Source organism: Sphingopyxis sp. MC1 (assembly GCF_000371385.1).
Taxonomy (GTDB): domain Bacteria; phylum Pseudomonadota; class Alphaproteobacteria; order Sphingomonadales; family Sphingomonadaceae; genus Sphingopyxis; species Sphingopyxis terrae.
In genome coordinates this window covers 1-110,083 of record NZ_AOUN01000001.1, presented here as the reverse complement: position 1 = coordinate 110,083, position 110,083 = coordinate 1, and the positions used below count along the sequence as shown (strand labels likewise).

Genomic DNA, 110,083 nt, shown 5'->3' with positions numbered 1-110,083 from the left:
ACCGTTCGTCTTCGGCCTCGCCGGGCGCCCGGTCGCGGGGTCCCGCAACTGGCCGGCAGCGGAGGGGAAGGCCGAGGAGCGGCTCGCGGAGCAGATGATCGATTACTGGACCAGCTTTGCCGCGACCGGAAAGCCGGTCGCGCCGTCGGCAGCCCGCTGGCGTCCCTACGGCGGCCAGGAATATGCCATGCGCTTCGCCGATCGTCCGCTACCCGAACGCAATCCCTTTCCCGGCAGCTTCGAATTTCACGAAGACCGCATGCAGCGCCAGCGTGCCGACGGGCTGCAATGGTTCATACCCTAGCGCCATAGCCGAAGGGGCGCTGCGGCTTGGCCCCTCGATCGACGCGCCGATACCGGCACGCCCGTCAAGGGCTGGTTTGTCGCCTGACGATCAGCCGCGCCAGTAGAGCCACGCGGCCCACAGCCAGCCGGCGATCAGCAGGGTCCCGCCGACGGGGGTGACGGCGCCCAGCCAGCGCGGCCCGCCGAGCGCCATCGCATAGAGGGTGACGGCAAAAAGTCCGCCGCCGATCAGCAGCATGATCGCCGGGCCGCGTGCGGTCCCCATGATCGCGAGCGCGGCAACCGCGTGGACAAGTTGATACAGGCCGCCGGTGCGCAGCCAGTCGGCCTCCTGCGGTCCCGCCGCGCCATGCGCCCCGAAGGCACCCGCCGCGACCGCCAGTGCGGCCGAAATCGCCGCGAACAGTCCGATCATCTCCGTCTCTCCTTTGTAACCATAATCTTAGCGCGCCGAGCGCGCCGATGGAATAAGCCGCGCCGCGGGGGCGTAAACCGGGCATGAAGCATGTTCTGGAATCGGGGCGGGTCGCGGGGCGTTCGCCCGCCGGCCGGCCGCTGCGCATCGCGCTCTTCTCGGGCAATTACGACTGCGTGCGCGACGGCGCCAATCGGGCGCTCAACCGCCTCGTCGCCTATCTGCTTGATCGCGCGGGGATGGCGGTCCGCATCTATTCGCCGACCGCGCCGACGAAGGCGTTCGAATCGGTCGGCGATATTGTCTCGGTGCGCTCGGCGAGCATCCCGGGGCGCCCCGAATATCGCCTCGCGCTTGGCTTCACGGGCGCCGCCCGCGCCGATCTCGAGGCGTTTGCCCCCGATATCGTCCATCTCTCGGCGCCCGACATCTTGGGCCGCCAGGCGCAAAAATATGCGCGGGCCGCGGGCATTCCGGTGGTCGCGAGCCTCCACACGCGCTTCGAAACCTACCCCGAATATTATCATCTCGGCTTTCTGCGCCGGCCGATGGAGGCCTATCTGCGGCGCTTCTACGGCGATGCCGATCATATCCTTCTGCCGACGCCGCCGATCCTCGACGAATTCGCGGCGCTCTACGGCCGCGACAATGTGTCGATCTGGTCGCGCGGGGTCGACCGTACCGCCTTTCATCCCGCGCTGCGTAGCAACGCCTTTCGCGCCCGGCTCGGCTATGCACCCGGCGATGTGGTGCCGCTATTTTTCGGGCGGCTGGTGCTCGAAAAGGGGCTCGGCGTCTTTGCCGACGCGATCGAGGCGCTCCGCGCACGCGGCTATAATGTGCGCCCGATGATCGTCGGCGAAGGACCGGCGCGCGACTGGCTGGCGCGGCGGCTGCCCAATGTCGCCTTCCTGGGCCATCTGGCCGGCGCCGACCTTGGCTGCGCGGTGGCGAGCGCCGACATATTGGTCAATCCCAGCGTGACCGAGGCTTTCGGCAACGTCAATCTGGAGGCGATGGCATCGGGGATCGGGGTGGTGTCGGCCGACGTCCCCAGCGCCTCGTCGCTGATCGTGCATGGCGGCACCGGCCTGCTGGTCCCGCCGCACGACGCCGCGGCCTATGCCGATGCGATCGCGCGGCTTATCGACGAACCCGCGCAGCTCGCGGTGCTGCGCCGCGCTGCTGCGGCGGCCGCGGACCGTTATTGCTGGGACGATATTCTCGCCGGGGTCGCGGCGCTCTATGGCCGGCTCGCCGGAACCGCTACTGTCGCGGCACTGGCGAGAGTCGCCTGAGGAGTTTCGATGCGCAAGGGCCGCGACACCGATCCCGATATCGATGGCGATCTCGCCGCGATGCGACGCTATGCACGCTCGCTCGCGCGCGACGATCAGGATGCCGACGATGTAGTCCAGGATGCGCTGCTGCGCGCGATCGAACGGCGCGATACCTTTCGGGCCGAAGGCAATCGCCGCGGCTGGCTGCTCGCGATCGTCCACAATGTCTTCGTATCGGGCACCCGCCGCCGCGCGGCCGAAGCGCGGCGCAACGATCGTTTCGCCGATACGCTCGCGACGCAGACCGACGCGGCGCAGGAACATCATGCGCGGCTGCGCGAAATCGCGCGCAGTTTCGCCGCGCTTCCCGACCATCATCGCGCGGTGCTGCACCTGACCGCGGTCGAAGGCCTCAGCTATCAGCAATGCGCCGACCTTCTGGCCGTCCCGATCGGAACGGTGATGTCGCGCGTTGCGCGCGCGCGCGCGGCGCTCCGCGATCTCGAAAATGGACGCGAGGACACGGACGGACGGCGCCGCGCCGCGCCGCTGCGACTGGTTGGAGGACAGGATGACTGACGGGCCGAACGAAAGCGAACTCGCCGCCTATGTCGACGGGCAACTCGATGTCGAAGGGCGTTTCGCCGTCGAAGATCACCTGCGCCGTCACCCCGACCTTGCCGCACGCGTGATGGGCGATCTCGGCGCACGCAGCGCCTTGCAACTTCTGGCGCAGGACAAGCGCGCGATGCCCGCCGCGGTCGCGGCGCTCGGCCGTGATCTGGCAGAGCCGGCCCGGCGCTGGCGCCGCTGGATGTCGGTCGGCGGCACCTCGGTCGCCGCGGCGGTGGTCGCGCTGCTGTTCGTCGCAACCCAGGGACCGCCCGCCTATGTCGATTACGCCATCTCGTCGCACCGCATCGCGATGATGCGCGCCGGGCTCGATTCGCAGGCCGAAACGACGCATTACGACGCGCGCGAGATTGCGAGCACCACCAATATCGCGATTCCCAGCGTGCCGAAGAGCTGGAAGATCACCGACGTTCAGCTTTTCCCGACCGAGCGCGGCCCGGCCCTGCTCGTCGCTGTCCGCACCCAGGCGGGCGATCCACTGTCGCTCTTTGCGCTGCACCAGCGTTCAGGCGCGCCCGAACGCCCCGACGCGGTGCGCGAAGGCGCGCAATCGGTGGCCTATTGGCGCCGCGGCGACATGTCCTACGCGCTGGTCGGCAACACCGGGCCGGGCGCGATCGACGCGACGGCGGAGAAGCTGGCGCGCAGCTGGTCCTGACGATGATGCAAGCCGCGCGACATGTATTCGAAAGATTGACAATTCAAGGCGTTTTTGATCGATAAAATCGATCATGGCGGCGCGGATTTCCAATTTCCGCAGTGCAACATAAATCGCTAGGGGAGGGCTCCACAAACAAAAGGAGGCTCTCCATGTCCGTGCTCAACACCACCATCAAGCCCTTCAACGCGACCGCGTACAAGGACGGCAAGTTCGTCGACATCAGCGACGAAACCGTCAAGGGCAAGTGGGCCGTCTTCTTCTTCTATCCGGCCGACTTCACCTTCGTCTGCCCGACCGAGCTCGAAGACCTCGCCGACATCTATCCGACGCTGCAGAATATGGGTGTCGAAGTGTTCGCGGTGTCGACCGACACGCATTTCTGCCACAAGGCATGGCACGACACCTCGCCGGCGATCGGCAAGATCAATTACTATATGGTCGGCGACCAGAACCACAATCTGTCGAACAATTTCGAAGTTCTGCGCCAGGGCGTCGGCCTTGCCGACCGCGGCACCTTCGTGCTCGACCCGCAGGGTGAAATCCAGCTTCTGGAAATCACCCCCGAAGGCGTGGGCCGCAACGCCGCCGAACTGCTCCGCAAGATCAAGGCGCTGCAATATTGGGTCAGCCACCCCGGCGAAGTCTGCCCCGCGAAGTGGGAAGAAGGCGCCGAAACGCTCGCGCCCTCGCTCGACCTCGTCGGCAAGATCTAAGATATAATCGTCCGTGTGTCCCCGCGAAGGCGGGGACCCAGAGCGTTAGGTCGCTACACTTGCGCTCTACAGCCCTGGGCTCCCGCCTTCGCGGGAGCACACGGATTTTCTTTGAAACCAGGCAGGAACTCTCCCCATGCTCGACGCCAATATGAAGCAGCAGCTTCAGGGCCTCCTCACGAACCTTCGTGAGCCGATCGAACTGCTCTCGTCGCTCGGCGAGGATGCGAAGTCGGCCGAGCTAGCGGCGCTCCTCGACGATATCGCCGCGCTGTCGGACAAGGTCAGCGTGACGCGCGCCGACGACGATGCGCGCCGGCCCAGCTTCCTGATCCGCCGCGCGAGCGACGCCCGTGTCGCGGTGCGCTTCGCGGGCATCCCGCTCGGCCATGAATTCACCTCGCTCGTTCTCGCGCTGCTCCAGGTCGGCGGCCACCCGCCGAAGGTGAGCGCCGAGGTGCTCGAGCAAGTGGCGGCGCTCGATGGCGACTTCCACTTCGAAACCTATTTCTCGCTGTCGTGCCAGAATTGCCCCGACATCGTGCAGGCATTGAACCTGATGAGCGTGGTCAACCCGCGCATCACCCACACCGCGATCGACGGCGGGCTGTTCCAGGCCGAGGTCGAAGAGCGCAAGATCATGGCGGTGCCGACGATCTTCCTGAATGGTCAGAATTTCGGTCAGGGCCGCATGGAGCTCGAACAGATCCTCGCGAAGCTCGACAGCGGTGCCGAAGCCAAGGCGGCCGAAAAGATCGCTGCCAAGGACGCGTTCGACGTGCTCGTTGTCGGCGGCGGCCCCGCGGGCGCCGCGGCCGCGATCTACGCGGCACGCAAGGGCATCCGCACCGGCATCGCCGCCGAACGCTTCGGCGGGCAGGTGCTCGACACGATGGCGATCGAGAATTTCATTTCAGTCCAGCACACCGAAGGGCCGAAGCTCGTCGCGCAATTGGAGAGCCACGTCAAAGACTATGACGTCGACATCATGAACCTGCAGCGCGCCGAAAAGCTGATCCCGGCAAAGACCGAGGGCGGGTTGCACGAAGTCGTGCTTGCCAACGGTGCGTCGCTCAAGGCGCGCACCGTGATCCTCTCGACCGGTGCGCGCTGGCGCCAGCTCGGCGTGCCGGGCGAGGATGCCTATCGCAACAAGGGCGTCGCCTATTGCCCGCACTGCGACGGCCCGCTCTACAAGGGCAAGCGCGTCGCGGTGATCGGCGGCGGCAATTCGGGCGTCGAGGCGGCGATCGACCTTGCCGGCATCGTCGCGCACGTCACCCTGATCGAATATGACAGCCAGCTCCGCGCCGACGCCGTTCTTCAGCGCAAGCTCGCGAGCCTGCCCAACGTCAAGATCATCACCTCGGCGCTGACCACCGAAGTGCTCGGCGACGGCGAAAAGGTGACGGGGCTTGCCTATAAGGACCGCAATTCGGACGAACTGCATCAGGTCGAACTCGAAGGCATCTTCGTTCAGATCGGCCTCGTGCCGAACACCGAATGGCTCAAGGACAGCGTTACCTTGTCGCGCCACGGCGAGATCGAGGTCGACCATCGCGGCGAGACGAGCCAGCGCGGCATCTTCGCCGCGGGCGATTGCACGACCGTACCCTACAAGCAGATCGTCATCGCGATGGGCGAAGGATCGAAAGCGGCGCTGTCGGCCTTCGATTACATGATCCGCTTGCCTGCGGATGTGGACGTCGAAGCGGCGTGAACGCCATAATTTCGTCATGCCGGACCTGATCCGGCATCCATTCGCGGCGCAAGCTCGCATGGACCCCGGATCAGGTCGGTGATATCCCCTTGCGACAAGCAAGGTGCGTTCCCCCGCGCAGGCGGGGGCCCAGTGCAACAGAAAGACGCGCGGCAGCGCGGCCTTCGACGCTTCGCGTCGAAGCTGGACCCCCGCCTTCGCGGGGGAACACTTACTTGTTCCAACGTGACATATCCCGATGAGGTCCGGGGCGACGAGAGAAGGATGACCGACAAGAAGAAACCGCCCGCACCAATTCCGCTCTGCCGCTTCGAAGAACTGGCCGAGCGCGAGAACCGGCTGCGCGACGAAGCGGCGCGCGAGGCCGCGAAGTCGACGCGCAAACCGCGCTAGCCGGCCGTCATCGCAAAGCGCCGCGGCGGCACGCCCACCGCGCGCGCAAAGGCGGTGCTGAATGCGCTCGCCGACCCATAGCCGACCCGCTCGGCGATTTCGTCGATCCTGCCCGTGCGGCGACGTAGCATGTCCTTGGCCAGGCTCATGCGCCAGCTTTGTACATATTCCATCGGCGGCACGCCGACGGTGCGCGCGAAACGGTCGAAGAAGGCCGATCGCGACAGCGCCGCCGCCTTCGCCAGCGCCGCGACCGTCCAGGGGTGCGCGGGGGCATCGTGGATGCAGCGGATCGCGCTCGCCAGACGCGGGTCGCCGAGGCCGCGTAGCATCCCCGGCGGCGCCTCGTCACCGCCCGCAGCGCGCAGCGCCTCGACCAGCAGTATCTCGACCAGCCGCGCGAGGACCAGATCGCGCCCCGGCCTGTCGCCGCCCGCTTCGCTGCGTACCATCTGTACCAGCGCCGCCAGCCGCTCTGCTCCGCGCAAATGGATCAGGGCGGGAAGCTGCGATACCAGCAGGCCGGCGTCGGGCGAGGTAAAGGCGAAATAGCCGCCGAGCATCCGGACATCGGGCTCACCGTCGGGCTCGCCATGCCGCATCTCGCCCGAAAATCCGGTGGTGTCATGGGGATCGATCATGACCGGATCGCAGGTAGCCCCTGCGTCGATGGCCGACATGGTGAAGCCCGGCGTCGCAGGCAACAGCACGAAATCGCCGGCAATCAGCGTGACCGGATCGGCGCCATCGACCGTCAGTCGGCAGCGACCTTGCAGCACCGTGCAAAAGCTCGGGTCGCCGAAGGATGAATAGCGCACGGCCCACTGCCCGCGTCCGCCGATCCCTTTCGCGAAGACCGTGCTGGGGCGCAGCAGCGCGATGAGATCGGAGAGCGGGTCGGCCATATCCGGACTATCTGTAATGAAGAATGGATCATATATTATAGATAGTATCTCTTCCGCTGCCTAGATCATTTCCATCACCCTGATGAAAGGAAGAATGATGAAACGGGTTCTGATCACCGGCTGCTCGTCGGGCTATGGCCTCGAAACCGCACGCCATTTTCATGCGGGCGGCTGGACCGTGATCGCGACGATGCGCAATCCGGCCGCCGCGCCGCTCGAACCTTCGGCGCGGCTTCGCCTGCTGCCGCTCGACGTGACCGATGACGATAGCATCGCCGCCGCCGTCGCCGCCGCCGGGCCGATCGACGTTCTCGTCAACAATGCGGGGATCGGCCTGTTCGGCGCGCTCGAACATTCACCGCTGCGGCGCATCCGCGATGTCTATGCCACCAACAGCCTCGGCACTATCGCCATGACGCAGGCGGTGATCCCGCAGATGCGCGAACGCCGGTCGGGAACGATCGTCAACGTCACCTCGTCGGCGACGCTCGCCTCTTTCCCTTATGCCGCCGCCTATACGGGCAGCAAGACCGCGATCCAGGGCTTCACCGGCAGCCTCGCGCACGAACTCGAACCGCTGGGTATCGGGGTGAAACTCGTCGAACCGGGCTATGGCCCCACCACCGCCTTTACCGCGAACACCGATGTTGCGCTCGCCGACGTGCTGCCCGAACCCTATGGCAGCCATGCTGCGCCGATCCTTGCGGGCATGGCGCAGCCCGCGCTCTTCACGACCGAGGCCGACGTCGCCGCGGCGGTGTGGGACGCGGTGCACGACCGGACGGGCCGCAGCCATTTTCCGGTGGGCGCCGATGCGTTGGCGATCGCCGCGGGGGCCTAGATATGGCGGGCGCTTACTCGGGAAGCGCGGGCTTGACGGCGATGCCGTCCAGAAAAGCATCGAGCCGCTTGATGTCCTCGGCGGTGAAATGCAGCCCCAGCTTGCTGCGCCGCCACAATATGTCGTCGCTCGTCTGTGCCCATTCGCGGCCAATCATCCAGCGGATTTCGGCGGCCGACAGCCCGTGCGCGATCTCGCCGCCCAGATCGTCCCAGCTTTGGGCCGTGCCGAGCCATGCCCGCGCGTCGGTGCCATAGGCCTTGACGATGCGGTCGACCGTAGCGGCGGAGAGGAAGGGGTGGGCAAGCCGATAGTCGGCCATCAGCGCCGCCGCACCGTCGGTCCGAAAATCGCCGCCGGGGAGCGGCGCGCTGGCGGTCCAGCGCGCGCCGGTCAGCGCGGCGACATGCGCCGCCAGATCGTCGACCGCATGTTCGGCGACATGGCGATAGCTGGTGATCTTGCCGCCATAGATGGTGAGCAGCGGCGCGCCTTCCTCCATGTCGAGGTCGATGCGGTATCCGCGCGTTGCCGCCTCGGGCTTGCCCGATCCGTCCTCGACCAGCGGCCGCACCCCCGAATAGGTCCACACGACATCGTCGGGGCCGATCTGCGCGGCGAAATACTGGTTCGCCCCCTCGCACAGATAGGCGATTTCCTCGGCACTTGCATGCACGTCGGCCAGCGATCCCTCATGATCCTGGTCGGTCGTCCCGATCAGCGTGAAATCGCGCTCATAGGGGATGGCGAAAAAGATGCGGCCGTCGGGAAGCTGGAAGAAATAGGCGAAATCATGGTCGAACAGCTTGCGCACCACGATGTGCGATCCGCGCACCAGCCGCATCTGATAATCGGGCGGCGCGGCGGCACGGCGCAGCAGGTCGAGTACGGCGGGGCCGGCGGCATTGACAAGGCTGCGGCCGGTAAAGCGATAGGCCGGGCCGTTCGCGCCCGTCGCCTCGACCACCCATAGCCCGTCCTCGACGCGCATCAGGTCGGCGCGGGTGCGCGTCTTGATCCGCGCCCCGCGGTCGGCGGCGTCGCGCGCGTTCAGCGTCACCAACCGCGCATCGTCGACCCAGCCGTCCGAATATTCGAAACCCTTGGCATATTGCGGCTGCAGCGGCGCGCCCGCCGGATGCCGCGCCAGGTCGATCGACCGCGTCGGCGGCAATTTCCGGCGTCCGCCGATATGGTCATAGAGGAACAGGCCGAGCCGCAGCAGCCAACGCGGGCGCAGACCGTCGCGATAGGGGAGGACAAAGCGCATCGGCCAGATGATGTGCGGTGCGATGCCCCACAATATCTCGCGCTCGGCCAATGCCTCGCGCACCAGGCCGAATTCATAATGCTCCAGATAGCGCAGCCCGCCGTGGATCAGCTTGGTCGAGGCCGAGGAGGTGCCCTGCGCCAGATCGCCCTGTTCGATCAGCAGCACCCGCGCCCCGCGCCCCGCGGCATCGCGCGCGACGCCGGCCCCATTGACGCCGCCGCCAATCACGATGACATCATAGGGGATGGGCGCGTCGGTCATGGCGCGTTCCTATGCCAGAAGCGGGCGGCTTGCCAATGGCGATGCAAAGCTATGCGGCTTACGTATGCGCGTTGCAATCGCCAGGGGCTTTCGCCACCGTCCCTGTCCGTTATCCAAGGGGATATTTGTGAGCGTCAAAGTCGAAACATTGGTGCTGTTCGGGGCGACGGGCGATCTTGCCCATCGCATGCTCTTCCCCTCGCTCTACAATCTGCACATGGACGGGCTGCTCGACGATGCGATGACGATCGTCGCCTCGGGCCGCTCGCAGATGGACCGGGCAGGGGCGCACGCGATGGTGCGCGCCGCGCTCGACGACCATCTCGCGGGCGATCGCATCGACGAAAGGGTGATCGCCGCCTTCTTGGACCGGATCGACTATTGCGCGGTCGATGCCGGCGCGGGGACGGGGTACGACCGGCTGGCCGAAATGCTCGGTGACCGGATGAACCGTCCGATCGGCGCCTATCTGTCGACCCCGCCGTCGATGTTCGGCCCGATCGCGCAGGGTCTTGCCGCCGCCGGGATCGCCTGCGCCGAATGCCGGATCGCGATGGAAAAGCCCATCGGCCACGATCTCGCCTCGTCGCGTGCGGTCAACGAACAGGTCGGCAGCGCCTTTGCCGAGGATCGCGTTTTCCGCATCGACCATTATCTGGGCAAGGAAACGGTCCAGAACCTGCTCGCGCTGCGTTTCGCGAATATGCTGTTCGAACCCCTGTGGAACGCGCAGGCGATTGACCATGTCCAGATCACCGTGGCGGAAACCGTCGGCCTCGAAGGCCGCGTCTCCTATTATGATGGCGTCGGTGCATTGAAGGATATGGTGCAGAACCATATGCTCCAGCTTCTCGCGATCATCGCGATGGAGCCGCCGGCGAGCGTCTCGGCGACCGCGGTGCGCGACGAAAAGGTCAAGCTGCTGCGGTCCTTGCGCAAGATGCGCGCCGACGATGTCAAGGCGCACAGCGTCAAGGGTCAGTACACGAGCGGCGCGGTGAACGGCGCGGCGGTCGCGGGCTATGCCGACGAGCTGGGCCATCCGTCGAACACCGAAACCTTCGTTGCGCTCAAGGCCTATATCGACAATTGGCGCTGGAAGGGCGTGCCCTTTTACCTGCGCACCGGCAAACGGATGCCGCAGCGCAAGTCGGAGGTGCTGATCCAGTTCAAGCCGGTGCCGCATAATATCTTCGCGCGCGTCGGCGCGGGCCGGCTCGACGCCAATAGCATGATCATCAACCTGCAGCCCGAAGAGAATATCCGGGTCAAGGTGATGGCGAAGCAGCCGGGGCTCGACCGCGACGGGGTGAAGCTCAAAGAGGTCACGCTCGACGTGTCGCTCTCGCACAGTTTCGAGGGCGAGCGGCGGCGCATCGCCTATGAACGGCTGCTGCTCGACTTCATCGAGGGCGATCAGACGCTGTTCGTGCGCCGCGACGAGGTCGAGGCGCAGTGGGAATGGATCGATTCGATCCGCGATGCCTGGGCGTCGGTCGATCTGGCGCCGCAGACCTACACCGCGGGAAGCTGGGGCCCGTCGAGCGCGATCGCGCTCATCGAACGCGACGGAGCGAGCTGGCATGACTAGTTTTTTTGATCGTCATCCCGGCGAAGGCCGGGATCTCGACCTCGCATTTTGCTGCAACGGTGAGACCCCGGCCTTCGCCGGGGTGACGAGGTAAATATGACCACCCTCCACCCCACCATCGCCGCCGTCACCGACCGCATCACCCGCCGCAGCGCGCCGCGCCGCGCCGCCTACCTCGATCTGATGCAGCGCCAGCGCGAGGCCGGAACCAATCGCGGCAATCTGTCGTGCGGCAACCTAGCGCATGGCTTCGCGGCGTCGGGCGAGGACAAGCCCGCGATCCGCGCGGGCGCCGAGATGAATATCGGCATCGTCACCGCCTATAATGACATGCTGTCGGCGCATCAGCCCTATGGCCGCTACCCCGAACAGATCAAGATTTTCGCGCGTGAAGCCGGTGCGACGGCGCAGGTCGCGGGCGGCGTTCCCGCAATGTGCGACGGGGTGACGCAGGGGCAGGCGGGCATGGACCTGTCGCTGTTCAGCCGCGACAATATCGCGCAGGGCACCGCGATTGCGCTCAGCCACGCGATGTTCGAAGGCGCGCTGCTGCTCGGCATCTGCGACAAGATCGTTCCCGGCCTGCTCATCGGCGCGCTGCGTTTCGGCCATCTGCCCACGATCCTCATCCCGGCCGGGCCGATGCCGTCGGGCCTCGCGAACAAGGAAAAGGTCCGCGTCCGTCAGCTGTATGCCGAGGGCAAGGTCGGCCGCGACGCGCTGCTCGAGGCGGAGGCGGCCAGCTATCATGGCGCGGGCACCTGTACCTTCTATGGCACCGCCAATTCCAACCAGATGATGATGGAATTGATGGGGCTGCACATTCCCGGCAGCGCCTTCGTCAATCCGGGCACCAAGCTGCGGCAGGAACTGACGCGTGCCGCGACGCACCGCCTGACCGAAATCGGCTGGACCGGCGACGATTATCGCCCGCTCGCGCGCTGCGTCGATGAAAAGGCGATCGTCAATGCCGCGATCGGCCTGCTCGCGACCGGCGGTTCGACCAACCATGCCATCCACCTGCCGGCGATCGCGCGCGCGGCGGGCATCATCATCGACTGGCAGGATTTCGATGAACTGAGCCACGCCGTGCCGCTGCTCGCGCGCGTCTATCCGAATGGCGCGGGCGACGTGAACAATTTCCACGCCGCGGGCGGGATCGGCTATGTCGTGCGCGAACTGCTCGGCGCCGGACTGCTCCACGGCGATGTGCTCACGGTGGGCGGGTCAATGGCCGACTATTCGGGACAGCCGGTGCTGGTCGACGATGCGCTTCATTGGGAGGCCGCACCCGAAACGTCGCGCGACGATACGATGCTGCGTCCCGTTTCCGCGCCTTTTTCGCCCGACGGGGGCATGCGGCTGCTGTCGGGCAATCTTGGCCGCGCGATCATCAAGACGAGCGCGGTTGCCCCGGATCGCTGGACGATCGAAGCCCCGGCGCGCCTCTTCGACGATCAGGATCAGGTGCTCGCTGCATTCAAGGCGGGCGAACTCGACCGCGACTGCGTCGTCGTCGTGCGCTTCCAGGGGCCGCGCGCCAACGGCATGCCCGAACTCCACAAGCTCACCCCGGCGCTCGGCGTGCTGCAGGACCGCGGCTACCGCGTCGCGCTGCTCACCGACGGCCGCATGTCGGGGGCGAGCGGCAAGGTGCCTGCGGTGATCCACCTCTCGCCCGAGGCGCTGCCCGGCCCCGACGGGATCAGCGGCCCGCTCGCCTGTTTGCAGGACGGCGACATGGTGCACGTCTGCGCGGTAAAGGGCGAGGTGACGGCGCTCGTTGATCCTGCTGAATGGGCCGCGCGGACGCCCGCCATCGCCCCGCCGCCCGCACTCGGCGTCGGGCGCGAGCTGTTCGCGCTGTTCCGTCACCACGCCGACGAGGCGGAGAAGGGCGGGTCGGCGGTGCTGGCAGCGATGGAGACCGTCACCTAAGCCGTCGCCCCCGCAGGCGGGGGCCGCTATCGGCCTAGCGCCACCCTTGCCAACGGCCCCCGCCTTCGCGGGGGCGACGAAGGAAACAGAATGACCGACAAGTCCATCGACCAGATCATGGCGCTAGCCCCCGTCATCCCGGTGATCGTCATCGACTGCGTCGAGGACGCCGTCCCGATGGCCGAGGCGCTCGTCGCGGGCGGTCTGCCAGTGCTCGAGGTCACGCTGCGCACCCCCGCCGCGCTTGCCGCGATCGCGGCGATGAAGGCGGTGCCGGGCGCGGTCGTCGGCGCCGGTACCGTCCTCGATCCCGCGATGCTGGCGGGCGCGATCCATGCGGGCGCCGAATTCATCGTTTCGCCGGGGCTGACCGACAATCTCGGCGAGGCGGCGGTCGCGAGCGGCATTCCCTTCCTCCCCGGCACCGCCAATGCCGGCGACATCATGCGCGGCATGGATCTTGGCCTCTCGCATTTCAAATTCTTCCCGGCCGCGACGAGCGGCGGCATCCCTGCGCTCAAGGCGCTCGCAGGACCGTTCGGACAGGCGCGCTTCTGCCCTACCGGCGGCATCACGGCCGCGACAGCACCCGAATGGCTGGCGCTGGACCCGGTGCTGTGCGTCGGCGGCAGCTGGGTCGTTCCCGCGGGGCCGCTCGATCCGGCCCGGATCGAGACACTCGCGCGCGAGGCATCGGCGTTCAAACCCTGATTGTCACCCCGGCGAAGGCCGGGGTCTCAACCCGGCATCCTTCCGCACCGGTGAGACCCCGGCCTTCGCCGGGATGACGAAATTGGGACGGGCGCTCACTCTTTCGCGCCATTGATTAACCCCATTTTACCTGTCATCGTGCAGGGATAAGGCGGTACAGCCGCCAGTGGGGGAGATGCGCGTGCCAAGGCCGCAGCCGCATTTGGAAGAAGTTCTCGCGTCCGAACCCGGATCGCATATCGCCGCGCTCTTCGATTTCGACGGAACGATCATCGCCGGCTATTCGGCGACCGCGATGCTGCGCGAAAAGCTGCAGCGCCGCGAAATGTCGGTCGAGGAGATCGCCGAGACCGCGAATGTCATCGCGCAGCACAGCCTGGGCGCGATCGGCTTTTCGGGGCTGATGAGCGGCGCCGCCAAATTCATGAAGGGCGTCGAGGAGGAAAGTTTCGTCCAGTTCGGCGAAGAACTCTACAAAAAGCATATCGCGCGCAAAATCTATCCCGAGACGCGCGCGATCATCGAGGCGCATCAGGCCAAGGGACACCGCGTCGCGATCATCTCGTCGGCGACGATCTACCAGATCGAACCGACCGCGCGCGACCTCGGCATATCCGACATCAAATGCTCGGCCTATGAGATTGAGGATGGCGTGTTCACCGGCGACATCATCCGCCCGCTCTGCTTCGGCGAGGGCAAGGTGATCGCCGCTGAGGAGCTTGCCGCCGAATATGGCCTCGACCTCGATCAGAGCTATTTCTATTCGGACAGCGACGACGACATCGAACTGCTCGAACGCGTCGGCAAACCGCGGCCGCTCAATCCCAATATGAAATTGAAGGCAATCGCCGACGAGCGCAATTGGCCGGTGCAGCGCTTCGCGAGCCGCGGCACGCCGTCGTGGGTCGACTATACGCGCACCATCTACGCCACCGGCTCGCTGATCGGCGCCTTCGCCGCCGGTCTGCCGATCTGGGCGCTGACGCGTTCACAGCGCGAGGCGGTCAATTTCTCGATGGGGCTGTTCGGCGATTTCGCCACCGCGATCACCGGCGTCGAACTCGAGGTCGAAGACGAACGCCACCTGTGGTCGTCGCGCCCGTGCATCTTCATCTTCAACCATCAGAGCAAGGCGGACGTGATGATCCTCGCCAAGCTCATCCGCCGCGACATGGGCGGGGTGGGGAAGAAGGAGATCAAGGACATCCCGATATTGGGGAAGCTGATGGAATGGGGCGGTACCGTCTTCGTCGACCGCGCCGACGGCAAGAGCGCGATCAAGGCGATGGAACCGCTGGTCGAGGCCATTCAAAAGGAAGGCAAGTCGATCTGCATCGCCCCCGAAGGGACGCGCAGCCTGACCCCGAAGCTCGAACCCTTCAAGAAGGGCGCCTTCCACCTCGCGATGCAGGCGGGGGTGCCGATCGTCCCGATCGTCATCCACAATGCGACCGACGTCGCGCCGAAGAACGAATTCGTGATGCGCCCCGCGACGGTGCGCGTCACCGTCCTGCCGCCCGTCGATACGTCCGAATGGCAGGTGAAGACGCTGAACACCCATGTCCGCGACGTGCGCAACATGTTCCTGCGCACCCTCGGCCAGCCCGAGGAGACGGTCGCGGAATCGGTTGCGAAGGAGGCGGCGCCAGCGGCAAAACCCGAAAAAGCGCCGAAGAAGGCGGCTACCAAGAAGCCTGCCGCCAAGAAAAAGCCGACGCCCCGAAAGGTAAAGAAGGCCTAGCCCATGTTTCACCTCGTCATTGCGAGCGAAGCGAAGCAATCCAGGGCGGGTTACGCCACGCTGGATTGCTGCGTCGCTTCGCTCCTCGCAATGACGGTGGTTTAAGGCCATGGCCGACGGCACGCCCCGCAGCGAATTCGTCGCGGAGCAGCTGGCCGACCGGCTTTACATCATCGACGCGCGCAACCGGATCGAGCGGCAGATTTTGCTCGACTGGATCCATGCGACCTCGGTCGATCCGGGCGGGGAGGGCGCGCCGATGTGGGTCAGCCTCGCGATCGCCGACGACGATCATGCCCTCGACCTCGATGCGCTCAAGGCGCGGCTGGCGGGTGATCCTGCGCGCAGGGTGGTGCCGCTGCGCGTCGCGTGGCGCATCCCCGGTTTCGAGCGCGATCGCGCGCTGAAATTCCGGCATCTGATCTTCGGCGACCCGCGCCGGCCGGGGCCGCTGCGCGCGCGGTTCATCCTGTGGCGCGATCGGCGCCGGGCGCAGATCCTCGTCGGCGAAGCGGCAACGCAGACCGAGCTGAAGGCGCGCTATCTCGCGCAGACCGGCGGCGGTGACGGCTGCGAGGAGGGGAGCAGCGAATTTGCGGGCTTCGTCGCGCGGCAGGCGGGGCTCGCGCTCGACGTCGCCGAACGCGGCATCCGCGGCAGCCGCTACAAGGTGCCACGCTTCGTTGCCGACTCGCTGCGTACCAACCCCAAATTCCGCGCCGCGCTTGCCGATCTTGCCGGCCAGCTCGGCCGTCCCGTCGCCGATCTCTACCGCGAGGCGCGCCCGCTGATGAAGGAGGTCATCGCGACCCCCAGTGCGCTGTTCCTCGACCTGCGCGCGCGGCTCGACCGGATGATGTTCGGCGGCTATGCGCCCGAGATGGAGGTCGACGCGGCCGAGCTTGCAAAGCTGCGCTCGGTGCTGCGCGAACATCCGACCGCGATCCTGTTCACGCACAAAACCTATATCGACGGCGCGACCCCCAGCCGCCTCGCCTATGAAAATGACCTGCCGATGCTGCACAGTTTCGGCGGCGCCAATCTCGACTTCGCGATCATGGGCCAGTTCTTTCGCCGCTCGGGAATGATTTTCATTCGCCGCAGCTTTCAGGATCAGCCGGTCTACAAGCTGGTGCTGCGCCACTATATCGCCTGGCTGCTCGCCAAGCGCTTCCCGCTGTCCTGGGCCTTTGAAGGGACGCGCTCGCGCCTCGGCAAGCTGATGCCGCCCAAATATGGCCTGATGAAATATGTCCTCGACGCCGCGCACGCGACCGGGACGCAGGGGGTGCATTTCGTTCCCTTCGTCACCAGTTTCGACCTGATCCGCGATGTCGAGGAATATGCCGCCGAACAGACCGGGCGGACCAAGAAACCGGAAAGCCTCGCCTGGTTCATCGGCTATATGAAGAGCCTCAAGGAACCGTCGGGGCGCATCCGTCTCGACATCGGCGATCCCGTCGTCATTCCGGAGGCCCCGGCCCCCGACGACCGGCGCGCGCTGGAGCGTATCGCCTTCGCTGTCGCGGTCGAGGCGAACCGCGTCACCCCGCTTACCGTCACTTCGGTCATGTGCCTCATCCTGCTCGGCACCGCGCCGCGCGGCGTGACCGAGGCAGAGATGATCGCGACGATCGCGCGCATCACCGCCTGGGCACGCGAGCGCGGCATCCGCCTCAGCCGCGAGCTCGAAGGCGGCGACGCCGCGGCGCTCGCGGCGACACTCGACACGCTCGTCGAGGGCGGCCTGCTCACGCGGTTCGAGGCCGGTAGCGAGACCGTCTATTCGATCGACCCCGCCAAGCATCCGATGGCGAGCTATTATCGCAACATCATCGCGCATCATTTCCTCGACCGCGCGATGATCGAGCTGGCGCTGTTCGAGCTGCGCGATGCCGACAGCAAGGATTCGACCGCCGCCTTCTGGGCGCGGATCGACCGGCTGCGCGATCTGTTCAAATTCGAATTCTTCTACCCGCCGCGCGGCGAACATCTGGCCGCGCTGGAGGCCGAACTTGCGCGCATCGATCCCGCCTGGGCCAAACGGCTGGCGAGCGGCGACCGCGGCGTGGCGCAGCTCATTCGCCGCTGTCAGCCGATGGTCGGCCATGCGATCCTGCTACCCTTTGCCGAGGCCTATTCGGTCGTCGCCGACATTCTGGCGCGCGCGCGCCCCGGCGATCCGGTCGATGAAAAGGCGCTGCTCGATGCCGCGCTGATCGAGGGGCGGCAGGCCTGGCTCTTGCGCCGGATCAGCAGCGAAGCGTCGATCGGAAAATTGCTCTTCGCGAACGCCCTGTCGCAGATGCGCCACATGGGGCTGGCGGAAACCGCGACCCCCGACGGATTGCGCGCGCGCCGCGCGCTGCTCGTGGAACTCCGCGGGCTCGCCAACGTCATGGAATCGATGCGGCTGGCCACGCTCGCGCTCGCCGACCGATTGCCGGGGACGGGAGAATGACATGACACCGCGTTCGTCATGGCGAGGAGCCACAGGCGATGCGGCAATCGCCCGCCTTTGTCCCGGCGCCCGGCCGGTGACGGGAGATTGCTTCGCTCCGCTCGCAAGGACGGGATCATCGATGTTGGATGGAGGTTCGCATGCTTAAGCAACTCAGCGCCCAGGACGCCCAGTTCCTCTATACCCAGACCGCGAACAATCTGACGCATATCATGGGTATCTATATCTACGATCCGTCGACGGCGCCGGGCGGCTTCGTGCGGTTCAAGGACATCATCGCGCACGTCCAGTCGCGCGTCGACACATCGCCGCTGTTCAAACGTCGGCTCCACCGGCTGCCGCTCGATCTCGATCACCCCTATTGGGTCGAGGACGAACATTTCGACATCGAAGCGCATATGAGCCACGCGCGCCTGCCCGAACCCGGCGACTGGCGGCAATTCTGCATCGCGGTCGCGCGCTATTTCTCGAAGCCGATGGATATGAACCGGCCGCTTTGGGACATTTACATCATCGAGGGGCTCGACCGTATCCCCGGCATCCCGAAGGGCAGCTTCGCGATGCTCCACCGCGTCCATCACGCCGCGGTCGACGGCGCATCGGGCGCGCACGCCTTCATCGCGATGAGCGACATCGACGCCAAGGGGACGCCGGCAATCCCTGGCGCGCCGGTCGAGGATCTCGGGCGCGCGCCGTCGAGCGCGGAGGTCGCCACGCGCGCCTGGACCGCGTCGATGCAATCGCCGGTCAAATTCATGAACGCGCTGCTCAAGGTGTCGCCCTCGCTGATGACCGCGGCGCGCAAGTCGATGCTCAGCGATCAGGGGATGACCGCGGGCGTCCCCGAAACGCGCTTCAACGCACCCGTCGGCCCGCACAAGATGTTCGACGCGACCCGGGTGGCGCTTGCCGATATCGCGAAGGTGCGGGCAAAGGTGCCCGGCGCGACGGTCAACGACGTCATCCTTGCGACCTGCGCGGGCGCGCTGCGCAAATATCTTCAGGCGCATGGCGAACTGCCCAAGGAAAGCGTCGTCGCGGTCGCCCCGATCAACCGGCGCGGCAAGGGCGGCAAGGCGGACAGTCCCGGCAATCAGGTGACCGCGATGAGCGTGCCGCTGCGCACCGACATCGCCGATTCGCTGAAGCGCCTCGCGGCGATCCGCGACTATACGGTGGAGGCAAAGGAGGCAAAGGCGGGCGTCAGCGCCCGGATCATGACCGACCTGTCGCAGCATATTCCGGGCGCGACGATGGCGGCGGTCGCGCGCATCCTGACGAGCGAGCGGTTCGCGGTGCGCGGCACCAATCTTTTTATCTCGAACGTGCCGGGCGCGCAGGTTCCGCTCTATCTCGCGGGCGCGCAGCTCGTGCAGCAATATGGCGCGGGCCCGCTCGCCAACAATATGGGGCTGTTCATCGCGACGCCCAGCTATAACGGTCAGGTCGGCTTCTCGATCATCTCCGAACGCGCGATCATGCCCGACATCGCCTTCTTTCGTACGTGCATCGACGAAAGTTTCGCCGACTTGCTCGCCGCGCAGCCCAAGCCCGAAAAGGCGGCTGCCGGGCCCAAAGCCGCTACGGCAAAGCCGAAAGCGGCGGCAAAGCCCGCGGCCAAGGCAAAGCCGACGGCGAAGCCTGCCACAAAGGGCAGGGCGAAACCGGTTGCCAAAGCCGCCGCTAGCGGCAAGAATCGCAAAAAATAGGCGATGTTGCAGGACCACCGAATGATCTTTTCCCCGACGCTCAGCGTGGACGCCGATCTGGCGAAGGCGCCCGACTATGCCGCCTGGACCAGAGCGGCGATTGCTGCCGACGGCAAATCGGGGATGCAGGCGTGGCGCGACGCCGACGAAAGCAAGCATTTCGACTATCGCGCGATCCGCGCCCGCCTCGAACGGCTGCGCAAGCTGTCGGCGGCGGGCGATGTGAAGGGGCTGCTCTTCGTCCTCAACGAAGGCATCCACGGCAATATCGACGGCATGGGCCACGAACGTCTGTATCAAAAGGCGCGCTTCGGCACCAAAAGGCTGATCGAGGATTATGTGGCAGAGGTCGTCTCCGCGCTCGGCAAGATCGCCGCGGCGCGCAGCATCCCGCGCGACGAAAAGCGCGATTTCTTCCGCCGCGCCCAACATTGCTACGGCCGCTCGGCGCTGCTGCTGTCGGGGTCGGGCAGCTTTCTCTATTTCCATGTCGGCGTCGTGAAAGCGCTTTGGGACGAAGGCGTGCTGCCGACGATCCTCGCGGGATCGAGCGGCGGGTCGATCGTCGCCGCGGTCGTCTGCACGCGCAAGGATGCCGAAGTCGGCGCCTTTCTGGCCAGCGACAAGCTCGCCAGCGCCGACCGCGATCCCGAAGTGCGCCGCCTTGCCCCTGATGAGGTCGCCGCGCGCCTCGCCGAACTCATTCCCGATCTGACCTTTCAGGAAGCCTATGAAGTCAGCGGCCGGCATCTGAACGTGTCGGTCGCGCCGGCCGAAAAATATCAGAACGGCCGCCTGCTCAACGCGATCACCGCGCCCAATGTGCTGATCCGCGAAGCGGTGCTCGCCTCCTGTGCGGTGCCTGGCGTCTTTCCGCCGGTCATGCTGATGGCGCGCGACGAGGCGGGCAAGCGCGTGCCCTATCAGCCCGACCGGCGCTGGGTCGACGGGTCGGTGACGCACGACATTCCGACCAAGCGGCTCGAACGCCTCTACGGCGTCAACCATCATATCGTCAGCCAGGCGAACCCGCTCGCGCTGCCTTTCGCGACCGACACGCGCAAGCAGATGGCGCCGATCGAGGCCATTCAGCATGCGTCGATGGCGACCTTCAAGGCGTGGCTCAACGCCAATATGGTGATCTTCCAGAAGCCCCTCGAACTGGTGCCGCCGCTCAACAGCCTCGCCAATATGGCGCGCTCGCTGATCAATCAGGAATATACCGGCGACATCAACATCATCCGGCCGCCCAAATTCTGGTCGCCGACGAAGATTTTGTCCGATCTGTCGCAGGACGATATCGACGAACTGATCGACACCGGCATGCGCACCGCCTGGCCGAAGATCGAGATGGTGCGCACCCAGACCGCGATCAGCCGCGCGCTCGACGCCATCCTCGCGCGCATCGACAAGGGCGGCGACGACGGCCCCGGCCACCGCAGCGCGGCGCTCAAAAAGCCGGTCCGGTGAGCGGCGCGGGGGTGATGCTGCCGCCGGGATCGGCGGGCGCCGGCGCGATGCTGCACGTCACCCATTGGCTTCCCGCCGCGGCGCCCAAGGCCGTGATCCTCCTCGCGCACGGCTATGCCGAGCACGCCGGGCGTTACGCCCATGTGGCAAAACGGCTCACCGACGCCGGCTATGCCGTCTATGCGGTCGACCATTGGGGCCATGGCAAGTCGGATGGCGAGGGGGGCTATGTCCCGCGCTTTTCGGCCTTCACCGACGGCATGGCCGAACTGCTGACGCTCGTCGAGGTCAACCATCCGGGCGCGCCGCGCCTGCTGCTCGGACACAGCATGGGCGGCCTGATCGCGACGCTGTTCCTGATCGATCGGCAGGACGCCTTTGTCGCCGCCGCGCTGTCGGGTCCGGCGATTGTCCCCGGTGCGCCGCCCTCGCGCTTCACCGTCTGGATCAGCCGCTTTCTGTCGCGCTTTTTTCCGCGCCTCGGCGTATTGGCGCTCGATCCGAACGGGGTCAGCCGCGATCCGGCGGTGGTCGCCGCCTATCTTGCCGATCCGCTCGTCTATACGGGCAAGATCGGCGCGCGGCTCGGCAAGGAATTCATGGACGCGATGGCGGCCGCGCAGGCAGGCGCACCGAAAATCAGGCTGCCGATCCTGCTCCAGCACGGCGACCATGACAGCCTCGCCTCGGTGGCGGGGTCGCACTATCTGTTCGACCATGTCGCCTCGACCGACAAGCGCCTCGAAATCTATCCCGGCCTGTTCCACGAAATCTATAACGAGCCCGAACGCGATGCGGTGCTGGACGATCTGATCGGCTGGTTTGACGCGCATGTTCCGCGGCCATAGCCAAAGTCCGTTCGTGCTGAGCTTGTCGAAGCACCGTCCTTCTGGTGAACGCCGAAAGAAAGAACGGCCCTTCGACAAGCTCAGGGCGAACGGAAGAGGGAATTAGACAATGAAAATCCTTCTCATCCTCCTCTTCGCACCCCTGATCGCGCTCGCGATCTTCTATTTCGTCTTCCCCGGCCGCCTCGTCGCGATCGGTCGCGCGCTGCTCCGGCGGCGCGGCGGCACGGTGCAGAAAAGCGTCACCGTCGACGGCCGCGCCTGGCCCTATCTGGAGGGCGGCGATCGCACGAAGCCGACGCTGCTGCTCGTCCACGGCTTTTCGGGCGACAAGGATAATTGGTCGTTTCTCGCCCCCTTTCTGACGCGCGACTATCACGTCGTCGCACCCGACCTTCCCGGCTTTGGCGAGAATGAACGCAACCCCGATCTTGCGTATGACATCGAAGCGCAGACCGCGCGGCTGAAGGCATTCGTCGATGCGCTCGGACTGCGGCAGCCGCATATCGCGGGCAACAGCATGGGCGGCTGGATCGCGCTGCGCTACGCGCTCGACTTTCCCGATGCGCTCGCCAGCCTGATCCTGATCGACAATGCCGGGGTCGCGGGCGCGAACGAGAGCGACCTTCAGAAACAGGCCGCGAACGAGGATTATAACCCGCTCGTCCTGGCGGGTATCGAGGATGCCGACCGCCTCGTCGCGATGGTCGTCCACAAACCGCCCTTCGTGCCGTCGCGGATCAAGCCGGTGCTCTATGCCGACGCGCTCAAATATCGCGATCAGCTCGATACCGCCTTCTGGGTTATTGCGACCGAGATGCGCGACCGGCCGCTCAACGACCGGCTGGGCGAGGTGACGGTGCCGACGCTGATTATCTGGGGCCGCCACGACCGGCTGATCGACGTCAGCTGCGTCGCCGTGCTCGAAGCGGGCATCGCGAACAGCCGCGCGCATGTGCTCGATCATGTCGGCCATGTCCCGATGGTCGAGGACCCGAAGGCCACCGCCGCGCTGATGAAGGATTTTCTCGGGCCGCTCGATTAGCCGCCGATTACGTCGGACTTGATCCGCCGGTCAAACCATGCGTCATTGCGAACCCGGCAAAGCCGGGTGAAGCAATCCAGACTGGTTCGGGCCAGCACTGGATTGCGTCGCTTCGCTCGCAATGACGAGCAGGGAGAAGGAGGGGCTATGCGCCTGAAAGTGGGCCTCCTCGGCGGGGGGAGCTGGGGGACGACGGTCGCCGCGACGGTATCGCGCAACGCGCCGATCACCTTGTGGGCGCGCGACGCCGAAACGGTCGACGGCATCAACCGCGATCAGGAAAACCGCAAATATCTGCCCGGCATCCGCCTGCCCACGGCGCTGCGCGCGACGGCCGATCTCGGCGAAGCGGTGGCGGGCGCCGACGTCCTCGTCATGGGCGTGCCGTCGCACAGCTTTCGCGCGGTGCTGGAGGAAGCACGCGATCATCTGCGCCCCTGGGTGCCGGTGATCAGCCTGACCAAGGGACTCGAACTCGCGACCGGCAAGCGGATGACCGAGGTAATCGAAGAGGTGCTGCCCGGCCATCCCGTCGGCGTGCTCACCGGCCCCAATCTCGCGCGCGAGATCATGAGCGGCCAGGCGGCGGCGAGCGTACTGTCGATGGAGGATGAAATCGTCGTGCGCGCGCTGCACCCGCTTTTCCATTCGGGGCTGTTCCGCGTCTATACCAACACCGACCTGCTCGGTTGCGAACTCGGCGGGGTGCTCAAGAATATCATCGCGATTGCGGTCGGCATGGGCGACGGGCTCGGCGCGGGCGACAATACGCGCGCCGGGCTGATGACGCGCGGGCTGGCCGAAATCACCCGGCTCGGCGTTGCGATGGGCGGGCGCCCCGAAACCTTCGCGGGTCTGACCGGCATGGGCGACCTGATCGCGACCTGCACCAGCCCGCTGTCGCGCAACCGCCACGTCGGGGTCGAACTCGGCAAGGGGCGCCATATCGACGCGATCATCGCCGACATGCACATGGTCGCCGAAGGCGTGAAAAGCGCGCCCACGGTGATGGCGCTCGCCGATCGCCACGGTATCGCGATGCCGATCGCGCGCGACGTCTTCGACGTGACGCAGGGCAAACGGACCGCGCAGGACGTGTTCCGCGGGCTGCTCAAATCGAGCGTCGGTGACGAAGCGCATCCGGGGTAGGGGCGTCGGACGGAGGCGCCGCCTCGCTTGCGGGGACGGCCGTGGACGATTCCGCCGCGAGGCGTGTCGAATCCTCGTCGGTCCGTGAAGAAAAGCCGGTTCTCTTTCGTTCTTTCTCCTGACCAGCAGGGTCCACCAAGGAGACGAACGATGAAAAAATGGACGACTTTGGCGGCGCTTATGGCTCTTCCGGCCGGTGCCGCAATGGCGACGGTTCCCTATGGATCGATGCCGCCGGGTTTCGATCGCCCCCCGGTTCGCAGCGTGCCGATTGCCGGTGTCTACAATAAATATTGGTACAATTATCGCACCGATATTCTTGAGGCTGAAAAGGAGCTCAAGAGCGACTTGGGCCGCGCAACCGACCGCGAGGATCGCTGGGATGCATGGGACGAATGGGCGACCGAAGTCGTCGACGCCGACAAGGATTATACCAAGGTGATGCGCAAGAAGGGCTATCCTGTGGGGCGCGTCTCGATCGAAGGCTGATTGTCGAAACGATTATGTCTCAAAAGACGGCGGGCGCTACGCGTCCGCCGTCTTCATTCTATACCCCGCCTTCGGCCAGGAGCGCCTTCGCTTCCTCGCCCTGCCAGTCGATGGCGCCGACCACGCGCCACAGTTCGCGCCCGTTCGCATCGTAGAGGATGCTCGTCGGCAGCGCGGTATTCGCTGCGTCCAACAAGGTGTTCTGCGGATCGAGATAGGGTTGCAGCGCCTTCAGCCCCGCCTTCTGGAACCAGGGATCGACGACCGCGGCACCCTGCAGATCCTGCGCCACCGCTACGACCGTCAGCTTGCCTGCCTTTTGCGCGGCAAGCGCATCGAGCGTCGGCATTTCGGCGACGCAGGGCGCACACCAGGTCGCCCACAGATTGACCAGCAGCGGCTTGCCGCGAAACGACGCGACCGTCACCGGCGCGTCGTCTGGACCGCGAAAGACGGCGACCGGTCCGGCCTTGCCGGCGTTGCCGCGCTCGACGACATGCTGAAAGGTGGCGGGGTCGCGGCCATGCGCCGCTTCGCCCGGCGAAATATTTGCTTGTCCCGCGCCTGCTTGCTCCGAGGCCTCCTTTTGCCTATCGCACCCCGCGACGGAACCGGCGATCAGCAGGGCCAGCACGGCAAGACGGAGATTTGGAACGCGGCGGATGGCGAATACTCCCGATAGCAACAGCATGTGGGGCGGCCGCTTCGGTGGCGGACCTGCGGCGATCATGCAAGAGATAAACGCCTCGATCCCCGTCGACAAACGTCTTTGGGAAGAGGATATCGCCGCCAGCCGCGCGCATGCCGCGATGCTCGGCGCGCAGGGGATCATCGCCGCCGCCGACGCGGCGACCATCGATCGCGGGCTGGCGCAGATCGCCGACGAGTTCGCCGCGAACGGTGTGCCGGTCGATCTTGCGCTCGAAGATATTCACATGACGGTCGAATCGCGCCTCAAGGAACTGGTCGGCGAAGCGGCCGGGCGGCTTCACACCGCGCGCTCGCGCAACGATCAGGTCGCGACCGATTTTCGCCTCTGGGTGCGCACCGCGTGCGACCGGATCGATGCCGGGCTCAAGGCGCTTCAGGCCGCTCTGCTCGCGCGCGCCGACGAACATGCGGGCAGCATCATGCCGGGCTTCACGCATCTGCAGGTCGCGCAGCCGGTGACGCTCGGCCACCATCTGCTCGCCTATGTCGAGATGTTCGCCCGCGATCGCGGCCGCTTCGCCGACGCGCGCGCGCGGCTCAACGAATCGCCGCTCGGCGCCGCGGCGCTTGCGGGCACCAGCTTCCCGCTCGACCGTGCGGCGACCGCGGCGGCGCTCGGTTTCGACCGGCCGATGGCGAACAGCATCGATGCCGTATCGGACCGCGATTTCGCGCTCGAATTTTGTGCCGCCGCCTCGATTGCCGCGATTCACCTTTCGCGCCTCGCCGAAGAGATCGTGATCTGGGCCAGCCAGCCCTTCGGTTTCGTCAGCCTGCCCGACGCCTGGTCGACGGGCAGCTCGATCATGCCGCAAAAGCGCAATCCCGATGCCGCCGAACTGGTGCGTGGCCGCGCCGGCCTGCTGCTCGGTGCGTTCCAGCGGCTTTCGGTGATCGTGAAGGGGCTGCCGCTCACCTATTCGAAGGATTTGCAGGACGACAAGGAAACGGTCTTCGGCGCCTTCGACGCGCTCGCGCTGTCGCTTGCCGCGATGACCGGCATGGTCGACACGCTGGCCTTTCGCACCGACCGGATGCGCGCGCTCGCCGCATCGGGCTTTTCGACCGCGACCGATCTGGCCGACTGGCTGGTGCGCGAGGCGGGGGTGCCGTTCCGCGAGGCGCACCATATCGTTGGTGCCTGCGTGAAACGATCGGAAGAGCTCGGCGTTGAATTGTCGGCGCTTCCGGCGGACGAAGCGGCGGCGATCCATGCCGCGGTCACGCCCGCCGCGCTCGCGGCGCTGACGGTCGAGGCGTCGGTCGCCAGCCGCATGAGCTATGGCGGCACCGCGCCCGAACGGGTAAGGCAGGCCGTTGCCGCGGCGCGCGCGGCGCTGGAGATTTAGGTGATGGCAAAGATCCGCACGACGATTTTGCTGGCCGCCTCGGGCGCTGCGCTCGTGACGCTTGGCGCGTGCGGCAAGAAGGAAGATCTGAAGCCGGTGGCGGGTTCGGCCCCGCCCGCGCTGCCCATCGGGGCACAGCGCCAGCCGACCACGGAGGAGCTTACGACGCCTGACGCGCAGGCCCGGCCCGCGCGCAGCGACGACCTTCTTAAACGATCCGAAAAGCGCGAACCCGACGATTTCGACTTGCCGCCTCCGGGCTGAGTTCAGGACCTTTTCCATGGATCATTTTGCTTATCGTGACGGCGTTCTCTACGCCGAAGACATCCCCCTGCCGCGCATTGCCGAGGAAATCGGCACCCCCGTCTATGTCTATTCGCGCGCGACGCTCGAACGCCATGCGCAGGTGTTTCGCGACGCGCTCGCCGATATTCCGCGCAAGCACATTGCCTTCGCGATCAAGTGCAACCCCAACCTCGGCGTGCTGCGTGTCCTCGCGCGGCAGGGCTATGGCGCCGACGTCGTGTCGGGCGGCGAGCTCGAACGCGCGATCGCGTCGGGGATGGCGCCCGAAGACATCGTCTTTTCGGGCGTCGGAAAGACGCGCGCCGAGCTGGCGCTCGGTCTCGACCGCGGCATCGGCCAGTTCAACATCGAACATGAACCCGAAGGCGTCGCGCTCGCAGAGATCGCGGCGCGGAAGGAAATGACCGCACAGGCGGTGCTGCGCGTCAATCCCGACGTCGACGCGGGCACCCACGCCAAGATTTCGACCGGCAAGGCCGAAAACAAGTTCGGCGTCGGCATCGACGTTGCGCCCGAAATTTTCGACCGGCTCGCGCGGCTGCCCGGCCTCAAGCTGCGCGGCATTGCGCTCCATATCGGCAGCCAGCTCACCAGCCTCGACCCGCTGGAGGCGGCGTTCGTCCGCGTCGGGCGGCTGATCGCCGATCTGCGCGCTGCGGGGCACGACATCACCCATGTCGACCTCGGCGGCGGGCTCGGGGTTCCCTACAAGGAGGGCGACAACCCGCCGAGCCCCGCCGATTATGGCGCGATGGTCGCGCGCGTCACCCGCGACTGGGACGTCACCTTGATGTTCGAACCCGGGCGCGTCATCGCGGGCAACGCCGGCGTGCTGCTCACCGAAGTGCTGTGGGTCAAGCCGGGGGCGCAGAGCGATTTCGTCATCGTCGATGCGGCGATGAACGATCTGGCACGTCCGGCGCTCTACGACGCGTGGCACGATTTCCAGGCGGTGCGCCCGAGCGGCGAGACGATGACCGCCTCGATCGTCGGCCCGGTGTGCGAAACCGGCGACACCTTCGCGCGCGACCGCGTGATCGACAAGGTTGCGGCGGGCGACCTCGCCGTTTTCCGCACCGCGGGCGCCTATGGCGCGACGATGGCGTCGACCTACAACAGCCGCAGCCTGGTTCCCGAAGTGCTCGTCGACGGCGACCGCTACATCGTCGTTGCCGACCGTATCGCCGCCGGCACGATCATGGCCGCCGAACGCGTCCCCGACTGGATCGACTGAACAAGATTGCGTTCGGCAAGAATTCCATCGAAATTATGTGTGTCCCCGCGAAAGCGGGGATCCATCTCCTGCCGCTTGGAATTGGCACTTGCCGGAGATGGGCTCCCGCCTTCGCGGGAGCACAGGGTTTGCAATGGTTGAAGGATATTGCCGATGCACCAGCTTCCTCTCTTCCTGAACCTTGCCGGCCGCACGGTCGTGCTGGTCGGGGAGGGGGAGGCTGCCGATGCGAAGGCGCGGCTGATTGCGCGCGCCGGCGGGCGGATCGTGCCGCAGTGGGAAGAAGGCGCGGCGATTGCCTTTGTTGCGCTGGACGAGGGCGCCGAAGAGGCGGCGGCGGAGTTGCGCGCGCGCGGCCTCCTCGTCAATGTCGTCGATCGGCCCGATCTTTGCGATTTCACCACCCCCGCGATCGTCGACCGCGCGCCGGTAACGATCGCGGTCGGCACCGGCGGTGCGTCGGCCGGGCTCGCCAAGGCGGTGCGCCAGCGGATCGAGGCGTTGCTGCCCGCCACCCTCGGCAATCTTGCGACCGCGCTGTTCGCCGCGCGCGGCGCGATGAAGGCGCGCTGGCCGGACGCCGCCGACCGCCGCCGCGCGATCGATACCGCGCTGGCACCCGGGGGCGCGCTCGACCCGGTTGCCGGGCCGGACGAACAGACCGTCGCTGCCTGGCTCGCCGCCGATCATGTGGCGGCGCCCGCGCGGCTGGAGGTGATCGCGCTCGCCAGCGACGATCCCGACGACCTGACGCTGCGCGCCGCGCGCCTGCTGGGTGAGGCCGACCATATCTTCCACCCCGCTGCGACGCCGCCCGCGATCCTGGCTCGCGCGCGCGCCGATGCGGTGCGTCACGTTACCGAAACGCCGCCTGCCGATCCGCCACCCGGCCTGTCGCTCTGGCTCGCACCGGCGATTACGCGAAGTTAATTGGGCTTCGCTCCGGCGCCTTCCTAGCCCTGTCGCCGGCGGCATCGACGCCGCCGTTTCAGACAGGAGGGATTATGGAATTTCCGCCCATTGCCATCGACGCGCTGCCGCTGCTCGACACCGCGGTCGGCCTGTACGGATCGACGATCGGTCCCGACACGACGACCGACGGGTCGGTGTTCGACATCGCCGTGACCATTGCAACCATCGTGCGCGGTTGACCGTGCGCCGACGCGGAGCACTGCCTCTGCGTCGGCCTGGATCGCACGCCATGTCGCGCCACGATCATTTCCCCCGCCACGACCCCGCACGCTGCGAGGCAGCCCGCGAGGCCACCGATGCTCTGGCGGAGGACTGGCGCGCCGAAGACGCCTGCCCCGGCGGTCTGATCGCCGCGATGGACGCGCTCGCGGAAGCGCCGCCCGCAGCGGCCATCGACGCGCTGCTGCCTTGGCTTACCGATATCGACTGGCTTCGCGCACGGCTCGCCGCGGCGCTGAGGCTGATCGCCGCCGATCCCTTCGCACGCCCCCCGCTGCGCCTCGTCGGCGGCGGCGACGGGCCTTGCGGGTTGGTACTCGCCGAGCGCGGCGCGATCCGCCTGTCGCTGCTGCTTCAGCCTTTCACTGCGGGCGCGGCCGATCCCGTGACCGCCAGCTTCCGTGCCGGGGCTGCCGCGATCCGCATTCTGGCGGGCGGCGGCGCCCGGCTGCGTCGGCACCGCATCGTCGGCGCGGCCGTTCGGCCGACCTTTACCGCGGCGGGGGCGGGATGCTGCGAAAGCGATCCGCCGCAACCGCTGTCGAAAGACACGATCCTGCGCCTCGACACCGCGCGCGAGGCGATAACGCTCGTCGGTGCGAGCGGCGACCTGTTGCTGCTCGACCTCGCGGTCCACCCGCCGTCATCGCTCCCCGTGCAAACCTATGACATTGCGAGCGGCCGGCTGGTCCATGTCGCCAGCGCCCGCCGCGACGCCAGTTTTCGGCAGATGGCGCTCGCGCTGCTCGGCGCCTTCGGCCGCCGCGACGCCGGGCCGCTCTTTGTCGAGGCGACGCGTGATGACGATTTCGCCGCGCGCTGGTCGGCGATGCGCCAGCTTGTCGCGCTCGATCCGGCCGCCGCCCGCGCGCCGCTCGCCGCGATGGCCGCCGCCGACCCGCACCCCGAAGTCCGCGCCGCCGCCAGCGCTTCGCTCGCGCTCTACCCGTCCCTCTGCGCCGCCAAGGATGCCCATGCCCCAGACGATCGCCCCGCCGCCGACGCCTGAATATGATCTCGAAGAGGTCGCCGCGCGGCTCGACGAAAGCGGCGTTGATCTGGGCGATCCCGCCAGCGTCGATCGCTGCGCCGCGCTGCTCGGCGGCCTTGCACGCAACCGCGATTTCCTCGCCGACCGCCTCGTCGCCGACCTCAAGGCGGCGCACGCGGGCCAACTCGCGGCGAACCGCTATTCGGCGCAGGTAGTCCTGCTCCACCGCAGCCGCCGCGGCCACTTCCTGCGCGCCAACATCTGGCCCTCGGCAAGCGACGAGGCCTATCGCACCAGCGGCGCGCGCGCCTTCTCCTATGGCGTGCCGCACGACCATAATTTCCACTTTCTCACCGCCGGCTATTGGGGTCCGGGCTATGTCAGCGATTATTATGATTATGACGCCGAGGCGGTCGATGGCCGCCGCGGCGAGCCGCTGAACCTGCGCTTCGTCGAACGCAGCAGTTTGGGCGAGGGCCGCATGCTCCTCTACCGCGCCCACCGCGACGTCCACAGCCAGCTTCCGCCCGAACGGCTTTCGGTCAGCCTCAACATCATGGACGAGGGCGAGCATGTCCCGTGGCGCGACCAATATCTGGTCGATCTAGGCACCGACGCCGCGCGGTGGGGCACGATCGCCAGCCGTCCGACGCTGACCCCCACCGAAGCGCTGCTCCGCTGTGCGGTCCACCTGACCGACAACGCCCGCGACATCGCCGACCATATGGCGGTCAGCCATCCGGTGCCGCGGGTGCGCGCCAGCGCCATCGCCGCGCTCGCCGCCGTCGCAGACGGGACGGGACGAACGGCGGCGCTCGAACGCGGCCTGCGCGACGCCGATGCGCGGGTCAGGGACGATTGCGAACGATGGCTGACGCTCTGACCCTGGGCGATCAGACCCCCGGCAGGCTCTCGATTTCGGGCGCCCCGGCGAGGCAGGGGCCGAGTTTCGCGCCGAGGGTGCGGAAATGGTCCGACGCGCGGTGCGCGGCGACCGCAGCCTCATCGTCATAGCATTCCAGCACCTTGTAAACGCCGGCTTCCGCGGTGCGGAACAGCTTGTAGAAGCTGTTGCCCGGCTCGTTCGCGCGCACCGCGGGGGCCAGCTCCGCAAACACGGCTTCGAATTCCGCTTCCTTGCCCGGCTGCACGCGCAGCGTGGCGATAACGCCGATTCCACTCATATCGTCTCTCCCCAAAAATAGTCAGGCTCAAATGGTCAGGCTCAAATGATCAGGCGCGCAGGTCGGGATCGACGTCCCAGCCCGCTTCGACCTGGATGCCGAAGCTGTTGAGCATCATCGAAACCTGCGTGTACTGGCCGACGGTCATCACCAGATCCATGCGCCCCTTGTCGCCGAGCGGCGCCAGCGCCGCCCAGGTCGCGTCGGTAACGAAATGGTCCGCGGTCAGCTCGTCGGTCGCACGCAGCATCGCGCGGTCGATGTCGCTCCAGCCCGCCGCGTCGGGTCCTGCTTTGATCCGCTCGATCTCGTCTTCGGTCAGGCCGCAGTCGAGCCCGATGCGCTTGTGCTGCGTCCATTCATAGCCCGACCGGCAATTATAGCCGGTGCGCAGGATAACGAGTTCGCGATCCCGCGGGGTAAGCGCATTGCGCTTCGACAGGATATAATTGCCCCAGCCGAGGAAAGCGGTCAGCGCCTTGGGCGCGTGCGCCAGCGTGCGGAAGATGTTGAGAATCCTGCCGCCGCCCACCTTGCCGCCATCGGAGGCAAGAAAGGGTTCAAGCGCTGCGCGCTGGTCGGCATCGAGCCGGCCCAAATCGACCGGCTCGATGCGCGGAGCATTCAGACGCAAATCAGAAGACCTCGAACAGGCCTGCTGCGCCCTGGCCACCACCGATGCACATGGTGACGACAGCATATTTGACGCCGCGGCGCTTGCCTTCGAGCAGCGCGTGGCCGACGCAGCGCGCGCCGGTCATGCCGAAGGGGTGACCGATCGAGATCGAGCCGCCGTTGACGTTGAGCAGGTCGTTCGGAATGCCGAGCTTGTCGCGGCAATAGAGCACCTGCACGGCAAAGGCTTCGTTGAGTTCCCAAAGGCCGATGTCGTCCATCTTGAGCTCGAAGCGTTCGAGCAGCTTCGGGATGGCGAAAACGGGGCCGATGCCCATTTCGTCGGGCTCGGTGCCGGCAACGGCCATGCCGACATAGCGGCCCAGCGGCTGAAGCCCGCGCTTTTCAGCGACCTTGGCCTCCATGACGACACAGGCCGACGATCCATCCGAAAGCTGGCTGGCGTTGCCCGCCGTGATCGTGTGGCCTTCGCCCATCACCGGCTTCAGGCTCTGCAGACCTTCGAGCGTGGTGTCGGGACGGTTGCACTCGTCCTTGTCGGCGACGACGTCCTTGAAGGTGACTTCCTTCGTTTCCTTGTTCACCACCGCCATCGTCGCCTTGCAGGGGACGATTTCGTCGTCGAACTTGCCGGCGGCCTGGGCCGCGGCGGTGCGCTGCTGCGACTGGAGCGAATATTCGTCCTGCGCTTCACGGCTGATGTTGTAACGCTTTGCAACGACTTCTGCCGTGCCGATCATCGGCATGTAGATGTCCTTGTGCATCGCCAGCAGTTCCTGGTCGGCCTCGAAGAAGGTCTTGCCGCTGCCGCTGACCTTCGAGATGCTTTCGACGCCGCCGGCGACGCAGATGTCCTGGCGGTCGACGATGATCTGCTTCGCGGCGGTCGCGATCGTCATCAGGCCCGACGAGCACTGGCGGTCGATCGACATGCCAGGAACGGTGACGGGCAGGCCGGCGCGCAGGCCAATCAGGCGCGCGACGTTCATCGTCTGCGATCCCTGCTGCATCGCGGCGCCGAACAGGACGTCGTCGATCTCGCCCCCTTCAACCCCGGCGCGCTCGACCGCGGCGGCGACCGAATAGGCGCCCAGCGTCGGCGAGGTCGTGTTGTTGAACGATCCGCGCGCCGCCTTGGTCAGCGGGGTGCGGGCGGTGGAAACGATGACGGCGTCACGCATGATAAACTTCCTTCTGCTTGGTTCCGGTTGTCTTTTCGGGGGAGGTTCGGCCGGAATGCCGGTTTATATGTCAGACGAAGAACTGGCTGATCCATTCGGCCATCAGCGCGGGCTTTTCCTCGCCCTCGATCTCGACCGTGAATTCCAGCGTCTGCTGCCACTGGCCCGGACGCTTTTCGTCGAGCTCGAGCAGCTTGAAATGGCCGCGCACGCGCTTGCCCGAGCGCACGGGGGCAAGGAAGCGCACTTTGTTGCCGCCATAGTTGACGCCCATCTTGACGCCCGCGGGGCGCGGGCAGTCGGATTTGGTCATCAGCATGGGGAAAAGCGAGAGGGTCAGAAAGCCGTGCGCAATGGTACCGCCGAAGGGCGTCAGCTTCGCCTTTTCTTCGTCGATATGGATGAACTGATGATCGCCGGTCGCGTCGGCGAACTTGTTGATCATCTCCTGATCGACCAGCACCCATTCCGACGTGCCGAGCGGCTTGCCGACCAGTTCCTTCATTTCCTGCGGCGTCATCGCGCTCATCCTTTATCCCCTCTATGTCTGTCGAGGGGCGCGTTCTAGGCCCGCGGGGCGGGGTAGCACAAGAGCCTAGGGCTTTGCGCTACGGCGCCGTAGCGTCAGGACTGGGCGGGCTTCGGCGTCTTCATCGTGACGCTTTCGGCATAGGGGAGAATCATCGTCCCGTCGGGCGCCGCGGTGAAGGTCGTCTGCGTCGGATAGGCGAAGTCGTAGCCGGCGTTGGTCATCTCTTCGAAGACGCGGATGCCGATCGCGGTGCGGGCCGCAATGACCTCATTATAGTCGGCGCTCGGAATGTCGGCGACCAGCTCGAAGTCGAGGCTCGAGGCGCCGAAGCCGATGAAACTCGACCGGACGAACTCATGCCCCTCGGCCTCGACCTGCGCCTTCAGCAGGTCGGGCAGCGCGCGCAGCATCGCGGGCGTGGTCTGATAGATGACACCGATCGCGAACTGGACGCGGCGGCGTTCGAGATGGGCATAGTTGGTGATTTCCTTCGACAGCAAATTGGTGTTGGAAATCACCAGCAGCTCGCCGTTGACCGACCGTAGATGCGTGCTTTTGAGCCCGATGCGCTCGACGGTGGCGACGCTATTGTCATATTTGATCGCTTCGCCGACGCGGAACGGGCGGTCGAAGATGATCGACAGCGACGCGAACAGGTCGGAAAAAATGCCCTGCGCGGCAAGGCCGATCGCGATGCCGCCAATGCCCAGGCCGGCGATCAGGCCGGTGACATTGACCCCCATATTGTCGAGGATGACGATCGCCGCGACCGCGAACAGCGCGATGCTGATGAGCAGGCGGATGATACCCATCGCGTTGACCAGCGTCTCGTTATGCCCCTCCGCGGCGCGGCGCTGGATCAGCCCGAGGACGATTTCGCGCGCCCAGATCGCCACCTGCAGCACCACCGCGACGGTGAAGACGAACTGGATGATCTGCAGGACGACAAGGGGCGGGTTGGCCGACGCCGCGACCAGCCGGATCGCGACGATCGCCAGCACCAGCGACTTGGTTTTGTGGATCACCCGGCCGACAATGTCGGTCAGCGTAAATTGCCCCGTTGCCGACTGTGCCTTCTTGAGCGCGAAGCCGCGGATCAGCGAGAGCGCAAAATAGATGACGAGCCCGGCGCCGATCGCGATGCCGATCTGCAACCAGTGCGTATCGACCCATGCGACGCTGCTGGTCCACCAGGCGCGGATCTGCGCGGCGGGGTTGGCGGTCGCGGTGGCAAGGAAAGGCAAAGTCACGTCGGTCCTCTTGGTCTGGTCGGTCGGTCAGGCGGAACGGAGCAGCGCGCCGGCATCGGGCGCGCGCTCCAGATAGGTCAAAAATCCGCGTTCGTAACGCGAAAGATATTTGGTCGCGCGCGGCAGGCGCCCCGCGGCCGTGGCGAAATCGCCGCGATCTTGCGCGGCGGCGATCATGGCGGGGTGGACATAGGCGCGCCGTGCGACCGCGGGCGTGTTGCCGAGCCGGTCGGCGACGCGCGTCAGCAACGCCTTGAGCGAGGGCGGTTCGGTGGCGTCGTACAGACAGGCGAACGCCTCGACGCTCGCCCACCAGGTGCGGAAATGCTTGGCGCTGAAATCGGCGCCCATCGCCTCGCGGATATAGGCGTTGACCTCGTCGGACCCGACCGCGCACGGGCCGTCCGCATCCTCATATTGGAAAAGATGCTGGCCGGGCAGGTCCTGCAACCGGCGCACCAGGGTCGCCAGGCTGCGGTCGCTGATCGTCACCTCGCGCCGCGCGCCGCCCTTGGCGCGGTAGCGGAGCCGGAGGCGCTGCCCCTCCAGTCGCGCGTGACGCCGGCGCAGCGTCGTCGCGCCGAAGCTCTTGTTCGCGGCGACATATTGTTCGTTGCCGACGCGCAGCGCGGCGAGGTCGAGCAGGCGGACGACCGCCGCGACGACGCGGTCCGCGCACAGCGATCGGCGGCGCAAATCGCTTTCCAGCCGCGCACGGAGCAGCGGCAGCGCGTGGCCGAAGGCGGCGCAGCGATCATATTTGTCGGCTTCGCGCGCGGCGCGGAAATCGGGGTGATAGCGATATTGCTTGCGCCCGCGCGCGTCGTAGCCGGTCGCAAGGATATGGCCGTTCGCGGCCGGGCAGAACCAGGCATCCTCATAGGCGGGGGGCAGGGCGATCGCGTTGAGGCGCTCGATCTCGGCGCGGTCGCGGATCACCTTGCCCGCGGCGTCGCGATAGCGCCAGCCCGATGCGGTCCGTTCGCGGCGGATGCCGGGCAGGCTGTCGTCGACATGGATCAGGCGGGGGGCGGCACGCGGCGACGGCATGCCTTGTTAAGCGTCCCGGCCGGGCGATGGTTCCCTCCGCCGGCGCAGCGGGCGGGCGTCAGCCCTGGCGGCTTTGCGCCCGCCGCCCGGCCGCCAGCCGCGACAAGAGAGCGTCGCCGCCGCGCTGGACGATCCGCCGCGCCGGGACTTCCAGCCAGCGGTGGAGCAGGTGCGAGACGGCGAGTGTCAGCGCCACGAAAGCGGCGACCTTGGCCGGCGCGACCATCGCCGGATCGTCGACAAGGACCAGCTTGAACAGGATCCACAGGAAGAAGTGCGACAGATAGACCGCATAGCTGATGTCGCCCAGCCACTGCGCGAGCCGCCCCGACAGCAGCGGGCGCGGCGCGAGCGACGCCTGGAGCGCGGCGATGACGACCGCCGCCATCGCCAGCGGGATCGCGGCAGGCTGGGGCAGGCCGGCGAACAGGATCAGCGCCGCGAGCAGCGCGAAGATCGCCGCCGTCGCATTTATCGCCCGGCTCCCGTCGGCGCGCGCGCGCTGCGCCGCCCACCACTGGCAGAGCGCGACCCCGATGAAGAATTCGGCGAGGCAGCGGACGAGGCCGGTCGCCGCGATATCGTCGCCGATCCCCGCGCGCCCCGTCGCGGCGAACCAGCCGCCGAGCGCCGCCGCGAGCAGCAGCGCGAACAGCGGAAAGCTCCACCGCCCAGCGGGCAAGCGCGCCGCCCAGCCGCCCGTCGCGGCGAGCAGCAGATAGGCCGCCCATTCGGTCGAGATCGACCAGGCCGGGTCGTTCCAGCGCAGATTGGCGGTGAAGCCCCAATTCTGGACCAGCAGCGCGTGCGCGGGCAGCGCGGCAAAGCCGTAATGCGGCCCCGGATCGCGCCCGCTGGCGAGCAGCGCGAGCGCGAACAGCGCCATCGCCGCCAAGATCGCGAGATGCAGCGGAAAGATGCGCGCGATGCGGCGGACCAGAAAGCGCGGCGCGGCGCGCGTCCCCTCGGCAACGAACGCCGGGCCGTAATTCCACCACAGCACGAAGCCCGACAGGACGAAGAAGAGATCGACCGCAAGATAGCCGTGCGCGAAACCGTCGATGACCGCGCCGGGCAGATAGCCCGCCATGCCGCCCCGGATATGGTAGAACAGCACCGCGAGTGCCGCAAAGCCGCGCACCCCGATCAGCGTCGGCAGCATGCGGGGCTTTTGCGCTGCGATCATGCGGCAAATCCCTGCGCGCGCGGCCGCATCCAGTTGCGTCCCGATTCCTGCTCGCGGCGGCGGCAATAGGTCGAAAGCCCGATTTCGAGCGCCAGCATCATGTAGATGAAGGGCTGGAACGCGATACCGACGAACAGCGAGCCGACCATATAGACGATATGGCCGTGCTGGAGCGCGGTCGCGAGCGGTGCGATCCATTGCTCCTCGGCGCGGCGTGTCTTGAGGTAGCGGCGGCGCACCCGCTCCATCTGGACGATGCCGGTGATGTGGAGCAGCAGCCACAGCAGCGTGCCGGGATAGCCCTGTTCGCCCAGCATTTCGAAATAGGCCGAATGATAGGCGCGCGACTGTTCGTCATGGATCACCGGATCGCCCGCACCCGGACGACCCGCATCGGCGTTCGATCCGGTGGTTTCGACGCGCAGGCGGTTCTGCATATAGGCCTCGAACCCGCCGCCGAACGGATGGTCCTTCGCATAGTCCCACGTCCACGCCCACACCGCGACGCGCGTCGATGCCGACTGGTCGGTGCGATAATCCTGCAGCGTTTCCATGCGCTGCGTATAGCTTTGCGGCAGGAAGGGGATCGCCGCGGCGACGAGCAGCACCGCCCCCATGATATACAGCAGCCGGTGCTTGACTGCGCGCAGCGACAGCAGCGCCAGCACGCCCAGGCAGATCAGCCCGGTGCGCGCCTGCGTCCCCACCGGCAGCAACATGCAGGCGAAGCAGAGCGCGAAGCAGAAGAGCGAAACGCGCCAGTCGGGCGGAAAGACGGTGCCGTGGCGGCGGAACCACAGGATCGCGGGGATGATCGACACCGCGACCGTCGACATGGTGCTGCCTTCGTACAGGCCGTAATTTTCGGACAGCAGCAGTTGCAATTCGCCATAGCCGCCGCCGCCCGCGGCGGTCTTGATCCCGCCGGCGATCGCGATCGTCGCGGCCGACAGCAGCATGAAGAGCAGCAGCGATTCGATGCGCAGCTTCGTGCGCAGCGTCAGCGGCAGGAAGATCGCCCAGACGAGCGCCTTCCACACCCATCCCCATTTATCGAGCGCCTCGACCGGAAAGTCGGCGTTCATCGTCGTCATCCAGCAATAAAAGAGCAGGATTAGCATCAACGTCTGCCGCCCCGACCAGCGCGTGTCGCGCTTGTCGTCAAAGGCGAGCCAGCCGATGATCGCGAGGATGAAGACGATCAGCGAGATCGGAATCGAATTGATCAGGAAATAGCTGAGCCGCTGCGGCGCGACGATGTCGATGTAGCAAAAGCACAGCACGAACAGGAACGGCTTGCGAAAGCCGACCCCGATGAAGGCGAACAGAAAGGCGACGAAGGCAAGGTCACGCATCGGATCGGCGATCCTCCGCGGCCTCGGCCGCCATCGCCGCCATGCGTTCGGCATCGCGCTGTTGCTGCCACAGCATGCGCGGGCCGACTTCGCGGTCGAGGTCGTCGCGGTGCAGCAGGCGCCAGAGGGCGATCGCCATCAGCACATGCGTCAGGGCAATCGCAAAATTGTCGATCATCGGCGGCGCACCTGGCTTCCCCTGCGGCCCGTGGGCCCGTTTCGGCGGCTTTACCCGATCGGGGTTGACGCGGCGTTAAGGCTTGTATGGCAAAGGCTTGGCCGATGACCCGGATCCTGCACGTCCTTGACCATAGCCTGCCGGCGCACAGCGGCTACACCTTTCGCACCCGGGCGCTGATGAAGGCGCAGGCGGCGAAAGGGTGGGCGGTCGCCGGGGTGACGGGGGTCCGCCATCCCGACCCCGGACCGCCCGTCGAAACCGTCGACGGGCTGACCTTCTATCGCACGCCGCCGATCGCGCCCGCGCGCTCGCCGTGGCGCGAATGGCGCGAAATCGGCGCGCTGGCGGACCGTGTCGCGGCGCTGGTCGACGAATGGCGCCCCGATCTGCTCCACGCCCACTCGCCCGTTCTCGACGGGCTCGCAGCGCTGCGCGTCGGCAAACGGCTCGGAATTCCGGTGATCTACGAAATTCGCGCCTTCTGGGAGGATGCCGCGGTCGGCAACGGCACGGGCCGCGAGGGCAGCGGGCGCTATTTTCTGACCCGTCAGCTCGAAAGTCATGCCGTCCGCGCCGCCGATGCCGTCGCGGTGATCTGCGAAGGGCTGCGCGGCGACCTGATCGCGCGCGGGGTGGATCCCGCCAAGATCGTCGTGTCGCCCAACGGCGTCGACCTTGACCTGTTCGGCGACCCGCCGCCGCGCGACGATGCGCTCGCCGCCGACCTCGGCCTCATGCCGGGCGGCGCGGTGATCGGCTTCATCGGCAGCTTTTATGATTATGAGGGGATCGACGATCTGATCGCCGCGATGCCCGCGCTCGTCGCTGCCGAACCCGGCGCGCGGCTGCTGCTCGTTGGCGGCGGGCCGATGGAGGCGGCGCTCAAGGCGCAGGCGGCGGCCTCGCCCGTCGCCGATCGCATCCTGTTCGTCGGCCGGGTTCCGCATCAGGCGGTCGGGCGCTATTATTCGCTGATCGACATCCTCGCCTATCCGCGCAAGAAAATGCGGCTTACCGATCTCGTCACGCCGCTGAAGCCGCTCGAAGCGATGGCGCAGGGCAAGCTTGTCGCGGCATCCGATGTCGGCGGCCACCGTGAACTGATCGCCGACGGCGTCACGGGCACGCTGTTCGCGCCCGACGATCCACCGGCAATCGCCGCGGCCCTTGCCGGGCTGCTGCGCGATCGCGACATCTGGGACGAACGCCGCCGGACCGCGCGGGCGTTCGTCGAGGCCGATCGTAACTGGTCGTCAAACATTTTGCGTTACGAGCCCGTTTACCAGAGATTGTTGCGCCGCGGCGCTGCATCGCTCGCGGCTTGATGATATAGGACAGGCTCCTCTTCGGGAGCGACGGATTTGGACGATATGGACGATAGCGCCGACGGCTCCGACAAGGTTTCGCATCGCAAGGCCCGCGCCGCCGCCTGGATGCGCGCGCTCCGCCCGGCGATGCCGGCGGTCATCGGCGCCGCGGCGCTGACCTTCCTCTTCGCCGCGGTCATGCCGATGGCGTGGGTGTTCGGCATTGGCTGGAACCTCTATCTCGACCGTCTGTCGGACCTGTTCGTGCCGCCGGTCGGCAATGGCGCCCGTCTCGCGCTGGCGCTCGGCATGGCGCTTGTCGCCGCGCTGGTTGCGGCCTTTGTCGCGCTGCTGATCGCCGAGCCCGAGGCGTCGGGCCTTGCCGCGCTCGGGCGCCGCCTGCGCCGTCGGCAGGAGGCTGTCGACGATGATATTCCGGTGCGCCGCCGCGCCGACCTCCATCCCGACGATCTGCCGCGCGCGCCGCTGCGCGCCGGACGCGACCTTCCCGAACAGGGGCTGGGGCCGGTCGATGCGGCGCCCGAGGTCGCGGCGGACTATCTTCCCGAATATGAACCCGACGCGCTCGCCGGTGCCGATGTCGTCGAGGATGCGGACGCTGTCGAGATCGTCGAAGCGGCCGTGGCACCCTATACGCCGCCCGCAGCCGACGCTGCGCCGGACGAAGAGGATGAACTGATCCTCGCCGATCTTGCGCCCGTCGAGGTTGAAACGCCCGGTGACGAACCCTGGCTTCAGCCCGCGAAAGTTGCCGGACCGGCGATGCCCGATCCCGCCGACAAATCGCTCGGCGCGATGGTTGCGCGCTTCGAGGCAGGGCTTGCGCGTCGTCGCGAAACCAGGACGGCAACCGCCGCAGTCCCGGTGCCCGATGTCGCCGCCAACGAAGATGCCGACGAAGAAATCGACTTCGCGCTCGAGGCTGCGCTCAGCACTTTGCATCGTCTGAACCGCGGCACGACGGGCTGAACCGCCGCTCCCGGCGGCCCGAAATCGCTTTCCTACATTGTTCCGGCATGCCAGCCTCGCCGCATGCCTTCCGTGCCATCCTTTCCTGCGCGACCCTCGCGGCGGCGGTCACTTCGTGTTCGGCGCGCTCGCGCGGCGCCCCCGCTCCGCAATAGCCGGCACAATGCAATCGCGTGTGAAGTTGCGCAGTTTTCCGCCATTTTTCGAACCGCACCGCGCCGCGGGCATCGCCCGGTCCTGCGGCGCCTTCGGGACGCCGCGAATGCTGCAATCGCGTGTGAAGTTACACGCTTTTCTGCGCCTTTCGCGCCGGTCGCCGTGCGCGGCTGCGCGGCGGTGCTGACAGCGCGCATTTCCCCTGCTAACGGCGCGCGATGACGACTCCTCTCTCGCATATCCGTAATTTCTCGATCATCGCGCATATCGACCATGGCAAGTCGACGCTCGCCGACCGGCTGATCCAGTTCACCGGCGGGCTGACCGAGCGCGAAATGTCCGCGCAGGTTCTCGACAATATGGACATCGAGAAAGAGCGCGGGATCACGATCAAGGCGCAGACGGTACGCCTGTCGTACAAGGCGCACGACGGTGAAACCTATCAGCTCAATCTGATGGACACGCCCGGCCACGTCGACTTCGCCTATGAAGTGTCGCGCAGCCTGGCGGCGTGCGAGGGCGCGCTGCTCGTCGTCGATGCGGCGCAGGGGGTCGAGGCGCAGACGCTCGCCAACGTCTATCAGTCGATCGAGCATGACCATGAAATCGTGCCGGTCATCAACAAGATCGACCTGCCCGCCGCCGACACCGACAAGGTGAAGGCGGAGATCGAGGATATCATCGGCCTGCCCGCCGACGATGCGGTGCTGGCCAGCGCCAAGTCGGGGATCGGCATCGAAGAAACCCTCGAAGCCATCGTCGCCAGGATTCCGCCGCCGAAGGGCGATGCCGCGGCGCCGCTTGTCGCGATGCTCGTCGACAGCTGGTACGACCCTTATCTCGGCGTCGTGATCTTGGTCCGCGTCGTCGACGGGGTGCTGAAAAAGGGTCAGCAGATCAAGTTCATGCAGGCGGGGACGACCCATCTGATCGACCGCGTCGGCTGTTTCACCCCGAAGCGGACCGACCTTGTCGAGATCGGTCCGGGCGAGATCGGTTTCATCACCGCACAGATCAAGGACGTTGCGCAGGCGCGTGTCGGCGATACGGTCACCGACGCCAAAAGGCCCGCCGCGGCGCCGCTGCCGGGGTTCAAGGAAGTGCAGCCGGTCGTTTTCTGCGGCCTCTTCCCGACCGATGCCAATGATTTCGAGAAACTGCGCGAAAGCATCCAGAAGCTGCGCCTCAACGATGCGTCGTTCAGCTTCGAAATGGAAACGAGCGCCGCATTGGGTTTCGGCTTCCGCTGCGGTTTTCTGGGTCTTCTTCACCTCGAGATCATTCAGGAGCGGCTGACCCGCGAATATGACCTCGACCTCATCACCACCGCGCCGTCGGTGGTCTACAAGCTCAAGCTCACCCGGTCGAAGGAAGGCGGCCCGACCGAGATGGAGCTGCACAATCCTGCCGACATGCCCGATCCGAACCGGATCGAGGAGATTGAGGAGCCGTGGATCGAGGCGGTTATCTATGTCCCCGACGAATATCTGGGCTCGATCCTCAAACTCTGTCAGGACCGCCGCGGCATCCAGAAGAATCTGACCTATGTCGGCGGCCGCGCGCAGATCACCTATGAACTGCCGCTCAACGAAGTGGTGTTCGATTTCTACGACCGGCTGAAGAGCATTTCGCGCGGCTATGCCTCGTTCGACTATCACCAGATCGGTCACCGCCCCGGCGATCTCGTCAAGATGAGCATCCTCGTCAACAACGAGCCGGTCGATGCGCTGTCGATGATCGTCCACCGCGGCAGCGCCGAGGCGCGCGGACGCGGGATGTGCGAGCGGCTCAAGGATCTGATCCCGCGCCACATGTTCAAGATCCCGATCCAGGCGGCGATCGGCGGCAAGGTGATCGCGCGCGAAACCATCGCGGCGCTGCGCAAGGACGTCACCGCCAAATGCTATGGCGGCGACGCGACCCGCAAGAAGAAGCTCCTCGAAAAGCAGAAGGAGGGCAAGAAGCGGATGCGCGAATATGGCAACGTCAACATCCCGCAGGAGGCGTTCATCGCGGCGCTGCGAATGGGCGACGACGCCTGAGGGCGCGCGCTACATCTCGATGATGATCTTGACCTTCGCCGGTGTCGTGCCGGCGGCCTCGGCGATCTCGCGGCGCGCCTGCGCGACCAGCTCGCCGAGATGTGCCGACTGAGGCGGACCGCCGAGGCCGTTCAGGTCTGCAAGCGGGGTGCCGAGCACATCGGCGAGCCGGCGCAGCCGCGCCGGCTTGGGGCGCGACCGGTCCTGCTCCCAATAGCAGACCGACGTCACCGCAACGCCAAGCTGGCGGGCAATATCCCGCTGCGTCAGCTGCCGCGCCTTGCGCAACCGCACCAGCCGCCCGCCGAGCGTTTCGGGAAAGGCGGCGCCCCCGGCGGAATCGAGGGTATTGAAATCCATTATCTGCACGACCCGGCCATTTCGTTTTTTGGCCGTTCCGAATATCAAAGCGCGCGGCGGGCTACTTTCAACTTTTCACGCAAAAATAAGGGGCTGCGCACTTCGGGCCGCAGCGATTGTCTTTCGGCCCGGGCGGCGATAGCTTGCGGGCAACGACGACAGCCGGGAAAGGACGAAGCGTGCACGCTCCGGCAAGGCCGATCGACGACATCGTCGTGCACAGCGTGCTCAACGACGGAACCGCGGTATGCCTGCGGACGATCCGGCCCGACGACGCCGGCCTGCTCCGCGCCGGAATCCAGAAACTCTCAGCCGAATCGCGCTATCTGCGCTTCTTTTCGCCCGCGCCGGCCATGCCCGATGCGGTGATCGAGCGGCTGGTCGACGTCGACGGCCACGACCATATCGCCTGGGGCGCGATTTGCACCGAATGCGAGGGCGAACCGGCGATCGGTGCGGTTCATGCCGTCCGGCACAAGGCAGGCGCCGGCGGGGACGAGATGCGCGTCGGCGAATATTCGATCGCGATCCTCGACGCCTTTCACGGCCAGGGCCTCGCCCGGATGATGACCGCGGCGCTGCTCGTCGATTGTCTCGCCGAAGGGCTGACGACGCTTGACGTGAACATCCTGTCCGAAAATCACGCCGCACTGGGACTGATCAAGGCGATGGGCGGCACACGCAAGGAGGAATCGCGCGGCGTTGCGGAATATGTGATCGACGTCGCGGCGGCGCTGGAGGCGCTGCGCAGCGACGCGGGCGCACGCGGGGTTCAGGATGTGCTGAAGCAGCTCGGTGCCGGATAGGCCGGTGGTCCTCCCCGCCGCCGGGGGTCGCGACCGGCGGCGGGAAGGTGAAGAACGCGGGTGTCGGAGCCCCCGTGTCCCACGCACATCGCTCTAACGGCGCTGCCATGACGTCACCGTGACCGACGTCACAGGGGCGAATTTTTTAGATCACGAACAAGCGAAAGGGCGCCAGCGGCATGCGCTGGCGCCCTTTCCAGGCTGTCCGTGACCCGCGGGGGGCGCAGGTCGGGGACAGTCTTACTTCTTCTGCGTGTCGCCGACGCCGGTTTCCGACGGGGCAACCTCGCCATTGTCGTCCATGGCGTTGGCCTTTTCCTCGCCCATTTCTTCGACGCGGTCGGCCTTGTTCTCCATGGCTTCCTTGGCGGCGCCATCGGGCATGGTGTCGGCCTGAGCATCGATGGCGTCGGCCCGCGATTCGGCCTGATCCTCGACACTGTCGGCGGCGGGGCTCTGGCAAGCGCCGAGCGCGAGGGCCGAAGCGGCGGTGAGGGTAAGAGCAATCTTGCGCATTATAACAGTTCTCCCTTGTTACAGGGGGGGCAACGCCGCGCCGCTGGCATCGGTTGCAACAAAATTTGCAAGCCTATGCTTTCGCAATGCTATTTTTTGTTTTCACGCCGCTCCTGTCCCGCTCCGACGCAAAAAAAGGGGCGCCCGCAGGCGCCCCCTTCATCGTGTATCGCGCGCGATGCGATCAGAAGCGCTGCTGGCGCTCGTACAGATCGCGGTAGTGCTGGATACGCGTAACGCGCAGGCCCGGCATGCCGCTGCGGTCGATCGATCGCTGCCAGCCGGCAAACTCCTCGAGCGTCAGCGAATAGCGCTCACACGCTTCGTCCACGGTCAACAGGCCGCCATTGACGGCTGCGACCACTTCCGCCTTGCGGCGAACGACCCAGCGCGTGGTGTTCGCAGGCGGCAGACTGTCCAGCGTCAGCGGTTCCCCGAGGGGGCCGATGACCTGGGCGGGCCGGATTTTCTGATTCTCGATCATGCTCATTCCATAAAATCTTCGTCGTGGGGGATCGGCAAAGCCGACGTCCGTGCTTTTATAGAAGAGGGGTTCAACATCGGCTGAAACCCTCTGGTAAACGCGCCGTTCACAGTTTCGGGCAGCCCGTTCGCTTCGTCCGACAAGTCGAAGAAGCGCGCGGGGCGAACCACCTCGTCATCCAGTGCCTGCACCCCGCCGCCCAGCATTTCGCGCACCGCGCCGACCGCTGCGGCATGCGATTCGCCGATCTCGCGCTCACGCAGCAAGCGAACCGTCGGAAGCGCCGCCTGCCGCGCCCGCGACACGGCGAGCAATATGTCGAAGCCGGGCTTCGACAGGCTCGTCGCATCGGCCGGATGCGGAAGGTCGGAGGGAAGCAAGTTCATGCTGCCTGTCTAGCGCGTGCGGCCTAAGGTCCAGTAAATGCCCATTTCATCGCTTGTTAGCGAAGCTTAACCCCCGTCAATATCTTGACACTCGCCGCGGAAAAGCTGGCTTTTTGCCTGATCGCTCCCTAGATGGCGGGCATCATGGCAACCGTAATTTCACCCGCGGGCCTCGCCCAGGCCGACTTCCAGCTTGCCGGTCCGTTAAAGGATCGGCGAATCGTGGTCGCGATGTCGGGCGGAGTCGATTCGAGCGTCGTCGCCGCGCTTGCCGCACGGTCGGGCGCCGAGGTGATCGGCGTGACGCTGCAACTTTACGACCATGGCGCGAAGGCCAAGCGCGTCGGCGCTTGCTGCGCGGGGCAGGATATACGCGATGCGCGCGCGGTCGCCGACCGGCTTGGCTTCGCCCATTATGTCCACGACCATGAAAGCCGCTTTCGCGATACGGTGATCGACCAGTTCGCCGACGAATATCTCGCGGGCCGGACGCCGATCCCGTGCGTCCGCTGCAACATGGGTGTGAAATTCACCGATCTTTTCCAGCTCGCGCGCGATCTGGGCGCCGATTGCCTCGCGACCGGCCATTATGTGCGCCGCATGATGGGGCCGGCCGGTGCCGAGCTGCACCGGGCGGTCGATCCGGCCCGCGATCAGAGCTATTTCCTCTTTGCGACCACGCAGGAGCAACTCGACTTTCTTCGTTTCCCGCTCGGCGGGCTCGAAAAGAGCGTGGTGCGCGAAATCGCCCGCGATCTCGGCCTTGGCGTTGCGGGCAAACCCGACAGCCAGGACATTTGTTTCGTCCCCGACGGCGACTATGCGACGCTGGTGCGCAAGCTGCGTCCGGAGGCGGAAGATCGCGGTGAGATCGTGCATGTCGACGGCACGGTGCTGGGCGCACACAAGGGACTTATCCATTATACGGTCGGTCAGCGCCGCGGCATCGACATCGGCGGGCAGGCCGAGCCGCTCTATGTCATACGCCTCGATGCAGCGGCGAAGCGCGTCATCGTGGGGCCGCGCCGCGCGCTGGCCGTCGCGGGTGCGCGGATCGGCGAAGCGAACTGGCTTGCCGAGGTCGATCGTCGCCCGGTTCTGGCTAAGGTGCGTAGCATGGCGAAGCCCGTGCCGGCGCAGATGGACGGCGACCGACTGCTCTTCGCCGCGCCCGAATATGGCGTTGCGCCCGGCCAGGCGGCGGTGCTCTATGATGCAGCCGAACCCACGCGCGTACTCGGCGGCGGCTGGATAGAGGAAAGCTTCGCGGCCGAGCCGACGGAATAGATTGCACTTTCATTCCCGATGCCGCAGCTTCGGCGCAAAGCAAGGGAGAGACGATCATGGTCAATTGGGTGTTGCGCGGCGCGGTCCTGCTCTGGGCGCTGCTCTTCTTCATCGTCGGCATTCGCGGCGTGCTGAACCCTGCCAGCTTTACTGAAACCTTCGGAATCATCGCCGACGGCGTTGCCGCGAACACGGTGCGTGCCGACATGTCGGCCTTTTTCCTTGTGGCCGCCGGTGGCGCGGCGATCGGCGGACTGCTGCGCGGTTGGTCGCGGGCGCTGCTGGTTCCTGCCGCGCTCTACGGCACCGCGCTGGTCGGCCGCCTGATCGGGGTCGCGAGCGGTGACCTGGTCAACAGCGGCATCGTGCAGGCGATGATTATCGAAGCCCTGTCGGTCGGCCTTATGATCACGGCCTATTATATGCTGTCGCGCGCTTCGGCTTCAGGAGTCGAGATTTCGTCATAATGAGCTGATCGATAACGAGAAATTCGGTCCTGTTGTGTTGCGGGCCGGTTTATGCGTAAATTAACATCGGGTCGCGCTTCTGTTTCCTGTGTGAAAGGGGCCGCACATGACATCCGATGACGACAAGCGGGACAGTTCGGACCGGCGCCAGAGCGATCGGCGCGTCGCGGACGATCCCGACTACAAGGGCCCCGAGCGCCGTCAGGGCGACCGGCGGTCGGGCAAGGAACGCCGTACCGGGGGCTGACCGATCGGGCAGGCTGGCGGCACGGTTCAGGAGAATGACCGTGACCCAAACAGAATTGCCGCGCCTCAGCGTCGATATCGTGTCCGACGTGATGTGCCCCTGGTGCATTATCGGCTGGCTGAAGTTTCAGAAGGTCATGGCGCATTTTGAGGGACGGTTGGCCTTCCGTGTCCAATGGCACCCCTTCGAACTCAACCCGCACATGCCCCCTGAGGGCGAAGACGCGGTCGAACACGTCATCCGGAAATACGGGATTACCCAAGAACAGAGCCGGGCCAATAGCGGGCGGCTGGCGGCGATTGCGGCCGACCTCGGCTTTGCATTCAATCGGGGGCCGGGTTTTCGCATGCGCAACAGCTTCGATGCGCATCGTTTGCTCACCTGGGCCGGAGCGTTGGAAGAGCCCGATCAGGCGACAGCGACCGGCGTTCAGACCGCGCTGAAACTCGCGCTGTTCCGTGCCCATTTCACCGACAATCGCGACGTCGGCGATCCCGCCGTCCTGATCGACGTTGCGGTCTCGGTCGGACTGGACGCGGCCCGCGCCGCCGCGATTCTGGACGGCGACGATTATGCCGAGATGGTGCGCATGGAAGAGGCCTATTGGGCCGACAATAATGTCACCGGCGTTCCGGCTTTCATTCTGGGCGGTCGCATGCTGATCCCCGGCGCGCAGGATCCCGAAGCCTTCATCCGGGTCATCGAAAACAAGGTACTGGCGACCGCCGCCTGAGGAACTGTACCCGCCGCACGGGCGTTTTCCATCCATTCCCGCCGCGCAGGCTCTTGGGGCCGATAGGCGCAATCAAGGAGATGGTTCGATGCCCGCTTCCCCCGACGAAGACGCCCCCGAAATGGTCAACCGCGAACAGGATGACGAACCCGCACAGGCGCAAACCATAGCTGCGGCGGCGCGTCAGGCGCGTCCGCTCGAAGACAGTCGGAAAGCGCCGGCACGCGACGAGGGCGACGACGCGCAGGATCTGGTCGATCATATGCGGCAGATGGAACGATCGGGCCGCATCGACATGGACGCCTATCGCGGCGAACGCAGCGACGATGACGAGGATGATGAGTTGGGACCGGGCGGGGTAGAAGACGACGAACCGCGCGGCGCTCCTTGAATATCGGCGATGCTAAAAGGGATTGAGCGTATAGCCCTGTTGCTGAAGCAGCGCGTGGGCGGTCATCGCCGATAGCGCCAGTTCGACGCCCGGGAGCAGATCGGTTTTTTTGACCCCCTGTCCCGCCGCGCTCTGGCCGCACACGATAATGCGGACACCGGCCTTTATCAGGGCATCGACAAGCGCGGCGTTGGGATTTTCCGCGCCGGGATACTTACGCCCATAGGCTTCCGTGCCCGCCACATCGAAGGTTGCGGGGCCATGCACGACAACTGCGAGATGGATGCGTTCCGCCGGTACCCCGGCTTCGACCTGCATGTTGAGAAAGCGGGCGGCCGATTCCAGCGTGCGATTGAGTGTCGCCTCTTTCGCCGTCGCAACGTCGAACGCGATGTGAAATTCGGTTCCCGCGGGAATGCGCATATCGGCGTCGGTAACACTTGCGACCTTGCCGAACGCCGGAATGACCGTACCGCCGTGAAAAGATGCCATCGGGTCGGGCGATGCCTTACCCATGTCGGCGGCTTGCACCGGCGACAGAAGGGCAAGGCCGGCAACAGCGAAGGCAAGCGCGAGCGGGCGGGACGGTGACATCGTGAGGTTCCTCTCGGATCGGGATTGATGGCGCAGCCTACCGTTCCGCTTCAGGCTGCACCAGCCCGCGAGCCTGTCAATCGCGCCGTTTGCGTACCAGATCCGCCGTCGCGAGGCCGCCGACGACGACGATGAAGCTCACCATCATCAGCGCGAAAAGAAGAACGGGGGTTTGGGTCAAGGGATCGGTCATGTCTGGGGCTCCTTGGTGGTTCGGAAGCCCTGACATGGATGAGCGGCGGCGCGGCGGCATTGATCCTGGTCAATATGGCGCCGCAGTGGCGGCGTCTGCCGGTCGTCGCTGGCGGTTCGGACCGGACTCGTCAGGACTTTGGTAAGCCTGCGCTGGCAAATTCGCCGGCATGCCGCACCCGACAGATATCCGTTCCGCTTCGCGTCGTCGCCGTATCCGCGCCCGCCGATCTGGGGGGATATGGGTGCTGGTGGCGGCAGCCGGAGCCTTTGCAGGAACCTTGGCGGCTTTGCACATGCAGGCGCCCGCGCCGGCCCACGCCGAGCTGTCATGGTCCGGCGCGACGAGAGCCGCTGCCCCCGAACCGCATTCGGCGCATTTCGGATTTTGTGATACCGGCGGCGGGCGCAATTGCGTCGTCGACGGCGATACCTTCTGGTTCGAGGGCCAGAAATACCGCCTCGCCGACATCGACACACCCGAGACGCATCCGCCGCGCTGTGCGCAGGAGGCGCGTTTGGGGACGCAGGCGACCGAGCGGCTGCGCGACTGGCTCAATTCGGGGGCCTTCCGGCTCGAAGAAAACGGACGCGACAGCGATCGCTACGGGCGCAAGCTGCGCATCGCCACCCGCGACGGGGTGAGCGTCGGCAGCGTGCTCATCAATGCGGGGCTGGCGCGGCCGTGGGAAGGGTATCGGCGCCCGTGGTGCTAGTCGCCGTCGGGCGCAGGGGGTAAGGCCTCGCGCAGCGGCTTGTTCGGGCCTGCGAGCTGCGCGTCGAGATCGTCGGCCAGCAATTGCGCGACGGGGTCGTCGCGGCGCGCGCGCAGCGTATCGCGGCGATCGGTCAGCGCCGCCGCGCGCTCGGCTTCGGGCAGCGCCATCACCTCGAGGTAAAAGCGCACCGCGGTCAGCCACGGCGCGTCGTCGCCCGGCACATCTTCGGCCCAGCGCGAGAAGGGGCCGCCCGCCGGCCCCCATTCTCCATCGTGGCGGTCAAGGAAGAAAAGCAGGCGCGAGCCGAGCGGTACCATGTAGCGGACGCAGCCGCCGATATAGGCGAGCGGATGGGCGTGCTGGAGCTCGTAGGGATTGCTGAGCGTGGCGAAGCGGCCGGTGGCGAGCGCGATCGGAAGCTTTTTCGGCGCGTCGGCAAGATTACCCTTGAGCGCCGCGATCGGTCGGATGTCGACGCGCATCGTGTCGGGGGCGCCGGCCTCGTCCATCGGGGTGCCGCCGGTGACGGTGGCGAGGAGGATCAGCTCGGCTTCGGCGGTCAGTTCCATGTTGGTCGGCACGGCATAACCCGGCGCGGGCGAGCAGGCCGCGGCCGGGAGCGGCGCGGCGAGGCAGGCGAAAACAGCGAGGAGAAGGGGGAAGCGCATGGCGGCCAAGCTAGCCCGCGTGTCGCCGCTTGGAAAGCCGGCGCGGTTTCGGAGCGCTTCGTCCAAGCCGATGGACCCGACTCGGCGCCCCATGCGTCTCATCCCCGTCGCGGCCGCCGGATCAGCTGGCGACGGCGCGGCAAGGAGAAGAACCATGGCCGAACACGATCATAGCGCGATCAAGGAACATATGGCCGTCATCGGCGCCGACGGCGTCCATGTCGGCACCGTCGATCATGTCGACGGCGAACGCATCAAGTTGACCAAGAGCGACAGCCCCCAGGCCGAGGATGGCAAGGGCGCGCGGCACCATTATCTGCCCGCCGGCCTCGTTGCCGCGGTCGAGGGCGATACGGTGCGCCTGTCGGCGACCGCCGCCAATGCGGTCGATCTGTTCGAAGAGGCGGATTGACCGACACCCCGATAACAGATGGCCGGGACGCAATCGGGCGCCCGGCACTGAAACTGGCCCGCCCAACTGCCTCCGGGCGGGCCATTTCATTTGCGCGTCAGGCCGAAAGCTTGCGCGCGCATTCGATGCAGAGCGCCGCCTCGGGCTTCGCGGCGAGCCGTTCGGCGGCGATATCCTTGCCGCAGCTGGTGCAGATGCCGTAGCTTCCTTCGTCGATGCGGGCGATCGCCGCCGTCACCGCGGCGACTTCGCGCGCCAGCAGCGCATCTTCGCCCGCCAGCGCATCGTCATCCTCGCGCTCGATCGCCGCATCTTCGGCGTCGGCGCTGATCGGCGCGGTAAGGTCGGCGGCGACCCGCGCCCCGCGCGCCCTGAGGTCGGCGAGGCGCAGGATCAATCCGGTGCGCACCGCGGCGAAGCCGTCGCCGCCGCCGCTCATGCCGTCCGCTCCGCCGCGATGATCGCAGCGATCTCGTCGAGCAGCGCCAGCCGTTGCCGCTTCAGTTCCTCGGCATGTTCGTCGGACACCGGCTCGACCTCGCTTTCGGCGCGGTGGATGGCCCGGTTGACGACATGGTAGCGCTCCGCCAGCGCCGCGAAATGCGCATCGCCTTCCTTGAGCCGGTGGATCGCCGCGGCGTCGCCGGGAAATGCGTCGGCCAGTTCGTGGGGGGTATGCGACATGGGGCCTTCCTCCTGCTTCGATAATCTGCCGATCCTACCCCAACCGCGCCGCCGTGCATTGCGCTGAGTCAAAAACGGAGCCGGGGCACATCGCCCGGCTCCGTTCCGGTCGCCGTCCCGCGACCCACGGGACGGCGATCGTCGATTGCGGCCCCGAAAGGCCGAAAGCATATCAGCGTGCTTCGGCGGCACCCGCGGCGCGGACCGACAGATCGGCCTTGGGCAGCTTCGTCACCAGCGGCCCGGTCACGCTGTCGGCCTGGCTGTAGAGCGCCGAAAGCGGGACGTTGTAGAGCTTGCCGCCATCGACGACGATCGCATTGTCGCCGTCGATGCCCTGCACCGTGCCGATGCTCGCGCCCTTGGCGTCAGTCACCTGCGCACCGGCGCGCACCTGTTCGCGCGTTGCGAGCGTCAGCTTCGCCGAATCGACGGCATCGTTCGCGGCGCCATCGACGCTGTCGACCGTCTGGCCGACGCGGTCGGTGACACTGCCGACGGTGGCGGCGGGATCGAGTGCGGCGCCCGCGTTGAGGTTGGCCGCGCCGCCAAGGCCGACCTGCGCGACGGCGGGAACGGCGACGATCGCGGCACCGGCGGCGAGCGTCATCAGGGTCTTGCGCATCGGGTTTCTCCTTATTGTCCGATCAAGGCCGCCCGGAGGGGGGAAGGGGGGACGGGCGGCCTTGCCGACGAGAAACCGGCGCACCGGGCGTTCGTTGCCGCATGGGCGGCGGAGCGACCGGAGCGCGCGACGGAGCGATCAGGCGGGCGTGGGCCGCCGCGCGATCAGCTTGTTGAGCGTCGCGATCCGCCGCCGCGCCGCGCTCCAGTCGCGTTCGGGATGCGCGGCGATCTGGCGGAGGAGGGCGCCGAGTTCCTTGCGGCGGTCGCCTTCGGTCACGGGTTGCATGGGCTTTCTCCTTTCAGGAGCGCAGCATAGCATGGCCGCGGCCCGCCTGCGCACCGCTCACCCCGCGGGCGGGGCGGACCGGCTGGCGGTGCGCGGTCCCGGATCCGGAAGAACGACGGATCAGTCGGCGGAGGGCGGGGGATAGGGGGCGGCGGCACCGTGGTCGTAACTCAGGCTTTCCGACAGGCGGAAGCGGCCTTCGGCGGGTATCCATTGCCAGACGTGCATGTAGCGCGCGCCGCCGACCATGTCCCAGCGCGCGTCCTTGGCATTCCATTCGAAAAAGACATGCGCCGCCTCTTCGAGCGCGCCCCAGTCGCCGAGCGCGCGGATGACGCGCGATCCGGGGACGAGCAGGCGGCGGTTGCGATAGCCCGCCTGCGCGCCGCCGGGCGCGCGCGCGGCGCAATTTTTCTCCATCGACGCGACGAAATCGGCGCGGTCGGCGATCGCCAGCCCGCCCTTGTCGTGGAGCATCCGGTAATCGGGGGTGAGCAGATCGGGCAGCGCAGCCGGGTCGCAGCCTTCGAACACCGCCCAGAACAGCCGCGCATCGTTTGCCGCGATCGCCGCGTCGAGCGCGGCGCCGGTCGGCATCGGCGCGGGCTGCGCAGCGGCGGCGGGCGCCGGCGCGGGTTGGGCCTGCGGCGCGGGGGCCAGCGCGGCGGCGAGGAAGAGGGCGAGGGACATGGGTCGAGGCTCCTTGCTGTGTTATGTGCGTAATACGGTTACGCGCGGCGGGGTGCAAGTGGCGTTTCCGCGACCCGCCCTGTGGCGCAGCGATGGGGCGCGCGCGGACGGCGTGCCGCGCCAGCGGGATCGCGCCCGCTGGGCGTGGTGGAGGGGCGGCGTCTTCGGCCCCTCCGTCAGCCCTTGCGGGCTGCCACCTCCCCATGGCTTCGCCACAGGGAGGATCGGGCTTCGCCACAGGGAGGATCGCGGGACTGGCCGCCTGTGTGCCCCGGCGAAAGCCGGGGTCCATGGTGGGGGATCACAAGCGGTGGTGCAGGCCGCGCTGGGCCCCGGCTTTCGCCGGGGAGCACGGGGACCGCGCCGGCGGGGCTGGCGTCCGGGCGCGGCTGTCCCTATTTGTGCGGGTGATGAGCAATGGGGACCGAAGGATCGTCGTGATCGCGCGGCTGAAGCCCAAACCGCTGCTGGCGGGGGCGATCGTCTGTGCGCTGATATTGGCGGCGCTGGCGTTGGGGCAGGCGGAGCCGGTGCGCGGCGACGGCATGGGCGCGATGCTGCGCAGCCTGATCTTCGGCGATGCGGTGGCGACGACGGCGATGATCGCCGCGGCGATCGGCCTGTCGACCTGTTTCCGGCTGTGGCGCCAGCGCGACGCCTGGATCTTTCACGACGGCTTGCGCCTCTATCGCGGCAACAGCCTGTCGTGGCCGCTGGCGACGATCCGCGACGTGGTGATCGAACGCAGCGACATGGGCATCGCCTCGCTGCGGCTGGTCGTCGACGACGACAGCGAAACGACGCGCGAACTGGTGAAACTGCCGCTGCTCGAAGGCTCCCCCGAAGCGGTGCGCGGCGGCGTGCTGTTCGCGGCGGCAGGGGTGAAAGCGGTGCCGAGCGGGGTTACGGTGAATTGAGAGCGGCCGTGGGGCGGGCCTTTCGGATTTTCACACGAAGACACGAAGAGGTGTGGCTTCCTCCCAATCGTCACCCCGGACTTGATCCGGGGTCCATCACAGCGGCCGAGGCATGGCCCCCGGATCAAGTCCGGGATGACGATGGGGTCGATGTGTTTTCGATGCGGCTAGCGTTCTAGAATAATTGTCTCATTCCAGAGAGAACTTGGGTCACTTGTCGGATCTGTTCATTAAGCGTGCTCAACACGCTTCGACCCTTGACGCTAACGCCCTCGCCAAAAACCAAGTCAATGTGAAACGAGTGTTCTATATAGGTTTGCGCAGCACGAGGTCCCATAGTGCAAAGCACCGTTTCTCTTTCTTTGTCGCTGAGCAGATGATCGACGTGGGCTGGCCTCATGACGAGGTAATCGACAAATCCAACGGTGTTCATACCGTAGTCAAGTTTAGGTATCAGCGCGACTAGGTCTTTGCGGTGCTTGTCCACGTTGGCTATCTCGTTGATAGCCCACAGGGTATCATTTCCCCCGGGATACGGGCGTTGAGCGCAGATGAAATCCCATTGCTCCGGAGTGAGTTTCTTACTCAGTCCATGTTTCCCCATCATTCTCTCGTCTGGGAATGGAAGCGGCTTGCCGGTGTTCCCATCTATTCCTCCGAACGGGAAGCCTACGCCAGAGGATCCTCTCCCGTTATGTTCGACTAAGTAAGAAACTGCTTTGTCGAGCGAAACACGGATGCGTTGAACAATTTCTACGGTATCAAAAGCAATGTCTATATCAGGTTCTTTATCACGACTTGCGATTAAATGTATCATTCCATCGTTATATTGAGTTCTAATCGAGTATGCGCCGGAATTAGAATACCGGTCGATTGAGGATTTGAGTTGTTCAAATTTGCGGCGAGCACGGGCTACGTTCTCTCGCGAGGCTGCTAAAGTGCTGGTAATGTCTGACACTAATCGAAAGCCTAGTCAGGTTTCGTCGGATGCTGGTGACGCCATGGGCGCTGCAAGAGAATTAAAGGGGAGGCAAGTTGAAAGCGGTTAGCTATTCCGAGCACCTTTCAATATTCTCCGATGCACTTAAAGGCGCTTGGATCAAACCGAAAACCCGCCCTTGTTCCGGCGGTTCGATCCCGCCGCGAGCACCTTCTTGCCCGTCGGGGTCAGCGTCCATTTCGCGCCCTGTTGCGCCACCAGGCCCAGCTCCACGAGCTCGTCGCGGACGGGGTCGGTGGGGAGTTGGGGGCGGCGGTTCGACAGGCCCTCCAGGCAGGCGCGTTGCGGCTGGCTGAGGATCAGGAGTTTCAGTTTTTTCTTATCGGTCATTTGCGACGTCTCTTTTCGATCATCGGTTCGGGCCGTTTGGCCCACCCCGCTTCGCCAAGCCAGCAAGCCGGCAGGCTTTGCTGCCCCTTCCCCCGGCCTGCGCCGGGGCAGGCTCTGAAGGGGAGGGGGTTGTTGGTTATTCGGCGGCGATGCCGGCCTGTTTGAACATGTCGTCGCCGCCATCGTCGCTGCTCGCGGCGGCGGGGTCGTCGTTCGCCTTGGCCTTCTTGCGGCTGTCGAAGCTGGTCCACACGGTGTTCCAGTCGCCGCGCGTCGCGGCCTTCGAATATTCGGTGGCGCGCGTTTCGAAGAAATTGGCGTGCTCGACGCCGTTCAGCAGCGGGGCGAGCCAGGGCAGCGGGTGTTCGTCGATCATGTAGATCGGCTGGAAACCGAGCTGTCCCAGGCGCCAGTCGGCGATGTAGCGGATGTAGCGCTTGATCTCCTTGGGCGTCATGCCGGGGACCGGGCCCTGTTCGAAGGCGAGGTCGATGAACGCATCCTCGAGCCGCACGGTCTTCTGGCAGCAGTCGATGATGTCTTCGCGGACGCTTTTGGTCAGGCAGTCGCGTTCCTTGACGAAGGCGTGGAACAGGCGCGTGATGCCTTCGCAGTGCAGGCTTTCGTCGCGCACCGACCAGCTGACGATCTGGCCCATGCCCTTCATCTTGTTGAAGCGCGGGAAGTTCATCAGCATCGCGAAGCTGGCGAAAAGCTGCAGCCCCTCGGTAAAGCCGCCGAACATCGCGAGCGTGCGCGCGATATCCTCGTCGCTGTCGACGCCGAAGGTGCCGAGATAGTCGTGCTTGGCGCGCATCTCGTCATATTCGAGGAACATGCCATATTCGCTTTCGGGCATGCCGATCGTGTCGAGCAGGTGCGAATAAGCGGCGATGTGGACCGTTTCCATGTTGCTGAACGCGGTCAGCATCATCTTGACCTCGGTCGGCTTGAACACGCGGCCATATTTGTCGTGGTAGCAATCCTGCACCTCGACATCGGCCTGGGTGAAGAAGCGGAATATCTGGGTGAGCAGATTGCGCTCATGGTCGCTGATCTTCTGCGCCCAGTCGCGGCAATCCTCGCCCAGCGGCACTTCCTCGGGCATCCAGTGGATCTGCTGCTGGCGCTTCCAGAAATCATAGGCCCAGGGATATTCGAAGGGCTTGTAGGTCTTGCGGGCTTCGAGCAATGGCATCGGCGTTTCCTCGGATCAGAATTGCGTGTGATTATTGGTCAAGACGACGTGACTCGGTGACGGGCAAACCCGCCTCGGTCGGAACATAGATCAGGCTGGCCTTGGTCCCTTCGAGCGCCTGAATTTGAAGATAGCGCAAATACCCCTCGGGGCCACCAAGGCTGTCCTGCAAGATAGCGTTAGCCTGAGCAGCGCCCTTGGCACGAATAACCTCAGCATCGGCAAGCGAGATGGCGCTTTCTTTTTTTGCGCGAGCTTCAAGTATTGCGACTTGGCGCGAGGATTGCGCCTCGGCCAGCGCCGCCTCGCCCGCCAGGCGTTGCGAATAGACGCGATACTGCGGATAGCCGATCAGGACGACGAGCAGTAGAATGATCGCTGCTCCGACCGCCGCGAGGGTACAACCCGCATTCTTGTTCATGGGGTCAGATCCTTATTGGCAGGCCAGACACTCGTCATAATCGGTGCTCTCGGCTGAAAGCTCGAACTTCGCCGCCTCGGGCGTGTTGTCGGCCTCGACCCCGCCCGCGAAGCCGGCGCGCTGCACCGATTTCGAGCGGAGATAGTAGAGCGATTTGATGCCGAGTTCCCACGCGCGGTAGTGGAGCATGAGCAGATCCCATTTCTCGACGTCCGCCGGGATGAACAGGTTCAGCGACGCCGCCTGATCGATATAGGGCGTGCGGTCGGCGGCGAGTTCGAGCAGCCAGCGCTGGTCGATCTCGAAGCTGGTCTTGAAACAGTCCTTCTCGTCCTGCGTCAGGAAGTCGAGGTGCTGGACGCTGCCGCCGCGTTCGAGGATCGAGTTCCAGATATTGTCGCTGTTCTTCGCCTTGTCGACGAGCAGCGCTTCCAAGTGCGGGTTGCGGATCGAGAAGCTGCCCGAGAGCGTCTTGTGCGTATAGATGTTCGCCGGGATCGGCTCGATGCACGCGCTGGTGCCGCCGCAGATGATGCTGATCGACGCGGTCGGTGCGATCGCCATCTTGCACGAAAAACGCTCCATCACCCCCTGATCGGCGGCGTCGGGGCAGGGGCCGCGCTCGTTGGCGAGCAGCATCGACGCCTGATCGACCTGCGCGCGGATATGCTTGAAGATGCGCAGGTTCGACGACTTCGCCATCGCGCCCTCGAACGGCAGGCCGCGCGCCTGGAGGAAGCTGTGGAAGCCCATGACGCCGAGCCCGACCGAGCGTTCGCGGCTGGCGCTATATTTGGCGCGCGCCATTTCGGGCGGGGCGCGGTCGATATAGTCTTGGAGGACATTGTCGAGCATGCGCATCACATCTTCGATGAAACGCTTGTCGCCGTTCCACTCGTCCCAGGTTTCGAGGTTCAAGGACGAGAGGCAGCAGACCGCGGTGCGATCGTTGCCGAGATGGTCGCGGCCGGTGGGCAGCGTGATTTCCGAGCAGAGGTTCGAGGTCGACACCTTGAGGCCAAGGTCGCGATGATGCTTGGGCATCATGCGGTTCACCTGGTCGATGAAGATGATGTAGGGCTCGCCCGTCGCGAGGCGCGTCTCGACGAGCTTCTGGAACAGCGAGCGCGCGTCGACGGTGCCGCGGACGCTCTGGTCCTTGGGCGAGCGGAGGTTGAATTCCTTGCCGTCGCGCACCGCTTCCATGAATTCGTCGGTAATGAGGACGCCGTGGTGGAGGTTCAGCGCCTTGCGGTTGAAGTCGCCCGACGGCTTGCGGACCTCGAGGAACTCCTCGATCTCGGGGTGCGAGATGTCGAGATAGCAGGCGGCCGAGCCGCGGCGGAGGCTGCCCTGCGAGATGGCGAGGGTGAGCGAGTCCATCACGCGAACGAAGGGGATGATACCGCTGGTCTTGCCGTTGAGGCCCACGGGTTCGCCGATGCCGCGCACCGCGCCCCAATAGGTGCCGATGCCGCCGCCGCGCGAAGCGAGCCAGACATTCTCGTTCCAGGTGCCGACGATCCCTTCGAGGCTGTCGTCGACCGAATTGAGGTAGCAGCTGATCGGCAGGCCGCGGCCGGTGCCGCCGTTCGAGAGAACGGGGGTGGCGGGCATGAACCACAGCTTCGAGATATAGTCGTAGAGGCGCTGCGCATGGTCTGCATCGTCGGCATAGGCCGAGGCGACGCGGGCGAAGAGATCCTGATAGGATTCGCCGGGGAGCAGATAGCGGTCCTGCAAGGTTTCCTTGCCGAAGTCGGTCAGCAGCGAATCGCGCGACGAATCGGTGACGACCTCGAACCGGCGCGCATGCACCTTGGGCTCCGACGATTCGTTGAGCTTTGCGGCGGGTGCCGCAGCCTTTGATTCGGCACCCGATTCGGGCTCTGCCGGAGCGTCATTCTTCGTCAGTTCCACCGTCGCCACGTCGCCTGTCTCCACCCGTTCGGTCTCGCGAAAATCCATGTTTCAATGCCCCGTTTTCCGACCGCGCAGCGGCGCAGTCTGTTCCCGTCTTGTTCGACTCAGGGCGAAGCCCCAGCCTAGCACCATTCGACCGCCGGGTGGCACTTATTTTCGGACGCAAAAAGCTGTTTCCCGCCCCCATATGGGATGGAGCGCGGAAATCCGCCATTTTCGGCCGCATACTAATTCTTGGGGTGCCCCCGTGGTCTACCCACCATCTATAGTGCCACGTCGGCGCGACGATGCAAGAGAGTAAATGACAGATTAGGGACTCGGTTCGTCGCTGATTTGATTCAACTCGTCGATGGAAAAGCACGCCTCAAAGGACGATCGCCAGCGTTTCCGCGGGGTTTGGCCATATGTGGCGAAAGAGCATCGCTGCCGCAAAAAATCGGAGCGGCGGCATAAGATATCAGGGTGCGTTGGACGGAGGGCTTGGCCCCAAAAGAAAAGGCCCCGGCAATGCCGAGGCCCAATCTTTAAATTCCTAGTGCGGGTCAGGCCTGCGCACCACCGTTACCGGTGCCGCCGCCGCCCAGGAAACGCCAAAACCAACCCATGTCAGATCTCCTGTCGGTACTGCCCACGAAGAACAGTTAACGGGGCGTATACCTTAATCGACATGGTAAATCGAGTCTTAACTATAAATTCCCTGCCAATCTGGCAGCTTAGGCGCGGCGGCTGTCGGAGGGGGGGGAGAGGCTGGCGAGCAGGTCGCCAATTAGCTGTGGTTTGCCAAGCAGATAGCCCTGGCCGATATCGCAGCCAAGCTGGTCGAGGAGCGCCATCGTCTGCGCATCTTCGATGCCTTCGGCGACTGCGGTGGCGCCCAGACGGTGGGCGAGATCGATGGTCGATTTAACCACTTCGAGGTTGCGCTGCGAATCGCGCATGGTCATCACGAATCGCTTGTCGATCTTGATTTCGTCAGCCTCGATTTCGGTCAGATATTCGAGGTTTGACTGCCCCGTACCATAGTCGTCGATCGACAGGCGCATGCCGGCGCGGCGGATCTGCGCGAGCGTCTGACGGGCCTGGAGGCTGTTTTCGATCTGTGCGGTTTCGGTGATTTCGATGGTCAGCCGTTCGGGCGGCAGATGATGCGCGCTGAGCATGACGCGGATCGTCGAGACGAGATCCTTGTGATCGAGCAGGGTCGCCGAGAGATTAACCGACATGTGAATTTCAGTGCCGAGTTTCTGCAACTGCGCCGCCGAACGGATCGCCTGGTCCATGACGAACAGGGTCAGGCGATAGATGTCCTGGCTCTTTTCGGCCTGAACGATGAATTCGTCGGGCGAGATCGGCCCGCGCGTCGGATGCGTCCAGCGCACGAGCGCCTCGACGCCGACGAGCTGCCGCGTCGCGATCCGGTATTGCGGCTGGAAGGCGACCCAGATGTCGCCTGCATTCAGCGCATCCTCGAGCTGCGAGTGGAAGCTGAGCTGCCAGCCGGCATCGTCCTTTTGCTGCGGCGTATATTTGGTCCACAGCACGCGGCTGCGGATCGATTTTTCGGCGGCGACCAGCGCGGCGGCGAGCCGCTGCGCGTTCGAGCCTTCGAACTCGTCATTGACCCCGAAAGCCATCGACACGTCGACCTTCAACTCGTCGATCGTCAGCGGCGCGTTGAACAGCGCCGCGAGCCCCATGAGCTGCGTTTCGATCTGGCTGTGCTGATAATAGGGAACCAGCCATGCGAAGGTGCCGTCGAGATCGTGATAGAGGGTCGTGCCCTGCGACGCGAGCTGAAGCCGGCGGGTGACCTGCTCGACGAGCTTGCTCAGCCCTTCGCCCGGGATGAAGGCCGCAAGGTCTTCGAAATTGACGACTTTGGCCGCAATGATGGTCGCACTGCCATAGGATGCCTGTGTCCGCAGCGCCTCGAAATTGGGCAAGCCCGAAACGGGATTTTCATGCTGCGCCGATTTGCGGCGGCTGGTGCGGGCGACGTTGGTGCTGATCGTGGCAATCAGGAACAGGCTGGCGCCGATCGACACGGTAACGAGCATCGGCATGAGCGCGACTTTGACAACGATCAGGCCGAGTCCGGTGGCAACGGCGATCCAGTTGAAGTGACGGGTGCGCCGGAACGCAAGCGCACCGATCAACGCGGCGGCGGTCAGCGCGAGCGCGGGTATCCAGCCGATATCAATCGGCTGGCCGCGCTTCAGCGTCTCGCCGCCGATCAGATGGATAAAGGCGCCGGGTATCTTGTCGTGGCCGGGGAGATAGTGGGTATCCTGATACGCGGTTGCGGTTGCGGCGAAGATGACGTCCTTGCCCGCGAGCTCGCGGGCGCCGACTTGTCCGGAAATGACGTCGATTGCGCTATATGTCCTGATTGTGTCGGTGTTGTACGACAGATCAAGGGCATAGGTGCCGACCTTGGGATTGCGAACATTCGCGAGCAGCGAGGAAAAGGTCGGAATGTCACGACCGTTGACGTTCAGCGCCGTCGGCAAGCGCCAGACTTGCCAGAATTCATATTCCCAGCCGATGCAGGCGAGTTGCGCCGCCGTCCCGAACGCGGGGCTTGGAAAGCGGGTGAGCTGTGAGTCGCCGAGATCGGCCGACTTGGCTTCGACCGCGAGTACCGCTCGCGATCCCATTCGGCGGATCGCCGCGGTCATTTTCGGAAAATCGCGATCCGCGCCGCGGCGATCGAAAAGGAAATCGACGAAGAGCCGCTTCGCACCGGCGCGATTGACCCCATCGACGACGCGCGCATGTTGGGCCATCGAAAAATCGTTCTTTCCCATGCGCTCAAGCGTCTTGTCGTCGAGCGCGACGATGACGATGTCCCCCGATACCGGGCGCCAGGCGACGCGGCCTACCGCACTTTCGATAATGCGATCGATCGGTTCGGCGATCGACGACAGGCCCGCGGCCACGCTGAGCAGCAGCGCCAGCGCGATCGTTCGCCAACTGATGAAAAGGCTCTTGACCTTAACTGGCACGCACGGGTCTCCAAAATGACCCGCTGGCGTTAACTGAACCTGGTTAGCATCGCGTTAATCATGCCGCGAAACCGCGCGGCCCGATCGCGGTGCGCGGCGCGGCTTTTCCGGCGTCAGCCCAGGCGCGGCAGCGGCTCCAGCGCGGCGTCGCCGGCGAGCGCCGAGGGCGCGAGGCCGGTTGCCGCGGGGACGATCTGTTGGAGATAGAAGCGCGTCGCGGCGATTTTCGCTTCGAGGAAGGCGGTATCGCCCTCGCCGGCGTCGAGCGCGGCGCGCGCGCCCTGCTGCTCGACCGCCATCAACCAGCCGCAGGTCGCGGTCGCGAGCATGGTCAGATAGGGATAGCTGCCCGCGAGCCGGTCGGGCGCGTTCGCCTGTTCGAGCCAGTCGGTGACCGCGGTGCAGGCCGCGGCGAGATTGGCGAGTTCGGGATGGCCGGCGGCGCCGTGCGTGATGTCGGCGAGCAGGCTGCGCACGCCTTCGCCGCCCGCCATCCCGAGCTTGCGCCCGACGAGGTCGGCGGCCTGGATGCCGTTGGTGCCTTCATAGATCGGCGCGATGCGCGCGTCGCGATAATGCTGCGCGGCGCCGGTTTCCTCGATGAAGCCCATGCCGCCGTGCACCTGCACGCCGAGGCTGGCGACCTCGCAGCCGATGTCGGTCGCGTGCGCCTTTGCCAGGGGAATGAGGACTTCGGCGCGCAGCGCGGCGGCTTCGTCGCCGAGCTTGCCGAAATCGGTCTGTGCCGACGCATAATAGATCAGCGCGCGCGCCGCCTCGGTCTGGGCGCGCATCCGCCACAGCATGCGCTTGACGTCGGGGTGGTGCTCGATCGTGACGGGGGTGCGGTCGGCGCTGCCCGCGAGCGACGACTGGACTCGCTCGGCGGCGTAGCGCTGCGCTTGTTGCGTCGCGCGCTCGGCGATCTGGACGCCCTGGCAACCGACCATCAGGCGCGCGTTGTTCATCATCACGAACATCGCCTTCATACCGCCCATCTCGTCGCCGACGATCTCGCCCAGGCAATCCTCACCCTCGCCATAGACCATCACCGCGGTGGGTGACCCATGGATGCCGAGCTTGTGCTCGATCGAGGCGCAATGGACGCCATTCGAGATGGCGGGATTGCCGTCCGCGTCGAGGCGGTATTTGGGGACGAGGAAGAGCGAGATGCCACGCGTTCCCTCGGGTGCGCCGGGGGTGCGGGCGAGGACGAGGTGGACGATATTATCGGTGAGATCATGCTCGCCGAAGGTGATGAAGATTTTCTGGCCCTTGATCTTGTAGAGACCCGCGTTCGGGCCTTCGGTGACCTTTTCGGCGGTCGAGCGCAGCGCGCCGACATCGCTGCCCGCGGCGGGCTCGGTCAGGTTCATCGTCCCGTTCCATTCGCCGGTGACGAGCTTGGGCAGCCAGGTCTGGCGCTGTTCCTCGGTGCCATAGGCCATCAGCGCGTGGATCGCGCCGGGGGTCAGGATGTTGCAGAGGGTGAAGCCCATGTCGGCGCTGCCCAGCGCTTCGATGATCACCGTCGCGAGGGTGAAGGGCAGATCCTGTCCGCCATAGGCGGCGGGGCCGTCGATGCTGCCCCAGCCGGCCTCGACGAACTGCTGATAGGCTTCCTTGAAGCCCGGGGGCATGGTGACCTTGCCGTCCTGCCATATGGGGTTCTGGACGTCGCCGACGCGGTTGAGCGGCGCATAAACCTCGGCCGCGAAATCGCCGATTCCGGTGACGATCGCCTCGACCATATCGGGGGTCGCCGCCGCAAAGCGGTCGTGCTGCGCCATCGCATCGATGCGCGCGATATGCTGGAGGACAAAGAGCTGTTCGGTGGTCGGCGCCGTATAGGTCATGGGGTTTCCCGCTTTTGGGGGTGATTCCGTTGCGCCCGGCGCTATAGCGCGGCATGGCCGAGCGTCAAAACGAGAGTGTGGCAACAAAGGTCGCGCCCTATGGGGCCGATGCCATCGCGCGCGCAGCAGAGCTGATCGCGGCGGGGCAGCCGGTCGCGGTGCCGACCGAGACGGTTTATGGGCTTGCCGCCGACGCGCGTAACCCGCAGGCCGTCGCGCGCATCTATGCCGCGAAGGGGCGCCCCGATTTCAACCCGCTGATCGTCCATGTCCCCGACCTGGCGGCGGCCGAGCGGCTGGGTGTGTTCGGCGCGGCGGAACGGGCGCTCGCGGCGGCGTTCTGGCCGGGGCCGCTGACGCTGGTGGTGCCGCGCACGGCGGATTGTCCGGTGGCGCGTATCGCGACGGCGGGGCTCGATACCATTGCTTTGCGCGTGCCGGGACACCGCGCGATGCAGGCATTGCTCGCCGCGACTGGCGCGCCGCTCGCCGCGCCGAGCGCCAATGCGAGCGGCCGCGTGAGCCCGACCAAGGCGCAGCATGTGCTCGCGAGCCTCGACGGCCGGGTCGCGCTGGTGATCGACGATGGCGCGACGATGGCGGGGGTCGAATCGACGATCGCGCGGGTGACGGACGGCGCGGTCGAGGTGCTGCGGCCGGGGCCGGTGACCGCCGCGATGCTGGGCGCGGCGAGCGGCCTGCCGGTGACGGGCGTTGCGGGATCGGAGATCGTTGCGCCGGGGATGCTCGCCAGCCATTATGCGCCGGGCAAGCCGGTGCGGCTGGGCGCGTACGACTTCGCGGCGGGCGAATATGGCATCGGCTTCGGCGCGCTGGCCGGCGACTATAATCTGAGCGCGGCGGGCGACCTGACCGAGGCTGCGGCGCATCTGTTCGACGCGCTGCACGCGGGTGCGGCGAGCGCGAAGCCGCGCATTGGGGTGGCGGCGATCCCCGCCGAAGGGCTGGGCGCGGCGATCAACGACCGGCTGGCGCGCGCGGCGGTCTAGGCAGCCGCCGGCTCGATCGGATCGAGCTGTGGGGTCTTGCGCGCGACGATCAGGCAGGCGGCGACGATCAGCAGCGCGCCGGCGATGGTCGGCAGCGTCACCGGTTCGGCATAGAAATACCAGCCGAACACCATCGCCCAGAGGAAGCCGGTATATTCGGTCGTCGCGAGGATCTGCGCCTCGGCGCGGGCATAGGCCCAGCTCAGGAGCAGCAGCGAGATCGTGGCGAGGATCGCGGCGCCGACGATGTGCGGCGCGTGGGCGCTGCCGGGGGGCACTGCGAACCACGGCGCGCCGAGGCCGAGGAACAGGGTGACGAACAGATTCTGGTAGAAGGCGATTTCCATCGGTTCGGCCATCTTGGCCTGCCGCCGCGCGAGGATGAGGTTGTAGGCGTAGAAGATCGCCGACAGGAACACCGCACCGACCGCGAGCAACGCCTCCGCCTCATATTGCCCCTGTCCGAGCTTGCCCGCGACGATGACCACGACGCCGACCAGCCCGAGCATAGAGGCGGCGATCGACCGCGGACCGATCTTCTCCCCCAGAAAGATCGCCGCCATGTAGAGCGTCATCAGCGGCGCCACGAAGGCGAGCGCGATCGCTTCGGCCATCGGCAACCGCGCGAGCGCCCAGAAGAAGGTGATGGCCATCCCCGCGACGAACAGCGCGCGCACCGCGTGGATCTTCATCGTCGCGGCATCGGGCCAGGCGGCGGGTCGCGAGGCGAGGTAGAGGAGGCCGCTGAACAGGGTGCCGGCGCTGGTGCGCCAGAGCACGGCATTATAGGCGCCGATGTCGATCGACAGCCCCTTCATCAGCACATCCATCGCCGAAAAGGTCGCGATCCCTGCGCAGGCGACGAGGAAGGGGATGACGGGCGAGGGCGAATCGGGGCGCATGGGGAGGGCTTTATATTGATCGCCGGGATTCGTCATTGCGAGCGAAGCGAAGCAATCCAGAGCGGCGTATTCCAACTCTGGATTGCTTCGCTTCGCTCGCAATGACGACGCGGAATGAGGCCGAAGATCAATCGATCCCGTCCGTTCGCCGGATGAAGTCGGCTACGTCGCTGTGCATCTCGCCAAGCAGCGCGGGGTTCACATAAACCATGTGGCCCGAGGGGTAATATTTGTAAGCGATGTTCGCCTGCAATTGCTTGGGCACGGGCAAGTGCGCGAGTTCGTAGCGGCCGGCGAAATAGGGCGTAGAAATGTCGAAATAGCCGCCCGTCACCAGCAGCTTCAGCTTCGGATTCTGCTTCATCGCGACCGCGAGGTCGGGGAGGACGTTGGGGAGCGCGATCAGCGGCTGGCCGATGCCGGGCGGCTGATGCTTGTAATCCCAGCTGCCATAGACATCGAGCCCGCCTTCATAATGCTTGCCTGCGCCATAGCCCAGGGCGCCGCGGACATAATCGTTGAACGCGGCGGTGTAGGCGGCGCCGATCGCGCTGCCCTGCGGATCGTAGGATGCGGTCTTGCTGAGCGGATCGAGCGTCGCCCCGGTGAAACGGGTGTCGAGCGTGCCGGTGGTTTCGTCCTTGTCGGCGAGCAGTTCCTTTTGCAGCGCGCCATATTCGATGCGCAAATTGGTCTTGAGCAGATAGTCGACCGACAGGCCGGTATATCCGTGGAGTCTGGTCGCCATTGCCTGCCGGTCGGCGTCGGGCAGGTCGCTGCCCTTCAGCAGTGCGAGCGCATAGTCTCCGGTCGCAAAAGCCTCGACCTCTTTCAGGAAGGGCGCGAGCTCGCGGCCCGCGCCCGCGCGTTTGTGATACCAGGCGGTCGCGGCATAGGTCGGCAGCGAGACGATATAGGGAAGGTCGACCCCCGGATTGACCTGCGGATCGTCGGGGATGAGATCCCAGTTCAAAATGTCCGAGAGCAGGATCACGCCGTTGAGGTCGATGTCCTGCCGTTGCAGCGCCAACGTCATTCCCGCGGCGCGCATCGTCCCATAGCTTTCGCCGTAAAGATATTTGGGCGATTTCCAGCGACCATATTTCGACAGGAAATCGCGGACGAAGACGGTGAAGGCGTGAATGTCCTGATCGACGCCGAACCATGCCTTGTCCTTGTCCTTGCCGGCGACGCGGCTGAAACCGGTGCCGGGCGCGTCGATAAAGACGAGGTCGGAGACGTCGAGCAGGCTGTGCTCGTTGGGAACGGTGCGATAGGGTGCGCTGCCGTGGGCAAGATCGGGGGTTTCGACGCGTTGGGGCCCATAGGCGCCCATGTGGAGCCACAAGGTCGGCGATCCGGGCCCGCCGTTGAACAGAAAGGTGATCGGCCGCGCTTCGGCGGGCGCGCCCTCCTTGAAATAGGCGGTGTAGAACATCGAGGCTTCGGACGCCGGAACCTCGGCGGCTGCATCCTTGTCGCGCTTGCGTTCGATGGCTACGGTGTCGTCCCAGCCCCTGGGGTGGACGACCAGCGTGCCCGCGACGGCGCGGTAGGGGATGGCGACGCCGCCGACCGTCACCGAACCGCGGCTTTCGACCTCGGTGGGGGTGAACATCGGTTCGTCGGGGGCGGGCTTTTCGGTCGCGGGCCGCACCTCCTTCGACTGTGCGGTGGCGCAGCCGGCGAGGGCGAAGGCGAGAGTGGCGATAAGCAGCGGCTTGGTCATCATTTTCCCCTTCTTTCGCGTCATTGCGAGCGGAGCGAAGCAATCTCCAGCGAGCGTCCGGACCAGTCGATGGCTGGAGATTGCTTCGTCGCTGCGTTCCTCGCAATGACGGGGAGCTTTATCGGAAAGTCGCCTGCCCCGCGCCGTCGATGTTGAGTTTCTGACCCGAGCAATAGGGGTTGGCGTCGCTGACGAACCAGAGCACCGCCGCGGCGACGTCGGAGGGATCGGACACCCGGCCGAAGGGGAATTTGGCGTCGAGATGGTGAATGTCGGGATTACCCGTGATCGCCTGCGCCAGTCGTTCGCCCATGTCGCTGATCGTCAGGCCCGGAGCGACGATGTTGACGCGCACGCCGTTCCGAAGTTCTTCCTTGGCAAGCGCGAGGGCGAGCGCTTCGCCCGCAACCTTGGCCATGGTGTAGGGGGCGCTGTTGGCGCTGTGCTGCAGCGTGGCGACGCTGGAAATGACGATCACATCGCTGCGTGCATGCTGGCGAAGCTGCGGCAGCGCGAGGCGGCTCAGCCGGTGCGCGCCGACCGCGTGGACGGCAAGGAGCTTTTCGACCTCGGCGGCGTCGGTGTCGGCGACGGTCCGGCCGCGGCTGGCGATGCCGGCATTGTTGATGAGGATCGACATCGGCCCGAAATCATCCTCGATCGCGGCGACCATCGCGGCGCTCGCCGCCTCGTCGGTGACCGACGCCTGATAGGCCTTGGCCCGGCGGCCGAGCGCCTGGATCGCCGCGACGGTTTCGGCGGCGGCGTCCGCGTCGCGGGTGTAGTTGACCGCAACGTCGGCGCCTGCTCCGGCGAGCGCCAGCGCGATGCCGCGTCCGATCCCGCGCGATGCCCCGGTGACGAGCGCGGTGCGACCGCCAAGGTTCATATCCGCCATCAGTTTTCCTCTCCCATAAGTTCGTTATAGATGTCGTCGTCGCTGCGGCTCGCGGCGTTGCGCCATCTGGGCGCCGCCTTGCGGTTGAGCACGCGGCCATCGCCGTCGAGGATCGCGACGGTCGGGGTGCCCTTGATCTTGAAGCGGAAGCGCGCCGGCACCTCGGGATGCCGGACGAGGCCGGCGTGCGGCATGCCGACATCGGCGAACACGACGATATAGCGGCTCCGCACCGGGGCGAACCGATCTGTCGCGATCAGATTGGCGAGCCACGCGCTGTCGTGGCAGGTGCCCGTCCCCATGACGAGCAGCACGTGCTTGCCCGCTGCTCTGGCGGCAGCGAGCGCGGCGTCGATGGCGGCCATCGGATCGTCGTCGGGATCGAAAGCGTCGGTCTTGTAGGGTTCGGCAACACCGGGCATCGCGCGCGGCGCCGCTGCGGCGGAAAGAGGGGATGTCAGAGCGAGCGCGGCGGCAAGCGCGAGGGCGAAGCGGCGGGTCATCGCGCGACGGTAGCAGCGCGCGCGAAGAATCGGAATGACGTTTCCGTCAACGTAAGCTAGCCTGATCGGCATGAGCTGGAAAAAGGAAGTCGACGAGCTTTCCGCGCGGCGCGCGATGGCCGAAAAGATGGGCGGCGAAGAGAAGGTCGCGCGCCAGCACAGCCGCGGCAAGATGGACGCGCGCGCGCGGCTCGCGGCGATCGTCGATCCGGGCAGCTTTCGCGAGATCGGCAAGATCGCGGGGCGGGGGGCTTATGGCCCCGACGGCACCCTCGAAGACCTCGCCGCGTCCAATTTCATCTTCGGGCGGGCCAATATCGATGGCCGGCCGGTGGTCGCCAGCGCCGACGATTTCACCGTGCGCGGCGGCGCGGCCGATGCGGCGCTGCACCGCAAGTTCATCCAGTGCGAAGCGATGGCGCACGAATATCGCCTGCCGCTGATCCGCATGATCGACGGCACCGGCGGCGGCGGGTCGGTGAAGACGCTGGAGGATATGGGCTATACCTATATCCCGCACGTACCCGGCTGGGACCAGATCATCGCCAATCTCGATACCGTGCCCGTCGTCGCGCTGGCGCTCGGGCCGACCGCGGGGCTGGGCGCGGCGCGCGTCGTCGCGAGCCACTACAGCATCATGGTGCGCGGCCTGTCGCAACTGTTCGCGGCCGGCCCGGCGGTCGCCGCGGCGATCGGCGACACGCTCGACCGGGAGGAGCTGGGCGGGGTCGACGTGCATACGCGCAACGGCGTCGTCGACGACGAGGTGGCGTCGGAGGCCGAGGCCTTTGCGCGGGCGCGCTGGTTCCTGTCCTACCTGCCGTCGTCGATCCACGAGCGCGCGATGCGGACGCCGTGCAGCGATCCGGTCGACCGCCGCGACGAGGCGCTGCTGTCGGTCGTTCCGCGCGAGGCAAAGCAGGTCTATTCGATGCGGCGCATCGCGGGGGCGGTGTTCGACCAGGGCAGCTTCTTCGAAATGGGCGCGCGTTGGGGGCGGGCGGTGATTACTGCCTTTGCGCGATTGGACGGTTATCCGGTCGCGGTGCTCGCGAGCGATCCCACCTATCTGGGCGGATCGTGGGACGCCAAGACGAGCGAGAAGGCCGAGCGCTTCGTGAAGCTCGCCGACCAGTTCCGGCTGCCGATCGTCCATCTGGTCGACAATCCGGGCTTCATGATCGGCGGCGAGGCCGAGCGGACGGGGACGATCCGCTATGGCGTGCAGGCGATGAATGCAATCTACCGCGCGAGCGTGCCGCTGGCGTCGGTCGTCGTGCGGCGCGCCTATGGCATCGCGGGCAGCGCGATGTCGAACGCCGAGCGCTTCCAGTACCGCTTTGCGTGGCCCTCGGGCGACTGGGGCAGCCTGCCGATCGAGGGCGGGGTCGAGGTCGCGTACAAGAGCGAGCTCGAGGCGGCGGAGGATCCAGCGGCGCATCTGGAAGCGATCCGCGAACGGCTCAACCGCGTCCGCTCGCCGTTCCGCACCGCCGAGAAATTCGGGGTCGAGGACATCATCGATCCCAGGGATACGCGGCCGCTGCTTTGCGAGTTCGCCGAGCTGGCGTGGCGGGTGCTGAAATAGGCATATCTATCATCGTCATCCCGGACTTGATCCGGGATCCATTTGCGCGACGTCGCCTGGATCCCGGATCAAGTCCGGGATGACGAAGGACACAGGGAGTTTGCGTTAGCCCTCCAGATTCTCCCGGAATCGCCGGCTGCCGCGGAGCATCTCGCCGCTTTCCATCTCGACCTCGAAATCGCCGCTCTTGTGTGTGACGACGCGCCGGACCGCCTGTTTTCGGACGATGCGTCCGCGGTGGATGCGGACGAAGCCCGCGTGGGCCAGTTCGGCTTCGATCGCGCTCAATGTCGCGCGGTGGAGCAGGCGCTGGCCGCGCCATGCGATCTCGACATAATTGCCGGCTGCGGTGACATGCTCGATCTCGGCGACCGGCAAGTGGTGCGTGACCGATCCGTCGCCGACCGCGAGCGTCGTCGGCGCGACGATTGCGACCGGCGGCATTGCGTAACGGTCGATCAGCCACTGCATCAGGAACATGAGCAGGATCAGCTCGGCATAAGTCGCCAGATCCTTGCGCAATTCATAAAAGACCGGCGTCCCGTCGGGCGATTCGAAATGATAGGTGCCACCCGATAGTCGCCACGCGAGCATGCGAAAGCCGACCATCAGCGCGATATGCGCGAGCGACACAGGAAAGGCGAGCGCGGCATGGATCGCGACCGCCGTGCGCCAGCCGAAGCGCGGTGGGCGGACGGTGCGGACGCTGAACCAGCAGACGATCATCATCAGCGCCCAGGCGAGCAGGCTGGTGCTTTCGTAAGTCCATGCGGTCGCCGCGGTCACATCGACGCCCGCCGCGCGGCGGTCGGCAAGATAGGAATAGACGTTCGAGGTGATACGGATGAGTCCGTAGGCGAGCAGCGCCCCGAAGGCGAGCAAGGTCAGCGCGCGCGGGCCGAAACCGTTCGTCCCGGTCGCGCCGCCGCTCGTCCCTCGCCCGTCCTTCTCCGTCACATCGGCTCCGCAATTCGTCCCGCCGCCGTCGCCCGGCTGCCGCCATCCCGATTAGCGGCTGCGGCGGGCCCCGGCAAAGGAGATTTGGGTATGGTGACGACACGGCATTATGGGATGGACTGGTTGCGCATCGGCGCGTTCGCGCTGCTCATCCTCTATCATATCGGGATGTATTTCGTGCCTTGGGGGTGGCATGTCAAAACGCCGCATCCGATGGACTGGGTGCAAATCCCGATGATGGCGACGAACAGTTGGCGATTGCCGCTGCTGTTCCTCGTGTCGGGTTATGCCAGCGCCGCGCTGTTCGCCAAGCTCGGCGGGGCGGGGGCATTTCTGCGGTCGCGTAGCGCACGGCTGCTGATCCCGCTCGCCTTCGGGATCATCGTCGTCATTCCGGTGCAGCCGTGGATCGAGTTGGCGACCCAGCATGGTTATGCGCAAGGTTTCGGCTACTTCTGGGTCCACGACTATTTCCGCTTCGGAACGCTCGACGGGATCGTGCTGCCGACGTGGCAGCATCTGTGGTTCGTCGTCTATCTGTTCGCTTACACGCTGCTCGCGGTCGCGGCTCTTGTGCTGGTGCCCGATCGGGCGCGGACCAAGATCGCCGATGGTGCGGCGCGGTTGTTTGGCGGCTGGGGGTTGCTGATTGCGCCGCTCGCCGTGTGGCTCGCCATCCTGTTCGCCTTTCCTGGCTATCGCGAGACGCACGCGCTGGTCGACGACGGGCCGAACCATCTCCATTCCCTCGTGCCCTTCTTTATCGGCTGGCTACTTCGCGAGCGCCCGGTGCTTTTCGAAAGCGTCGCGCGCTGCTGGCCGGCGGCGGCGGCGCTCGCGGTCGCCGCCTATGGCTATATCGCCTGGGCGATGTGGAGCGCGCCGGACGAAGGCCCGGCCCCGGCGGGAATCGTGACGATCTTCATGGTCGTGCGGCTGGTGCAGGGCTGGGCGACCATCGTCGCGCTGATCGGCATTGCCGACCGCTTTGCGAACCGCGACCATCCACGGCGCGCCATGCTCGCCGAGGCGGTGTTCCCCTTTTACATCGTCCATCAGACGATCATTGTCGTCGTCGGCTGGTGGCTGTTGCAGGGGCGTGTCGCGGCGTTGCCGGCCTTCCTGATCCTCGTCGCGGCGACAGTCGCAGGATGCTGGGCCTTTTATCTCGGCGGACGGCGGATCGACTGGCTGCGGCCGCTCATCGGGCTTCAGCGCCGCGCGTGACAGCGGCGCGGCTTTGTGTCAGCTTCCCTGCAAGAAAAAGGGGAGGCTGACATGCAGATCGTGAGAGGATTGGCGGCGATCGTCGGGGTCGCGATGGTGCTGATGGGTTTGCTGTGGGTATTGCAGGGGCTCGACATCGTGCGCTGGCCCGCGAGCAGCTTCATGCTGGGCGACATCGTGTGGACGCGCAACGGCGCAGTCCTGGCGGTGCTGGGCGTCGTGCTGATCTGGCTGGGGCGTAAACGCGCCTGATCATCAATCGACTACAATTGTAGTTGATCTGTATTGCAGATGTGATACAGCTTCGTCGGACGGCGCGGCGCCGGACGGGGACCGGTCGCGCCGAATATCCTTTCGATGGAGACCGATATGATGCCTGGCCGTTTTCCCCTGTCGCTGCTGCTGCTCGCGGCGAGCCCCGCGGCACTTATGCTGCCGGCATCCGCCGCGATGGCGGCCGATGCCGGTGCGGCGGTGCCGTCCGACGTCGTCGCCGAACATTATGCCGCGCAGCTCGAAGCCAATTATGTCTATCCCGATATCGGCAAGCGTTACGCCGCCGCCCTGCGCGCCGGGATTGCGGCGGGGCGCTATGCCCCCCTGGCCGGCGCAGCGCTCGCCGAGGCGCTGGGCGCGACGGTGCAGGGCGTGTCGCCCGACGGGCATCTGCGCGTGAAGCCGCCCGAGAGCGCGGATGCGGCGGCTGGAACGCCCGCCGCGCCGCGCCCGCAAAAGCCCGCGATCGAACAGCCCGGCTGGATCGCGCCGGGTATCGCCTTCATCCGCTTCAACGTCTTTCCGGACGACGCGGCGGTCACGCAGGCGGCGGCGCAGTTCATGGCCGATCACGCCGACGCCAAGGCGATCATCTTCGACATAAGGTCGCACAATGGCGGCGGGATCGAGCAGATGGACGTCATCTTTCCCTGGCTGTTCGCCAAGCCGACGCGGCTCGTCGCGATGGCGACGCGGGCATCGGTCGACGCCGAAGGCGGCTCGCCGATTGACGGCATCCCTTCGATGCGGCTGGTCGCAGGCGATCCGGCCATGGTGACGCGTGAACATTGGGCGACGCCGAACGGCGACCCGCGGCTGGCGCAGGCGAAAGTCTATGTGCTTACGTCCGGCGCGAGCGCGTCGGCGGCCGAACATTTCGCGCTGGCGATGAAGGCGAGCGGGCGCGGGGTGCTGATCGGCGCGCCGACCGGCGGCGCCAATCATTTCGGGCGCGGCGAGGAACTGGGCGGTGGTTTTACCGCCTTCATCCCGGTCGGGCGGACCTATGATCCGGCGACGGGGAAGGATTGGGAAGGCGCCGGGGTGCAGCCCGATATCGCGGTTCCGGCTGCGGCGGCGCTGGAGCGCGCGCTGACCGAATTGGGGATTGCGCCGGGCGAGGCGAAGCGCCTGTCCGACGCGCACATGCCGAGCTGGCCGATGGAGCGGCGCCGCCGTCCCGGTGCGTCAGGCGGCTGACGGCGCAGCGCGGGCGAGGGCGGGGAGCGCGTCGCCGTCGACGCGCATCACCGTCCATTCGTCCATCATCCGCGCGCCAAGGCTTTGGTAGAAGCCGATGGCGGGGGCGTTCCAGTCGAGCACCGACCATTCGAGCCGCGCGCAGTCGCGCTCCACGCAAAGCCGCGCCAGATGCGCGAGCAGCGCCTTGCCGAGTCCGGCGCCGCGCGCTTCGGGACGGACGAACAAATCTTCAAGATAGATGCCCGGCTTCCCCTCGAACGTCGAAAAATTGTGAAAGAAGAGCGCGAAGCCCTGTGGCACGCCATCGACTTCGCCGATCACCACTTCGGCATAGGGGCGTTCGCCGAACAGCTTGGTGCCGAGCGTGGCGTCATCGAAACGCACTTCGTGGGCAAGCTTTTCATAGTCGGCGAGCGCGCGAATGAGGCCCGCGATCAAAGGCAGGTCGGCGCGGGTGGCGGGGCGTATGGCAAGGGTCATGCCGGCGCTTTGTCGGGCGCCGATGCGGTTGTCAATTTTCGGGGGAGGTCGACATCGGGAAGCGACAGATAGCGGACTTACCTCGCTTATTTCCTATTATTCGCTGCGCGAGCCATAAACGATAATATCAGGCCCTTGATATCTCGACCTGTAGGCGAAATCGATGAGGTGCTTGTGGTCCCATTCGGGATTCTCGCAATACTCATCATAGCAAGCGGTAAAAAATTCAGAGATCATCTTCAAATCTTCGACGGACACAACGAGGGTTGCTTCTCTAAGTTCCGATACGCCAGTTTCTTCCACTGGATTGCTTGCGTTCACATCCGTCCCATAAACTTTCATTGCTCTCTGATCCTATGTGCGGAGGGCCTATCTCGATGTCATAAGCGTTATAGCCACACATGCGTTAACGCCCGCTTCCGACCCCAAAGTCGCCGTTCGCGGCCGATCTGGATCGAATGTCGGCTAACGACCGATTGCGGACATTGATCTTGCATGCGATGCTACCAGTCATGAGCTACTCGGCGACGATATTTTCGATAGCTGTTCTGTGGTCATCGATGGTTTCTGACGGACTGGAGCGTGCTGCGTTAACCAGCCCGCAAGCCGCCGCTGAGCAAATCACCCAATGTGGCACAGGCGCAGTCGATATCCGATATGACGATCTACTGCAGTCCTATGTTCTCTCCGTTCGTGATGCGACGGAAGCGCAGCTCCGTTGCATCGAAACCGCTGCCGGATATCACGATGTCGAGTTGCAGCCGGAGCTTCAGAAAGCTTTCGATGAGATAAGAGCGGCCAAATATTCAGCAGTTTATCAAGATCACGCCGTCGATTGGCTGTCCTCGCGGGACCTTCTTGATAAGGTGCCAAAGTTTCGAGCCGGCGTAACGGATGAAGTAGCATTCTCGAGAGAGATGGAGATGTTTTGTGGGCCCGCCGCAAAGGGCGCTCTGCAATCAGAATACGGCCCCCGCACTATCAGTCCCGAATGGCTTCGAAAGATTCCCCTGCCACCAAGAGCCGAAGACGACGAGGCAATATCGTGCCTGATGGCAACCGCCTCGGTTGCGGGTTTTGAGCTAGGTTTTATCGGGAACGAAGCGTTCGCTGAGTAGGTCCGCTCCCCACCCCATTCCGGTCTGTCGTCGATGGCGAAAAGGGAAAGGGCCACCTGTCCCTTCCCACCCCGAAATCGCCGCGCGGCTGTCGTGGCGGATTACGCCGCCTTGCCGTGCGTCACGTCCATGCTCACCGCGCTGCCGGCGTCGATCGCGGCCGCCTTGGCTTCGACCAGTTTGACGATGTGCGCGATCATGTCGGCGTCCTCGACATGGTGGTCGGTGACGCCCGAGAGATAGACCATATGCTTGCCGTTGCCGCCGCCGGTGATGCCGATGTCGGTTTCGCGCGCTTCGCCGGGGCCGTTGACGACGCAGCCCAATACCGAGAGCGACATCGGCGTCTTGATGTGCTGGAGCGCGTCTTCGAGCGCCTGCACCGTGCGGATGACGTCGAAGCCCTGACGCGCGCAACTGGGGCAGGAGACGACGCGGACGCCGCGCGTGCGCAGGCCCAGTGATTTCAGGATTTCATAGCCGACGCGCACTTCCTCTTCGGGTTCGGCCGACAGGCTGACGCGGATCGTGTCGCCGATCCCGGCCCAGAGAAGGTTGCCGATGCCGAGCGCCGATTTGACGGTGCCGCCGATCAGCCCGCCGGCTTCGGTGATGCCGAGGTGGAGCGGACAATCGACCGCTTCGGCGAGCTGCATATAGGAGGCGACGGCGAGGAAGACGTCGCTCGCCTTCACCGCGACCTTATATTCGTGGAAGTCGTGGTCCTGCAGCAGCTTGATATGGTCGAGCGCGCTTTCGACCAGCGCCTCGGGGCAGGGCTCGCCATATTTTTCGAGCAGATCCTTTTCGAGGCTGCCCGCATTGACGCCGATGCGGATCGCGCAGCCGTTCGCCTTGGCGGCGCGGACGACCTCGCCGACGCGCTCCGACGAGCCGATGTTGCCGGGATTGATGCGCAGGCAGGCGGCGCCGGCGTCGGCGGCTTCGAGCGCGCGCTTATAGTGGAAATGGATGTCGGCGATGATCGGAATGCGCGCGGCGCGGACGATCTTGCCGAGCGCCGCGGTGCTGTCGGTATCGGGGCAGGAGACGCGGATCAGGTCGGCGCCCGCATCCTCGCAGCGGCGGATCTGGTCGATGGTCGCGACGGGATCACTCGTCGGCGTGTTGGTCATCGTCTGCACGGTGATCGGCGCGCCGCCGCCGACGGGGACGTTGCCGACCATGATCTGACGGCAGTCGCGCCGCGCAATGTCGCGCCAGGGGCGCAGGCCGGGATTGTGATCGCTCATGAAACGGGTCCGGTGAGGAGAGGCTGGGATGCGCCTCCTTTAGCCGCGCGCGCGCGGCTTGGCAAAGCCTGTGGGCCGCGGTCGCGCTTGTGGCGGGAAAGACACAGTGTGGCGGCGAATGTAACATTTGTGCAGTTTTCAATTGTGCGCTGCCGCATGTTGCGCAATTTTCCGCGCGTTCCTGACCACGCGCCGGCCACAAGAGCATCGGGAGAGGATCGGGCGGGAACCGCAGGATGGACGGTTTCGGTTCAATATCGATGAGAGGGGGGCTCACCCAATGAAATTTCTTACCAAGGCGTGCTTCGGCATGCTGCTCGCGACATCGGCGATGGCGACGCCGGCCATGGCGCAGGACGCGACCGACGCGCCTAGCGGTCCGATCACCGTATCGGGCGGGGTCGACCTGGTGTCCGACTATCGTTTCCGCGGCATTTCGCTGTCGAACGAAAAGGTCGAGGTGCAGCCGACGATCACGTTGAGCCACGAGAGCGGGCTTTATGCCGGCGTCTGGGGATCGGGCCTGCCGAAGACCGACGAATTTGGCAAGGTCGAGGTCGATCTCTACGCTGGCTGGTCGGGCGAAGTCGCCCCCGGCACCTCGGTCGACATCGGCGCGACCTATTATTGGTATCCCGACGGCAAGGATGCCTTCGGCCCGGTCGACTATGTCGAGATCATCGGCAAGCTGTCGCACGACATCGGTCCCGTGTCGGCAACCGCGACCGTCGCCTATGCGCCGAGCCAGAAGTCGCTCGGCAGCGATGACAATATCTATCTGAACATGGGCCTGTCGTCGGGGATTCCGAATACGCCGGTGACGGTCGATGCGTCGCTCGGGTACACGAGCGGTTCGCTGAGCGCGGGAGCGCCCGGCGGCGATTATCTCGACTGGACGGTCGGCGCCACGCTGACCGCGGGCATCTTCAATCTGGGCGTCCACTATGTCGATACCGACATCAAGAAGACCGGGATCAAGGCAGTCGACACGCTGTATGACCCGACCGTCGTCTTCAAGGTCGGCGTCGCCTTCTGACAGCGCGGCCCGATCGGGCCGACGGTAAAGCACGGGCGCCGACCGCGGGTTGGCGCCCGTTTGCGTAATATTGTTTCCGTTGAAACCGGATATGCGCAACGACCTGTTGCATAAAAGTCGCAATCCGCGCCTTATCGTGCCGGATGCGGCTTTTTTGTTTGTGCGCCGCAGCAAATTGTCGGAGAGAGGCGCCATGCACGGCCGACCGGAGCAAAGACTTCGGCTGTCTTGCGGCAGGCAGGGACGATCCATTTTACCTTGTTAAGGGGATCAACCCATGAAGACTCTCTCCCGCGCGTGCCTGGGCCTTGCCCTTGCGGCTTCCGCGCTTCCCGCCACCGCTTTCGCCCAGGACGAAGCGCCCTCCGATCCGATCACCATTTCGGGCAGCGTGACGCTGGTATCCGACTATCGCTTCCGCGGCTTCACCCAGAGCAGCGAAGACCCGGCGATCCAGGGCGGCATCACCGTGACTCACGAAAGCGGCTTTTACGCCGGCACCTGGGCGTCGAGCGTCAGCTTCGCCGGTAACACCGAGGTCGACCTGTTCGCGGGTTACAGCAAGGATGTCGGCGGCGTGACGGTCGACGGCGGCCTGCTTTACTATCTCTATCCGCAGCATGGCGGGTCGGGCGCCGACTTTTTCGAACCCTATCTGAATCTGTCGACCGATGTCGGCCCGGTGAATGCGAAGGTCGGCGTCAACTATGCGTGGAAGCAGTCGGCGCTCGGCAATCTGCAGGACCCGAGCCGCGCGCCCGGTGCCAAATCGTCGGCCTTTTACCTGCACGGCGAACTCGCCGCCGAGATCCCGGGCACGCCCCTGGCGCTGAACGCGCATGCTGGCCATGCGTGGAGCGACGCCTTCCCCGGCGGTTTCGACGGCAAGGTGTTCGACTGGTCGGTCGGTGCGACGGCTTCGTACAAGATGCTGACCTTCGGCGTCAGCTATGTGAACACCGACGAGCCCAAGGCCGGCGGGTACAAGGAAGCGATCGGCGCCGACGGCGCGGTGGTCTTTTCGCTCGGCGCGTCTTTCTGACGCCGGGCAGGGGCGGCCTTCGGGGGGAGGCCGCCCCCTCCTTCTTCTTCTATTCGGAATGCCAGCGCAGATTGCCGCGCCCAAGGTCGGCGAGACTTTTCGCGCCCATCAGTTTTATGCCGCGCTCCATTTCGGCGCGGAGCAGCGCGACCGCGCGCGCCACCCCCGCTTCGCCCGCCGCGGCGAGTGCATAGAGATAGAGCCGGCCGCCCGAGCAGGCTTTCGCCCCGACCGACAGCGCCTTGAGCACATGCGTCCCGCGGGTGATGCCGCCGTCGCAGATGACCTCGACCCGGTCGCCGACCGCATCGACGATCGCCGCCAGCGCGTCGAAGGGCGCGATGCTGCCGTCGAGCTGGCGCCCGCCATGGTTCGACACCATGATCGCGGTCGCGCCGATGTCGGCGGCGCGCCGTGCATCCTCGACTGCGACGATGCCCTTCAGGCAGAAGGGACCGTCCCACGCCTTGCGGATCGCCTCGGCGCGTTTCCAGTCGAGGCTCTGGTCGAGCATGGTGGTGAAATATTCGGCGACCGATTTCGGCACGCTCGACCCTTCGGACACGTGGGTCGCAAGGTTGGGCAGGCTGAATTTTTCGCGCAAGACATAGTTGAGGCCCCAGCCGGGCTTGATCGCATAGCTCAGCATGTTCGACGCGGTGAAGCGCGGCGGCGAGGTAAAGCCCGAGCGCAGGCAGCGTTCGCGGTTGCCGCCGACGATCGTGTCGACGGTGAGCGCAACGGCGTCGAATTTTGCCGCGCGCGCGGCCTCGAGCATCGCATGGTTGAGCCCCTCATCCTTATGGACATAGAGCTGGAACAGTTTGGGGCCGTCGGTCAGCGCGCCCGCTTCGGCGAGGCCGATCGTCGCGAGGCTCGATATGCCGGCGACGGTCCCCGCATCGGCGGCAGCGCGCAGCACCGCCCGCTCGCCCTGCCAGTGGAACAGGCGCTGGAGCGCGGTGGGTGACAGGAAGAGCGGCATCGCGATCTCGCGGCCGAAGAGCGTCGTTTTCATGTCGATCGATTCGACGCCGGCCAGCACGCGCGGGATGAGGTCGCACCGGTCGAAGGCGGCGCGGTTGCGGCGACGCGTCACCTCGTCATCCGCGGCGCCGTCGATATAGTCGAACACCGGCCAGGGCAGCCGCCGCTTCGCCAGCGCGCGGAAGTCGTCGATATTGTGGCAGTCGGTCAGCTTCATGTCGTGGTCGCTCCAGTCAGGCGGGCGAGCGCCCAGCGCGGTTCGATCGCGCGCGCGGGGTCGGCGATGTGCGCCGCGATACGCGCGCCGATGGCCGGGGCGAGCGCGAAGGCACGCCCAGTCGCGCCGCCGGCGAGCCAGGCGCGTGCGTGGCCGGGCACGCGGTCGAGCAGCAATTCGCCGCTGATCGTGCGGCAGTCGTGCGCGGCGGCGCTCGCGACGACCGGAGCCTCGGCCAGATGCGGGACGCGGCCCGCGAGCCACTGGCGCACCGCGGCCAGCGCGGCATCGTCGACGCGGCGGTCGAAGCTGTCGGGATCGACCGTTGCATCGGGGGCGTTTTTCCACACGCGCACCCCGCGCCCCTCGATGTCGGGGAGCAGGGTGAAGCCGTAAGCGCGGTCGACTAGCGCGGGCATTGCGGGCGGGCGATACTGGACATCGCCCTGACCGGGGCCGACGTGAAAAAGCTGGTAGCGCACCGCCGACAGCCGTGCGGGCGTCAATATCTGTGGAAAAAGCTCGGTCAGCCACGCACCGGTCGCATAGACGATGCTGCGGGCGGTGCCGCCGTCGGGCAGGATATAGAGGTCGCGCTTCTTGTCGAACAGCGGCGCGGGCATGACGACGTCTTCGACATCGACCTGCGCGTCGAGGATGGTTTCGAGAATGGCGCGGCGGCCGGCGAGAAGCGCGGCCTTATCGGCGACGAGAGCCGCTTCCTCGTCGCGCCAGCCGATCGCGCCGAAGCGGCTGCGCAGCTTGTGCCCGGTCGTGCGGTCGGGGCCCGGCGGCTCGTCGGCGCCGTCGGTCGGCAGCAGTGTGGTGACCGCGGCGCACGGCGTCACGATCGGCAGGCTGGCGCTGTCGGACAGGCGCTGCCACAGCGGCAGGCTGTCGTGCGCGAGATCGGCGTAGAGCGCGTCGCCCGCCTGCGCGGGATCGCACAGCATGGTCGGGAGGTTCGAAGCGGCGCGGCCGTTCCCGGCGCCATAGGCATCGAACAGCCGGACATCGAGGCCCTGACGGACGAGATGCCACGCGGTCCATGCCCCGACCGCGCCGGCGCCGACAATCGCGACATCGACATGCTTGTCCGGCGATTTGACACCCTTGCGCCGTTTCGATGCGCGCGGCTGCGGCGGATCCTTGCGCTTCGGTTCTTTCGCCGCCGCGCCGAGCGCCAGCGCGGCGGGCGCCGCGGCGAGCGCGCCGAGCAGACGCCGTCGGTCCATCAGCCGCCCTTCTTGTAATAGCGGTAACCGCCGATCCAGGTTTCGAGCGGCACCATCTTGCGGATGTCCTCGGGGCTGGCGAGCAGCAGGTCGGTGTCGACGATCAGGAAGTCGGCGCGCATGCCCGGCATCAGCGTGCCGAGCCGGTCCTCGGCGAAGGCGGCATAGGCGGCGCTGCGCGTGAAGCCGTCGAGCGCGGTCTCGCGCGAAACCGCCTCTTCGGGATGCCAGCCACCGAACGGCTGACCCTGCGCGTCGGTGCGCGAGATGGCGGCGGCGATGCCGGGGAAGGGGTTGGCGCTTTCGACCGGCACGTCCGACCCGAAGGCGAGGCGGACGCCGGCATTTTCCATGCTGCGCCACGCATAGGCGCCCTTCAGCCGTTCAGGCCCGAGGCGGGCTTCGGCCATCAGCCGGTCCGACGGCTGGTGGATCGGCTGCATCGACGCGATGACGCCGAGCTTGGCGAAACGCGGGATGTCGGCGAGATCGACGATCTGCGCATGTTCGATCCGCCAGCGCCGTTCGCCGGGCAGATCGGCAGTGAGATCGGTGATTGCGTCGAGCGCCTCGGCATTGGCGGCATCGCCGATGGCGTGGATCGCGACCTGAAACTTGTCCATCGAGGCGCGGACCATCTTGTTGCGCAATTGCGCCGGGGTCAGCAGCGGCAGGCCCTTCTGGCCCGGCGCGTCGGAATAGGGCGCCTTGAGCCACGCGCCGCGCGACCCGAGCGCGCCGTCGAGATAGAGCTTCACCCCCACCATGCGCAGCTTGTCGTCATAGAGCCACGGGGTCGGCCCCGGGCCCGCGATCAGCGCCATATTGTCGATGTCGCCGCCGTAGCTGAGAATCCGGATCGCAAGCTGGTGCTTGTCGCCCGCGCGGCGATAGGCCTGCCATTCCTGGATCGTCGTGCCCATGTCGGCGATCGCGGTGATCCCCTGGGCGAGCAACTGCTGCTGCGCGGCGAGGAAGGCGCGATCGAGGTCGCGCGCGAGCGGCTTGGGCTTGGCGCTGTCGATCAGCGCGACCGCGGCATCGACGAAGACGCCGGCGGGCTTGCCGTCCACCATCTCGATCCGGCCGCCCTCGGGCGCCTTGGTCGCGGCGGTGATCTTTGCTGCCGTCATCGCAGCGCTGTTGGCCCATCCGGCATGGCCGTCGACGCGTTCGAGCCAGACCGGCCGGTCGGGGACAACCGCGTCGAGATCGGCCGCGGTCGGGAAGCCGCCCAATCCCCATTTTTCCTGATTCCACCCGCGTCCGATAATCCACGGCAGCTCGGGGTTTTCGTCGGCATATTTCTTGATCGCCGCCTGTGCCTCGGCCAGCGAGCGCGTGTCCGAGAGGTCGAGCAGCATGAGCGACAGGCCCAGGCCCATCAGATGGCCGTGTGCGTCGATCATGCCCGGGATCAGCGTCCGGCCCTTGCCGTCTTCCTTGAAATCGGGGCGTTCGGGGCGCTTGTCCTTGCGGTCGAGGAGCTGCTTCACCTTGCCGTCGGTGCCGATCACCATGCCGGTGAAGCGCACGACCTTGCCGTCCTTGTCGAGCGTGATGCCGTTGACATTGTCGACGAGCGTATCGGCCTGCGCGGGTGCAGCGAGCAGTAGGGCGATGACGGTTAGGGCTAGGCGCTTCATTTCGGCAACCTCGTCACGAGCGAACTGGTGTCGAGGCGGCCGCCGCCTGCGCCCTGTACCTCGGCATAAAATTGATCGACCAGCGCCGCGACGGGAAGCGTCGCGCCGTTGACGCGGGCTTCGTCGAGCGCGAGGCCCAGATCCTTGCGCATCCAGTCGACCGCAAAGCCGAAATCATATTCGTCCTTCGCCATCGTGCCCCAGCGGTTGAGCATCTGCCAACTTGCCGCGGCACCGCCCGACACTGCCTCGAACACCTTGTCGGTGTCGAGGTCCGATGCCTGGGCGAAGCGCAGCGCTTCGGAGAGACCCTGGAGAACGCCGGCGATCGCGATCTGGTTGACCATCTTGGTCGTCTGGCCCGCGCCCGGCCCGCCGATATGGACGATGCGCGCGGCATAGGCGCGCATCAGGGGCTCGGCGGCGGCGAAGGCGGCGTCACTGGCGCCGCACATGATCGACAGCGCCCCATTCTGCGCGCCCGCCTGACCGCCCGAGACCGGCGCATCGACGCACAGCAGGCCGCGCGCATCGGCCTCTTCGGCCAGGCGCCGGGCGATTCGGGCGGAGACGGTCGTGTGATCGACGAAGACCGCGCCGGACTTCATCGCGCCGAAGGCCCCGTCGTCGCCGAGCGTCACCGCCGCGAGATCGTCGTCGTTGCCGACGCAGGCGAACACCGCATCGGCGCCCGCGGCGGCGGCGGCGGGGCTGTCCGCTGCCTGGCCGCCATAATCCGCCGCCCAGGCGTCGGCCTTGGCGCGGGTGCGGTTATAGACGGTGACGGCATGACCGGCCTTGACGAGATGGCCGGCCATCGGGCCGCCCATGATGCCGGTGCCGATGAAGGCGATGCGCAATTTTTCTTCGCTCATGCCGCGGTCCATAACCATGGTTTGCGCGCGGCGCCAGATAGGGTAGGGGGCTTGCCGCTATGACCGATCAATCCATCCTGACCGCCGCCGCCGATTTTCCGGCGATAAACCTGGACGATGTGCGCGCGGCTGCGGGACGAATTGAGGGCGCGGTTGTCCGCACCCCGACGCTGAAGTCGCAGACGCTGTCCGAACTGGTCGGCGCCGAGGTGTGGCTGAAGTTCGAAAATCTGCAGTTCACCGCGGCATATAAGGAACGCGGCGCGCTCAACGCCCTGCTGCTGCTCAGCGACGAAGCGAAGGCGCGCGGCGTGATCGCGGCGTCGGCGGGCAATCATGCGCAGGGCCTTGCCTATCATGGCAAGCGGCTCGGCGTGCCCGTGACCATCGTCATGCCGAGCACGACGCCGCAGGTGAAAGTGTCGCAGACCGCGAGCCACGGCGCGCAGATCGTGTTGTTCGGCGAAAAATTCGACGATGCCTACGCCCATGCACGCGAGCTGGAGGCGGAACGCGGGCTGACCTTCGTCCATCCGTTCGACCATCCGCACGTCGCCGCGGGGCAGGGGACGGTCGCGCTCGAAATGCTCGAGGATGTGCCCGAACTCGATACGCTGATCGTGCCGATCGGCGGCGGCGGTCTGCTCGCCGGCATGGGCACCGCGGCGCGCGGGATCAAGAATGACATGCGCCTCGTCGGCGTGCAGGCCGAACTTTACCCGTCGATGTATGCCGAGCTGAACGGCGTCGACATGGCGTGCGAGGGCGATACGCTGGCCGAGGGCATCGCGGTCAAGGAACCGGGAAGCTATACGCGCAAGCTGGTCGCCGAACTCAACGACGATATCGTGCTCGTCGCCGAACGCCATCTGGAACGCGCGGTCAGCCTGCTGCTCCAGATCGAGAAGACGGTGGTCGAGGGTGCGGGCGCGGCAGGCCTCGCAGCGATGCTCGCGCATCCGGAAGAATTCGCCGGGCGCAAGGTCGGCCTGGTGCTGACCGGCGGCAATATCGACACGCGCCTGCTCGCGAACGTGCTGCTGCGCGACCTTGCGCGATCGGGCCGCATCGCGCGGCTGCGCATCCGGTTGCAGGACCGCCCCGGCGCACTGTTCAAGGTGATGGAGGTGTTCAACGAAAAGCAGGTGAACATCATCGAAATCTATCACCAGCGCATCTTCACGACGCTGCCCGCCAAGGGGTTGATCACCGACATCGAATGCGAGGCGCGCGACAAGGAGCATCTCGACAGCCTCGTCTCGGCGCTGCGCGATGCGGGCTATATGGTCACGACGGTGGAACTGGCCTGATTTTTCCCCTCTCGCAAGCGGGAGGGACGGCGAGGCTTGGCAGCTTGCTGCCTAGCCGCAGCGGGGTGGGCCAGCCACGCCGCGTTCTTGCCCACCCCGTTGCGACTAGCGAACAAGTTCGCAAGTCTCACTGCCCCTCCCGCTTGCGGGAGGGGATTGCTATGGTGCCGCGATGAAAGACTTCACGCTCTCCCTCACCGCTACGCCCGACGCCATCGACGAGCTCGGCCATGTCAACAATGCGGTCTGGGTCCAGTGGATCCAGCAGGTCGCGACGGGACATTGGGACGCCGCGGCGCCGCAGAGCCACAAGGACGCCTATATCTGGGTCGTGGTGCGGCACGAGATCGACTATCTGCGCGCGCTCGGCCCCGGTGAGACGGTGACGGCGCGCACCTGGGTCGCCGACAAGCCGCAGGGCGCGAAGTTCGACCGTTTCATGGAATTCACCGGCGCGGACGGCACGGTGCATGTGCGCGCGCGCACCGTGTGGGCCTTGCTCGACAAGGCAAGCGGCCGTCCGCTGCGCGTCACCGACGCGATCGTCGCCCCCTTTCGGGCCGACCGCTGAGCGGTCCGGCCGTGCCGGGCGGTCAGTAGGCGAGCGCGCAGCCGTCGGCGCGCATCTCGCTCGCCGCGGCATAGACGCGCGTGTCGCCGTCCATGCGATGTTCGACGCACTGGTAGCGGCCGAAGCCGCCATCGGGATCGCCGATCGTCCAGCCGAGCGCCGCAAGCTGGGCCCGCGTCGCGGCGGGGACGCCGCTTTCGAGCCGCAGAAGTCCCTTGGGGCCGAGCCCCGGCGCATCCTCACCCATCGATTGCGACGATCCTTCATGGTGCCAGCGCGGCGAATCGCCGGCGGCCTGGATTTCGAGGCCGTAATCGATGCGGTTGACCATGATCTGCGTCTGCCCCTGCGGCTGCATGTCGCCGCCCATCACCCCGAAGCTCATCCACGGCGTGTCGCCATGCGCGGCGAAACCGGGGATGATCGTCTGGAACGGGCGCTTGCCGGGGGCGTAGATATTCGGGTGGCCATCCTGCAGGCTGAACAATTGCCCGCGATCCTGGAACATGAAACCGAGGCCGTCGGCGACGAGACCCGATCCCATGCCGCGGAAGTTCGACTGGATCATCGACACCATCATACCGTCCTTGTCGGCGACGCTGAAATAGGTGGTATCGCCGTGGCTCGGCGCCTGCCCCGGATGGACCGGGGTCAGGATGCGGTCGGGGCGGATCAGCCGGGCGCGCTCGGCGGCATAATCCTTCGAGATCAGCCATTCGACCGGCACGTTCGAAAAATGCGGATCGGCATAATAGCGCGCGCGATCCTCATAGGCGAGGCGCTTTGCCTCGGCCTGGAGGTGGATCGACAGCGCCGACTGGAACCCCGCGCCCTTCAGGTCGAAATTTTCGAGGATGTTGAGCATCTGCAGCGTCGCGATGCCCTGCGTGTTGGCGCCGAGCGCATAGACGTCGGTGCCACGGTAGGATGTGCGGTGCGGCTCGATCCATTCGGAGCGATGCGCGGCCAGATCCTCGCGGCGCAGCCAGCCCCCGATGCGCCGGAAATAGGCGTCGATCGTCCGCGCAATTTCGCCATCGTAAAAGACGTCGCGGCCGCCCTCGGCGATCAGGCGGAAGGTGCGCGCAAGGTCCGGGTTGCGGAAGACCTGTCCCGTCTGCGGCCCCTTGCCGTCGGCCATGCCATAGGTGCGCAGCGCATTGTCGACCTCTTCGATCCCGCGCCCCGGCTGGCGAAAACCGGCGAGGCTGCGGCGGATATAATAAGCGATCATGTCGGGGACGGGTGCGCCCGCCTCGGCATGGGCGATGACCGGTTCGAAAAGCTCCTTCCACGGCAGCTTGCTGTAGCGCTGGTGCATCGTCCACCAGGCGTCGACCGTTCCCGGCACCGACACCGCAATTGCGCCATAGGCCGGGATCGCGCCGCCCGTCGCGCGCGACCGCACGGTGGCGAGGTCGAGCGCGCGGGGGCTTTTTCCCGACCCCGCCAGCCCGACGACCTTTTTTGCCTTCGGATCCCAGATCATCGCATAGGCGTCGCCGCCGATGCCGTTGGCGGTCGGTTCGAGCAAGCCGAGGCAGGCGTTGGTCGCGATCGCGGCGTCGACCGCCGACCCGCCGCGCTTCAGCATGTCGATCCCCGCCTGCGTCGCGAGCGGATGCGCGGTGCCGACCGCGCCGCTGAGGCCGTAAGCGGCGGTACGCGAGGCAAAGCTCGCACCAACCGGCCGGTCGCCGGCATGCACGTCGGGTCGCAGGAAGCGTTCGCTGTCCTTGTCCCACGCGGGCGGCAGCGCCGGATCGCCTTTGGGCGCCGGCTTCGCGGACTGGGCAAGCCCGGCGGTCGGCAACAGGGCGACGGCGGGGGCGGCAGCGAGAAGCGTGCGACGGCGCATGGCGATGTCCTTTGAAATTTTCTGTCGCCCCTTTGTTGCGCCATGCGGCAGGCTTGGCAAGGGGCGTGGAGGCTCCCTACCCGAGTTCGGTAAGGTCGAGCGCCGCGAGCAACTGCGCGCGGGCGCGGCGGACATCGGCAGTGAGCGCGGGCGAAGCGAGGTCGCCGGGCGCGATCGCTTCGGGCCAGTGGGCCGCGACGACGGCGGCGATCCGGTCGAGCGTGGCTTCGTCGGCCATGAACCGCGGATCGACGGTCGCCGGATCGGCAACGACGCGCAGGCGCAGACAGGCGGGGCCGCCGCCATTGGCCATCGACTGGCGCACATCGACCGGAAACAGCCGCCGGATCGGACCGTTGCCCGCGACATGCGCCTCGAGCCAGGTCCACACGCTCGGCGTTTCGCGCGCTTCGGTGGGGAGGATCAGCCCCATGCCGCCGTCGTCCGGCAGGCTGACGAGCTGCGCGTTGAACAGATAGGATTTGATCGCATCGGGCAGGCTGACTGCGCTCGCCGGGACTTCGACGATCTCGACCTCGGGAAAGGCCGCGCGGATCTGCGCATGCGCCGCCGTGCGGTCCTCGAAAGCGGTTTCGTGGGTGAACAGCACGCGCTCGTTGGCGACCGCAACGACGTCGTTGTGAAAGGCGCCGCCCTGGATCGCGGTGTCCGATTGCCGGATGAACAGCGTCCGTTCGGGATCGAGCCGGTGGTGGCGCGCGATCGCTTTCGAGGCGTCGAGATGCTGGCGCGCCGGGAAGCGCCCGCCGCCGATGCCATAGACGAAAATCTCCACCCCCGGCTGGCCATGGCCGGCGCACAGCCGCATGTGATTGGCGGCGCCCTCGTCGCCGAACGGCGCGGGGACCGGGCCGTGCACCACAAAGGCGGGATGCGCGAAGGCGAGCCGGAGCTGGGCGAGCGTGCCCTGCCATTCATGGCTGCGGTGCGGCATGGTGACGAGGTTGGCGACGGTGAGATGGCATTTGCCGTCGCCGCTGTCGGGCGCGGGCGAGACGGTGGCGGCATTGGCGGCCCACATCGACGAAGCCGACCATGCCTGCGCGCGCAGATGCGCCTCGGCGCTGTCGAGATCGGTCGCGAGCGCCGCGAGCCACGCCGCATCGGGACGGTCGAGCGGCGCGAAAAAGCCCTGCGGCAGCCCGAGCGCGAGGTTGTGGCGCATCTTGTCGATGCCCTGCAGCGCCGCGGCGCGCGGTTGCGACACGTCGCCGGCATTGCTGGCGGAAGCCATGTTGCCGCGGCTGAGGCCAGCATAATTATGCGTCGGGCCGATGATGCCGTCGAAGTTGATTTCGGTGATCATGGCTCAGCGCCCGATCCAACTGATGGTATCGCCGGTGCCGATCTGCAGCAGCCGCGCCGTCTCGGCATCGATGCTGCCGCCCGCGCCGACCTTGCCGAAGCAGCAGCGGAAATCGGCAAGGCGGCCGGTCGCGATCAGCGCGTCCGCGCCATCGTCCAGTCCATCGGCGACCCGCGTCACCTCGACATGCTGCGCGTCGCGAATGCTCGATACCTGATCGGTACGCGCCGTCATCGTCGGGCCGCCGTCGAAAATGTCGATGTAATTTTCAAAAGCGAAGCCCTCATTCTCCAGCATCCGCATCGCGGCGCGGCCGGTGGGGTGGGGCACGCCGATCACGCTGCGCGCGGTTTCGGGCAGCATTGCGATATAGACCGGATGCTTGGGCATCAGGTCGGCGATGAACTGGTTGCCGTGGACGGCATTGAACTGGTCGGCTTCCTGAAAGCTCATGCCGAAGAATTTGCCGGCGACGCCGTCCCAGAAGGGCGATCCGCCCGCTTCGTCGATCACCCCGCGCAGCTCGGCGAGGATGCGGTCGCCGAAGCGCGCGCGGTGCCGCGCGATGAACAGATAGCGCGAGCGTGCGAGCAACAGTCCGAGCCCGCCGGCGCGCGCCGCGGGATGGAGGAACAGGCCGCCGACCTCGCTCGACCCGTTGAGATCGTTGCTGAGCATGAGCACCTGCGCGTGGAAGGTCCGCCCCAATTGCTCGCTGTGCTTGCTGTCGGTGCCTATGCGATAGCTGTAGAAGGGCCAGCGCTGGCCGACCTGGCCGAAAATCTGGCAGGTGCCGCGCACCTCGCCCGTCTCGGTGTCCTCGAGCATCATCAGATAAAGCTCGTCGGAGGGATATTCGCGGTCGCTGGCGAAGCTGGCCTCGGCGCGATCGAGCTTGGCGCGCAGCGCCTTGCGGTCGGGCGGCAGATTGGTGAAGCCGCCCCCCGTCAGTTTCGCCATTTCGTAGATGCTTTGTAGGTCGCTCGGTTTCGCCGAGCGGATCACATAGCTCACACAGTCCCCCGTTCCGCTATTTTCATTAGGGTCAGTGCCGACAGCTGCGCGCGTTCGGCGAGGCTGTCGACGATCAGAAATTCGTCCGACGAATGGATGGCGCCGCCGCGCGGGCCCATCGTGTCGACGACGGGAATGCCGCAGGCGGCGATATTGTTGCCGTCGCACACGCCGCCGGTCGCGTTCCAGCCGATCGACAGGCCCAGCGCAGCGCCGCAGTCGCGGACCAGCTCGAAGAGGCGCGTTGCCGCGGCATCGAGCGGCTTGGGCGGACGGTTGAAGCCGCCGTAGAGGTGGCAATGGACGTCGTGGTCGCGCTGGATCGCGGCGATGGCGTCGCGCAGCGCGGCTTCGGCGGCGGCCATCGCGTCGGGGGTCATCGGCCGCATGTTGACGCGCAGGATCGCCTGATCAGGGACGACATTATTGGGGCCGCCCCCGTCGATCTTCGCCGGATTGACCTTGAGGTCGGGAGATTTCAGCGCATTGAGGCGGAGCGCGAGGTCGGCGGCGGCGACGAGCGCGTTGCGGCCGTCCTCCGGGTTGCGTCCGGCGTGCGCCGAGCGGCCGTGGATCAGCACCGAGAAATTGCCACTGCCCGGCCGCGCGCCGGCGAGCGTGCCGTCGGGCAGCGCGGGTTCGTAGGTGAGCGCCGCGGTCTTGCCGCGCGCCAGTTCGGCGATCAGCGCGGCGGAGGCGTGGCTGCCCGTTTCCTCGTCGCTGTTGATCATCACGTCATAGCCGACACGCTCGGCCAGCGGCGACGCCTCGAGCGCCGACAGCGCGGCAAGGATGACGGCGATGCCACCCTTCATGTCGGCAGTGCCGGGGCCGTTGAGCACGCCCGGCTCCAGCCATTTGAGCGACTGGAAAGGATGATCGGCGGCAAATACCGTGTCCATATGGCCGGTCAGCAGCAGTTGGACCGACGCCTCGGGGCGTACGCGGAGGTGGAGATGTGCGCCGCGCTCGATCGTCTGGACGCGGCCCGCGGCATCGACGCTTTCGACGGGGTCGGGCGCGACGAGGCGCACGGTGCCGGGGAGCGCCGAAAAGGCGTCGGCGAGCAGGCTGGCGACGGTCTTGAGCCCGGCAAGATTGCCGGTGCCGCTATTGACCGCGGCCCAGCGTTCGACCTGCGCCAGCATCGGCGCATCGGCCGCACGCTCCAGCGTGGCGGTTTCGCTTGGCTTCAGGATGGTCATGCGCAGCCTATAGCCGCCCGCGCCCGGCTTTGGCACCCCCGGCGCGAAACAATCTTTCACGCGATACGGTAAATCACTGACATCGCTGGACGAGGCAGGCGATGTCGCGCGCGAAAGCGTCCGAATCGCAACGCGTTAACCGAAACTTCGTCTGCCTGGGCATAGGGCCTTGGCATCGCGCCAACGAGTGGGTCCATGACAGCCGCCTTCGTCCTCGTCATCAACATGTGCATCGCCGGGATTTTCGCGGTGGCATTCGGCGTGATCGCGGCGACGAACCGGATGGCCCGCGGCGCCGCCTTCATGGCGGCGGGCTATGCGCTGGGCATCGTCGATGTCGCGCTGGAATTCCTGCTGCCCTTCCAGACCGATCCGACGCCGGTGGCGGTCAGCATCTTTGTCGTATTCCTGCTCGCGCTCAGCTTCTGCCTCATCGGCATCTCGCGCCACTATCGCGTGCCGACGCCGCGCGGCGCGATGATCGCGATCTGGGCGAGTGCGCTGCTGTTGGCGCCCCTTGCCTTTTCGCTGCCTTACGGGTCGCCCGCGCGCGGCATGATCTATCAATTTTCCTATTGCCTGATGCAGGGGCTGGCCGGGGTCGTCATCTTGCGGTCGGGGCGGCGCCAAGCGCTCGACCTGCTGCTGATGGGGATGCAGTTCGTCGCGGCGCTGCTGTATCTGGTGAAACCCGTGATCGGTATGCTGGTTGGAACCGCCGCGGCGCCGCAGGCCTATATGGCGACAACCTATGCCGCGATTTCGCAGACGATGGGCGCGGTGACGCTGGTCGCGGTGGCAATGGTGCTGCTGCTCGTGATGATCCGCGATGCGACCGCCGAGATGACCGCGCGGTCCGAAACCGACCCGCTGTCGAGCGCGCTCAACCGGCGCGGCTTCGAACTACATGGGGAATCGGCGCTGGCGGGCGGTACACGCGGCGTTCTGGTCGCCGCCGACCTCGATCATTTCAAGCAGATCAACGACAATTACGGCCATGCGGCGGGCGACGGCGTGATCGCGCATTTTGCCGCGCTGTTGCAGGACGCGGCGCCCGAGGGGGCGATCGTCGGACGCGTCGGCGGCGAAGAATTTGCGGTGCTGCTGCCCGATGCGCTGCTGTCGGACGGTCGGCTCTATGCCGAAACGGTGCGCGGCCGCTTTGCGGCGCAGCGGCTTCCGGTGCTCGGCGTCGATCGCTGTTTCACCGCGTCGTTCGGCGTCGCGCAGGCGGGGCGCGGCGACACGCTGCATGACCTGCTCCACCGCGCCGACGCCGCGCTTTACAGCGCCAAGGCCGGGGGACGGAACCTTGTGCGTGTGGCGCTCGGCGAATTGCCGCCGCTGCCCGCGATGGGCGCTGCCTGACGCGGCCCTATGGCGCGATTGGGGCGCGAAGGGCGGTTGCCATCGCGCCCCAATCGCGCCATAGGGCGGCGGCCCTTTCCTCCCCGGGTCCATCCGCGCAATCGCGCTGACCAAAGGGTGCTTGAATGACTGATTTCCTCGACCGCAGCGGCTTGTCCGTCGATTCGCGTCTCGTCTCCTTCCTCGAGGAAAAGGCGATTCCGGGAACCGGCGTCGATACCGCCAAATTCTGGTCGGATTTCGCGGCGTTGCTCGGCACCTTCGCGCCCGAAAATGCCGCGCTGCTCGCGAAGCGCGAGGATTTACAGGCACAGATCGACGCCTGGCATCGGGCCCGCGAAGGGCAGGCGCACGACGCCGCGGCCTATCAGGCCTTTCTGCGCGAGATCGGCTATCTCGTCCCCGAACCCGCGCCGTTCGCGGTCGGCACCATCAATGTCGATCCCGAAATCGCGACGATGGCGGGGCCGCAGCTCGTCGTGCCGGCGCTCAATGCGCGCTTCGCATTGAACGCCGCCAATGCGCGCTGGGGCAGTCTTTACGATGCGCTGTACGGCACCGATGCGCTCGATGCGCCGCCGGCCAAGCCCGGCGGCTACGACCCCGAACGCGGCGCGGCGGTGATCGCGCGGGCGAAGGCGTTTCTCGACGAAGCCGTGCCGCTGGCGTCGGGAAGCTGGGCCGACTGGCAGGGCGGCGATCCGGTGCTGGCCGATCCGTCGCAGCTGGTGGGGCGCAAGCCGGGCGGGCTGCTGCTCCGCCACAACGGATTGCACATCGAACTCGTGCTCGATCCGAAGAGCCCGATCGGCAGCGGCGACCCCGCCGGCATTGCCGACGTGGTGCTGGAAGCCGCGCTCACGACGATCATCGACCTTGAGGACAGCGTCGCGGCGGTCGATGGCGAGGACAAGACGCTGGGCTATACCAACTGGCTCGGCCTGATGCGCGGCGACCTCACCGAAAGCTTCGACAAGGGCGGCAAGACGATGACGCGCCGCATGGCGGACGACCGCGAATGGAGCGCGCCCGATGGCACGCCCTTCACGCTGCACGGGCGCAGTGTGATGTTCGTGCGCAATGTCGGCCATCTGATGACGACGCCGATGATCCGTCTCCCCGATGGATCGGAAGCGCCCGAGGGGCTGTGCGATGCGGTCATCACCAGCCTGTGCGCGCTGCACGATCTGAAAGGTCTGGGCAGCCGGACCAACAGCCGCGCGGGCAGCATCTATATCGTCAAGCCCAAGCAGCATGGGCCCGAGGAGTGCGGCTTCACCGACCGGCTGTTCGACGCGGTCGAGGATATGCTCGGCCTCGCGCGTCACACGATCAAGGTCGGCGTGATGGACGAGGAGCGCCGCACGAGCGCGAACCTTGCCGCCTGTATCGCGGCGGTGAAGGACCGTATCGTCTTCATCAACACCGGCTTCCTCGACCGCACCGGCGACGAGATCCATACCAGCATGCGCGCGGGGCCGATGATCCCGAAGGGCGAAATGAAGGCGTCGGACTGGATCGCCGCTTATGAGGACCGCAACGTCCGCATCGGGCTCGCCTGCGGGCTTTCGGGCAAGGCGCAGATCGGCAAGGGCATGTGGGCGATGCCCGATCTAATGCGCGGCATGCTCGACGCGAAGATCGGCCATCCGAAATCGGGCGCGAACACCGCTTGGGTGCCGTCGCCGACCGCCGCGACGCTGCATGCGCTGCATTATCATATGGTCGACGTGTTCGCGCGGCAGAAGGACATTGCGGGCGAGGCCGTGCCGTCGCTCGACCGGCTGCTGGCGATTCCGGTCGCGACCGGACGCAACTGGAGCGAGGCCGAGGTCGCGCGCGAACTCGACAATAATTGCCAGGGCATATTGGGCTATGTCGTGCGCTGGATCGACCAGGGCGTCGGCTGTTCGAAGGTGCCTGACATCGACGACGTCGGCCTGATGGAAGACCGCGCGACCTTGCGCATTTCGAGCCAGGCGCTCGCCAACTGGCTGCTCCACGGCGTCTGCACCGCCGAACAGGTCGACGCAGCGCTCGCGCGGATGGCGGTGAAGGTCGATGCCCAGAATGCGGGCGATCCGCTGTATGAGAAGCTGACGCCCGAGGGCATTGCCTATCAGGCGGCGCGGGCGCTGATCTTCGAAGGCGTGACGCAGCCGTCGGGCTATACCGAGCCGCTGCTGCACAAATACCGGCTGGCGAAAAAAGCCGCCGCCTGAGATTGGCAACCCCCGATCCGCGGGTTAAGTAGCCCGCGGGTCGCGATTTTTTCGGGGGAAAATTGCCATGCGTCATTCTGTTGTTTCTGCTTTGCTGGCGTCCGCTGCACTGGCACTAGCAGGGCCGGCTGCCGCCGCGCCCGACAGCACGCCGTCGAGCGGCGTGTTCAAGACCGGGCAGGAGGTCCACGATCTGTGCGTGTCGAAGGATGACGCCGATGTGTCCGCGTGCGACTATTTCATCATGGCGGTTCACGACGCGATCAAATTGTACGGCGACACGAAGATGGCCGACAGCAATCTGTGCCCGCCTGAAGGCGTGACCGCGCTCGAACTGCGCAACACTGTTCTCGCGTACTGGAACGGCCGGACGACCAGCCTCAAATATTCGGCGGTCAGTTCGATCCGCAACGCGCTGTTCCAGAAATATGGCTGCAGCGAATAGCCGCGCGCGCTTCGGCTTGCGCTAATCCTGCTTATACCATAGGGGGGTATCCTATGGGACATGTGGCGGAAAACAGAAGCGACCTTTTGGCGCGCGTGCGGCGGCTGGCGGGGCAGGTCGGGGCAATCGAAAAGGCGCTGGTTTCGGACGAGCCCTGCGCCACGGTATTGCACCGCGTTGCGGCCGTGCGGGGGGCGGTCAATGGCTTGCTCGATGCGGTGATCGAAGATCATTTGACGGGCCATGTCGCGGCGCCGGGCCTGAGCGATGCGGAGCGCCGCGCCGGAGCAGAGGAATTGATCGCGGTGATCCGGCGCTATGCGAAATAGGAGAGGGACGGTGACCGATACCGTGCCGGGCGGTGGCCACGATCACGATTTCCTGGGCGCGTCGCACGACGCCAATGCTCGGCGCACGCTGTGGGTGGTGCTGTTGACCGCGGTGATGATGGTCGGCGAGATCGTCGCCGGTTATCTTACCGGGTCGATGGCGTTGCTCGCCGACGGCTTTCACATGGCGACGCATGCGGGGGCGTTGGGGCTGGCGGCGATCGCCTATCGCTATGCGCGGACGCACCGGCACGACCCGCGCTTCAGCTTCGGTACGGGCAAGGTCGGCGATCTGACGGGCTTTGCCTCGGCGCTGATCCTCGGCATCTTCGCGCTGGGCATCGCGGTCGAATCGACAATGCGGCTGATCGATCCGGTGGCGGTCGATTTTTCGGCCGCCGCGCTCGTCGCGGTGATCGGGCTGGTCGTCAATATCGTCAGCGCGCTGCTTCTGATGGGCGGGCATCACCATCATAACGATCATCATCATGGCCATGACGACCATGCGCACGGCCATCATGCGCATCATGGCGCAGACAATAATCTGAAGTCGGCCTATTTCCATGTGCTCGCCGATGCGCTGACGTCGGTGCTGGCGATCGCGGCACTGCTGGCGGGGCGCTATCTGGGGCTGGGGTGGATGGACCCGATGATGGGGATCGTCGGGGCGCTGGTGATCGCGCGCTGGTCGTGGTCGCTGATGCGCGACACCGCCGAGGTGCTGCTCGATACGACCGATGCGACGATTGCGGCCACGCTGCGCAGCCGGATCGACACGGCGGCGGGCGTCCGGCTGACCGACCTGCACGTCTGGCGCGTCGGCCCCGATGCCTGCGCGGCGATCGTCGAGGTCGAAGGGGCGATGAGCGCGGCGGACCTGCGCGCGCGGCTCGCCGATATCCGCCAGCTTGCCCATCTGACCGTGGCCGTGCGCTGACAGGGGTGCGGCAGGGTTAATGCGGCGGCAATTCGGCGCTTGCCATCGCCGGGTTTTGGCGGATGATCCGGAGTAGCTGAAGCGGGGGACGGGCGATGTCGGCACCTTTCAATTTCGGGCAACTCAAATTTCTGAAAGCGCTGACCGAAGCGCTGTTCCACGGCGCGCCGATGGTCATCTCCGCCGATCAGGTGGTGGCGAACATCACCGAATTGTTCGCGAAGGTCGGCGGCACCAAACTTGACGAAATTCGCCTGTCGCTGACCGCAACCGAACTGGTGCTCGGCCCGCTGTTCGCGGCGGTCGATGTCGAGACGCGCGCCCACCGCATCCGCAACCGGCTGCAGAACAGTCAGATCGACCTGTTTCAGGACATGGCCCGGCTGCGCGGTATCGTTTACGCCTGCTATTACGGGCATTGGCAGCCGGGGGTCGAGGCAGGCGACCAGCAGGCGAACGCCGCCAATCCGGTGCACCAGCAGATCGGTTTCACGCTGCCCAAATTCCGCGTGCGCGGCCCCGCAGACATGGCGATCACTCGCGTCGAGGGGCGCGAGATCGATCCCGCGCATATATTGGATGCGGATACGCTGGGCGACGAATATGACGTCGTCGTCGTCGGATCGGGCGCGGGCGGCGCGGTCGCCGCGCACAATGTCGCCGCGCGCGGCTACAGGGTGCTGATCGTGGAGGCGGGGCCCTTCTATCCCTCGCCGCGCATCACGCACCACGAACTCGACATGGTGGCGCAGCTTTACAAGCATGGCGCGCTGCAAACCTCGACCAATCGCGACTTCATCGTCTTTCAGGGGCGCTGCGTCGGCGGATCGTCGACGATCAACAACGGCATCTGCCTGCGCGTCAACGAGGCGGGACGGACGCACCCCGATGCGGTCGATGTGCTGGCCCGATGGGCGAGCATCGGCGCGCCGATCGACGCCGACGCCTTTCACGCGAGCTACGACGCGATCCGCGACCGGCTGCATATCGGGACGATCGAGGCGCGCGCCGGGCGGCATAACGGTCCCCATCTTATCAACGGCTGGCACGCCTATGCTGCGGGATCGTCGGACCCGAAGGAACAGCGCGCGGTCGCCGACTGGTTCGCGAAGAATTTTGGGCCGCCGCACACGCCCGCGGCGTGCGCCTATTGCGGCTATTGCAATTCGGGCTGCGCCTATGGCCGGCGGCTTGGCATGGCGCAGACGTACCTGCCCGACGCGTGCCGCGACCATGGCGCGCGCATCCTGCCGGGAACCAAAGCCGACCGGATCGTCTGGCAGACGAGCATCGACGGGCGGCGCGAGGCCGAGGGGGTGAAGCTGATCCTGCCCGACGGCAGCCGCCGCACGGTGCGCGCGCGGGTCGGCGTCGTCGTCGCGGCGGGCACCATCGCCTCGTCAAAGCTGCTCGACCGCAGCGACATCGACGGCACCGGGCATAACGTGTCGCTCAACATCGCCTCGCCTGTCGTCGCGCTGATGCCCCAAGGCGTCGGCGGCAATGCCTGGGACGAGGACCAGATGTCGAGCTACGTCGATTGCGGCGACTTCCTGCTCGAAAGCCATTTCCAGTCGCCCATGGCGATGGCGTCGCTGATGCCCGGCTGGTTTACCGATCATAGCGAGCGGATGCGCAATTATGGCCGCGTCCATTCGGCGGGCATCCTGTTTCCCGCCGATCGCCGCGGGCGGGTCAAGGACGGCAAGCTGAAATTCGAACTCGACCGCGATACCGACCTGCCGCTGCTGCGCCGCGCGATGGCGACGCTGACCAAGGTGCATTTCGCGGCGGGCGCGATCGAATGCTATCCGGCGCTGACCAAGGGGCAGCGGCTGACCCCCGACATGGACATCGACAGCTTCTTCGAAACGGCGATCCGCGAATCGGACGATGTGACGCTGTCGAGCAGCCACCCGCACGGCGGCAATGCGATCAACGTCGATCCCGACGCAGGCGTGGTCGATCCCGATTGCCGCGTCCACGGCACGACCAATGTCATCGTCACCGACGCCAGCGTCTTTCCGACCTGCATCCGCGTCAACGCACAGTGGACGACGATGGCGATGGCGCATTACGCGACCGCGCGGCACGATCCGTTCGGTTAAGCTCTCCTCGCAATGACGGCGGCTTTTGTTTATGGCGCGCGCCGATGACCTTCACTGTTGCCGCTCTCTATCGTTTCGCGCCGTTCGACGACCCCGCTGCGCTGCGCGCGCCCTTGCTTGATCTCTGCGCGGCCCAGGGGGTGAAGGGCACCTTGCTGCTCGCGCGGGAGGGGGTGAACGGGACGATCGCGGGGAGCGCGGAGGGCATCGCCGCGGTCGTCGCCCATATCCGTGCGCTGCCCGGCTGTGCCGAGCTCGACGTCAAATATTCGTCCGCCGCAGCCATGCCTTTTCAGCGGCTGAAGGTGCGGCTGAAAAAGGAAATCGTGACGATGAAGGTGCCGGGGGTCGACCCGGCGCGCGAGGTCGGTGCCTATGTCGCGCCGGCCGACTGGAATGCGGTGATCGACGATCCCGACACGATCGTCATCGACACGCGCAACGATTTCGAGGTCGGCTATGGCAGTTTCGCGGGCGCGGTGAACCCGCAGACGAAAAGCTTCGGCGATTTTCCCGGCTGGTGGCGCGACCATGCCGCCGATTTCGCCGGGAAGCGCGTCGCGATGTTCTGCACCGGCGGCATTCGCTGCGAAAAATCGACCGCCTTCCTGAAAAGCGAAGGCGTCGCCGATGTCGTTCACCTGAAAGGCGGCATCCTCGCCTATCTGGAGCAGATACCGGAGGCCGACAGCCGCTGGCAGGGCAGCTGTTTCGTCTTCGACGAACGCGTCAGCGTCGGCCACGGACTGGTCGAGGTCGGCGACAAGGACTGACGGCCCGGCCGCCGAAGCCTCCCGCGCGGGCCGGAATCAGTCGGCGTCGAGGCCGTAGGCGGTGTGGAGCACGCGGACCGCGAGTTCGGTTTCATCCTCGTCGATCAGCACGCTGACCTTGATCTCGCTGGTCGAGATCGCCTGGATGTTGATGCCGCGATCGGCGAGCGCGCGGAACATCGTGCTGGCGACGCCCGCGTGGCTCTTCATGCCGACGCCGACGACGCTGATCTTTGCGACCTTGTCGTCCGACAGGATGCGGTTGAAGCCGATCTTGTCCTTCGCGGCCTCGAGCAGGTCGATCGACCGCAAGAGATCGGCGGCGGGAACGGTGAAGGTCACGTCGGTTTCGCCCTTGTCGCGGCCGACATTCTGGATGATCATGTCGACGTTGATCCCCGCGGCGGCGAGCGGGCCGAAGATGTTGGCGACGCCGCCCGGACGGTCGGGGACGCGCGTCACAATGATCTTCGCTTCATTCTTGTCGTGGGCGATGCCGGTGATCAGCTGCCGTTCCATCTGATGTTCCTCTATTTCCTCGTCGCTGACGATCATCGTGCCTCTTTTGGGTGCCTCGTCGCCCTCGACGAAGCTGGAAAGCACCTGTACGCGCACACCCATTTTCATCGCGAGGCCGACCGAGCGCGTCTGGAGCACCTTGGCGCCGACGCTCGCGAGTTCGAGCATTTCTTCGTAGGTGACATAGTCGAGCTTGCGCGCGCGCGCGACGATGCGCGGGTCGGTGGTGTAGACGCCGTCGACATCGGTGTAGATGTCACAGCGATCGGCTTCCACCGCCGCGGCGACCGCGACGGCGCTGGTGTCCGACCCGCCGCGCCCCAGAGTCGAGATGCGGCCATCGTCCATCATCCCCTGAAAGCCCGGGATCACCGCGACTTCGCCGCGGCCCATCGCCGCGAGCAGCGCGCCCGTTTCGATGTCGAGGATGCGGGCGCGGGCATGCGCCTCTTCGGTGCGGATAGGGAGCTGCCAGCCGAGCCAGCTGCGCGCGGGAACGCCCATCGCCTGCAGCGTGAGCGCGAGCAGACCCGACGTGATCTGTTCGCCCGCCGCGACCACGACATCATATTCCGCCGGGTCGTAACGCGGGTTCGCCTCGCGGCAGAAATTGACGAGCCGGTCGGTCTCGCCCGCCATCGCCGAGACGACGACGGCCACCTCGTTGCCCTGCGCCACTTCGCGCGCGACCAGTTTCGCGACGGTGCGAATCCGCTCGGTGCCCGCCATCGACGTGCCCCCGAATTTCATCACGATCCGTGCCATCTCGTCCCGCCTTTTCGCAAACTGGTTTCGGCCGCAACTTCCAAGGATTTCCGCGGCGACCGCGCTGTTAGGGAAGGGGGAGCGCGATGGCAAGGCCGACAGATTATACCATCAGGATATTTTTTCTTGTCTGTTCGCAACAGGAGCGCGGGTATCCGCCGAACGATTATTCTATCCCGATAAGTCTTGTGCCGCGCCGGGCGGGGTGCCAAATCGCGCTCTATGAGCGCTACGACAATCAATCCGCACGAAGCCGCCCATTTCGGCGCGCTCGCCGCCGACTGGTGGGATCCGCACGGCTCGTCCGCCATGCTGCACAAGCTCAACCCGGTGCGCCTGTCCTATATTCGCGACCGGATCGACGCGCATTGGCTGACCGACAGCCGCGATCTGAAGCCGCTCGCCGGCAAGCGCGCGCTCGACGTCGGGTGCGGCGCGGGCCTGCTTGCAGAACCGCTTGCGCGGATGGGGGCGGCGGTGACGGGGGTCGATGCCGCACCCGAAAATATCGCCGCGGCGCGCGCGCATGCGGCCGGGCAGGGGCTGGGAATCGACTATCATGCGGGCGAACTGGCGGCGCTGCCGCCCGCGACCTTCGACCTCGTCACCTCGATGGAGGTGGTCGAGCATGTGGCCGATCCGGCGGCCTTCATCGCCGAACTTGCCGCGCGCCTGGCGCCCGGCGGACTGATGATCCTGTCGACGCCCAATCGCACCGCCCTGTCGAAGCTGCTGCTCGTCGAGGCGGCCGAGCGGATCGGCGCCGTACCGCGCGGCACGCACGACTGGGACCAGTTTCTGAAGCCCGAAGAATTGACCGCGCTCCTAGCGGCGGCGGGGCTTGAAGTCGTCGACCGCACCGGCCTCGCGCCATCGGCAGCGCGCGGGTTCAAGCTCGGCGGCAGCGAAGCGCTGAACTATCTGCTCGCGGCACAGCGCGGCGGCTGATCGGCGCGACGTCGTTCGGCCTTACGCATAGCCAACCCATCCGCGCTAGGTGAAGGCGGCATAAAATTGCTCGACGCCGGTGAAGCCCGCGGCGCGGAGCACATCTTCATCCTGTTGCGGGGTCAGCATCGCGACGTGCGAGGCGACCGCAGCGCGCGCCTTTGCCACCTGATCTGGATCGCCGCCCGAGGCGATGGCGAAAGCGGCATAGCGATCGAGCCAGCGGTCGCGTTCACCCGCGCCTTGGGGGAAGCTGCCATGCGCGGCAACGAAAGGCGCACCGGGGCGGAGGCGGCGGCGAATTTCGGCGACCGTCCGGATGCGCTCCTCGATCGCGAGAAAATGGAGCGTGAGGAGACAGGTCGCGCCGTCGAAGGGGCCGGGCGGTGCATCGTCGATAAGCCCTTCGATCAGCTCGGCGCGGTGTGCGTCGGCGCCGAGCACCTGCGCCGCGAGATCGAGCATCGGGCCGGCGGGATCGACGCCGGTGAAGCGCCAGCCGGGATGGGCGTCGGCCATCGCCTTCATCTCGCTGCCGCCCCCGGCGCCAAGGACAAGGATATGGGCGTCGACGGGGACGCGTTCGGCGAGCAGCAGGCCGGTCATCCGGTGGAGGCCGTCGAGCCCCGGTACGAAGCGGCGTGGGCCTTCGCTGTACCGGGCGACCGCCGCCGGGTCGCGAAAGCTGTCGAGGAAGTGGCGTGCGCCTTCAGCCATGAAAATGCTCCTGTCGGGTCAGGCCGCGCGCGATCATGCGCGCGTGAAAATCGGCGGCAAGCTGGGCCAGCGTCACATCGGCGAAGCGGGCAAGCAGCAAGGCTTCGGCGTCGCGAAAGGCGGTGTCGAGCGCGGCGTTGACCGCCTGCTCGACCAGGCAGCCCGGCGCCTCGGTCCGGTTGCCCATCGCCATCAGATTGGGCTGTCCGATCGCATCATAGATATTGCGCAGCGTAATGGCCGCGAGATTGCGGGCGATCGTCCAGCCGCCGCCATGCCCCTTTTCGGAATGGACGAAACCGGCCCTGCGCAGCCCGCCGAGCAGGCGGCGGACGACGACGGGGTTGGTCTGCATCGCGCGTGCGAGCTCGTCCGATGTCAACGGGGCCTCCGCCTCCGCCATGTGAAGCAGGACGTGGAGCACGCCCGAGAGTCGGCTGTCGCGTTTCATGTAACTTTAAATAGTTCGTGATCGGGTCGCGTCAAGGCCTAGGACGCATTCCATGCAGATTCGTCCCGCCACCCCCGCCGATGCGCCCGCGATCTGGGAGATCCTGGAACCCGTTATCCGTGCCGGCGAAACCTATACGCTCGACCGCGACATGGGGGCGGCGGCTGCGCTCGCCTATTGGATGGGCGAGGGCAAGCGCAGCTTCGTCGCCGAGGCGGACGGGACGATCCTCGGCACCTATTATCTGCGGGCGAACCAGGCGGGAGGCGGCGCGCATGTCGCCAATTGCGGCTATATGACCGCCGCCGCGGCGACCGGGCGCGGGGTGGCGCGGGCGATGTGCCACCATTCGATCGCCGAGGCGGCGGCGGCGGGATTTCGCGCGATGCAGTTCAATTTCGTCGTCAGCACCAATGTCCGCGCGGTCGCGCTATGGCAGTCATTGGGCTTTGCGATCGTCGGGCGCCTACCGCTGGCGTTCGAGCATCCGTGTGAAGGGCCGGTCGATGCGCTGGTGATGTACCGCGCGCTTGATCGCGGCGCCGGCGCCTGATAGGCACCGCTGCGATGACCAACGACCGATCCCTTCGATTCAAGGCGTATTGGCGCTCCTTTACCTAAGGAGCGGCATGGCATCATTCATCATGACCATGGCCGCCGTGTCGGAAGGCGAATGGTCATTATCATGAAACCGCACCCCTCTGTCACGGCGCGCCTTTTAGAAGAGACGCTTGCGATGACAGAGACTTTGATCCGCCTCACCACCCCGCGATGCCGCATCGACCGGCTGGTCGCCGATGATGCCGCCGATCTGTGGGCGATCACCGATGCGTCGGTGACGTCGCAGGTCCATTTCCTGCCCGAACCCTTCACCAAGGACGAAGCCGCCGCGCTGATCGCGCGGTCGCGCGGCGACGATGTCTTCCACGCCGTGCGCGACGCCGCGGGGCTCGCCGGGGTCATCGGCGTCCACCGCCGCGGCGCGGGCGAATATGAGGTCGGGTACTGGTTTGCGGCGCGCGCGCGCGGGCAAGGGCTGGCGCGCGAGGCGGTCGGCGCGACGGTGCGCGAGATAGCGGCGGCGCGGCGCGGCGCGACGGTCGTCGCCGAATGCCGGCCAGGCAATGCGCGGTCCGAAGCTTTGCTGCGCGCGGTCGGTTTCGTATCGACGGGCACTGCGGGACGGCGCCCCGGGCGCGCGCTGTTCGTGTGGCGCGCGGCGCCGGGCGAGCGGATCGATGTGTGCTGAGGGTGCTGAGGGCCGGCTCGATCAGGACCCGAACGCGGCAAGGCGGCGGCGGTCGACCCAGCCGGTAGCGCAGGTCGCCCCGCGCGCGGGCACACAACTGTTGCGGCGGCTGGCATAGGCGACCCACGCCCAGCCGCCCTGTTCGCCGCACACGAGGACGCGCGTTCCAGCGCGCAGCCGGTCGGTTTTGCGCGCGGCGAGGCTGGGCGAGCGATAGACGGCGACGCGGGCGCTCTGCGCGCTGCCCGTGACGACCGCGGGCGGACAGGCGGCGGGCGCGGTGGCGCCCTGCATCGCGAGTGCGAGTGTCGCAAAGATCGTCAACATCGGCGCATTCCTTTGGCTGGCTCCGTCGCCAGCCTATCGCACATCAGCCTATCTCTTCGGTTAACGCCTTGGCAATTGCGGCGACCGAGGTCGGGGCATAGGCAAAGCCCATATGCGCGCATTCGACCTCGATCTGCCGGTCGCTTTCGTGTGGCAGGCCGCGCGCGCTGTTCACCGCGACGACGCCGTCATGCTTGGACCATAAGGCAAAGGTCGGCATTTCGGGGCGCGGCGCCGGGTGGAAGTCGATGGGGGGATTGTCGACCGGGTGGCGCGCGATCAGATGATAGAGCCGCCAGGCGCGGTTGGCGCGGCGGCTGCCCGAAAAGGGCGAGCCGAGCGTGACGACGCGCGCGACCTTGCGTGGGTGACGCTTGGCATATTCGCGCGCATAGATGCCGCCGAGGCTCCAGCCGACGAGCGCGGGAGGCTGTCCGGTGCGCGCGATGATCCATTCGACGCGCGCATCGATGCGGTCGATTATGTCGGCGGTTGCGCCGCGGTTGAAGCCGAGGCCCCAGGCATAGCAGCGAAAGCCCGCGCGGCGCAGGTCGGCGCGCAGCGCCTTCGTCGACCAGTCGCCCGACAGAAATCCCGGCAGCACCATCACCGGCGGGTGGGCGCTGTCGGGATTGGGTTCGGGCGGCATCGGCCGGACGCGCCCGCCGAGCGCGCGCAGCAGCGACCCCGCCTCGCGCCAGAGCAGCGCCAGCCGCGGCGGGGCGTCGGGATCAGGCACACGCGCCGGCCACAGGGCACGCCGGGAGAGATAGCTGCGGATCATCGTCGGCGCGACGGTCAGGCCTTCGGGACCAGCTTCAGCAGCTTGCCGTTCTTGCCGTCGGTCAGCAGCCAGACGCTGCCGTCGTCGCGCACCTCGACCTCGCGGATACGGGCGCCGAAGTCCCAGCGATCGGACTTGTGCAGCGTGTCACCGTCGATCGCCATGCGGATCAGCCCCTCGCCCGACAGCGCGCCCATCAACAGGCTGTTCTTCCAGCCGGGGTAGGCGTCGCCGCCGTACCAGACGAGCCCGGCGGGCGACACCGAGGGGTTCCACCACAGCTTCGGCGCGGCAAATTCGGGGCGGGTCGGATGGTCGGGAATGTCGCGGCCGTCATAATGATCGCCGTTCGACACGATCGGATAGCCGTAATTGGCCTTTGCTGCGACCAGATTGACCTCGTCGCCGCCCTTTGGCCCCATTTCCTGGTTCCAGAGCCGGCCCGTCCCGTCGAACGCGAGGCCCAGGATGTTGCGATGGCCGAGCGACCAGATTTGCGCGGTCACGCCGCCCTCAGCGGCAAAGGGGTTGTCGGCGGGGACGCTGCCGTCGGGGTTCAGGCGCAGGATCTTGCCGAGATTGGCCTTCATGTCCTGCGCCGGATCGAACTTCTGCCGTTCGCCCGAACCGATGAACAAATATCGGCCGTCGGGCGAGAAGGCGAGGCGGTGCGAATAATGGCCGCGGCCGGGCACTTTGGGATCCTGTTTCCAGATCACCTCGAGCCCATCGAGGCGCGGCGCGGCGCCCTGAACCAGCTTCGCCCGGCCGACGACGGCACCGGCGGTGTCGCCTGGGCCGGCTTCGGCCCAGCTCAGGTAAATGGTACCGCTCTGCGCGAAATCGGGGGCGAGGATCACATCGCCGAGGCCGCCCTGTCCGGCGTAGAGAACCGGGGGAACCCCTGCAACGTCTCGCGCGGCGCCGCCTTCTTCCCAGAGTTTGAGTTTGCCCGATTTTTCGGTGACGAGCGCGAGGCGCGTTCCGGGCAGGAAGGTCATCGCCCAAGGCTCGTTGAAGGCCGCCGCTTCCTGCACCGTGAAGGGCGCATCGGCGAGCGCGGTCGCGGGCTGCGCACCCGACGTGTCGAGCGCGGCGCTGTCGGTGGCCGCGTTGCTGGGGGTTCCGGTCGAACAGGCGGCGACGGCCAGTGCGGCCGATAGCGCAAGGGCGGGGATTTTCTGCATGAAAAGGCTCGCTTTGCTGGGGAGGTGGGCGGCCAGTCTGGCGCGCCCGCCCGGAAAAGTCGAGAGGATGTGCGGCGCGTTAGCGGTTCGCGGCTTCGCGGCGCGCGGTGATTTCCTCGACGCTGTCCATGATCGCATCCATCGCCTCGCTCGCCGGAACCGCGTCCGAGCGGCGCTGCGAGAATTGGCCTCGATCCATGATCTCTTCGAGCGCGGAGCGCGCGCGCGACACGCGACTTTTCATCGTGCCGAGTGCGCAGTCGCAAATCTGCGCCGCTTCCTCATACGACATGCCGCCCGCGCCGACGAGGATCAGCGCCTCGCGCTGGTCCTGCGGTAATTCCATCAGCGCGCGCTGGAGATCGGCCATCTCGCCCGAATCTTCCTGCGACGCGGGGGTCGACAGCGTGCGCTCGACGGTTGTTTCGTCATATTCGCCGTGAAATTTGTTGCGGCGCATCTGCGAAAGGAAGGTGTTGCGCAGGATGACGAAGGTCCACGCCTTGATCGAGGTGCCGCGTTCGAAGCGCGCACGCGACGCCCACGCCTTGACCATCGTGTCCTGCGTCAGATCGTCGGCCAGATCGGGATTGCCCGACAGGCTGCGCCCATAAGCGCGCAGATGCGGGATGACGCCAGCGAGAAGCGCCTTGAATTCGCCGTCCGACAGGCTGTCATTTTCCTGCGAACGCGGCGCAGCAGCAGGGCGGGTCATCAGAGTTTAGGGCTTTTCTGATCGAGTTGGGCCAAAAGATCGAGCATCTGGTCGGGAAGCTTTTCGGCGACGACGCTGCCATAGATCATGCGCAGCTTCGCACTCACCGGCTCGGGCGACTGCCGACCGGTCAGTGTGCGATGCCACTGGTCGCTGTCCGTCCCCGGAAAGCTGCCATTCGTGCGGCGCACGACTTCGGCTTCCTCCGCCGGGTGGGGCGGCTTGCCGTTGATCCTGTTGTCACCATGCGTAGCCATGCCGAAGCAACGAGGAAGATCGCCGCTGGTTCCCGGCAATTTCGATTTTGCGACGAATGCGTTGCCAAGGGGCAACACGCGCCCTAAGCAGGCAGGGCAGGCCCGCAGGGGTTTGCGGATGGGGTCACAACGCTCCTTGAATGGGGAAGCCGGGAGTCACGTGACTTGCGATCGATTATCTATGTCAGCGTTGCGGACCCGCTGATAACGCCCGACGACATTGCCGATATTCTGGGTACGGCACGCCGCAACAATGCTCGCGATGCGCTGACCGGCGCCCTGATCTTCAACGGGCATAATTTCATGCAATTGCTGGAAGGCCCGGGCGACAAGGTCGAGGCGTGCCTCGCCGCGATCCGCGACGACCGCCGTCACAGCGGTATGGTCGAGGTGCGGCGTCGTGACATCGACCACCGCGAATTCGGCGACTGGTCGATGCTCTACGAACCCAATTTCGACGGGCATGAGGACAGTCTGAGGCGGCTGGCCGCCAACGGCCGGCTCGACCCCGTCGACGAACAGATGATGGCCAATTTCATCGCGCTTGGACGTCGCCGGCCGGCGGCCGCGGTTCCCGCCTGAGCCATTGCGGGGTGAAGGATCGCCGCTTTCCATCGACGTTTCAACACGCTAAGCCCGGTGCCATACGCATCGAGAGATTGCCCAGATAAAGGCCCGATTATCAGCGACGACACGCCCCGACCGCTCGACGACGCCAGCTTCAAGCAGGAGCTGGCGGCGATGTTGCCGCATCTGCGCGCCTTCGGCCGCAGCCTGACCGGCAACGCCGACCTGGCCGACGATCTGGTGCAGGAGACGATGCTGAAGGCATGGAAGGCGCGCGCGAGCTATATTCCGGGGCCGTCGAGCATGGAGAGTTGGGCCTTCGTCATCCTGCGCAACTGTTTCCTGTCGCAGATGCGGCGCAAGAAATTTACCGCCGATTATGATGAGCTCGCCGCCGAACGCCTGCTCGTCGCGCCCGACGATCAGGACGACAGCCTGCACCTGTCGGACGTGCAGCGCGCGCTGATGATGCTGCCCGTCGACCAGCGCGAGGCGCTGATCCTTATCGGCGCAGGGCAATTATCCTATGAGGAAGGCGCCGACATCTGCGGCGTCGCGGTCGGCACGATGAAAAGCCGCGTCTCGCGCGCCCGGGCCGCCTTGCAGGCGATCCTCGACGGTGGCGACATGCCGCTGCGCAGCGACGACCCGCTGCCGCCGAGCGAAGCCTTCGCGACGATCATGGGCAGCGTCGACCAACTGACAGGCGGGGGACCATCGCCGGATTGACGGCGCCGGTGGCGGTTGCGGGGTTGGAAGCGGACTCGCAGTTTAAATCGCTACTGGCCGCATCTCATCTTCAAGCACATCCCAGCGACCGGCTGCGAAAACCGTCATAGCAAGCTGGCTATCGTCGCCGTCATGGAAGCCCGTGAGGGTCACGCCCAAGTTTCGTAAAACAATAAATCCGAGGGTCTCACGAGCGTCACCGTCAGCCGCCACTATGGCACGCCAAACACTACTATCTTCAAACAATGGTTGTCCTTGGAACAATACGCAGGCGGGCGGAACAAAGGCAATTTCAACCGCACGGTCTTGTTGCATCACGACGCGGATGTGATGCGCTTCATAATCGAAGGTCTCTTCCCCCGGCAAACCAGAACGCTTCGTTCTAGGGCTTTCGCCCAAGAGGTGGTCTATCTCTTTGCGGCTCAAGCCGAGAAGCTGGGGGCTAAGCCCGTTCGCATCAAGTGCGAAATTGCCTATCATCATCTGTCCCCCCCCCCCCACGTTTCGAACCTTCGCACCAACTATGAATGTCTGCAATCGGTCGATTCCGGTCATTCAATCCAAATCGGCGGCGAACGGCGACTTTGGGGTGTATTCTGTTGAAGAAGTCGCCCGGACGCTGTGCTGAGAGTGGA

At 66.1% G+C, this 110,083-nt stretch carries 115 protein-coding genes and 1 pseudogene (1 of these 116 cut by a window edge); 60 read left to right on the top strand and 56 right to left on the bottom strand.

Annotated elements, in window-relative coordinates; genetic code table 11:
- Positions 1-304 carry the 3' portion of a carboxylesterase/lipase family protein gene (locus EBMC1_RS00555; RefSeq protein WP_003038891.1) on the top strand. 1,301 nt of this gene lie to the left of the window's left edge, so 304 of the gene's 1,605 nt are visible here — the last part of the coding sequence; its start codon lies beyond the left edge, outside the window; the stop codon is at positions 302-304.
- Positions 305-394: 90 nt separating this feature from the next.
- Here the strand turns inward: EBMC1_RS00555 and EBMC1_RS00550 are convergent, their stop codons facing one another.
- On the bottom strand, positions 395-721 hold the full coding sequence (locus tag EBMC1_RS00550; protein WP_003038888.1) for a DUF423 domain-containing protein: 327 nt from the start codon (positions 719-721) through the stop codon (positions 395-397).
- Between the two features lie 83 nt (positions 722-804).
- On the opposite strand from EBMC1_RS00550, the gene EBMC1_RS00545 reads away from it, so the two are divergent.
- From EBMC1_RS00545 to EBMC1_RS18900, 6 genes are all read left to right on the top strand, one after another.
- On the top strand, positions 805-2,019 hold the full coding sequence (locus EBMC1_RS00545) for a glycosyltransferase family 4 protein (protein ID WP_003038885.1): 1,215 nt from the start codon (positions 805-807) through the stop codon (positions 2,017-2,019).
- A gap of 9 nt (positions 2,020-2,028) precedes the next feature.
- Positions 2,029-2,580, top strand: a complete 552-nt coding sequence (locus tag EBMC1_RS00540; RefSeq protein ID WP_003038883.1) for a sigma-70 family RNA polymerase sigma factor — start codon at positions 2,029-2,031, stop codon at positions 2,578-2,580.
- Positions 2,573-3,292 carry an anti-sigma factor family protein gene (locus tag EBMC1_RS00535; RefSeq protein WP_003038880.1) on the top strand — a complete coding sequence of 240 codons (720 nt, stop codon included), beginning with the start codon at positions 2,573-2,575 and terminating at the stop codon, positions 3,290-3,292. Before EBMC1_RS00540 ends, EBMC1_RS00535 begins: the two co-directional genes overlap by 8 nt.
- Positions 3,293-3,444: 152 nt before the next feature.
- The gene (gene ahpC, locus EBMC1_RS00530) at positions 3,445-4,008 is read left to right on the top strand and encodes an alkyl hydroperoxide reductase subunit C (protein WP_003038877.1); all 564 of its coding nucleotides are present in this window, start codon (positions 3,445-3,447) and stop codon (positions 4,006-4,008) included.
- Positions 4,009-4,144: 136 nt separating this feature from the next.
- Positions 4,145-5,728, top strand: a complete 1,584-nt coding sequence (ahpF, locus tag EBMC1_RS00525; protein ID WP_003038873.1) for an alkyl hydroperoxide reductase subunit F — start codon at positions 4,145-4,147, stop codon at positions 5,726-5,728.
- A 264-nt stretch (positions 5,729-5,992) separates the two neighbouring features.
- Positions 5,993-6,121, top strand: a complete 129-nt coding sequence (locus tag EBMC1_RS18900) for a hypothetical protein (RefSeq protein ID WP_269208150.1) — start codon at positions 5,993-5,995, stop codon at positions 6,119-6,121.
- On the opposite strand, the gene EBMC1_RS00520 is transcribed toward EBMC1_RS18900, so the two are convergent.
- Positions 6,118-7,026 (bottom strand): AraC family transcriptional regulator, encoded by a 909-nt coding sequence (locus EBMC1_RS00520; protein ID WP_003038871.1) that lies wholly within the window; start codon positions 7,024-7,026, stop codon positions 6,118-6,120. The two genes, EBMC1_RS18900 and EBMC1_RS00520, sit on opposite strands and share 4 nt — an antisense overlap.
- Before the next feature lie 94 nt (positions 7,027-7,120).
- Between EBMC1_RS00520 and EBMC1_RS00515 the strand changes: the two genes are divergently transcribed.
- Entirely contained in the window at positions 7,121-7,867 is a 747-nt protein-coding gene (locus EBMC1_RS00515) for an SDR family oxidoreductase (protein WP_003038868.1), read from the top strand.
- 13 nt (positions 7,868-7,880) lie between these two features.
- Here the strand turns inward: EBMC1_RS00515 and EBMC1_RS00510 are convergent, their stop codons facing one another.
- Positions 7,881-9,401, bottom strand: a complete 1,521-nt coding sequence (locus EBMC1_RS00510; RefSeq protein WP_003038865.1) for a glycerol-3-phosphate dehydrogenase — start codon at positions 9,399-9,401, stop codon at positions 7,881-7,883.
- A 187-nt stretch (positions 9,402-9,588) separates the two neighbouring features.
- On the opposite strand from EBMC1_RS00510, the gene zwf reads away from it, so the two are divergent.
- The 11 genes from zwf (at position 9,589) to EBMC1_RS00455 (ending at position 24,553) form a co-directional block, all read left to right on the top strand.
- Positions 9,589-10,992: a glucose-6-phosphate dehydrogenase gene (gene zwf, locus EBMC1_RS00505; protein ID WP_051066284.1), complete on the top strand. Its 1,404-nt coding sequence runs from the start codon at positions 9,589-9,591 to the stop codon at positions 10,990-10,992.
- Between the two features lie 96 nt (positions 10,993-11,088).
- Positions 11,089-12,930, top strand: a complete 1,842-nt coding sequence (edd, locus tag EBMC1_RS00500) for a phosphogluconate dehydratase (protein WP_003038857.1) — start codon at positions 11,089-11,091, stop codon at positions 12,928-12,930.
- Between the two features lie 90 nt (positions 12,931-13,020).
- Positions 13,021-13,641 (top strand): bifunctional 4-hydroxy-2-oxoglutarate aldolase/2-dehydro-3-deoxy-phosphogluconate aldolase, encoded by a 621-nt coding sequence (gene eda, locus EBMC1_RS00495; protein WP_003038854.1) that lies wholly within the window; start codon positions 13,021-13,023, stop codon positions 13,639-13,641.
- Positions 13,642-13,843: 202 nt separating this feature from the next.
- Entirely contained in the window at positions 13,844-15,382 is a 1,539-nt protein-coding gene (locus EBMC1_RS00490; RefSeq protein ID WP_231292840.1) for an HAD-IB family hydrolase, read from the top strand.
- A gap of 109 nt (positions 15,383-15,491) precedes the next feature.
- Positions 15,492-17,843, top strand: coding sequence for a glycerol-3-phosphate 1-O-acyltransferase (locus tag EBMC1_RS00485; protein ID WP_003038848.1), 2,352 nt, complete (start codon positions 15,492-15,494; stop codon positions 17,841-17,843).
- A gap of 140 nt (positions 17,844-17,983) precedes the next feature.
- Positions 17,984-19,552, top strand: a complete 1,569-nt coding sequence (locus tag EBMC1_RS00480; RefSeq protein ID WP_156000827.1) for a wax ester/triacylglycerol synthase family O-acyltransferase — start codon at positions 17,984-17,986, stop codon at positions 19,550-19,552.
- A gap of 21 nt (positions 19,553-19,573) precedes the next feature.
- Complete coding sequence (locus EBMC1_RS00475) at positions 19,574-21,022, top strand: DUF3336 domain-containing protein (protein ID WP_040589023.1); 1,449 nt, start codon at positions 19,574-19,576, stop codon at positions 21,020-21,022.
- Positions 21,019-21,870 carry an alpha/beta hydrolase gene (locus tag EBMC1_RS00470; protein ID WP_003038842.1) on the top strand — a complete coding sequence of 284 codons (852 nt, stop codon included), beginning with the start codon at positions 21,019-21,021 and terminating at the stop codon, positions 21,868-21,870. The genes EBMC1_RS00475 and EBMC1_RS00470 overlap by 4 nt, the downstream gene beginning before the upstream one ends.
- A 109-nt stretch (positions 21,871-21,979) precedes the next feature.
- Positions 21,980-22,915 (top strand): alpha/beta fold hydrolase, encoded by a 936-nt coding sequence (locus EBMC1_RS00465; protein WP_003038839.1) that lies wholly within the window; start codon positions 21,980-21,982, stop codon positions 22,913-22,915.
- A gap of 147 nt (positions 22,916-23,062) precedes the next feature.
- Positions 23,063-24,064: an NAD(P)H-dependent glycerol-3-phosphate dehydrogenase gene (locus EBMC1_RS00460; protein WP_003038838.1), complete on the top strand. Its 1,002-nt coding sequence runs from the start codon at positions 23,063-23,065 to the stop codon at positions 24,062-24,064.
- A gap of 150 nt (positions 24,065-24,214) precedes the next feature.
- Positions 24,215-24,553 carry a hypothetical protein gene (locus tag EBMC1_RS00455; protein WP_003038837.1) on the top strand — a complete coding sequence of 113 codons (339 nt, stop codon included), beginning with the start codon at positions 24,215-24,217 and terminating at the stop codon, positions 24,551-24,553.
- A 160-nt stretch (positions 24,554-24,713) separates the two neighbouring features.
- On the opposite strand, the pseudogene EBMC1_RS00450 reads toward EBMC1_RS00455, so the two are convergent.
- Positions 24,714-25,244: pseudogene (locus EBMC1_RS00450) on the bottom strand (TlpA family protein disulfide reductase); the annotation flags it as partial.
- On the opposite strand from EBMC1_RS00450, the gene argH reads away from it, so the two are divergent.
- The 7 genes from argH (at position 25,216) to EBMC1_RS00420 (ending at position 31,218) form a co-directional block, all read left to right on the top strand.
- Positions 25,216-26,613, top strand: a complete 1,398-nt coding sequence (gene argH / locus EBMC1_RS00445) for an argininosuccinate lyase (protein ID WP_231292838.1) — start codon at positions 25,216-25,218, stop codon at positions 26,611-26,613. The pseudogene EBMC1_RS00450 and the gene argH sit on opposite strands and share 29 nt — an antisense overlap.
- A gap of 3 nt (positions 26,614-26,616) precedes the next feature.
- Entirely contained in the window at positions 26,617-26,877 is a 261-nt protein-coding gene (locus EBMC1_RS00440; RefSeq protein WP_003038829.1) for a hypothetical protein, read from the top strand.
- Positions 26,878-26,893: 16 nt separating this feature from the next.
- The gene (gene lysA, locus EBMC1_RS00435; RefSeq protein ID WP_003038827.1) at positions 26,894-28,153 is read left to right on the top strand and encodes a diaminopimelate decarboxylase; all 1,260 of its coding nucleotides are present in this window, start codon (positions 26,894-26,896) and stop codon (positions 28,151-28,153) included.
- A 153-nt stretch (positions 28,154-28,306) separates the two neighbouring features.
- On the top strand, positions 28,307-29,083 hold the full coding sequence (locus EBMC1_RS00430) for a precorrin-2 dehydrogenase/sirohydrochlorin ferrochelatase family protein (RefSeq protein WP_003038826.1): 777 nt from the start codon (positions 28,307-28,309) through the stop codon (positions 29,081-29,083).
- 74 nt (positions 29,084-29,157) lie between these two features.
- Entirely contained in the window at positions 29,158-29,304 is a 147-nt protein-coding gene (locus EBMC1_RS18610; protein WP_162928309.1) for a hypothetical protein, read from the top strand.
- Between the two features lie 50 nt (positions 29,305-29,354).
- Positions 29,355-30,353 carry a HEAT repeat domain-containing protein gene (locus tag EBMC1_RS00425; RefSeq protein WP_003038823.1) on the top strand — a complete coding sequence of 333 codons (999 nt, stop codon included), beginning with the start codon at positions 29,355-29,357 and terminating at the stop codon, positions 30,351-30,353.
- Positions 30,319-31,218 (top strand): hypothetical protein, encoded by a 900-nt coding sequence (locus EBMC1_RS00420; protein ID WP_003038822.1) that lies wholly within the window; start codon positions 30,319-30,321, stop codon positions 31,216-31,218. Before EBMC1_RS00425 ends, EBMC1_RS00420 begins: the two co-directional genes overlap by 35 nt.
- Before the next feature lie 10 nt (positions 31,219-31,228).
- On the opposite strand, the gene EBMC1_RS00415 is transcribed toward EBMC1_RS00420, so the two are convergent.
- The 9 genes from EBMC1_RS00415 to EBMC1_RS00375 all read right to left on the bottom strand — a co-directional run bounded on the left by EBMC1_RS00415 (position 31,229) and on the right by EBMC1_RS00375 (position 38,887).
- Complete coding sequence (locus tag EBMC1_RS00415; RefSeq protein ID WP_003038820.1) at positions 31,229-31,519, bottom strand: putative quinol monooxygenase; 291 nt, start codon at positions 31,517-31,519, stop codon at positions 31,229-31,231.
- Positions 31,520-31,568: 49 nt separating this feature from the next.
- A complete protein-coding gene (locus tag EBMC1_RS00410) occupies positions 31,569-32,153 on the bottom strand; it encodes a carboxymuconolactone decarboxylase family protein (RefSeq protein ID WP_003038818.1) in 585 nt (194 codons plus the stop codon).
- Between the two features lies 1 nt (position 32,154).
- Complete coding sequence (locus EBMC1_RS00405; protein ID WP_003038814.1) at positions 32,155-33,336, bottom strand: acetyl-CoA C-acyltransferase; 1,182 nt, start codon at positions 33,334-33,336, stop codon at positions 32,155-32,157.
- Between the two features lie 70 nt (positions 33,337-33,406).
- Positions 33,407-33,865: a MaoC family dehydratase gene (locus EBMC1_RS00400; protein ID WP_003038811.1), complete on the bottom strand. Its 459-nt coding sequence runs from the start codon at positions 33,863-33,865 to the stop codon at positions 33,407-33,409.
- Between the two features lie 95 nt (positions 33,866-33,960).
- A complete protein-coding gene (locus tag EBMC1_RS00395; RefSeq protein ID WP_003038807.1) occupies positions 33,961-35,112 on the bottom strand; it encodes a mechanosensitive ion channel family protein in 1,152 nt (383 codons plus the stop codon).
- Positions 35,113-35,145: 33 nt separating this feature from the next.
- A complete protein-coding gene (locus EBMC1_RS00390) occupies positions 35,146-36,168 on the bottom strand; it encodes a DNA topoisomerase IB (RefSeq protein ID WP_003038805.1) in 1,023 nt (340 codons plus the stop codon).
- 58 nt (positions 36,169-36,226) lie between these two features.
- Positions 36,227-37,354 (bottom strand): acyltransferase family protein, encoded by a 1,128-nt coding sequence (locus tag EBMC1_RS00385; protein ID WP_003038803.1) that lies wholly within the window; start codon positions 37,352-37,354, stop codon positions 36,227-36,229.
- Entirely contained in the window at positions 37,351-38,709 is a 1,359-nt protein-coding gene (locus EBMC1_RS00380) for a putative O-glycosylation ligase, exosortase A system-associated (protein ID WP_003038801.1), read from the bottom strand. Before EBMC1_RS00380 ends, EBMC1_RS00385 begins: the two co-directional genes overlap by 4 nt.
- Positions 38,702-38,887, bottom strand: a complete 186-nt coding sequence (locus tag EBMC1_RS00375) for a hypothetical protein (RefSeq protein WP_003038799.1) — start codon at positions 38,885-38,887, stop codon at positions 38,702-38,704. Before EBMC1_RS00375 ends, EBMC1_RS00380 begins: the two co-directional genes overlap by 8 nt.
- Positions 38,888-38,991: 104 nt before the next feature.
- Between EBMC1_RS00375 and EBMC1_RS00370 the strand changes: the two genes are divergently transcribed.
- The 3 genes from EBMC1_RS00370 to lepA all read left to right on the top strand — a co-directional run bounded on the left by EBMC1_RS00370 (position 38,992) and on the right by lepA (position 43,385).
- Positions 38,992-40,215 (top strand): TIGR04063 family PEP-CTERM/XrtA system glycosyltransferase, encoded by a 1,224-nt coding sequence (locus EBMC1_RS00370; protein ID WP_040589052.1) that lies wholly within the window; start codon positions 38,992-38,994, stop codon positions 40,213-40,215.
- Positions 40,216-40,260: 45 nt separating this feature from the next.
- Positions 40,261-41,187 (top strand): hypothetical protein, encoded by a 927-nt coding sequence (locus EBMC1_RS17660; RefSeq protein ID WP_003038795.1) that lies wholly within the window; start codon positions 40,261-40,263, stop codon positions 41,185-41,187.
- A 374-nt stretch (positions 41,188-41,561) separates the two neighbouring features.
- Entirely contained in the window at positions 41,562-43,385 is a 1,824-nt protein-coding gene (gene lepA / locus EBMC1_RS00360) for a translation elongation factor 4 (protein ID WP_003038793.1), read from the top strand.
- 9 nt (positions 43,386-43,394) lie between these two features.
- Here the strand turns inward: lepA and EBMC1_RS17655 are convergent, their stop codons facing one another.
- Positions 43,395-43,745, bottom strand: coding sequence for a helix-turn-helix domain-containing protein (locus EBMC1_RS17655; protein WP_003038791.1), 351 nt, complete (start codon positions 43,743-43,745; stop codon positions 43,395-43,397).
- Positions 43,746-43,924: 179 nt separating this feature from the next.
- Here EBMC1_RS17655 and EBMC1_RS00350 point away from each other — a divergent pair, with 179 nt between their 5' ends.
- Positions 43,925-44,551 (top strand): GNAT family N-acetyltransferase, encoded by a 627-nt coding sequence (locus EBMC1_RS00350; protein ID WP_003038790.1) that lies wholly within the window; start codon positions 43,925-43,927, stop codon positions 44,549-44,551.
- 240 nt (positions 44,552-44,791) lie between these two features.
- Here EBMC1_RS00350 and EBMC1_RS00345 read toward each other — a convergent pair whose 3' ends face one another.
- From EBMC1_RS00345 to EBMC1_RS00335, 3 genes are all read right to left on the bottom strand, one after another.
- A complete protein-coding gene (locus EBMC1_RS00345; RefSeq protein WP_003038787.1) occupies positions 44,792-45,067 on the bottom strand; it encodes a hypothetical protein in 276 nt (91 codons plus the stop codon).
- Positions 45,068-45,251: 184 nt separating this feature from the next.
- On the bottom strand, positions 45,252-45,551 hold the full coding sequence (gene sciP, locus EBMC1_RS00340; protein WP_003038785.1) for a CtrA inhibitor SciP: 300 nt from the start codon (positions 45,549-45,551) through the stop codon (positions 45,252-45,254).
- Between the two features lie 2 nt (positions 45,552-45,553).
- Positions 45,554-45,937 carry a hypothetical protein gene (locus tag EBMC1_RS00335; protein ID WP_003038783.1) on the bottom strand — a complete coding sequence of 128 codons (384 nt, stop codon included), beginning with the start codon at positions 45,935-45,937 and terminating at the stop codon, positions 45,554-45,556.
- 144 nt (positions 45,938-46,081) lie between these two features.
- On the opposite strand from EBMC1_RS00335, the gene mnmA reads away from it, so the two are divergent.
- From mnmA to EBMC1_RS00315, 5 genes are all read left to right on the top strand, one after another.
- The gene (gene mnmA, locus EBMC1_RS00330; RefSeq protein WP_040589047.1) at positions 46,082-47,224 is read left to right on the top strand and encodes a tRNA 2-thiouridine(34) synthase MnmA; all 1,143 of its coding nucleotides are present in this window, start codon (positions 46,082-46,084) and stop codon (positions 47,222-47,224) included.
- Between the two features lie 56 nt (positions 47,225-47,280).
- Entirely contained in the window at positions 47,281-47,691 is a 411-nt protein-coding gene (locus EBMC1_RS00325; protein WP_003038778.1) for a hypothetical protein, read from the top strand.
- Between the two features lie 106 nt (positions 47,692-47,797).
- The gene (locus tag EBMC1_RS18605; protein ID WP_162928311.1) at positions 47,798-47,938 is read left to right on the top strand and encodes a hypothetical protein; all 141 of its coding nucleotides are present in this window, start codon (positions 47,798-47,800) and stop codon (positions 47,936-47,938) included.
- Between the two features lie 34 nt (positions 47,939-47,972).
- Positions 47,973-48,671 (top strand): DsbA family oxidoreductase, encoded by a 699-nt coding sequence (locus EBMC1_RS00320; RefSeq protein ID WP_003038775.1) that lies wholly within the window; start codon positions 47,973-47,975, stop codon positions 48,669-48,671.
- Between the two features lie 88 nt (positions 48,672-48,759).
- On the top strand, positions 48,760-49,062 hold the full coding sequence (locus EBMC1_RS00315) for a hypothetical protein (RefSeq protein WP_003038773.1): 303 nt from the start codon (positions 48,760-48,762) through the stop codon (positions 49,060-49,062).
- Positions 49,063-49,074: 12 nt separating this feature from the next.
- On the opposite strand, the gene EBMC1_RS00310 is transcribed toward EBMC1_RS00315, so the two are convergent.
- Complete coding sequence (locus EBMC1_RS00310; RefSeq protein ID WP_003038770.1) at positions 49,075-49,656, bottom strand: DsrE family protein; 582 nt, start codon at positions 49,654-49,656, stop codon at positions 49,075-49,077.
- 488 nt (positions 49,657-50,144) lie between these two features.
- Between EBMC1_RS00310 and EBMC1_RS18725 the strand changes: the two genes are divergently transcribed.
- Positions 50,145-50,564: a thermonuclease family protein gene (locus EBMC1_RS18725; RefSeq protein ID WP_003038769.1), complete on the top strand. Its 420-nt coding sequence runs from the start codon at positions 50,145-50,147 to the stop codon at positions 50,562-50,564.
- Here the strand turns inward: EBMC1_RS18725 and EBMC1_RS00300 are convergent.
- On the bottom strand, positions 50,561-51,235 hold the full coding sequence (locus EBMC1_RS00300; protein WP_040589020.1) for a hypothetical protein: 675 nt from the start codon (positions 51,233-51,235) through the stop codon (positions 50,561-50,563). The genes EBMC1_RS18725 and EBMC1_RS00300 overlap by 4 nt on opposite strands.
- A gap of 154 nt (positions 51,236-51,389) precedes the next feature.
- Here EBMC1_RS00300 and EBMC1_RS00295 point away from each other — a divergent pair, with 154 nt between their 5' ends.
- Positions 51,390-51,647 (top strand): DUF2171 domain-containing protein, encoded by a 258-nt coding sequence (locus EBMC1_RS00295; RefSeq protein ID WP_003038763.1) that lies wholly within the window; start codon positions 51,390-51,392, stop codon positions 51,645-51,647.
- 97 nt (positions 51,648-51,744) lie between these two features.
- Here EBMC1_RS00295 and EBMC1_RS00290 read toward each other — a convergent pair whose 3' ends face one another.
- The 5 genes from EBMC1_RS00290 to EBMC1_RS00275 form a co-directional block, all read right to left on the bottom strand.
- Positions 51,745-52,086, bottom strand: coding sequence for a TraR/DksA family transcriptional regulator (locus tag EBMC1_RS00290; protein ID WP_003038760.1), 342 nt, complete (start codon positions 52,084-52,086; stop codon positions 51,745-51,747).
- A complete protein-coding gene (locus EBMC1_RS00285) occupies positions 52,083-52,331 on the bottom strand; it encodes a YdcH family protein (RefSeq protein ID WP_003038757.1) in 249 nt (82 codons plus the stop codon). Before EBMC1_RS00285 ends, EBMC1_RS00290 begins: the two co-directional genes overlap by 4 nt.
- A 172-nt stretch (positions 52,332-52,503) precedes the next feature.
- Positions 52,504-52,956, bottom strand: a complete 453-nt coding sequence (locus EBMC1_RS00280; protein ID WP_003038754.1) for a hypothetical protein — start codon at positions 52,954-52,956, stop codon at positions 52,504-52,506.
- 138 nt (positions 52,957-53,094) lie between these two features.
- Positions 53,095-53,244, bottom strand: coding sequence for a hypothetical protein (locus EBMC1_RS18600; RefSeq protein WP_003038752.1), 150 nt, complete (start codon positions 53,242-53,244; stop codon positions 53,095-53,097).
- Between the two features lie 120 nt (positions 53,245-53,364).
- Entirely contained in the window at positions 53,365-53,934 is a 570-nt protein-coding gene (locus EBMC1_RS00275; RefSeq protein WP_003038750.1) for a DUF4440 domain-containing protein, read from the bottom strand.
- A 410-nt stretch (positions 53,935-54,344) separates the two neighbouring features.
- Here EBMC1_RS00275 and EBMC1_RS00270 point away from each other — a divergent pair, with 410 nt between their 5' ends.
- Positions 54,345-54,851, top strand: a complete 507-nt coding sequence (locus EBMC1_RS00270; RefSeq protein WP_156000818.1) for a hypothetical protein — start codon at positions 54,345-54,347, stop codon at positions 54,849-54,851.
- A gap of 175 nt (positions 54,852-55,026) precedes the next feature.
- Here EBMC1_RS00270 and EBMC1_RS18240 read toward each other — a convergent pair whose 3' ends face one another.
- From EBMC1_RS18240 to EBMC1_RS00235, 7 genes are all read right to left on the bottom strand, one after another.
- On the bottom strand, positions 55,027-55,809 hold the full coding sequence (locus EBMC1_RS18240; RefSeq protein WP_156000815.1) for a hypothetical protein: 783 nt from the start codon (positions 55,807-55,809) through the stop codon (positions 55,027-55,029).
- 141 nt (positions 55,810-55,950) lie between these two features.
- Positions 55,951-56,181, bottom strand: a complete 231-nt coding sequence (locus EBMC1_RS00260; RefSeq protein WP_003038743.1) for a hypothetical protein — start codon at positions 56,179-56,181, stop codon at positions 55,951-55,953.
- A 136-nt stretch (positions 56,182-56,317) separates the two neighbouring features.
- Entirely contained in the window at positions 56,318-57,379 is a 1,062-nt protein-coding gene (locus EBMC1_RS00255) for a ribonucleotide-diphosphate reductase subunit beta (protein WP_003038741.1), read from the bottom strand.
- 31 nt (positions 57,380-57,410) lie between these two features.
- Positions 57,411-57,800, bottom strand: a complete 390-nt coding sequence (locus EBMC1_RS00250; RefSeq protein WP_003038738.1) for a hypothetical protein — start codon at positions 57,798-57,800, stop codon at positions 57,411-57,413.
- A gap of 12 nt (positions 57,801-57,812) precedes the next feature.
- Positions 57,813-59,768 carry a ribonucleoside-diphosphate reductase subunit alpha gene (locus tag EBMC1_RS00245; protein WP_003038736.1) on the bottom strand — a complete coding sequence of 652 codons (1,956 nt, stop codon included), beginning with the start codon at positions 59,766-59,768 and terminating at the stop codon, positions 57,813-57,815.
- A gap of 668 nt (positions 59,769-60,436) precedes the next feature.
- Complete coding sequence (locus tag EBMC1_RS00240; protein ID WP_003038733.1) at positions 60,437-62,728, bottom strand: EAL domain-containing protein; 2,292 nt, start codon at positions 62,726-62,728, stop codon at positions 60,437-60,439.
- 113 nt (positions 62,729-62,841) lie between these two features.
- Positions 62,842-64,584: an acyl-CoA dehydrogenase gene (locus EBMC1_RS00235; RefSeq protein ID WP_003038731.1), complete on the bottom strand. Its 1,743-nt coding sequence runs from the start codon at positions 64,582-64,584 to the stop codon at positions 62,842-62,844.
- A 53-nt stretch (positions 64,585-64,637) separates the two neighbouring features.
- Here EBMC1_RS00235 and EBMC1_RS00230 point away from each other — a divergent pair, with 53 nt between their 5' ends.
- Complete coding sequence (locus EBMC1_RS00230; protein ID WP_051066282.1) at positions 64,638-65,594, top strand: L-threonylcarbamoyladenylate synthase; 957 nt, start codon at positions 64,638-64,640, stop codon at positions 65,592-65,594.
- On the opposite strand, the gene EBMC1_RS00225 is transcribed toward EBMC1_RS00230, so the two are convergent.
- The 4 genes from EBMC1_RS00225 to EBMC1_RS00210 all read right to left on the bottom strand — a co-directional run bounded on the left by EBMC1_RS00225 (position 65,591) and on the right by EBMC1_RS00210 (position 69,626).
- Positions 65,591-66,496, bottom strand: a complete 906-nt coding sequence (locus EBMC1_RS00225) for a DMT family transporter (RefSeq protein ID WP_040589041.1) — start codon at positions 66,494-66,496, stop codon at positions 65,591-65,593. The genes EBMC1_RS00230 and EBMC1_RS00225 overlap by 4 nt on opposite strands.
- Before the next feature lie 127 nt (positions 66,497-66,623).
- The gene (locus tag EBMC1_RS00220) at positions 66,624-68,228 is read right to left on the bottom strand and encodes a S10 family peptidase (RefSeq protein ID WP_003038720.1); all 1,605 of its coding nucleotides are present in this window, start codon (positions 68,226-68,228) and stop codon (positions 66,624-66,626) included.
- 115 nt (positions 68,229-68,343) lie between these two features.
- On the bottom strand, positions 68,344-69,123 hold the full coding sequence (locus tag EBMC1_RS00215; protein ID WP_003038717.1) for an SDR family NAD(P)-dependent oxidoreductase: 780 nt from the start codon (positions 69,121-69,123) through the stop codon (positions 68,344-68,346).
- On the bottom strand, positions 69,123-69,626 hold the full coding sequence (locus tag EBMC1_RS00210) for a thioredoxin family protein (protein ID WP_003038715.1): 504 nt from the start codon (positions 69,624-69,626) through the stop codon (positions 69,123-69,125). The genes EBMC1_RS00215 and EBMC1_RS00210 overlap by 1 nt, the downstream gene beginning before the upstream one ends.
- A gap of 70 nt (positions 69,627-69,696) precedes the next feature.
- Between EBMC1_RS00210 and EBMC1_RS00205 the strand changes: the two genes are divergently transcribed.
- Positions 69,697-71,214, top strand: a complete 1,518-nt coding sequence (locus EBMC1_RS00205) for an acyl-CoA carboxylase subunit beta (protein WP_003038713.1) — start codon at positions 69,697-69,699, stop codon at positions 71,212-71,214.
- A gap of 105 nt (positions 71,215-71,319) precedes the next feature.
- Here the strand turns inward: EBMC1_RS00205 and EBMC1_RS00200 are convergent, their stop codons facing one another.
- Positions 71,320-72,171: a LytTR family DNA-binding domain-containing protein gene (locus EBMC1_RS00200; protein WP_003038711.1), complete on the bottom strand. Its 852-nt coding sequence runs from the start codon at positions 72,169-72,171 to the stop codon at positions 71,320-71,322.
- A 90-nt stretch (positions 72,172-72,261) separates the two neighbouring features.
- Between EBMC1_RS00200 and EBMC1_RS00195 the strand changes: the two genes are divergently transcribed.
- From EBMC1_RS00195 to EBMC1_RS00185, 3 genes are all read left to right on the top strand, one after another.
- Entirely contained in the window at positions 72,262-73,398 is a 1,137-nt protein-coding gene (locus EBMC1_RS00195) for an acyltransferase family protein (RefSeq protein WP_003038709.1), read from the top strand.
- 51 nt (positions 73,399-73,449) lie between these two features.
- Positions 73,450-73,650 (top strand): hypothetical protein, encoded by a 201-nt coding sequence (locus EBMC1_RS00190; RefSeq protein ID WP_003038707.1) that lies wholly within the window; start codon positions 73,450-73,452, stop codon positions 73,648-73,650.
- Positions 73,651-73,767: 117 nt separating this feature from the next.
- Positions 73,768-74,874, top strand: coding sequence for a S41 family peptidase (locus EBMC1_RS00185; protein ID WP_003038705.1), 1,107 nt, complete (start codon positions 73,768-73,770; stop codon positions 74,872-74,874).
- Here EBMC1_RS00185 and EBMC1_RS00180 read toward each other — a convergent pair.
- Together EBMC1_RS00180 and EBMC1_RS18235 are read right to left on the bottom strand one after the other, a co-directional pair.
- The gene (locus EBMC1_RS00180) at positions 74,863-75,357 is read right to left on the bottom strand and encodes a GNAT family N-acetyltransferase (RefSeq protein WP_003038703.1); all 495 of its coding nucleotides are present in this window, start codon (positions 75,355-75,357) and stop codon (positions 74,863-74,865) included. The two genes, EBMC1_RS00185 and EBMC1_RS00180, sit on opposite strands and share 12 nt — an antisense overlap.
- A gap of 96 nt (positions 75,358-75,453) precedes the next feature.
- Entirely contained in the window at positions 75,454-75,699 is a 246-nt protein-coding gene (locus EBMC1_RS18235; protein WP_156000812.1) for a hypothetical protein, read from the bottom strand.
- A 170-nt stretch (positions 75,700-75,869) separates the two neighbouring features.
- On the opposite strand from EBMC1_RS18235, the gene EBMC1_RS00175 reads away from it, so the two are divergent.
- A complete protein-coding gene (locus tag EBMC1_RS00175) occupies positions 75,870-76,475 on the top strand; it encodes a hypothetical protein (RefSeq protein WP_156000809.1) in 606 nt (201 codons plus the stop codon).
- 101 nt (positions 76,476-76,576) lie between these two features.
- Here EBMC1_RS00175 and ispG read toward each other — a convergent pair whose 3' ends face one another.
- Positions 76,577-77,728 carry a flavodoxin-dependent (E)-4-hydroxy-3-methylbut-2-enyl-diphosphate synthase gene (gene ispG, locus EBMC1_RS00170; RefSeq protein WP_003038699.1) on the bottom strand — a complete coding sequence of 384 codons (1,152 nt, stop codon included), beginning with the start codon at positions 77,726-77,728 and terminating at the stop codon, positions 76,577-76,579.
- A gap of 280 nt (positions 77,729-78,008) precedes the next feature.
- Between ispG and EBMC1_RS00165 the strand changes: the two genes are divergently transcribed.
- Positions 78,009-78,764: a TorF family putative porin gene (locus tag EBMC1_RS00165; RefSeq protein WP_003038697.1), complete on the top strand. Its 756-nt coding sequence runs from the start codon at positions 78,009-78,011 to the stop codon at positions 78,762-78,764.
- A gap of 277 nt (positions 78,765-79,041) precedes the next feature.
- Positions 79,042-79,806: a TorF family putative porin gene (locus tag EBMC1_RS00160; RefSeq protein ID WP_003038694.1), complete on the top strand. Its 765-nt coding sequence runs from the start codon at positions 79,042-79,044 to the stop codon at positions 79,804-79,806.
- Between the two features lie 49 nt (positions 79,807-79,855).
- Here EBMC1_RS00160 and EBMC1_RS00155 read toward each other — a convergent pair whose 3' ends face one another.
- From EBMC1_RS00155 to EBMC1_RS00140, 4 genes are read right to left on the bottom strand one after another with little or no spacing between them, the layout of a single operon-like run.
- Complete coding sequence (locus EBMC1_RS00155) at positions 79,856-81,010, bottom strand: alpha-hydroxy acid oxidase (protein ID WP_003038693.1); 1,155 nt, start codon at positions 81,008-81,010, stop codon at positions 79,856-79,858.
- Positions 81,007-82,245, bottom strand: a complete 1,239-nt coding sequence (locus tag EBMC1_RS00150; RefSeq protein ID WP_003038691.1) for an NAD(P)/FAD-dependent oxidoreductase — start codon at positions 82,243-82,245, stop codon at positions 81,007-81,009. The genes EBMC1_RS00155 and EBMC1_RS00150 overlap by 4 nt, the downstream gene beginning before the upstream one ends.
- A complete protein-coding gene (locus EBMC1_RS00145) occupies positions 82,245-83,891 on the bottom strand; it encodes an amidohydrolase (protein ID WP_003038690.1) in 1,647 nt (548 codons plus the stop codon). The genes EBMC1_RS00150 and EBMC1_RS00145 overlap by 1 nt, the downstream gene beginning before the upstream one ends.
- Entirely contained in the window at positions 83,888-84,766 is an 879-nt protein-coding gene (locus EBMC1_RS00140) for an NAD(P)-dependent oxidoreductase (RefSeq protein WP_040589033.1), read from the bottom strand. The genes EBMC1_RS00145 and EBMC1_RS00140 overlap by 4 nt, the downstream gene beginning before the upstream one ends.
- Before the next feature lie 59 nt (positions 84,767-84,825).
- On the opposite strand from EBMC1_RS00140, the gene EBMC1_RS00135 reads away from it, so the two are divergent.
- Positions 84,826-86,076 carry a threonine ammonia-lyase gene (locus tag EBMC1_RS00135; RefSeq protein WP_003038686.1) on the top strand — a complete coding sequence of 417 codons (1,251 nt, stop codon included), beginning with the start codon at positions 84,826-84,828 and terminating at the stop codon, positions 86,074-86,076.
- A 172-nt stretch (positions 86,077-86,248) separates the two neighbouring features.
- Positions 86,249-86,647, top strand: coding sequence for an acyl-CoA thioesterase (locus tag EBMC1_RS00130; protein WP_003038684.1), 399 nt, complete (start codon positions 86,249-86,251; stop codon positions 86,645-86,647).
- Positions 86,648-86,669: 22 nt separating this feature from the next.
- Here the strand turns inward: EBMC1_RS00130 and EBMC1_RS00125 are convergent, their stop codons facing one another.
- From EBMC1_RS00125 to EBMC1_RS00110, 4 genes are all read right to left on the bottom strand, one after another.
- Positions 86,670-88,505: a gamma-glutamyltransferase family protein gene (locus EBMC1_RS00125; protein WP_003038682.1), complete on the bottom strand. Its 1,836-nt coding sequence runs from the start codon at positions 88,503-88,505 to the stop codon at positions 86,670-86,672.
- 76 nt (positions 88,506-88,581) lie between these two features.
- Positions 88,582-89,832 carry an N-succinylarginine dihydrolase gene (locus EBMC1_RS00120; RefSeq protein WP_003038680.1) on the bottom strand — a complete coding sequence of 417 codons (1,251 nt, stop codon included), beginning with the start codon at positions 89,830-89,832 and terminating at the stop codon, positions 88,582-88,584.
- Positions 89,833-89,835: 3 nt separating this feature from the next.
- Positions 89,836-90,846, bottom strand: a complete 1,011-nt coding sequence (locus tag EBMC1_RS00115; protein WP_003038678.1) for an arginine N-succinyltransferase — start codon at positions 90,844-90,846, stop codon at positions 89,836-89,838.
- Entirely contained in the window at positions 90,843-92,051 is a 1,209-nt protein-coding gene (locus tag EBMC1_RS00110) for a hydrolase (RefSeq protein WP_040589012.1), read from the bottom strand. The genes EBMC1_RS00115 and EBMC1_RS00110 overlap by 4 nt, the downstream gene beginning before the upstream one ends.
- A 195-nt stretch (positions 92,052-92,246) precedes the next feature.
- Between EBMC1_RS00110 and EBMC1_RS00105 the strand changes: the two genes are divergently transcribed.
- The 7 genes from EBMC1_RS00105 (at position 92,247) to trhO (ending at position 100,233) form a co-directional block, all read left to right on the top strand.
- Entirely contained in the window at positions 92,247-93,419 is a 1,173-nt protein-coding gene (locus EBMC1_RS00105; RefSeq protein WP_003038672.1) for a GGDEF domain-containing protein, read from the top strand.
- A 125-nt stretch (positions 93,420-93,544) separates the two neighbouring features.
- Positions 93,545-95,641 carry a malate synthase G gene (locus tag EBMC1_RS00100; protein ID WP_003038669.1) on the top strand — a complete coding sequence of 699 codons (2,097 nt, stop codon included), beginning with the start codon at positions 93,545-93,547 and terminating at the stop codon, positions 95,639-95,641.
- Positions 95,642-95,732: 91 nt separating this feature from the next.
- Positions 95,733-96,086, top strand: coding sequence for a Rap1a/Tai family immunity protein (locus EBMC1_RS00095; protein WP_040589008.1), 354 nt, complete (start codon positions 95,733-95,735; stop codon positions 96,084-96,086).
- A 53-nt stretch (positions 96,087-96,139) separates the two neighbouring features.
- A complete protein-coding gene (locus EBMC1_RS00090; RefSeq protein WP_003038665.1) occupies positions 96,140-96,415 on the top strand; it encodes a metal/formaldehyde-sensitive transcriptional repressor in 276 nt (91 codons plus the stop codon).
- Between the two features lie 10 nt (positions 96,416-96,425).
- Positions 96,426-97,352 (top strand): CDF family Co(II)/Ni(II) efflux transporter DmeF, encoded by a 927-nt coding sequence (dmeF, locus tag EBMC1_RS00085; protein ID WP_003038663.1) that lies wholly within the window; start codon positions 96,426-96,428, stop codon positions 97,350-97,352.
- Positions 97,353-97,447: 95 nt separating this feature from the next.
- The gene (locus EBMC1_RS00080; protein WP_003038661.1) at positions 97,448-99,460 is read left to right on the top strand and encodes a GMC family oxidoreductase N-terminal domain-containing protein; all 2,013 of its coding nucleotides are present in this window, start codon (positions 97,448-97,450) and stop codon (positions 99,458-99,460) included.
- Between the two features lie 44 nt (positions 99,461-99,504).
- On the top strand, positions 99,505-100,233 hold the full coding sequence (gene trhO, locus EBMC1_RS00075; protein WP_003038660.1) for an oxygen-dependent tRNA uridine(34) hydroxylase TrhO: 729 nt from the start codon (positions 99,505-99,507) through the stop codon (positions 100,231-100,233).
- A gap of 36 nt (positions 100,234-100,269) precedes the next feature.
- Here trhO and EBMC1_RS00070 read toward each other — a convergent pair whose 3' ends face one another.
- A complete protein-coding gene (locus tag EBMC1_RS00070) occupies positions 100,270-101,517 on the bottom strand; it encodes an aspartate kinase (protein ID WP_003038658.1) in 1,248 nt (415 codons plus the stop codon).
- Between the two features lie 222 nt (positions 101,518-101,739).
- Between EBMC1_RS00070 and ubiG the strand changes: the two genes are divergently transcribed.
- Positions 101,740-102,465 carry a bifunctional 2-polyprenyl-6-hydroxyphenol methylase/3-demethylubiquinol 3-O-methyltransferase UbiG gene (gene ubiG, locus EBMC1_RS00065; RefSeq protein ID WP_003038656.1) on the top strand — a complete coding sequence of 242 codons (726 nt, stop codon included), beginning with the start codon at positions 101,740-101,742 and terminating at the stop codon, positions 102,463-102,465.
- 45 nt (positions 102,466-102,510) lie between these two features.
- Here ubiG and EBMC1_RS00060 read toward each other — a convergent pair whose 3' ends face one another.
- Both EBMC1_RS00060 and EBMC1_RS00055 read right to left on the bottom strand, forming a co-directional pair.
- Positions 102,511-103,182: a class I SAM-dependent methyltransferase gene (locus EBMC1_RS00060; RefSeq protein ID WP_003038654.1), complete on the bottom strand. Its 672-nt coding sequence runs from the start codon at positions 103,180-103,182 to the stop codon at positions 102,511-102,513.
- Positions 103,175-103,633, bottom strand: a complete 459-nt coding sequence (locus EBMC1_RS00055; RefSeq protein WP_003038651.1) for an RrF2 family transcriptional regulator — start codon at positions 103,631-103,633, stop codon at positions 103,175-103,177. The genes EBMC1_RS00060 and EBMC1_RS00055 overlap by 8 nt, the downstream gene beginning before the upstream one ends.
- Before the next feature lie 52 nt (positions 103,634-103,685).
- Between EBMC1_RS00055 and EBMC1_RS00050 the strand changes: the two genes are divergently transcribed.
- Both EBMC1_RS00050 and EBMC1_RS00045 read left to right on the top strand, forming a co-directional pair.
- Complete coding sequence (locus EBMC1_RS00050) at positions 103,686-104,186, top strand: GNAT family N-acetyltransferase (RefSeq protein ID WP_003038649.1); 501 nt, start codon at positions 103,686-103,688, stop codon at positions 104,184-104,186.
- A gap of 183 nt (positions 104,187-104,369) precedes the next feature.
- Positions 104,370-104,882 carry a GNAT family N-acetyltransferase gene (locus tag EBMC1_RS00045; protein WP_040589005.1) on the top strand — a complete coding sequence of 171 codons (513 nt, stop codon included), beginning with the start codon at positions 104,370-104,372 and terminating at the stop codon, positions 104,880-104,882.
- A gap of 21 nt (positions 104,883-104,903) precedes the next feature.
- On the opposite strand, the gene EBMC1_RS00040 is transcribed toward EBMC1_RS00045, so the two are convergent.
- The 5 genes from EBMC1_RS00040 to EBMC1_RS00020 form a co-directional block, all read right to left on the bottom strand.
- Entirely contained in the window at positions 104,904-105,209 is a 306-nt protein-coding gene (locus tag EBMC1_RS00040) for a hypothetical protein (protein ID WP_003038643.1), read from the bottom strand.
- 43 nt (positions 105,210-105,252) lie between these two features.
- Positions 105,253-105,993, bottom strand: coding sequence for an esterase/lipase family protein (locus EBMC1_RS00035; protein WP_003038641.1), 741 nt, complete (start codon positions 105,991-105,993; stop codon positions 105,253-105,255).
- A 14-nt stretch (positions 105,994-106,007) separates the two neighbouring features.
- Positions 106,008-107,180: a PQQ-dependent sugar dehydrogenase gene (locus EBMC1_RS00030; protein WP_003038638.1), complete on the bottom strand. Its 1,173-nt coding sequence runs from the start codon at positions 107,178-107,180 to the stop codon at positions 106,008-106,010.
- Between the two features lie 79 nt (positions 107,181-107,259).
- Positions 107,260-107,895, bottom strand: coding sequence for a sigma-70 family RNA polymerase sigma factor (locus tag EBMC1_RS00025; RefSeq protein WP_003038636.1), 636 nt, complete (start codon positions 107,893-107,895; stop codon positions 107,260-107,262).
- The gene (locus EBMC1_RS00020) at positions 107,895-108,152 is read right to left on the bottom strand and encodes a NepR family anti-sigma factor (protein WP_058812440.1); all 258 of its coding nucleotides are present in this window, start codon (positions 108,150-108,152) and stop codon (positions 107,895-107,897) included. The genes EBMC1_RS00025 and EBMC1_RS00020 overlap by 1 nt, the downstream gene beginning before the upstream one ends.
- 165 nt (positions 108,153-108,317) lie before the next feature.
- Here EBMC1_RS00020 and EBMC1_RS17650 point away from each other — a divergent pair, with 165 nt between their 5' ends.
- Together EBMC1_RS17650 and EBMC1_RS00010 are read left to right on the top strand one after the other, a co-directional pair.
- The gene (locus EBMC1_RS17650) at positions 108,318-108,734 is read left to right on the top strand and encodes a BLUF domain-containing protein (RefSeq protein ID WP_003038631.1); all 417 of its coding nucleotides are present in this window, start codon (positions 108,318-108,320) and stop codon (positions 108,732-108,734) included.
- A 57-nt stretch (positions 108,735-108,791) separates the two neighbouring features.
- Entirely contained in the window at positions 108,792-109,448 is a 657-nt protein-coding gene (locus EBMC1_RS00010) for a sigma-70 family RNA polymerase sigma factor (RefSeq protein WP_081611105.1), read from the top strand.
- A gap of 42 nt (positions 109,449-109,490) precedes the next feature.
- Here EBMC1_RS00010 and EBMC1_RS00005 read toward each other — a convergent pair whose 3' ends face one another.
- Complete coding sequence (locus EBMC1_RS00005; protein ID WP_003038624.1) at positions 109,491-109,931, bottom strand: hypothetical protein; 441 nt, start codon at positions 109,929-109,931, stop codon at positions 109,491-109,493.
- Positions 109,932-110,083: the final 152 nt, after the last annotated feature.

Excerpts from the sequence above, each read along its gene's own strand:
- EBMC1_RS00140 (WP_040589033.1), bottom strand. The coding sequence starts at position 84,766 with ATGAGCGAAGAAAAATTGCGCATCGCCTTCATCGGCACCGGCATCATG.
- EBMC1_RS00405 (WP_003038814.1), bottom strand. The coding sequence starts at position 33,336 with ATGCGTGACGCCGTCATCGTTTCCACCGCCCGCACCCCGCTGACCAAG.
- EBMC1_RS00260 (WP_003038743.1), bottom strand. The coding sequence starts at position 56,181 with ATGACCGATAAGAAAAAACTGAAACTCCTGATCCTCAGCCAGCCGCAA.
- EBMC1_RS00460 (WP_003038838.1), top strand. The coding sequence starts at position 23,063 with ATGCGCCTGAAAGTGGGCCTCCTCGGCGGGGGGAGCTGGGGGACGACG.
- EBMC1_RS00290 (WP_003038760.1), bottom strand. The coding sequence starts at position 52,086 with ATGAGCGGCGGCGGCGACGGCTTCGCCGCGGTGCGCACCGGATTGATC.
- EBMC1_RS00300 (WP_040589020.1), bottom strand. The coding sequence starts at position 51,235 with ATGCGCTTCCCCCTTCTCCTCGCTGTTTTCGCCTGCCTCGCCGCGCCG.
- EBMC1_RS00430 (WP_003038826.1), top strand. The coding sequence starts at position 28,307 with ATGCACCAGCTTCCTCTCTTCCTGAACCTTGCCGGCCGCACGGTCGTG.
- EBMC1_RS00280 (WP_003038754.1), bottom strand. The coding sequence starts at position 52,956 with ATGCGCAAGACCCTGATGACGCTCGCCGCCGGTGCCGCGATCGTCGCC.
- EBMC1_RS00440 (WP_003038829.1), top strand. The coding sequence starts at position 26,617 with ATGGCAAAGATCCGCACGACGATTTTGCTGGCCGCCTCGGGCGCTGCG.
- EBMC1_RS00540 (WP_003038883.1), top strand. The coding sequence starts at position 2,029 with ATGCGCAAGGGCCGCGACACCGATCCCGATATCGATGGCGATCTCGCC.
- EBMC1_RS00550 (WP_003038888.1), bottom strand. The coding sequence starts at position 721 with ATGATCGGACTGTTCGCGGCGATTTCGGCCGCACTGGCGGTCGCGGCG.
- EBMC1_RS00465 (WP_003038839.1), top strand. The coding sequence starts at position 21,980 with ATGAAAATCCTTCTCATCCTCCTCTTCGCACCCCTGATCGCGCTCGCG.
- EBMC1_RS00510 (WP_003038865.1), bottom strand. The coding sequence starts at position 9,401 with ATGACCGACGCGCCCATCCCCTATGATGTCATCGTGATTGGCGGCGGC.
- lepA (WP_003038793.1), top strand. The coding sequence starts at position 41,562 with ATGACGACTCCTCTCTCGCATATCCGTAATTTCTCGATCATCGCGCAT.
- EBMC1_RS00400 (WP_003038811.1), bottom strand. The coding sequence starts at position 33,865 with ATGAGCGCGATGACGCCGCAGGAAATGAAGGAACTGGTCGGCAAGCCG.
- EBMC1_RS00295 (WP_003038763.1), top strand. The coding sequence starts at position 51,390 with ATGGCCGAACACGATCATAGCGCGATCAAGGAACATATGGCCGTCATC.
- EBMC1_RS00175 (WP_156000809.1), top strand. The coding sequence starts at position 75,870 with ATGAGCTACTCGGCGACGATATTTTCGATAGCTGTTCTGTGGTCATCG.
- EBMC1_RS00150 (WP_003038691.1), bottom strand. The coding sequence starts at position 82,245 with ATGGACCGACGGCGTCTGCTCGGCGCGCTCGCCGCGGCGCCCGCCGCG.
- EBMC1_RS00105 (WP_003038672.1), top strand. The coding sequence starts at position 92,247 with ATGACAGCCGCCTTCGTCCTCGTCATCAACATGTGCATCGCCGGGATT.
- EBMC1_RS00035 (WP_003038641.1), bottom strand. The coding sequence starts at position 105,993 with ATGATCCGCAGCTATCTCTCCCGGCGTGCCCTGTGGCCGGCGCGTGTG.
- EBMC1_RS18610 (WP_162928309.1), top strand. The coding sequence starts at position 29,158 with ATGGAATTTCCGCCCATTGCCATCGACGCGCTGCCGCTGCTCGACACC.
- EBMC1_RS00310 (WP_003038770.1), bottom strand. The coding sequence starts at position 49,656 with ATGTCACCGTCCCGCCCGCTCGCGCTTGCCTTCGCTGTTGCCGGCCTT.
- EBMC1_RS00520 (WP_003038871.1), bottom strand. The coding sequence starts at position 7,026 with ATGGCCGACCCGCTCTCCGATCTCATCGCGCTGCTGCGCCCCAGCACG.
- EBMC1_RS00135 (WP_003038686.1), top strand. The coding sequence starts at position 84,826 with ATGACCGATCAATCCATCCTGACCGCCGCCGCCGATTTTCCGGCGATA.
- EBMC1_RS00215 (WP_003038717.1), bottom strand. The coding sequence starts at position 69,123 with ATGGCGGATATGAACCTTGGCGGTCGCACCGCGCTCGTCACCGGGGCA.
- EBMC1_RS00190 (WP_003038707.1), top strand. The coding sequence starts at position 73,450 with ATGCAGATCGTGAGAGGATTGGCGGCGATCGTCGGGGTCGCGATGGTG.
- sciP (WP_003038785.1), bottom strand. The coding sequence starts at position 45,551 with ATGATCGAGAATCAGAAAATCCGGCCCGCCCAGGTCATCGGCCCCCTC.
- EBMC1_RS00125 (WP_003038682.1), bottom strand. The coding sequence starts at position 88,505 with ATGCGCCGTCGCACGCTTCTCGCTGCCGCCCCCGCCGTCGCCCTGTTG.
- EBMC1_RS17660 (WP_003038795.1), top strand. The coding sequence starts at position 40,261 with ATGGACGATAGCGCCGACGGCTCCGACAAGGTTTCGCATCGCAAGGCC.
- EBMC1_RS00120 (WP_003038680.1), bottom strand. The coding sequence starts at position 89,832 with ATGATCACCGAAATCAACTTCGACGGCATCATCGGCCCGACGCATAAT.
- EBMC1_RS00545 (WP_003038885.1), top strand. The coding sequence starts at position 805 with ATGAAGCATGTTCTGGAATCGGGGCGGGTCGCGGGGCGTTCGCCCGCC.
- edd (WP_003038857.1), top strand. The coding sequence starts at position 11,089 with ATGACCACCCTCCACCCCACCATCGCCGCCGTCACCGACCGCATCACC.
- EBMC1_RS00235 (WP_003038731.1), bottom strand. The coding sequence starts at position 64,584 with ATGACCTATACGGCGCCGACCACCGAACAGCTCTTTGTCCTCCAGCAT.
- EBMC1_RS00455 (WP_003038837.1), top strand. The coding sequence starts at position 24,215 with ATGAAAAAATGGACGACTTTGGCGGCGCTTATGGCTCTTCCGGCCGGT.
- EBMC1_RS00380 (WP_003038801.1), bottom strand. The coding sequence starts at position 38,709 with ATGCGTGACCTTGCCTTCGTCGCCTTTCTGTTCGCCTTCATCGGGGTC.
- EBMC1_RS18900 (WP_269208150.1), top strand. The coding sequence starts at position 5,993 with ATGACCGACAAGAAGAAACCGCCCGCACCAATTCCGCTCTGCCGCTTC.
- EBMC1_RS00230 (WP_051066282.1), top strand. The coding sequence starts at position 64,638 with ATGGCCGAGCGTCAAAACGAGAGTGTGGCAACAAAGGTCGCGCCCTAT.
- EBMC1_RS00320 (WP_003038775.1), top strand. The coding sequence starts at position 47,973 with ATGACCGTGACCCAAACAGAATTGCCGCGCCTCAGCGTCGATATCGTG.
- EBMC1_RS00245 (WP_003038736.1), bottom strand. The coding sequence starts at position 59,768 with ATGGATTTTCGCGAGACCGAACGGGTGGAGACAGGCGACGTGGCGACG.
- EBMC1_RS00050 (WP_003038649.1), top strand. The coding sequence starts at position 103,686 with ATGCAGATTCGTCCCGCCACCCCCGCCGATGCGCCCGCGATCTGGGAG.
- EBMC1_RS00060 (WP_003038654.1), bottom strand. The coding sequence starts at position 103,182 with ATGGCTGAAGGCGCACGCCACTTCCTCGACAGCTTTCGCGACCCGGCG.
- ispG (WP_003038699.1), bottom strand. The coding sequence starts at position 77,728 with ATGAGCGATCACAATCCCGGCCTGCGCCCCTGGCGCGACATTGCGCGG.
- EBMC1_RS00275 (WP_003038750.1), bottom strand. The coding sequence starts at position 53,934 with ATGTCCCTCGCCCTCTTCCTCGCCGCCGCGCTGGCCCCCGCGCCGCAG.
- EBMC1_RS00325 (WP_003038778.1), top strand. The coding sequence starts at position 47,281 with ATGGTCAATTGGGTGTTGCGCGGCGCGGTCCTGCTCTGGGCGCTGCTC.
- mnmA (WP_040589047.1), top strand. The coding sequence starts at position 46,082 with ATGGCAACCGTAATTTCACCCGCGGGCCTCGCCCAGGCCGACTTCCAG.
- argH (WP_231292838.1), top strand. The coding sequence starts at position 25,216 with ATGGCGAATACTCCCGATAGCAACAGCATGTGGGGCGGCCGCTTCGGT.
- EBMC1_RS00090 (WP_003038665.1), top strand. The coding sequence starts at position 96,140 with ATGGGACATGTGGCGGAAAACAGAAGCGACCTTTTGGCGCGCGTGCGG.
- EBMC1_RS00375 (WP_003038799.1), bottom strand. The coding sequence starts at position 38,887 with ATGATCGACAATTTTGCGATTGCCCTGACGCATGTGCTGATGGCGATC.
- EBMC1_RS00535 (WP_003038880.1), top strand. The coding sequence starts at position 2,573 with ATGACTGACGGGCCGAACGAAAGCGAACTCGCCGCCTATGTCGACGGG.
- EBMC1_RS00210 (WP_003038715.1), bottom strand. The coding sequence starts at position 69,626 with ATGACCCGCCGCTTCGCCCTCGCGCTTGCCGCCGCGCTCGCTCTGACA.
- EBMC1_RS17655 (WP_003038791.1), bottom strand. The coding sequence starts at position 43,745 with ATGGATTTCAATACCCTCGATTCCGCCGGGGGCGCCGCCTTTCCCGAA.
- EBMC1_RS00055 (WP_003038651.1), bottom strand. The coding sequence starts at position 103,633 with ATGAAACGCGACAGCCGACTCTCGGGCGTGCTCCACGTCCTGCTTCAC.
- EBMC1_RS00475 (WP_040589023.1), top strand. The coding sequence starts at position 19,574 with ATGATCTTTTCCCCGACGCTCAGCGTGGACGCCGATCTGGCGAAGGCG.
- EBMC1_RS00005 (WP_003038624.1), bottom strand. The coding sequence starts at position 109,931 with ATGATGATAGGCAATTTCGCACTTGATGCGAACGGGCTTAGCCCCCAG.
- EBMC1_RS00030 (WP_003038638.1), bottom strand. The coding sequence starts at position 107,180 with ATGCAGAAAATCCCCGCCCTTGCGCTATCGGCCGCACTGGCCGTCGCC.
- EBMC1_RS00145 (WP_003038690.1), bottom strand. The coding sequence starts at position 83,891 with ATGAAGCGCCTAGCCCTAACCGTCATCGCCCTACTGCTCGCTGCACCC.
- EBMC1_RS18605 (WP_162928311.1), top strand. The coding sequence starts at position 47,798 with ATGACATCCGATGACGACAAGCGGGACAGTTCGGACCGGCGCCAGAGC.
- eda (WP_003038854.1), top strand. The coding sequence starts at position 13,021 with ATGACCGACAAGTCCATCGACCAGATCATGGCGCTAGCCCCCGTCATC.
- EBMC1_RS00515 (WP_003038868.1), top strand. The coding sequence starts at position 7,121 with ATGATGAAACGGGTTCTGATCACCGGCTGCTCGTCGGGCTATGGCCTC.
- EBMC1_RS00385 (WP_003038803.1), bottom strand. The coding sequence starts at position 37,354 with ATGATCGCAGCGCAAAAGCCCCGCATGCTGCCGACGCTGATCGGGGTG.
- EBMC1_RS18600 (WP_003038752.1), bottom strand. The coding sequence starts at position 53,244 with ATGCAACCCGTGACCGAAGGCGACCGCCGCAAGGAACTCGGCGCCCTC.
- EBMC1_RS00220 (WP_003038720.1), bottom strand. The coding sequence starts at position 68,228 with ATGATGACCAAGCCGCTGCTTATCGCCACTCTCGCCTTCGCCCTCGCC.
- EBMC1_RS00180 (WP_003038703.1), bottom strand. The coding sequence starts at position 75,357 with ATGACCCTTGCCATACGCCCCGCCACCCGCGCCGACCTGCCTTTGATC.
- EBMC1_RS00110 (WP_040589012.1), bottom strand. The coding sequence starts at position 92,051 with ATGACCATCCTGAAGCCAAGCGAAACCGCCACGCTGGAGCGTGCGGCC.
- EBMC1_RS00070 (WP_003038658.1), bottom strand. The coding sequence starts at position 101,517 with ATGGCACGGATCGTGATGAAATTCGGGGGCACGTCGATGGCGGGCACC.
- EBMC1_RS00480 (WP_156000827.1), top strand. The coding sequence starts at position 17,984 with ATGCTTAAGCAACTCAGCGCCCAGGACGCCCAGTTCCTCTATACCCAG.
- EBMC1_RS00335 (WP_003038783.1), bottom strand. The coding sequence starts at position 45,937 with ATGAACTTGCTTCCCTCCGACCTTCCGCATCCGGCCGATGCGACGAGC.
- EBMC1_RS00425 (WP_003038823.1), top strand. The coding sequence starts at position 29,355 with ATGTCGCGCCACGATCATTTCCCCCGCCACGACCCCGCACGCTGCGAG.
- EBMC1_RS00045 (WP_040589005.1), top strand. The coding sequence starts at position 104,370 with ATGACAGAGACTTTGATCCGCCTCACCACCCCGCGATGCCGCATCGAC.
- ahpF (WP_003038873.1), top strand. The coding sequence starts at position 4,145 with ATGCTCGACGCCAATATGAAGCAGCAGCTTCAGGGCCTCCTCACGAAC.
- EBMC1_RS00485 (WP_003038848.1), top strand. The coding sequence starts at position 15,492 with ATGGCCGACGGCACGCCCCGCAGCGAATTCGTCGCGGAGCAGCTGGCC.
- EBMC1_RS00270 (WP_156000818.1), top strand. The coding sequence starts at position 54,345 with ATGAGCAATGGGGACCGAAGGATCGTCGTGATCGCGCGGCTGAAGCCC.
- zwf (WP_051066284.1), top strand. The coding sequence starts at position 9,589 with ATGCTCTTCCCCTCGCTCTACAATCTGCACATGGACGGGCTGCTCGAC.
- EBMC1_RS00155 (WP_003038693.1), bottom strand. The coding sequence starts at position 81,010 with ATGAAGCTGACCGACTGCCACAATATCGACGACTTCCGCGCGCTGGCG.
- ahpC (WP_003038877.1), top strand. The coding sequence starts at position 3,445 with ATGTCCGTGCTCAACACCACCATCAAGCCCTTCAACGCGACCGCGTAC.
- EBMC1_RS18725 (WP_003038769.1), top strand. The coding sequence starts at position 50,145 with ATGCAGGCGCCCGCGCCGGCCCACGCCGAGCTGTCATGGTCCGGCGCG.
- EBMC1_RS00420 (WP_003038822.1), top strand. The coding sequence starts at position 30,319 with ATGCCCCAGACGATCGCCCCGCCGCCGACGCCTGAATATGATCTCGAA.
- EBMC1_RS00345 (WP_003038787.1), bottom strand. The coding sequence starts at position 45,067 with ATGCGCAAGATTGCTCTTACCCTCACCGCCGCTTCGGCCCTCGCGCTC.
- EBMC1_RS00100 (WP_003038669.1), top strand. The coding sequence starts at position 93,545 with ATGACTGATTTCCTCGACCGCAGCGGCTTGTCCGTCGATTCGCGTCTC.
- trhO (WP_003038660.1), top strand. The coding sequence starts at position 99,505 with ATGACCTTCACTGTTGCCGCTCTCTATCGTTTCGCGCCGTTCGACGAC.
- EBMC1_RS00040 (WP_003038643.1), bottom strand. The coding sequence starts at position 105,209 with ATGTTGACGATCTTTGCGACACTCGCACTCGCGATGCAGGGCGCCACC.
- EBMC1_RS00185 (WP_003038705.1), top strand. The coding sequence starts at position 73,768 with ATGATGCCTGGCCGTTTTCCCCTGTCGCTGCTGCTGCTCGCGGCGAGC.
- EBMC1_RS00165 (WP_003038697.1), top strand. The coding sequence starts at position 78,009 with ATGAAATTTCTTACCAAGGCGTGCTTCGGCATGCTGCTCGCGACATCG.
- EBMC1_RS00195 (WP_003038709.1), top strand. The coding sequence starts at position 72,262 with ATGGTGACGACACGGCATTATGGGATGGACTGGTTGCGCATCGGCGCG.
- EBMC1_RS00315 (WP_003038773.1), top strand. The coding sequence starts at position 48,760 with ATGCCCGCTTCCCCCGACGAAGACGCCCCCGAAATGGTCAACCGCGAA.
- EBMC1_RS00390 (WP_003038805.1), bottom strand. The coding sequence starts at position 36,168 with ATGCCGTCGCCGCGTGCCGCCCCCCGCCTGATCCATGTCGACGACAGC.
- EBMC1_RS00130 (WP_003038684.1), top strand. The coding sequence starts at position 86,249 with ATGAAAGACTTCACGCTCTCCCTCACCGCTACGCCCGACGCCATCGAC.
- lysA (WP_003038827.1), top strand. The coding sequence starts at position 26,894 with ATGGATCATTTTGCTTATCGTGACGGCGTTCTCTACGCCGAAGACATC.
- ubiG (WP_003038656.1), top strand. The coding sequence starts at position 101,740 with ATGAGCGCTACGACAATCAATCCGCACGAAGCCGCCCATTTCGGCGCG.
- EBMC1_RS00205 (WP_003038713.1), top strand. The coding sequence starts at position 69,697 with ATGAGCTGGAAAAAGGAAGTCGACGAGCTTTCCGCGCGGCGCGCGATG.
- EBMC1_RS00225 (WP_040589041.1), bottom strand. The coding sequence starts at position 66,496 with ATGCGCCCCGATTCGCCCTCGCCCGTCATCCCCTTCCTCGTCGCCTGC.
- EBMC1_RS00020 (WP_058812440.1), bottom strand. The coding sequence starts at position 108,152 with ATGGCTACGCATGGTGACAACAGGATCAACGGCAAGCCGCCCCACCCG.
- EBMC1_RS00080 (WP_003038661.1), top strand. The coding sequence starts at position 97,448 with ATGTCGGCACCTTTCAATTTCGGGCAACTCAAATTTCTGAAAGCGCTG.
- EBMC1_RS00025 (WP_003038636.1), bottom strand. The coding sequence starts at position 107,895 with ATGACCCGCCCTGCTGCTGCGCCGCGTTCGCAGGAAAATGACAGCCTG.
- EBMC1_RS00250 (WP_003038738.1), bottom strand. The coding sequence starts at position 57,800 with ATGAACAAGAATGCGGGTTGTACCCTCGCGGCGGTCGGAGCAGCGATC.
- EBMC1_RS00285 (WP_003038757.1), bottom strand. The coding sequence starts at position 52,331 with ATGTCGCATACCCCCCACGAACTGGCCGACGCATTTCCCGGCGACGCC.
- EBMC1_RS00255 (WP_003038741.1), bottom strand. The coding sequence starts at position 57,379 with ATGCCATTGCTCGAAGCCCGCAAGACCTACAAGCCCTTCGAATATCCC.
- EBMC1_RS00160 (WP_003038694.1), top strand. The coding sequence starts at position 79,042 with ATGAAGACTCTCTCCCGCGCGTGCCTGGGCCTTGCCCTTGCGGCTTCC.
- EBMC1_RS00370 (WP_040589052.1), top strand. The coding sequence starts at position 38,992 with ATGACCCGGATCCTGCACGTCCTTGACCATAGCCTGCCGGCGCACAGC.
- EBMC1_RS00415 (WP_003038820.1), bottom strand. The coding sequence starts at position 31,519 with ATGAGTGGAATCGGCGTTATCGCCACGCTGCGCGTGCAGCCGGGCAAG.
- EBMC1_RS18235 (WP_156000812.1), bottom strand. The coding sequence starts at position 75,699 with ATGAAAGTTTATGGGACGGATGTGAACGCAAGCAATCCAGTGGAAGAA.